General features: G+C 38.0%; 133 protein-coding genes and 1 riboswitch (2 of these 134 cut by a window edge). Of the genes, 21 read left to right on the top strand and 112 right to left on the bottom strand.

The genetic code is table 11. From position 1 onward, the window contains the following. The 9 genes from panC to RCG25_RS09290 form a co-directional block, all read right to left on the bottom strand. A protein-coding gene (gene panC, locus RCG25_RS09330) for a pantoate--beta-alanine ligase (protein WP_308083399.1) crosses the window boundary here: on the bottom strand, positions 1 to 103 show its beginning. 749 nt of this gene lie to the left of the window's left edge; only the first 103 of its 852 coding nucleotides appear in the window; it begins with the start codon at positions 101 to 103; its stop codon lies off the left edge, out of view. Continuing rightward, on the bottom strand, positions 100 to 936 hold the full coding sequence (gene panB, locus RCG25_RS09325) for a 3-methyl-2-oxobutanoate hydroxymethyltransferase (RefSeq protein ID WP_308084139.1): 837 nt from the start codon (positions 934 to 936) through the stop codon (positions 100 to 102). The genes panC and panB overlap by 4 nt, the downstream gene beginning before the upstream one ends. Positions 937 to 1,192: 256 nt before the next feature. Further along, positions 1,193 to 2,170 (bottom strand): biotin--[acetyl-CoA-carboxylase] ligase, encoded by a 978-nt coding sequence (locus RCG25_RS09320; protein ID WP_308083398.1) that lies wholly within the window; start codon positions 2,168 to 2,170, stop codon positions 1,193 to 1,195. Then, a complete protein-coding gene (locus tag RCG25_RS09315) occupies positions 2,155 to 3,354 on the bottom strand; it encodes a CCA tRNA nucleotidyltransferase (protein ID WP_308083397.1) in 1,200 nt (399 codons plus the stop codon). The genes RCG25_RS09320 and RCG25_RS09315 overlap by 16 nt, the downstream gene beginning before the upstream one ends. 10 nt (positions 3,355 to 3,364) lie before the next feature. After that, positions 3,365 to 4,489 carry an N-acetyl-alpha-D-glucosaminyl L-malate synthase BshA gene (gene bshA, locus RCG25_RS09310; protein ID WP_308083396.1) on the bottom strand — a complete coding sequence of 375 codons (1,125 nt, stop codon included), beginning with the start codon at positions 4,487 to 4,489 and terminating at the stop codon, positions 3,365 to 3,367. A gap of 5 nt (positions 4,490 to 4,494) precedes the next feature. After that, entirely contained in the window at positions 4,495 to 5,205 is a 711-nt protein-coding gene (gene bshB1, locus RCG25_RS09305; protein WP_308083395.1) for a bacillithiol biosynthesis deacetylase BshB1, read from the bottom strand. Continuing rightward, positions 5,195 to 5,614 carry a methylglyoxal synthase gene (mgsA, locus tag RCG25_RS09300; protein ID WP_308083394.1) on the bottom strand — a complete coding sequence of 140 codons (420 nt, stop codon included), beginning with the start codon at positions 5,612 to 5,614 and terminating at the stop codon, positions 5,195 to 5,197. Before mgsA ends, bshB1 begins: the two co-directional genes overlap by 11 nt. Before the next feature lie 9 nt (positions 5,615 to 5,623). Continuing rightward, positions 5,624 to 6,427 carry a 4-hydroxy-tetrahydrodipicolinate reductase gene (dapB, locus tag RCG25_RS09295; RefSeq protein WP_308083393.1) on the bottom strand — a complete coding sequence of 268 codons (804 nt, stop codon included), beginning with the start codon at positions 6,425 to 6,427 and terminating at the stop codon, positions 5,624 to 5,626. Between the two features lie 5 nt (positions 6,428 to 6,432). Further along, entirely contained in the window at positions 6,433 to 6,774 is a 342-nt protein-coding gene (locus RCG25_RS09290) for a nucleotide pyrophosphohydrolase (protein WP_308083392.1), read from the bottom strand. 203 nt (positions 6,775 to 6,977) lie between these two features. Between RCG25_RS09290 and RCG25_RS09285 the strand changes: the two genes are divergently transcribed. Further along, positions 6,978 to 7,850, top strand: coding sequence for a YitT family protein (locus RCG25_RS09285; RefSeq protein WP_308083391.1), 873 nt, complete (start codon positions 6,978 to 6,980; stop codon positions 7,848 to 7,850). Positions 7,851 to 7,885: 35 nt separating this feature from the next. On the opposite strand, the gene RCG25_RS09280 is transcribed toward RCG25_RS09285, so the two are convergent. From RCG25_RS09280 to RCG25_RS09140, 29 genes are all read right to left on the bottom strand, one after another. Next, positions 7,886 to 8,566, bottom strand: a complete 681-nt coding sequence (locus RCG25_RS09280; RefSeq protein ID WP_308083390.1) for a zinc metallopeptidase — start codon at positions 8,564 to 8,566, stop codon at positions 7,886 to 7,888. Between the two features lie 58 nt (positions 8,567 to 8,624). Then, positions 8,625 to 9,413 (bottom strand): sporulation protein YpjB, encoded by a 789-nt coding sequence (gene ypjB, locus RCG25_RS09275; RefSeq protein WP_308084138.1) that lies wholly within the window; start codon positions 9,411 to 9,413, stop codon positions 8,625 to 8,627. Between the two features lie 72 nt (positions 9,414 to 9,485). Then, complete coding sequence (locus RCG25_RS09270; RefSeq protein WP_308083389.1) at positions 9,486 to 10,079, bottom strand: lipoprotein heptaprenylglyceryl N-acetyltransferase LhaT; 594 nt, start codon at positions 10,077 to 10,079, stop codon at positions 9,486 to 9,488. An 82-nt stretch (positions 10,080 to 10,161) separates the two neighbouring features. Continuing rightward, positions 10,162 to 10,938: a menaquinol-cytochrome c reductase cytochrome b/c subunit gene (locus RCG25_RS09265; protein WP_308083388.1), complete on the bottom strand. Its 777-nt coding sequence runs from the start codon at positions 10,936 to 10,938 to the stop codon at positions 10,162 to 10,164. 59 nt (positions 10,939 to 10,997) lie between these two features. After that, positions 10,998 to 11,672 carry a menaquinol-cytochrome c reductase cytochrome b subunit gene (gene qcrB / locus RCG25_RS09260; protein WP_308083387.1) on the bottom strand — a complete coding sequence of 225 codons (675 nt, stop codon included), beginning with the start codon at positions 11,670 to 11,672 and terminating at the stop codon, positions 10,998 to 11,000. A 3-nt stretch (positions 11,673 to 11,675) separates the two neighbouring features. Continuing rightward, positions 11,676 to 12,182: a QcrA and Rieske domain-containing protein gene (locus tag RCG25_RS09255; RefSeq protein ID WP_308083386.1), complete on the bottom strand. Its 507-nt coding sequence runs from the start codon at positions 12,180 to 12,182 to the stop codon at positions 11,676 to 11,678. Between the two features lie 141 nt (positions 12,183 to 12,323). Continuing rightward, positions 12,324 to 12,788: a YpiF family protein gene (locus RCG25_RS09250; protein ID WP_308083385.1), complete on the bottom strand. Its 465-nt coding sequence runs from the start codon at positions 12,786 to 12,788 to the stop codon at positions 12,324 to 12,326. A gap of 279 nt (positions 12,789 to 13,067) precedes the next feature. Continuing rightward, the gene (locus tag RCG25_RS09245) at positions 13,068 to 13,634 is read right to left on the bottom strand and encodes a ReoY family proteolytic degradation factor (protein ID WP_308083384.1); all 567 of its coding nucleotides are present in this window, start codon (positions 13,632 to 13,634) and stop codon (positions 13,068 to 13,070) included. Between the two features lie 32 nt (positions 13,635 to 13,666). After that, positions 13,667 to 14,932 carry a tetratricopeptide repeat protein gene (locus RCG25_RS09240; RefSeq protein WP_308083383.1) on the bottom strand — a complete coding sequence of 422 codons (1,266 nt, stop codon included), beginning with the start codon at positions 14,930 to 14,932 and terminating at the stop codon, positions 13,667 to 13,669. 29 nt (positions 14,933 to 14,961) lie between these two features. After that, positions 14,962 to 15,864: a hypothetical protein gene (locus RCG25_RS09235; protein WP_308083382.1), complete on the bottom strand. Its 903-nt coding sequence runs from the start codon at positions 15,862 to 15,864 to the stop codon at positions 14,962 to 14,964. Positions 15,865 to 15,963: 99 nt separating this feature from the next. After that, entirely contained in the window at positions 15,964 to 17,253 is a 1,290-nt protein-coding gene (gene aroA / locus RCG25_RS09230) for a 3-phosphoshikimate 1-carboxyvinyltransferase (protein ID WP_308083381.1), read from the bottom strand. Positions 17,254 to 17,281: 28 nt separating this feature from the next. After that, the gene (locus RCG25_RS09225; protein ID WP_308083380.1) at positions 17,282 to 18,385 is read right to left on the bottom strand and encodes a prephenate dehydrogenase; all 1,104 of its coding nucleotides are present in this window, start codon (positions 18,383 to 18,385) and stop codon (positions 17,282 to 17,284) included. 37 nt (positions 18,386 to 18,422) lie between these two features. Continuing rightward, complete coding sequence (hisC, locus tag RCG25_RS09220) at positions 18,423 to 19,511, bottom strand: histidinol-phosphate transaminase (RefSeq protein ID WP_308083379.1); 1,089 nt, start codon at positions 19,509 to 19,511, stop codon at positions 18,423 to 18,425. 51 nt (positions 19,512 to 19,562) lie between these two features. Next, the gene (aroH, locus tag RCG25_RS09215) at positions 19,563 to 19,937 is read right to left on the bottom strand and encodes a chorismate mutase (protein ID WP_308083378.1); all 375 of its coding nucleotides are present in this window, start codon (positions 19,935 to 19,937) and stop codon (positions 19,563 to 19,565) included. 14 nt (positions 19,938 to 19,951) lie between these two features. Next, positions 19,952 to 21,022, bottom strand: coding sequence for a 3-dehydroquinate synthase (gene aroB, locus RCG25_RS09210; RefSeq protein ID WP_308083377.1), 1,071 nt, complete (start codon positions 21,020 to 21,022; stop codon positions 19,952 to 19,954). After that, entirely contained in the window at positions 21,022 to 22,194 is a 1,173-nt protein-coding gene (aroC, locus tag RCG25_RS09205; protein ID WP_308084137.1) for a chorismate synthase, read from the bottom strand. Before aroC ends, aroB begins: the two co-directional genes overlap by 1 nt. A gap of 168 nt (positions 22,195 to 22,362) precedes the next feature. Next, entirely contained in the window at positions 22,363 to 22,809 is a 447-nt protein-coding gene (ndk, locus tag RCG25_RS09200) for a nucleoside-diphosphate kinase (RefSeq protein ID WP_308083376.1), read from the bottom strand. Positions 22,810 to 22,920: 111 nt separating this feature from the next. Further along, a complete protein-coding gene (gene hepT, locus RCG25_RS09195) occupies positions 22,921 to 23,883 on the bottom strand; it encodes a heptaprenyl diphosphate synthase component II (protein ID WP_308084136.1) in 963 nt (320 codons plus the stop codon). Between the two features lie 42 nt (positions 23,884 to 23,925). Continuing rightward, positions 23,926 to 24,630 carry a demethylmenaquinone methyltransferase gene (locus RCG25_RS09190; RefSeq protein ID WP_308083375.1) on the bottom strand — a complete coding sequence of 235 codons (705 nt, stop codon included), beginning with the start codon at positions 24,628 to 24,630 and terminating at the stop codon, positions 23,926 to 23,928. A 4-nt stretch (positions 24,631 to 24,634) separates the two neighbouring features. Next, on the bottom strand, positions 24,635 to 25,456 hold the full coding sequence (locus RCG25_RS09185; RefSeq protein ID WP_308083374.1) for a heptaprenyl diphosphate synthase component 1: 822 nt from the start codon (positions 25,454 to 25,456) through the stop codon (positions 24,635 to 24,637). Positions 25,457 to 25,647: 191 nt separating this feature from the next. Continuing rightward, positions 25,648 to 25,884 carry a trp RNA-binding attenuation protein MtrB gene (gene mtrB / locus RCG25_RS09180; protein WP_308083373.1) on the bottom strand — a complete coding sequence of 79 codons (237 nt, stop codon included), beginning with the start codon at positions 25,882 to 25,884 and terminating at the stop codon, positions 25,648 to 25,650. Positions 25,885 to 25,916: 32 nt separating this feature from the next. After that, the gene (gene folE / locus RCG25_RS09175) at positions 25,917 to 26,483 is read right to left on the bottom strand and encodes a GTP cyclohydrolase I FolE (protein WP_308083372.1); all 567 of its coding nucleotides are present in this window, start codon (positions 26,481 to 26,483) and stop codon (positions 25,917 to 25,919) included. Positions 26,484 to 26,862: 379 nt separating this feature from the next. Further along, positions 26,863 to 27,135, bottom strand: coding sequence for a non-specific DNA-binding protein Hbs (gene hbs / locus RCG25_RS09170; RefSeq protein WP_066060959.1), 273 nt, complete (start codon positions 27,133 to 27,135; stop codon positions 26,863 to 26,865). Between the two features lie 284 nt (positions 27,136 to 27,419). Next, positions 27,420 to 28,898 carry a stage IV sporulation protein A gene (gene spoIVA, locus RCG25_RS09165; RefSeq protein ID WP_308083371.1) on the bottom strand — a complete coding sequence of 493 codons (1,479 nt, stop codon included), beginning with the start codon at positions 28,896 to 28,898 and terminating at the stop codon, positions 27,420 to 27,422. Positions 28,899 to 29,267: 369 nt separating this feature from the next. Beyond that, a complete protein-coding gene (locus RCG25_RS09160; protein WP_308083370.1) occupies positions 29,268 to 29,978 on the bottom strand; it encodes a hypothetical protein in 711 nt (236 codons plus the stop codon). A 31-nt stretch (positions 29,979 to 30,009) separates the two neighbouring features. Next, a complete protein-coding gene (locus RCG25_RS09155) occupies positions 30,010 to 30,195 on the bottom strand; it encodes a DUF2768 domain-containing protein (RefSeq protein WP_308083369.1) in 186 nt (61 codons plus the stop codon). Positions 30,196 to 30,503: 308 nt separating this feature from the next. After that, positions 30,504 to 31,553 (bottom strand): NAD(P)H-dependent glycerol-3-phosphate dehydrogenase, encoded by a 1,050-nt coding sequence (locus tag RCG25_RS09150; RefSeq protein ID WP_308083368.1) that lies wholly within the window; start codon positions 31,551 to 31,553, stop codon positions 30,504 to 30,506. Between the two features lie 20 nt (positions 31,554 to 31,573). Beyond that, positions 31,574 to 32,884, bottom strand: a complete 1,311-nt coding sequence (der, locus tag RCG25_RS09145; RefSeq protein ID WP_308083367.1) for a ribosome biogenesis GTPase Der — start codon at positions 32,882 to 32,884, stop codon at positions 31,574 to 31,576. Between the two features lie 173 nt (positions 32,885 to 33,057). Beyond that, on the bottom strand, positions 33,058 to 33,666 hold the full coding sequence (locus RCG25_RS09140) for a YphA family membrane protein (RefSeq protein WP_308083366.1): 609 nt from the start codon (positions 33,664 to 33,666) through the stop codon (positions 33,058 to 33,060). Between the two features lie 108 nt (positions 33,667 to 33,774). On the opposite strand from RCG25_RS09140, the gene RCG25_RS09135 reads away from it, so the two are divergent. Continuing rightward, positions 33,775 to 33,915 carry a YpzI family protein gene (locus tag RCG25_RS09135; protein ID WP_308083365.1) on the top strand — a complete coding sequence of 47 codons (141 nt, stop codon included), beginning with the start codon at positions 33,775 to 33,777 and terminating at the stop codon, positions 33,913 to 33,915. Positions 33,916 to 33,954: 39 nt separating this feature from the next. Here the strand turns inward: RCG25_RS09135 and fni are convergent, their stop codons facing one another. From fni to RCG25_RS09060, 15 genes are all read right to left on the bottom strand, one after another. Continuing rightward, on the bottom strand, positions 33,955 to 35,007 hold the full coding sequence (gene fni / locus RCG25_RS09130) for a type 2 isopentenyl-diphosphate Delta-isomerase (protein ID WP_308083364.1): 1,053 nt from the start codon (positions 35,005 to 35,007) through the stop codon (positions 33,955 to 33,957). 12 nt (positions 35,008 to 35,019) lie between these two features. After that, complete coding sequence (gene rpsA, locus RCG25_RS09125; protein WP_308083363.1) at positions 35,020 to 36,159, bottom strand: 30S ribosomal protein S1; 1,140 nt, start codon at positions 36,157 to 36,159, stop codon at positions 35,020 to 35,022. Between the two features lie 352 nt (positions 36,160 to 36,511). Next, entirely contained in the window at positions 36,512 to 37,093 is a 582-nt protein-coding gene (locus RCG25_RS09120) for a lysophospholipid acyltransferase family protein (protein ID WP_308083362.1), read from the bottom strand. Between the two features lie 2 nt (positions 37,094 to 37,095). Further along, the gene (gene cmk, locus RCG25_RS09115) at positions 37,096 to 37,770 is read right to left on the bottom strand and encodes a (d)CMP kinase (protein WP_308083361.1); all 675 of its coding nucleotides are present in this window, start codon (positions 37,768 to 37,770) and stop codon (positions 37,096 to 37,098) included. A gap of 403 nt (positions 37,771 to 38,173) precedes the next feature. Further along, positions 38,174 to 38,353 (bottom strand): YpfB family protein, encoded by a 180-nt coding sequence (locus RCG25_RS09110; protein WP_308083360.1) that lies wholly within the window; start codon positions 38,351 to 38,353, stop codon positions 38,174 to 38,176. Between the two features lie 92 nt (positions 38,354 to 38,445). Further along, positions 38,446 to 39,795 (bottom strand): germination protein YpeB, encoded by a 1,350-nt coding sequence (gene ypeB / locus RCG25_RS09105; protein ID WP_308083359.1) that lies wholly within the window; start codon positions 39,793 to 39,795, stop codon positions 38,446 to 38,448. 14 nt (positions 39,796 to 39,809) lie between these two features. Beyond that, positions 39,810 to 40,691, bottom strand: a complete 882-nt coding sequence (gene sleB / locus RCG25_RS09100; RefSeq protein WP_374121040.1) for a spore cortex-lytic enzyme — start codon at positions 40,689 to 40,691, stop codon at positions 39,810 to 39,812. Positions 40,692 to 40,790: 99 nt separating this feature from the next. Continuing rightward, positions 40,791 to 41,480 carry a glutamic-type intramembrane protease PrsW gene (gene prsW / locus RCG25_RS09095; RefSeq protein ID WP_308083358.1) on the bottom strand — a complete coding sequence of 230 codons (690 nt, stop codon included), beginning with the start codon at positions 41,478 to 41,480 and terminating at the stop codon, positions 40,791 to 40,793. Positions 41,481 to 41,554: 74 nt separating this feature from the next. Next, the gene (locus RCG25_RS09090; RefSeq protein WP_308083357.1) at positions 41,555 to 42,511 is read right to left on the bottom strand and encodes an asparaginase; all 957 of its coding nucleotides are present in this window, start codon (positions 42,509 to 42,511) and stop codon (positions 41,555 to 41,557) included. Between the two features lie 6 nt (positions 42,512 to 42,517). Continuing rightward, positions 42,518 to 43,489, bottom strand: coding sequence for a YpdA family putative bacillithiol disulfide reductase (locus tag RCG25_RS09085; RefSeq protein WP_308083356.1), 972 nt, complete (start codon positions 43,487 to 43,489; stop codon positions 42,518 to 42,520). A gap of 120 nt (positions 43,490 to 43,609) precedes the next feature. Continuing rightward, a complete protein-coding gene (locus tag RCG25_RS09080; protein WP_308083355.1) occupies positions 43,610 to 44,887 on the bottom strand; it encodes a Glu/Leu/Phe/Val family dehydrogenase in 1,278 nt (425 codons plus the stop codon). 246 nt (positions 44,888 to 45,133) lie between these two features. Then, entirely contained in the window at positions 45,134 to 45,718 is a 585-nt protein-coding gene (locus RCG25_RS09075; protein WP_308083354.1) for a genetic competence negative regulator, read from the bottom strand. 79 nt (positions 45,719 to 45,797) lie between these two features. Continuing rightward, positions 45,798 to 46,574: a metallophosphoesterase gene (locus RCG25_RS09070; protein ID WP_374121039.1), complete on the bottom strand. Its 777-nt coding sequence runs from the start codon at positions 46,572 to 46,574 to the stop codon at positions 45,798 to 45,800. 23 nt (positions 46,575 to 46,597) lie between these two features. After that, positions 46,598 to 46,966: a hypothetical protein gene (locus RCG25_RS09065; protein WP_308083352.1), complete on the bottom strand. Its 369-nt coding sequence runs from the start codon at positions 46,964 to 46,966 to the stop codon at positions 46,598 to 46,600. Positions 46,967 to 47,027: 61 nt separating this feature from the next. Beyond that, positions 47,028 to 47,660, bottom strand: coding sequence for a CBS domain-containing protein (locus RCG25_RS09060; protein WP_308083351.1), 633 nt, complete (start codon positions 47,658 to 47,660; stop codon positions 47,028 to 47,030). Between the two features lie 146 nt (positions 47,661 to 47,806). Here RCG25_RS09060 and RCG25_RS09055 point away from each other — a divergent pair, with 146 nt between their 5' ends. The 3 genes from RCG25_RS09055 (at position 47,807) to cotJC (ending at position 48,926) form a co-directional block, all read left to right on the top strand. After that, on the top strand, positions 47,807 to 48,037 hold the full coding sequence (locus RCG25_RS09055) for a spore coat associated protein CotJA (protein ID WP_308083350.1): 231 nt from the start codon (positions 47,807 to 47,809) through the stop codon (positions 48,035 to 48,037). Continuing rightward, entirely contained in the window at positions 48,034 to 48,294 is a 261-nt protein-coding gene (locus tag RCG25_RS09050) for a spore coat protein CotJB (RefSeq protein ID WP_308083349.1), read from the top strand. Before RCG25_RS09055 ends, RCG25_RS09050 begins: the two co-directional genes overlap by 4 nt. A gap of 62 nt (positions 48,295 to 48,356) precedes the next feature. After that, the gene (gene cotJC, locus RCG25_RS09045; protein WP_308083348.1) at positions 48,357 to 48,926 is read left to right on the top strand and encodes a spore coat protein CotJC; all 570 of its coding nucleotides are present in this window, start codon (positions 48,357 to 48,359) and stop codon (positions 48,924 to 48,926) included. A 222-nt stretch (positions 48,927 to 49,148) separates the two neighbouring features. On the opposite strand, the gene RCG25_RS09040 is transcribed toward cotJC, so the two are convergent. The 5 genes from RCG25_RS09040 to RCG25_RS09020 form a co-directional block, all read right to left on the bottom strand. Continuing rightward, positions 49,149 to 49,604 (bottom strand): DUF2663 family protein, encoded by a 456-nt coding sequence (locus RCG25_RS09040; RefSeq protein WP_308083347.1) that lies wholly within the window; start codon positions 49,602 to 49,604, stop codon positions 49,149 to 49,151. Between the two features lie 90 nt (positions 49,605 to 49,694). Beyond that, positions 49,695 to 50,402, bottom strand: coding sequence for a LysM peptidoglycan-binding domain-containing protein (locus RCG25_RS09035; protein WP_308083346.1), 708 nt, complete (start codon positions 50,400 to 50,402; stop codon positions 49,695 to 49,697). Then, a complete protein-coding gene (locus tag RCG25_RS09030; protein WP_308083345.1) occupies positions 50,395 to 51,003 on the bottom strand; it encodes a CPBP family intramembrane glutamic endopeptidase in 609 nt (202 codons plus the stop codon). Before RCG25_RS09030 ends, RCG25_RS09035 begins: the two co-directional genes overlap by 8 nt. After that, complete coding sequence (locus RCG25_RS09025; protein WP_308083344.1) at positions 51,000 to 52,508, bottom strand: RecQ family ATP-dependent DNA helicase; 1,509 nt, start codon at positions 52,506 to 52,508, stop codon at positions 51,000 to 51,002. Before RCG25_RS09025 ends, RCG25_RS09030 begins: the two co-directional genes overlap by 4 nt. Beyond that, complete coding sequence (locus RCG25_RS09020) at positions 52,499 to 53,545, bottom strand: YpbB family protein (RefSeq protein ID WP_308083343.1); 1,047 nt, start codon at positions 53,543 to 53,545, stop codon at positions 52,499 to 52,501. The genes RCG25_RS09025 and RCG25_RS09020 overlap by 10 nt, the downstream gene beginning before the upstream one ends. A gap of 258 nt (positions 53,546 to 53,803) precedes the next feature. Between RCG25_RS09020 and RCG25_RS09015 the strand changes: the two genes are divergently transcribed. Beyond that, on the top strand, positions 53,804 to 54,052 hold the full coding sequence (locus RCG25_RS09015; RefSeq protein ID WP_063251244.1) for a ferredoxin: 249 nt from the start codon (positions 53,804 to 53,806) through the stop codon (positions 54,050 to 54,052). A 299-nt stretch (positions 54,053 to 54,351) separates the two neighbouring features. On the opposite strand, the gene RCG25_RS09010 is transcribed toward RCG25_RS09015, so the two are convergent. The 18 genes from RCG25_RS09010 to RCG25_RS08925 all read right to left on the bottom strand — a co-directional run bounded on the left by RCG25_RS09010 (position 54,352) and on the right by RCG25_RS08925 (position 71,064). After that, a complete protein-coding gene (locus RCG25_RS09010; RefSeq protein WP_308083342.1) occupies positions 54,352 to 54,936 on the bottom strand; it encodes an ECF transporter S component in 585 nt (194 codons plus the stop codon). A 160-nt stretch (positions 54,937 to 55,096) separates the two neighbouring features. Further along, positions 55,097 to 55,227, bottom strand: a riboswitch (FMN riboswitch). A 124-nt stretch (positions 55,228 to 55,351) separates the two neighbouring features. Further along, positions 55,352 to 56,119, bottom strand: a complete 768-nt coding sequence (locus RCG25_RS09005) for a peptidoglycan DD-metalloendopeptidase family protein (RefSeq protein WP_308083341.1) — start codon at positions 56,117 to 56,119, stop codon at positions 55,352 to 55,354. Positions 56,120 to 56,287: 168 nt separating this feature from the next. Beyond that, positions 56,288 to 57,481 (bottom strand): hypothetical protein, encoded by a 1,194-nt coding sequence (locus RCG25_RS09000; protein ID WP_308083340.1) that lies wholly within the window; start codon positions 57,479 to 57,481, stop codon positions 56,288 to 56,290. Continuing rightward, positions 57,456 to 58,007: an RNA polymerase sigma factor SigX gene (sigX, locus tag RCG25_RS08995; protein WP_308083339.1), complete on the bottom strand. Its 552-nt coding sequence runs from the start codon at positions 58,005 to 58,007 to the stop codon at positions 57,456 to 57,458. The genes RCG25_RS09000 and sigX overlap by 26 nt, the downstream gene beginning before the upstream one ends. A 232-nt stretch (positions 58,008 to 58,239) precedes the next feature. Continuing rightward, positions 58,240 to 60,018: an ATP-binding protein gene (locus RCG25_RS08990; RefSeq protein WP_308083338.1), complete on the bottom strand. Its 1,779-nt coding sequence runs from the start codon at positions 60,016 to 60,018 to the stop codon at positions 58,240 to 58,242. Next, on the bottom strand, positions 60,015 to 60,731 hold the full coding sequence (locus RCG25_RS08985) for a response regulator transcription factor (RefSeq protein ID WP_308083337.1): 717 nt from the start codon (positions 60,729 to 60,731) through the stop codon (positions 60,015 to 60,017). The genes RCG25_RS08990 and RCG25_RS08985 overlap by 4 nt, the downstream gene beginning before the upstream one ends. Positions 60,732 to 60,924: 193 nt before the next feature. Beyond that, on the bottom strand, positions 60,925 to 62,109 hold the full coding sequence (gene ccsB, locus RCG25_RS08980) for a c-type cytochrome biogenesis protein CcsB (RefSeq protein ID WP_308083336.1): 1,185 nt from the start codon (positions 62,107 to 62,109) through the stop codon (positions 60,925 to 60,927). Then, entirely contained in the window at positions 62,110 to 63,732 is a 1,623-nt protein-coding gene (locus tag RCG25_RS08975) for a cytochrome c biogenesis protein ResB (protein ID WP_308083335.1), read from the bottom strand. A 20-nt stretch (positions 63,733 to 63,752) separates the two neighbouring features. After that, a complete protein-coding gene (gene resA, locus RCG25_RS08970; protein ID WP_308083334.1) occupies positions 63,753 to 64,277 on the bottom strand; it encodes a thiol-disulfide oxidoreductase ResA in 525 nt (174 codons plus the stop codon). Between the two features lie 96 nt (positions 64,278 to 64,373). Beyond that, positions 64,374 to 65,111: a 23S rRNA pseudouridine(2605) synthase RluB gene (gene rluB / locus RCG25_RS08965; protein ID WP_308083333.1), complete on the bottom strand. Its 738-nt coding sequence runs from the start codon at positions 65,109 to 65,111 to the stop codon at positions 64,374 to 64,376. Positions 65,112 to 65,251: 140 nt separating this feature from the next. After that, positions 65,252 to 65,788 carry a spore maturation protein gene (locus tag RCG25_RS08960; protein ID WP_308083332.1) on the bottom strand — a complete coding sequence of 179 codons (537 nt, stop codon included), beginning with the start codon at positions 65,786 to 65,788 and terminating at the stop codon, positions 65,252 to 65,254. A gap of 6 nt (positions 65,789 to 65,794) precedes the next feature. Continuing rightward, positions 65,795 to 66,382: a nucleoside recognition domain-containing protein gene (locus RCG25_RS08955; RefSeq protein WP_308083331.1), complete on the bottom strand. Its 588-nt coding sequence runs from the start codon at positions 66,380 to 66,382 to the stop codon at positions 65,795 to 65,797. Continuing rightward, complete coding sequence (locus RCG25_RS08950; protein WP_308083330.1) at positions 66,375 to 67,517, bottom strand: D-alanyl-D-alanine carboxypeptidase family protein; 1,143 nt, start codon at positions 67,515 to 67,517, stop codon at positions 66,375 to 66,377. Before RCG25_RS08950 ends, RCG25_RS08955 begins: the two co-directional genes overlap by 8 nt. 133 nt (positions 67,518 to 67,650) lie before the next feature. Next, positions 67,651 to 68,541 (bottom strand): superoxide dismutase, encoded by an 891-nt coding sequence (locus RCG25_RS08945; RefSeq protein ID WP_308083329.1) that lies wholly within the window; start codon positions 68,539 to 68,541, stop codon positions 67,651 to 67,653. A gap of 128 nt (positions 68,542 to 68,669) precedes the next feature. Further along, a complete protein-coding gene (locus RCG25_RS08940) occupies positions 68,670 to 69,158 on the bottom strand; it encodes a YpuI family protein (RefSeq protein WP_308083328.1) in 489 nt (162 codons plus the stop codon). Positions 69,159 to 69,190: 32 nt separating this feature from the next. Then, positions 69,191 to 69,610, bottom strand: a complete 420-nt coding sequence (locus RCG25_RS08935) for a hypothetical protein (RefSeq protein ID WP_308083327.1) — start codon at positions 69,608 to 69,610, stop codon at positions 69,191 to 69,193. Between the two features lie 109 nt (positions 69,611 to 69,719). Next, entirely contained in the window at positions 69,720 to 70,307 is a 588-nt protein-coding gene (gene scpB / locus RCG25_RS08930; protein ID WP_308083326.1) for an SMC-Scp complex subunit ScpB, read from the bottom strand. A 4-nt stretch (positions 70,308 to 70,311) separates the two neighbouring features. After that, entirely contained in the window at positions 70,312 to 71,064 is a 753-nt protein-coding gene (locus RCG25_RS08925) for a segregation/condensation protein A (protein WP_308083325.1), read from the bottom strand. 208 nt (positions 71,065 to 71,272) lie between these two features. Between RCG25_RS08925 and RCG25_RS08920 the strand changes: the two genes are divergently transcribed. After that, the gene (locus RCG25_RS08920; protein ID WP_308083323.1) at positions 71,273 to 71,362 is read left to right on the top strand and encodes a YjcZ family sporulation protein; all 90 of its coding nucleotides are present in this window, start codon (positions 71,273 to 71,275) and stop codon (positions 71,360 to 71,362) included. Positions 71,363 to 71,493: 131 nt separating this feature from the next. Further along, positions 71,494 to 72,018, top strand: coding sequence for a DUF309 domain-containing protein (locus RCG25_RS08915; RefSeq protein WP_308083321.1), 525 nt, complete (start codon positions 71,494 to 71,496; stop codon positions 72,016 to 72,018). 19 nt (positions 72,019 to 72,037) lie between these two features. Here the strand turns inward: RCG25_RS08915 and RCG25_RS08910 are convergent, their stop codons facing one another. Further along, positions 72,038 to 72,388 carry a GNAT family N-acetyltransferase gene (locus tag RCG25_RS08910; protein ID WP_308083320.1) on the bottom strand — a complete coding sequence of 117 codons (351 nt, stop codon included), beginning with the start codon at positions 72,386 to 72,388 and terminating at the stop codon, positions 72,038 to 72,040. A 674-nt stretch (positions 72,389 to 73,062) separates the two neighbouring features. On the opposite strand from RCG25_RS08910, the gene RCG25_RS08905 reads away from it, so the two are divergent. After that, entirely contained in the window at positions 73,063 to 73,926 is an 864-nt protein-coding gene (locus RCG25_RS08905; RefSeq protein WP_308083319.1) for a DUF1002 domain-containing protein, read from the top strand. Positions 73,927 to 74,156: 230 nt separating this feature from the next. On the opposite strand, the gene lysA is transcribed toward RCG25_RS08905, so the two are convergent. The 18 genes from lysA to RCG25_RS08815 all read right to left on the bottom strand — a co-directional run bounded on the left by lysA (position 74,157) and on the right by RCG25_RS08815 (position 90,204). After that, entirely contained in the window at positions 74,157 to 75,461 is a 1,305-nt protein-coding gene (gene lysA, locus RCG25_RS08900) for a diaminopimelate decarboxylase (RefSeq protein ID WP_308083318.1), read from the bottom strand. A gap of 160 nt (positions 75,462 to 75,621) precedes the next feature. Continuing rightward, positions 75,622 to 77,112, bottom strand: coding sequence for a spore germination protein (locus tag RCG25_RS08895; RefSeq protein ID WP_308083317.1), 1,491 nt, complete (start codon positions 77,110 to 77,112; stop codon positions 75,622 to 75,624). Next, positions 77,099 to 77,674: a stage V sporulation protein SpoVABEA gene (locus tag RCG25_RS08890; protein WP_308083316.1), complete on the bottom strand. Its 576-nt coding sequence runs from the start codon at positions 77,672 to 77,674 to the stop codon at positions 77,099 to 77,101. The genes RCG25_RS08895 and RCG25_RS08890 overlap by 14 nt, the downstream gene beginning before the upstream one ends. Before the next feature lie 87 nt (positions 77,675 to 77,761). Next, positions 77,762 to 78,184, bottom strand: coding sequence for a stage V sporulation protein AB (locus tag RCG25_RS08885; protein WP_308084134.1), 423 nt, complete (start codon positions 78,182 to 78,184; stop codon positions 77,762 to 77,764). Then, the gene (locus tag RCG25_RS08880; protein WP_308083315.1) at positions 78,174 to 78,797 is read right to left on the bottom strand and encodes a stage V sporulation protein AA; all 624 of its coding nucleotides are present in this window, start codon (positions 78,795 to 78,797) and stop codon (positions 78,174 to 78,176) included. Before RCG25_RS08880 ends, RCG25_RS08885 begins: the two co-directional genes overlap by 11 nt. Positions 78,798 to 78,888: 91 nt before the next feature. Then, complete coding sequence (gene sigF, locus RCG25_RS08875) at positions 78,889 to 79,647, bottom strand: RNA polymerase sporulation sigma factor SigF (protein WP_308083314.1); 759 nt, start codon at positions 79,645 to 79,647, stop codon at positions 78,889 to 78,891. A 12-nt stretch (positions 79,648 to 79,659) separates the two neighbouring features. Then, on the bottom strand, positions 79,660 to 80,100 hold the full coding sequence (gene spoIIAB / locus RCG25_RS08870; protein ID WP_308083312.1) for an anti-sigma F factor: 441 nt from the start codon (positions 80,098 to 80,100) through the stop codon (positions 79,660 to 79,662). After that, positions 80,101 to 80,451 carry an anti-sigma F factor antagonist gene (spoIIAA, locus tag RCG25_RS08865; protein WP_308083311.1) on the bottom strand — a complete coding sequence of 117 codons (351 nt, stop codon included), beginning with the start codon at positions 80,449 to 80,451 and terminating at the stop codon, positions 80,101 to 80,103. It abuts the gene before it with no gap. Between the two features lie 130 nt (positions 80,452 to 80,581). Further along, entirely contained in the window at positions 80,582 to 81,754 is a 1,173-nt protein-coding gene (locus RCG25_RS08860; RefSeq protein WP_308083310.1) for a D-alanyl-D-alanine carboxypeptidase family protein, read from the bottom strand. Positions 81,755 to 82,069: 315 nt separating this feature from the next. Beyond that, entirely contained in the window at positions 82,070 to 83,374 is a 1,305-nt protein-coding gene (locus RCG25_RS08855) for a pyrimidine-nucleoside phosphorylase (RefSeq protein ID WP_308083309.1), read from the bottom strand. A gap of 31 nt (positions 83,375 to 83,405) precedes the next feature. Beyond that, positions 83,406 to 84,227: a purine-nucleoside phosphorylase gene (locus RCG25_RS08850; RefSeq protein WP_308083308.1), complete on the bottom strand. Its 822-nt coding sequence runs from the start codon at positions 84,225 to 84,227 to the stop codon at positions 83,406 to 83,408. A gap of 52 nt (positions 84,228 to 84,279) precedes the next feature. Continuing rightward, on the bottom strand, positions 84,280 to 85,464 hold the full coding sequence (deoB, locus tag RCG25_RS08845; protein ID WP_308083307.1) for a phosphopentomutase: 1,185 nt from the start codon (positions 85,462 to 85,464) through the stop codon (positions 84,280 to 84,282). Between the two features lie 219 nt (positions 85,465 to 85,683). Beyond that, positions 85,684 to 86,577 (bottom strand): site-specific tyrosine recombinase XerD, encoded by an 894-nt coding sequence (xerD, locus tag RCG25_RS08840; RefSeq protein ID WP_308083306.1) that lies wholly within the window; start codon positions 86,575 to 86,577, stop codon positions 85,684 to 85,686. 4 nt (positions 86,578 to 86,581) lie between these two features. Continuing rightward, a complete protein-coding gene (locus tag RCG25_RS08835; protein ID WP_308083305.1) occupies positions 86,582 to 86,806 on the bottom strand; it encodes a YqzK family protein in 225 nt (74 codons plus the stop codon). Positions 86,807 to 87,147: 341 nt separating this feature from the next. Beyond that, complete coding sequence (locus RCG25_RS08830) at positions 87,148 to 87,609, bottom strand: ferric iron uptake transcriptional regulator (protein ID WP_308083304.1); 462 nt, start codon at positions 87,607 to 87,609, stop codon at positions 87,148 to 87,150. A gap of 108 nt (positions 87,610 to 87,717) precedes the next feature. Further along, positions 87,718 to 88,365 (bottom strand): stage II sporulation protein M, encoded by a 648-nt coding sequence (spoIIM, locus tag RCG25_RS08825; protein WP_308083303.1) that lies wholly within the window; start codon positions 88,363 to 88,365, stop codon positions 87,718 to 87,720. A 124-nt stretch (positions 88,366 to 88,489) separates the two neighbouring features. Beyond that, complete coding sequence (locus tag RCG25_RS08820; RefSeq protein WP_308083302.1) at positions 88,490 to 89,653, bottom strand: endonuclease Q family protein; 1,164 nt, start codon at positions 89,651 to 89,653, stop codon at positions 88,490 to 88,492. Then, positions 89,650 to 90,204, bottom strand: a complete 555-nt coding sequence (locus RCG25_RS08815) for an NUDIX hydrolase (RefSeq protein WP_308083301.1) — start codon at positions 90,202 to 90,204, stop codon at positions 89,650 to 89,652. The genes RCG25_RS08820 and RCG25_RS08815 overlap by 4 nt, the downstream gene beginning before the upstream one ends. A 71-nt stretch (positions 90,205 to 90,275) precedes the next feature. On the opposite strand from RCG25_RS08815, the gene mciZ reads away from it, so the two are divergent. After that, positions 90,276 to 90,407 carry a Z-ring formation inhibitor MciZ gene (gene mciZ, locus RCG25_RS08810; RefSeq protein ID WP_308083300.1) on the top strand — a complete coding sequence of 44 codons (132 nt, stop codon included), beginning with the start codon at positions 90,276 to 90,278 and terminating at the stop codon, positions 90,405 to 90,407. A 63-nt stretch (positions 90,408 to 90,470) separates the two neighbouring features. Continuing rightward, entirely contained in the window at positions 90,471 to 91,382 is a 912-nt protein-coding gene (locus tag RCG25_RS08805) for an aldo/keto reductase (RefSeq protein ID WP_308083299.1), read from the top strand. A 582-nt stretch (positions 91,383 to 91,964) separates the two neighbouring features. On the opposite strand, the gene RCG25_RS08800 is transcribed toward RCG25_RS08805, so the two are convergent. The 5 genes from RCG25_RS08800 to RCG25_RS08780 all read right to left on the bottom strand — a co-directional run bounded on the left by RCG25_RS08800 (position 91,965) and on the right by RCG25_RS08780 (position 95,446). After that, positions 91,965 to 92,492: a GrpB family protein gene (locus tag RCG25_RS08800; protein ID WP_308083298.1), complete on the bottom strand. Its 528-nt coding sequence runs from the start codon at positions 92,490 to 92,492 to the stop codon at positions 91,965 to 91,967. Then, positions 92,492 to 92,746 (bottom strand): YqkE family protein, encoded by a 255-nt coding sequence (locus tag RCG25_RS08795; RefSeq protein ID WP_308083297.1) that lies wholly within the window; start codon positions 92,744 to 92,746, stop codon positions 92,492 to 92,494. The genes RCG25_RS08800 and RCG25_RS08795 overlap by 1 nt, the downstream gene beginning before the upstream one ends. 104 nt (positions 92,747 to 92,850) lie before the next feature. Continuing rightward, positions 92,851 to 93,519 (bottom strand): 3-oxoacid CoA-transferase subunit B, encoded by a 669-nt coding sequence (locus tag RCG25_RS08790; RefSeq protein WP_308083296.1) that lies wholly within the window; start codon positions 93,517 to 93,519, stop codon positions 92,851 to 92,853. A gap of 24 nt (positions 93,520 to 93,543) precedes the next feature. Next, complete coding sequence (locus tag RCG25_RS08785) at positions 93,544 to 94,233, bottom strand: CoA transferase subunit A (protein ID WP_308083295.1); 690 nt, start codon at positions 94,231 to 94,233, stop codon at positions 93,544 to 93,546. A gap of 25 nt (positions 94,234 to 94,258) precedes the next feature. Further along, on the bottom strand, positions 94,259 to 95,446 hold the full coding sequence (locus RCG25_RS08780) for an acetyl-CoA C-acetyltransferase (protein WP_308083294.1): 1,188 nt from the start codon (positions 95,444 to 95,446) through the stop codon (positions 94,259 to 94,261). Positions 95,447 to 95,589: 143 nt separating this feature from the next. Here RCG25_RS08780 and RCG25_RS08775 point away from each other — a divergent pair, with 143 nt between their 5' ends. The 3 genes from RCG25_RS08775 (at position 95,590) to RCG25_RS08765 (ending at position 97,922) form a co-directional block, all read left to right on the top strand. Next, positions 95,590 to 96,495: a hydroxymethylglutaryl-CoA lyase gene (locus tag RCG25_RS08775; RefSeq protein WP_308083293.1), complete on the top strand. Its 906-nt coding sequence runs from the start codon at positions 95,590 to 95,592 to the stop codon at positions 96,493 to 96,495. 84 nt (positions 96,496 to 96,579) lie between these two features. After that, the gene (locus RCG25_RS08770; protein WP_007084956.1) at positions 96,580 to 96,720 is read left to right on the top strand and encodes a hypothetical protein; all 141 of its coding nucleotides are present in this window, start codon (positions 96,580 to 96,582) and stop codon (positions 96,718 to 96,720) included. Between the two features lie 278 nt (positions 96,721 to 96,998). Continuing rightward, entirely contained in the window at positions 96,999 to 97,922 is a 924-nt protein-coding gene (locus RCG25_RS08765) for an alpha/beta hydrolase (protein ID WP_308083291.1), read from the top strand. Between the two features lie 146 nt (positions 97,923 to 98,068). On the opposite strand, the gene RCG25_RS08760 is transcribed toward RCG25_RS08765, so the two are convergent. Beyond that, the gene (locus RCG25_RS08760) at positions 98,069 to 98,401 is read right to left on the bottom strand and encodes an iron-sulfur cluster biosynthesis family protein (RefSeq protein ID WP_308083290.1); all 333 of its coding nucleotides are present in this window, start codon (positions 98,399 to 98,401) and stop codon (positions 98,069 to 98,071) included. Between the two features lie 143 nt (positions 98,402 to 98,544). Here RCG25_RS08760 and RCG25_RS08755 point away from each other — a divergent pair, with 143 nt between their 5' ends. Next, positions 98,545 to 98,751 carry a CDGSH iron-sulfur domain-containing protein gene (locus RCG25_RS08755; RefSeq protein WP_308083289.1) on the top strand — a complete coding sequence of 69 codons (207 nt, stop codon included), beginning with the start codon at positions 98,545 to 98,547 and terminating at the stop codon, positions 98,749 to 98,751. Between the two features lie 356 nt (positions 98,752 to 99,107). Here RCG25_RS08755 and RCG25_RS08750 read toward each other — a convergent pair whose 3' ends face one another. Both RCG25_RS08750 and RCG25_RS08745 read right to left on the bottom strand, forming a co-directional pair. Next, positions 99,108 to 99,443, bottom strand: a complete 336-nt coding sequence (locus RCG25_RS08750) for a YolD-like family protein (RefSeq protein WP_308083288.1) — start codon at positions 99,441 to 99,443, stop codon at positions 99,108 to 99,110. A 17-nt stretch (positions 99,444 to 99,460) separates the two neighbouring features. Next, positions 99,461 to 100,720 (bottom strand): Y-family DNA polymerase, encoded by a 1,260-nt coding sequence (locus RCG25_RS08745; RefSeq protein ID WP_308083286.1) that lies wholly within the window; start codon positions 100,718 to 100,720, stop codon positions 99,461 to 99,463. 159 nt (positions 100,721 to 100,879) lie between these two features. Between RCG25_RS08745 and RCG25_RS08740 the strand changes: the two genes are divergently transcribed. After that, positions 100,880 to 101,071 carry a YqzH family protein gene (locus tag RCG25_RS08740; RefSeq protein ID WP_308083284.1) on the top strand — a complete coding sequence of 64 codons (192 nt, stop codon included), beginning with the start codon at positions 100,880 to 100,882 and terminating at the stop codon, positions 101,069 to 101,071. A gap of 48 nt (positions 101,072 to 101,119) precedes the next feature. Here RCG25_RS08740 and RCG25_RS08735 read toward each other — a convergent pair whose 3' ends face one another. Together RCG25_RS08735 and RCG25_RS08730 are read right to left on the bottom strand one after the other, a co-directional pair. Continuing rightward, positions 101,120 to 101,917, bottom strand: a complete 798-nt coding sequence (locus tag RCG25_RS08735) for an SDR family NAD(P)-dependent oxidoreductase (protein ID WP_308083282.1) — start codon at positions 101,915 to 101,917, stop codon at positions 101,120 to 101,122. Positions 101,918 to 101,955: 38 nt separating this feature from the next. Further along, on the bottom strand, positions 101,956 to 102,915 hold the full coding sequence (locus RCG25_RS08730) for an MBL fold metallo-hydrolase (RefSeq protein WP_308083281.1): 960 nt from the start codon (positions 102,913 to 102,915) through the stop codon (positions 101,956 to 101,958). Between the two features lie 299 nt (positions 102,916 to 103,214). Here RCG25_RS08730 and proC point away from each other — a divergent pair, with 299 nt between their 5' ends. The 3 genes from proC to namA all read left to right on the top strand — a co-directional run bounded on the left by proC (position 103,215) and on the right by namA (position 106,355). Further along, entirely contained in the window at positions 103,215 to 104,060 is an 846-nt protein-coding gene (gene proC / locus RCG25_RS08725) for a pyrroline-5-carboxylate reductase (RefSeq protein ID WP_308083280.1), read from the top strand. A 59-nt stretch (positions 104,061 to 104,119) separates the two neighbouring features. Next, the gene (locus RCG25_RS08720; protein ID WP_308083279.1) at positions 104,120 to 105,259 is read left to right on the top strand and encodes a glycosyltransferase family 2 protein; all 1,140 of its coding nucleotides are present in this window, start codon (positions 104,120 to 104,122) and stop codon (positions 105,257 to 105,259) included. A gap of 76 nt (positions 105,260 to 105,335) precedes the next feature. Further along, positions 105,336 to 106,355: an NADPH dehydrogenase NamA gene (namA, locus tag RCG25_RS08715; RefSeq protein ID WP_308083278.1), complete on the top strand. Its 1,020-nt coding sequence runs from the start codon at positions 105,336 to 105,338 to the stop codon at positions 106,353 to 106,355. Positions 106,356 to 106,555: 200 nt separating this feature from the next. Here namA and rnz read toward each other — a convergent pair whose 3' ends face one another. Then, on the bottom strand, positions 106,556 to 107,479 hold the full coding sequence (rnz, locus tag RCG25_RS08710) for a ribonuclease Z (protein WP_308083277.1): 924 nt from the start codon (positions 107,477 to 107,479) through the stop codon (positions 106,556 to 106,558). Positions 107,480 to 107,734: 255 nt separating this feature from the next. On the opposite strand from rnz, the gene zwf reads away from it, so the two are divergent. Continuing rightward, positions 107,735 to 109,201, top strand: a complete 1,467-nt coding sequence (zwf, locus tag RCG25_RS08705; RefSeq protein WP_374121066.1) for a glucose-6-phosphate dehydrogenase — start codon at positions 107,735 to 107,737, stop codon at positions 109,199 to 109,201. A 50-nt stretch (positions 109,202 to 109,251) separates the two neighbouring features. Here zwf and RCG25_RS08700 read toward each other — a convergent pair whose 3' ends face one another. The 4 genes from RCG25_RS08700 to mce all read right to left on the bottom strand — a co-directional run bounded on the left by RCG25_RS08700 (position 109,252) and on the right by mce (position 113,834). Continuing rightward, entirely contained in the window at positions 109,252 to 110,529 is a 1,278-nt protein-coding gene (locus RCG25_RS08700) for a DNA polymerase IV (protein ID WP_308083275.1), read from the bottom strand. 85 nt (positions 110,530 to 110,614) lie between these two features. Next, positions 110,615 to 111,736 (bottom strand): tripeptidase T, encoded by a 1,122-nt coding sequence (locus RCG25_RS08695; protein WP_308083274.1) that lies wholly within the window; start codon positions 111,734 to 111,736, stop codon positions 110,615 to 110,617. Positions 111,737 to 111,869: 133 nt separating this feature from the next. Beyond that, positions 111,870 to 113,420 carry an acyl-CoA carboxylase subunit beta gene (locus tag RCG25_RS08690; protein WP_308083273.1) on the bottom strand — a complete coding sequence of 517 codons (1,551 nt, stop codon included), beginning with the start codon at positions 113,418 to 113,420 and terminating at the stop codon, positions 111,870 to 111,872. Continuing rightward, positions 113,421 to 113,834, bottom strand: a complete 414-nt coding sequence (gene mce / locus RCG25_RS08685; RefSeq protein WP_308083272.1) for a methylmalonyl-CoA epimerase — start codon at positions 113,832 to 113,834, stop codon at positions 113,421 to 113,423. Between the two features lie 161 nt (positions 113,835 to 113,995). On the opposite strand from mce, the gene prli42 reads away from it, so the two are divergent. Then, positions 113,996 to 114,094, top strand: a complete 99-nt coding sequence (gene prli42, locus RCG25_RS08680; RefSeq protein WP_308083271.1) for a stressosome-associated protein Prli42 — start codon at positions 113,996 to 113,998, stop codon at positions 114,092 to 114,094. A 41-nt stretch (positions 114,095 to 114,135) separates the two neighbouring features. On the opposite strand, the gene RCG25_RS08675 is transcribed toward prli42, so the two are convergent. Further along, a complete protein-coding gene (locus tag RCG25_RS08675) occupies positions 114,136 to 114,648 on the bottom strand; it encodes a L,D-transpeptidase (protein ID WP_308083270.1) in 513 nt (170 codons plus the stop codon). 23 nt (positions 114,649 to 114,671) lie between these two features. Then, on the bottom strand, positions 114,672 to 115,343 hold the 3' portion of the coding sequence (locus RCG25_RS08670; protein WP_308083269.1) for an aromatic acid exporter family protein. 318 nt of this gene lie beyond the right edge of the window; only the last 672 of its 990 coding nucleotides appear in the window; the start codon falls outside the window, past its right edge; it ends in the stop codon at positions 114,672 to 114,674.

The raw sequence follows: 115,343 nt of genomic DNA, 5'->3' as shown, positions 1-115,343 counted from the left end.
CATGCAGAAACCCCATAGTGGGAACGAAGCCTATAGACTTAGCTAACGCCTTTTGATTCATGATTTCTGACTGCATGTCCTTAATAGTTGTTATGACCTTCATTCCTTACCTCCATAGAGAACCTTGAGCTCCTGTTCTTTCATTGTGAAAGAATGCTTATCCTCCGGAAACAGTCCCTTTTTAACATCTGATACATACGCTTGGATGGATTCAATCATAAATGGATTGACAGAATGGTATTGTTTCACAAATTTAGGTACTCGCTCGACACCGTATCCCAAAATATCATGGTAAACGAGTACTTGCCCATCTACATCCATTCCTGCCCCTATACCAATGACTGGAATAGCTACGGTTCTTGAAACTTCTTCAGCAAGCTGCTTAGGAACACATTCAAGTACAAGTGCGAAAGAACCTGCCTCCTCCACTTTTTTAGCATCATCCATTAGTTTTCTTGCAGCCTGAGCATCTTTCCCTTGAACTTTATACCCGCCTAAAACACCAACAGATTGTGGTGTTAAGCCCAAATGTCCACAAACAGGAATACCCGCACGGGTTAATGCAATAATGTTTTCAATAACCTCATCTGCACCTTCCAGTTTAACAGCATGTGCGCCCGCTTCTTGCATGAGTCTACCGGCATTTATTAAAGTATCTCTGATAGATAAATGATAGGTTAAAAACGGAAGGTCAGCCACAATAAAGGTATCTTTGGCCCCTCGTTTCACAGCTTTAGTGTGATGAATCATGTCCTCAATCGTCACAGGAATAGTAGAATCATATCCAAGAACAACCATTCCAAGAGAATCACCGACTAGAATAACGTCAACTCCCCCTTGTTCCGCTTGTTTAGCAGATGGATAATCATAAGCGGTCAACATGACAATCTTTTCATTATTTTCCTTCATTTTCAAGAAATCTGTTGTTTGCTTCATCATTTTCCCTCCTTAAAATATGGGAGAGGCGACAAAACGAGTTTGAAGAGCAAATAAAAAGATCCTTCTGAAGGCAGAGGATCCCGTTACTCTTTGGCATGTTCCATCCCTCTGTCCCGGTCCGCATAACGGATCTAGGCAGAAACCTTTTTAATTGTTAGTACAAAACTTAAGCGGTGCAGTTCCGAAGGATACTGCCCAATGTGTTTATCATACAAAAAGTACTAGATTCGCGCAAGTATTATCTCACAGCTGTTTATAGTTCAATATCGGCCGAGTAAATGTGATGAATGACACCTGTGTCATCCTCCAGCTTTAATACTCCTTCATCCGTAATTCCTAATGCTCTTCCCACAATAGTAGAAGTTAATGTTCTTGCTTTTAAGACCTTGCCAATACTGATAGCATAACTTTCCCATAGTATTTTTATAGGGAAAAAGCCCTGTTCTAAATAAAGTAAGTATAGTTTTTCAAAGTGCTTGGAAAAACTTCTAATTAAACCTGCACGGGAGACGACTTCGTCCTTTTCAATAAAAAGAGAGCTGGCTGTTTCTTGAATATCTTCGGGAAAGTCTTCTATTTTCTGATTAACATTTATCCCAATCCCAATTATGATGGAATGAATTCGGTCTGCTTCTGCCTGCAATTCTGTTAATATTCCCGTTATCTTTTTTCCATTTAGCAAAATATCGTTAGGCCACTTAATTTCCGGATTAAGCCCTGTCATCTCTTCAATTGCCTGTACAGCTGCGACAGCAGTTAAAAGGGTTAATTGTGGTGCTTTTGTCAGTTGGATATTGGGACGAAGTATGAGACTCATCCAGATTCCAGTATATTTAGGTGAATGCCATTTCCGGTTCATTCTCCCTTTTCCTGAGCGTTGTTCTTCCGCAATTATCATGGTTCCTTCTGGGACATCCTCAGCAGCCAATCGATGAGCAATCTTTTGAGTAGATTCAACACTTTCTTCATAATGGATGTTCCTACCTATGAATTCTGTCGTTAAACCCAATCTTATCTCATCTGCTGTGATTTTTTCAGGTGTTTTAATAATGCGATATCCCTTTTTTCTGACAGCTTCTAATTCAAAGCCTTCTTTTCTTAATTCTTCAATATGCTTCCATACAGCAGTTCTTGAGCAGCCGATTAGTTCTGCTAACTGTTGTCCTGATAAAAAATCTTCACTAGCATTCGTAAAGGCATCAAGCAATTCTTTTCTTATTTCCGACTGCACTCTATAAGCCACTCCTTAATCTTCTGTTTATCGTTAACCACTCTTCCCTCTAAAATGGCATTCTCAATTTTAGAAATGGTCTCTTTTAGCCATGGCCCGCCACTTTTATTAAACCAGTTCATTATATCAGTTCCAGTTACAGTTACTTCTGAGCGCTCTTTAATTGGAAGTTTCTCATAGCGTTCAACCCAGTAACAAACCGACTCATCACCGATTTTATTCGTTATTACTTGGTAGAGTTTTTCAACAGAGATAAGGACATCCCGGCCAGCAGCAAATAACTGACTTAGAGACCATTCATTCTCTAGTCTAATTCTCGTAAATTGTACAATGAGCTGGATATCCCTAATATCTTTTAGCGGAAGACGCCAGTCTCTTAAAAATGACTCGACTTTTTTCCCTTCTAGTTTTAAACAATAAATTAGCAGGGACCACATTTCCTTCCTTCCTAAATGATCACATTGAAAGTGTACCAACTCTTCTAAGAGCTTTTTATTATTGTTCATTCCTGGCAAGTAGGCATACAAATCAGTAGCGAGCAAAAGTTGAAAAGCTTCTTTCCGACTTTTCCCAGATAACAGTTTCTCAAATTCTACTCTCTTCCGTTCAATCGCAATATGTTCAAGTAAATGTGTATGTTTTCTTAAAGCATTTAATGTTTCCTGTTCAATTGTAAAGGAAAGCTGGCTTACAAAGCGAATCGCTCTCATCATTCTTAAGGCATCCTCGTGAAACCGCTCCTCTGCAAGACCAACCGTCTGAATTACTTTTCTCCTTATTGCCGACTGACCATCAAAGGGGTCCATTAAGATTCCATTCCGGTCCATTGCAATCGCATTCATCGAAAAATCTCTTCTCTGTAGATCTTCTTTTAGATTACGAATAAAGGAAACCTCTTTCGGCCTACGAAAATCCAGATACTCTGCTTCAGACCGAAACGTAGTTACTTCATACGATCCACTATTGAACAGAACAAGGACTGTTCCATGTTTTATTCCAATATCAACAGTCTTAGAGAAAATTCTTTTCACCTCTTCAGGCGTTGCAGATGTCGCAATATCCACATCACTGATTTCCTTTTTTAATAGGTAATCTCTAACCGACCCGCCCACAAAATAGGCTTCATAACCAGCATCTTCTAGCATTTTTAGAACAGGAATTGCTGATAAGAAAGGTTCTATCATACACTTCACCTTAATTCATTAATTTAAAATATATTTGTTCGTATTGTTCTACAATTTTGTCGGCCATAAATTTTGTTTTTACTGTTTCCATGGCGCGATTAGAAAAATCAAGATGAAGTCGAGGATCACTTAACAATGAAATGGCTTTAGTGGAAATATCCTCTATATCTCCTACCTCACATATAAATCCGTTTTGACCTTGTTGAATTACTTCTGGTATTCCACCCACATTCGTACCAATGCAAGGCACCCCACAAGCCATGGCCTCTAAAGCCACGAGCCCGAAGCTTTCCTTTTCAGACAACAATAGTTTCAAATCACTAATGGAATACAATTCCTCAAGATTCTCTTGTTTTCCAAGAAAAATCACTTGATCTTCCAGTGCAAGCTGTTTAACAAGTTTACACACGATGGATATTTCAGGACCATCACCGACTAATAATAGTTTAGCAGGCATGACTGCAGATATTTTCGCAAAAGTTTTCACGACATCCTGAACTCTTTTAACTGCTCGGAAGTTCGAAACATGGATAATGACCTTTTCGTTCTCTTTTATTTCAAATTCAGCTTTCAATGATGAGGAATCAGTCTTTTTGTAAATTCGTTCATCAATAAAATTATAAACCGTTTCGATTTGTTTATCCGGATGAATAAGTTCATACGTTTGATTCACTAGTGCGTTCGATACCGCAGTCACAGCATCAGATTTTTCAATTCCAAATTTAATCGCATCTGTTAAGGATGGGTCATAACCCAGCACAGTAATATCCGTCCCATGTAAGGTGGTGACAATCTTAATATCTCGATTACTCATTTGTTTGGCTAGTATAGCACAAACAGCATGTGGGATTGCGTAATGGACATGAAGAACATCTAGTTTTTCTCGATTTGCAACCTCCGCCATTTTACTAGCTAAAGCAATATCATATGGTGGGTATTGAAAAACTGAATACTGATTTACTTCAACTTGATGGTAATAAATATTGTGATACATTTTGTTTAGCCGAAACGGCATGCTCGAAGAAATGAAATGAATTTCATGTCCACTTTCTGCAAGCATCTTACCCAACTCTGTTGCTACTACTCCCGATCCTCCAACAGTTGGATAACAAGTAATACCTATTTTAAGTTTCATTGTGGTTAATCTCCTATCAAATCACGATCCAAGAGTACTGGTACTTTTGTTTTAAATCCTTCTGCATAGCTTACACCGACCAATTTCCCAAACATTCTTTCTCTTGCTTCCACCGTTTCAATATATCCATTTACCAATGGGGTTTCAATACTTTGATCACTCTGTTCAAACTGGCTCCGGTAAGCACGTAAGGCAGAAAGTTTTTTATCAATGAATGGAGAAATATCAATAGTAAAGTCAGGCTTATGAAACCCATTAATCATATAGAAATATACTTTTTCTACTCGATGTGGCTCCATCTCTATACCTGTATGATATTTTTTTATCCCTGCAGAAAAAACCGCCTCCTCTACAAGACGGGAACAATTACCATGATCTGGATGACGATCTTCAAAATAGGGTGCAAATACAATCTTGGGCTTATGTGTTCTTATGACATTTACTATTTCTTTTATGTAGTCTTCATTTAAGAATAATCCTCGGTCAGGCATTGCAAGGGAAGCTCTGTAGGATACTCCTAAAATCTCTGCTGCACGAGCTGCTTCTTCTTTTCTTAATTGAACGTTCCCATTAGAAGAAAGATCAGCATCCGTCAAATCGCAAATTCCTACCCTTATTCCTTCTGAAGAAAACTTCGAAAGGGTACCGGCCATGCCAATTTCTACATCATCGGCATGGGCCCCAAAAGCAAGGATGTGTAAATGTTCACTCTTCATTTTCGTCACCAGTCTTTTTTACAATATTTCTCCAATCGATTAACCCTAGCTCCAATCCTCTAATCAGTAATTCAGCCGTACCCATGTTAGTTGCTAGAGGGATAGAATACACATCACATAATCTAACGAGAGCCGTCACATCCGGTTCGTGTGGCTGAGCTGTTAGTGGATCACGAAAGAAAAAGATGGCATCCATTTTATTTTTTGCAATCAATGCACCGATTTCCTGATCACCACCAAGCGGACCAGATTGAAAACGTGTTACATGTAGGCCAGTGGCCTCGCTAATTCTTAATCCAGTGGTTCCAGTAGCGAATAAAGTGTGTTTCCCAAAAATCTCTTGGTATGCCGTGACAAATTGTACTAAATCATTTTTTTTATTATCATGCGCTATTAATGAAATATTCATAATTCACCTCTATTCTAAAATATTTTCAAGTCCATATACAAAGGACGAATTCTTCATGACTGACTCTACCGCTACCTTTACACCTGACATAAATGAGCTGCGGTTGTAAGAGTCATGGCGAATGGTTAATGTCTGACCATCTGAACCAAATAAAACCTGCTGATGTGCAACCAATCCAGGCAATCGTACAGAGTGCACGTGCATCCCATCAAATTCTGCACCGCGTGCACCAGGTAGTGTTTCCTTTTCATTGGGATGTCCCTGTCTCTTTGCTGCTCTTACAGCAGAGATCATCTCAGCTGTTTTTACTGCCGTACCAGAGGGGGCATCAAGTTTTTGGTCATGATGCATTTCAATAATTTCGACATCGTTAAAGTATTTAGCAGCCATCTGCGAAAACTTCATCATTAAAACTGCACCGATTGCAAAATTTGGTGCGATAATACAACCTAATTTCTTTTCTTCACAAATTTGCTGTAATTCATCTAAATTCCCTTTGGAAAAACCTGTTGTACCCACGACTGGGCGGACATTATATTCTAGTGCTGTTTTGGCATGGTACATACCAACCTCTGGAGTGGTTAAATCAATTAACACATCTGCTTCTATGGTTTCCAGACATTTCACAATGTCAATATACACGGGGACACTTGAAATGGATTGAAACCCCTCAATATCACTAAGCATCATTCCATCAAATTTATGATCAAGTACCGCTACTAGTTCAAACTGTTCTGTATTTGTTACAAGCTTTACAGCCTCACTCCCCATCCGTCCACGGGGGCCAGCAATAATTATCTTAACTTTACTCATCTTCTTCACTCCCTATTATCCTGATTAATTTTTGTCCAGCGGTCCTTGTCCCTTGAATTGAATTTGTGCATGACCATATCATGAGCCTCTTCTAAATCGATATGTAAGGAATTAGCTAAACAGATGATTACAAAAAGAAGATCGCCAAGCTCTTCCTCTATCGCCTTTTCAGTTTCACTTGATTTTTTTGGTTTCTCACCATAGTAATGATTTATTTCTCTAGCTAACTCTCCTAACTCTTCAGTTAGTCTAGCAAGCATAGCCAGAGGACTAAAATAACCTTCCTTAAATTGCCCAATGTATGTATCAACCTCTTTTTGAAGTTCCTTCATTGACTTTGCGGCCATTTAGTTTCACCTCTTTCCAAAACACTAGTAAATCTTACTTAGTTACTATATATATCTTTTTTTATGTTAGCTAAATTAAGGCTGATTTACAAATGTTTTCGTTCGTAACAGGTACTTTTCGCCTTCGCATTGCTCTAACCATATTAATTCGCTATAATAAGAACCGCCCTAAGAGAGAAATATATGGAAGAGGAGGCATGATCATGATTTTTGGTCTTAAAATAAAAAATATTTTTTTCATTTTATTAGGCGCTGCCATTTTTTCATTCGGCCTAGTTAATTTTAATATGCAAAATAAACTTGCTGAAGGCGGTTTCACCGGAATAACACTATTGCTTTACTTCTTGTTTGGCTGGAATCCATCCTATACAAACCTAATACTGAATATCCCCCTATTTTTTATCGGTTGGAAGATGCTAGGAAGAAATGCTTTCTTATATACAATCATCGGAACCGTTGGCGTTTCCATTTTTCTATGGATACTTCAACGCAATCCTGTAGAAATGCCCCTCAAGAGTGATTTAACGTTAGCTGCCTTATTTGCAGGTGTTTTCGCTGGGATTGGCTTAGGAATCATTTTTCGTTTTGGAGGTACCACTGGTGGAGTTGATATAATAGCTAGGCTTGCTCAAAAGTTTTTTGGTTGGGGCATGGGCAAAACGATGTTCCTTTTTGATGCATGTGTCATTACCCTCTCATTAATTACATACTTAAATTATAAAGAAGCTATGTATACGTTAGTCGCTGTTTTTGTGGGAGCAAGGGTCATTGATTTCATGCAAGAAGGGGCGTACTCTGCTAGAGGAGCCATGATTATCTCTGAAAAAAACGAACAAATTTCCAAAAAAATTATGGAGGAAATGGATCGAGGAGTTACTGCTCTTAAAGGTTACGGTTCTTATACTAAAAACGAACGTGATGTTTTATATTGTGTGGTAGCTAAAAATGAGTTAATCCGCCTTAAAAATTTAATTACTTCGGTTGATCCACACGCATTTATTTCAATTTCGGTCGTTCATGATGTTCACGGAGAAGGATTTACACTGGATGAAAATAAAATGCCTATAGGCGATTAAAAAAAGGCTGACAGGAGTCAGCCTTTTCTATTGTATTAATCATCACTTCTATTCATACCCGTGAAGATAAGTACCAGTCTTAATAATTCAAGTACAGCAACAGCAGCTGCAGCTACATAAGTTAAAGCTGCTGCATTTAAAACTTTTTTTGCTTCCCTTTCTTCGCCATTCCCTACTAAGCCTAAAGAAACTACTTGATCCATCGCCCTGTTCGAAGCATTAAATTCAACAGGTAGGGTGATAACTTGAAAAAGAACGGCTACTGCCATAAAAATAATTCCAAGTAAAAGCATCCCACTCAGGTGGGCAAATATTCCAATCATAATCAGAATCCAAGAAAAATTTGATCCTATATTGGCAACAGGAACTAACGCATGTCGAAAGCGTAGAAAGGCATAACCCTCAGAGTCTTGGATGGCGTGTCCGCATTCGTGTGCGGCCACTGCAGCTGCAGCAATAGAGTGACCATGATAATTTTCAGGCGATAGACGCACGGTCTTCGTCCTTGGGTCATAGTGATCGCTTAAAAAACCTCTGCCCTCTTCAACTGATACATTGAAGAGACCATTAGAATTTAATATTTGTCTGGCAACTTCGGCCCCTCTAACATAGGTTGAAGAGGGAACTCGAGAATATTTTGAAAAGGTATTTTTAACTTTAAATTGGGCCCAGAGTGGAATAAGAATAATAACTGCAAAGTAAACAAGGTATAACATATTGATCCTCCCAATCAGCTCTTGATGCTATTCATTTTAGTAAAGCCGATTAGATGCGTCAATCTTTTAGGTCTCTTGAGCGGTTTTTCTTCATATTTTTATCACCCTGATACTTACGCCAACCTACATAAGACAATGTCATGATAATAATACTGCCTGTTGAAATAATGACCCACCATAGTGATGGATCTGCTTCATCTTCTTCCATGTTTGCAAAAAGATTTTTCAAATCTGTATCAAGTGCAGTCAGCTCTTGTTGGCTGTCTGTATTAGTTATAACCTGGGAACGATACTCATTAATAAAATCAATTCGGGCATCTAATCTTTGTATATTTTCTACTGACACATCGATTTTCATACTTGGATATATGACATTATATAATGATAAGAAAGTATTAAAATTTGAGTGAAAATGGGCCGTATCACCATTTATTGCTGCATCCTTCGCTTGGTGAAACGCAGTCATGATTGGTTCTTCCATTTCTGTCCATAAGGGTTGATGACTAGTTGCGATTGCATCAATGACAAGACGGAATTTTGTTAGTTTATTTAATCTTTCCTCATATTTCATATTGGGACTAACAGCGGCTTCCATCGCTTCATCATGGGAGGTGTTAACAATCCTAACCTCGTCCATCGTTAAAGGCTTTTCTGTTCCAGTAATACTTATAAACTGATCGGAAAAGTAATCAAGTAATTTTTTTGCATCCTCATATCTATGAAACTTCACCATTTGGAGAGCCTCATCAGAGATATCATCCAGCTTCTCCATTGGCGATTGCTGTTCGGCATGTACAGTTATGGGAGTGAGCATAATGACAATTGCAAATATAAGTAACCATTTCATTTTCAATCCTTGTCCCCCCTTTCATCACTATTAAAATGTATGAAAAGCTGGACAAGGTTAGACCATGTTTGGTTATTTTATTTCAAGCTTGAATCTTTCAGGTCGAATGACAAAATAATATGCAAGCCCTATTGAAACGATTGAGAGCCAAAAAGTGAAGTATCCAATCTGTGGAGTGAAGCGATTGAGCATATGATAACTAGGCAACATGAAAAATACGTAATCAATGACATCATTATGTAAAGTCCAAATAGCCGTAACAATTAAATGCCACCATCTAAAGCGGTAAAAAGGCGCATATAATAGTCCTTGAACTGCCATCGCAAAATGAGAGAAAATTAGCATATAGCCAATCCAATCTAATTCTCCTTGAACAAAGTAAACTAAAATATTCATGACAACTGCCCAAATCCCGTACTTAAAAAGTGTAACAATTGCTAAAGCTTCTATTATCGGCCAATTTTTCTTTAATAAAAAAGCAATAAGGACAAACACAAAAAATAAACTTGCAGTTGGACTGTCGGGTACAAATAAAAGAAAAATGGCTGGTGTCTCCTTAAGTTGCCACCCGTACCAATAATATCCATATATGGTTCCTGCTATATTAATTAAAAGCAAGATTTGAAGGATTGAACGATTTGCCAAGAGAGGATAAACCCAACGCACAAAATCTCCCCTTTTCAATTTCTATTTTGTAGCAATTGTAATAAAAAAGCTGACGATTCCCCGTCAGCTTTTCTGAATTTACTTATTCTTTACCTAATCCAGAAATAAATTCTGAAAGTTTCTTTAACTCTTCATCAGTACCTTTAAAGATACCTGGAGGCATTTTTCCGCCTTTTCCTTGCTTAGCAATCTTCGCTACTTCATCAGCTGATAAACCAGTTCCAATAAGAGTTGGTGCACCAGCACCACCTTGTAGATTTTCACCATGACAAGTTATACAAGTGTTTTTACTAGCAATTTGGTAGCCTTCACTTGACTTATCGATTTCCACTTTAGGAACAATCTTACCTTGACGTTCTGCAGCAGCCCAGTCATGAGTAGCAACAGATTCCCAAGTTAAAAACACGATGGAAGCTAGCGCCAATAACATGAATCCAGTAGCAAGTGGACGCTTTGTTGGGCGGCGTTCCGGTCCACGATCAAGGAACGGTGCCAATAAAAGTCCTCCAAAAGCAAGTCCAGGCATAATCATTGCACCAATAACTGTATATGGACCAGATGCAAATGAGTATTTTAATAATTGGTACAAGAACAAGAAATACCAGTCTGGTAATGGAATATATCCTGTATCAGTTGGATCAGCAATCCTTTCAAGCGGAGCTGGATGTGCTACTGTTAAGCATAAATACCCGACTAGAAATACAGCTCCTACCATCCATTCTTTCAAAAGGAAGTTCGGCCAGAATGCCTCTGTTTTACCAGGGTATTCTGAATAATCTTTAGGAAGCATCTGTTTACGTGCTTCAGGTGCTAACACACGAGAATCGCCTACGAACTTCATACCTTTACCTTTATGCATCGAGAAATCCCCTCCTTTTTCCGTAGAGATTAGAAAAAATATACTATGTCAGATTAATTTTAAAGTGGTCCAGAAATACCTTGCTTACGAATCATGATAAAGTGAGCTCCCATTAATCCAAGCAATGCACCAGGTAAGAAGAATACGTGGATTGCAAAGAAACGAGTTAATGTCTGAGCCCCAACGATGTGTTCATGACCTGCTAGTAGAACCTTCACATAAGTTCCAATAAATGGAGTAGCTTCAGCGATTTGAAGACCAACTTTAGTTGCAAATAACGCTTTCATATCCCATGGTAATAAATAACCTGTAAAACCTAAACCAAGCATGACGAAGAAAATAAGAACTCCGACAACCCAGTTCAATTCACGAGGCTTTTTATAGGCACCTTGGAAAAAGACGCGTAGTGTATGTAAAAACATCATGACAAGTACTAAACTTGCACCCCAGTGATGCATACCACGTACGATTTGTCCAAAAGCTACTTCATTTTGAAGATAATAAACTGATTCCCAAGCATTTTTAATGTCTGGTACATAGTACATTGTTAAAAACATACCAGATAAAATTTGAATGACAGTTACGAAGAATGTTAGACCGCCAAAGCAATAAACAAACGCTGAAAAGTGATGCGCTGGATTAACATGCTCTGGTACTTCATGGTCTGCGATATCGCGCCACAAAGGCGTAATATCTAAACGTTCATCTACCCAATCGTAAATTTTGTTTAACAATGATTACGCCTCCTTCCGTGGTTGAGCTTTTCCTAAATAAAGGTACCCATCTTTTTCTTTGTATGGATACAAATCAAGTGGTGCTAACGGTGGTGTACCTGCAATGTTTTTACCGTTTTTCTCATAACGGCCGTAATGACATGGGCAGAAGAATTGACCTGGATGTTCCTTGTCGGTATTCCAGTTAACTGTACAGCCTAGATGTTTACAAGTTGGCGATAAAGCCACAATTTTTCCATCATCACCCTTATAAACCCAAGCCGTATTCGTTACTTCTGACTCATACCAAGCATCCTTTTGCTTAAAGGTAAAGTCAACTCGAACTGGTTCTTTTGTTATTTCAGAAACTTTTTGCTTTGTTGCAATAAAGTCTCCGCCTTCTTCGGCTTTTAATACAGGATCCACAGCAAAACGAACCATTGGCATTAACATGCCGGCTGCCATGAAACCACCTACACCTGTTAATGTGTAGCTCAAAAATTGACGTCTTGAAACGCGCTCTTTACTCATGATTATCCCCCCTCTATTCACGAAGTTAAGTCCAGCGGACAATAAATTAAACACATATAAAACTAGGACATAACAATGATATATCAATCTGCAAGCAAGGTCAATATCATACTATTTTAAAAACATATAATATGAATAGTTTTACTCATTTTCATGCCATTTTTGCGTAAAAAGAACAAAAAGCTGTTTTACTTGGCTATCAATCATTTCCATTTTCTGAGAATTATTCATCTGTTCAAGCGGGAGAGTTGGCAGCCAGATTAATGAGCCATTTAGTTCTTCTTCCCGATTTCTCCAATCAATGTCGGATGTTATGTAAAACAAATGCTTAAATGATCCTTGTGAAATCGTCTTTTCCCACTCCTGTAAGGTTGTTACACTTTTTTCTCTCACCTCATTTTTAAGATAAGTAAAAGGCGGGAATAATAATATTCTTCCTGTAAACTGTCTTTCTAAATGACTTGTTAATAAAGTAATAAACTCAGCCGATGCGGCTGATTGTTTCATATCCTCTCCAACTGAAACAGCATAAAGCGGTATAATAGCAGTATCTACGTATTCCTTCGCAGTTATGTAAGTCTCTATATCTTGTGGAACCCATTTCATTTTATTTACACCAACCTTTTTGATTACTATCCATATATTATCATTATTTTTTCAACACAACAAAAGCAAAATAAAAAAAGTTTCTGTTAATCTTGTCTGTTGATTTCCTCTCCAGTCGCTTCGCTTTCCGTGGGCGTTTCGGCGAGCCTCCTCGGCGAAAAGCGCCTGCGGGGTCTCCCCTGAACCGTACTCCCACAGGAGTCTTCGCGTCTTCCGCTCCAATCAACAGGGTATAAAAATCAACAATGTTCTTTAACACAGCAAAAAAAAGAAGCATGCTTAGCGCAAACTTCCCTTTTGTTCAACAGCCATTAGTTTATTTAATTTTTCTGTTAACATTTCAAATGCCATACGATCTTGTTTGTCAAGAGCTTCATCAATCATTTGAAGTAATTTCTCACGTTGAAAACGTTTTATACTATTCTGTAGAAGTTGTTCTGCAATTACTCCATCCTTTTCATTCACTTGTAGATGTTTTGGGACGAATGGATTTTCTTCTAGAACAGCAGCATATTGATGAGCTTGATTTGAAGCATGAAAGTTTAACTGGATAAATATATCCTCATCCCGATTAAGCCGGATATCATGAAAGGATTTTTCTGCATCGGTCGTCATGACATTTTCCTTATAGAACCGAAATGGTACCTTATCTACACAGTGTGTAGACATAATCAACCCTCTTGGACAGTACTGTGCTTGCTCAACAAAATGAACCTTTTCCATTAGCTGATCGTGGCTCATTAAATAGTTTAAGATCCAAACACATTCTCTCCTCTTTAATTGGTAGTGATTTAAAAACCAGCGAATAAAGTCCTTCTTCTCGTTGACAGAAACAGGGGTTGCCATGATAGTTTCCCTCCTCTGCATAATCAGCATTCTTAGTCTTGTAATTCGGTTAATCGGTCGAGTAAATCTAAGTACTCTTCATTTGTTGGATCATCAATTAGTAGTTGTTTAAAAATTTCGGCGGCTCGGTCGTTTTTTCCTTCCTCAATTAGAAAATATCCAAAATCATGTAAAAAGGCTTCATTATTTTTAAAGAAAGTATATGCACTTTCATATTTGTCTAATGCGTATGAATATGCTTCAAGCTTCTCAAATGCAAGTGCAGAATCCCATAAAAGCTGAGGTTCTTCATCCTCAACATACTCAATCTGAGAAATGAGCTCAATAACGTCCTCATATCGTTCTTGTTGAAAAAAGAGTTTATTTAAGGTAAGAGCTGCTTCCGTAAACCCTGGATCTAATGCAAGAGACTCACGGAAAAATTCCTCTGATTCTTTTCCCTTTCCTAGCTTGATAGCTATTTTTCCACCATAAAAAAATAGTTCTTTATTAAATTCGTCTTGTTTAATTCCCTCTTTTATTGCCTCAAGGCTATTTTCTAGTTCCTCTTCCCGCTCATAGGCCTTTGCGAGATGTAAATAAAGTGAATGGTATTCTGGATCAAGGGCTTTTAGTTCATTAAATTTTTCAATGGCAGTCCGGTTGTATCCTGCCTGGAGCGCAGTAAAAGCATACCCAAACAATGTGTTAATTTCTAACTTTTCATCTAGTGCTTTATCATAATACATCAACGCATCCTCAAAAGCTCCAGAAGCGCTCAATAAGTCAGCCATTCTTTGATGTATATTGACACCTGCAATTTCGTGTTCTTCCTTTAAAACCACTTCATAAGCATTCATTGCCTTTGTTACTTCGCCTTGTTCACTAAATAGCTCTCCTAAAGCAAAATCAATGATTACTTCATTTGGCAATATTTCTTTTGCTTTTAAAAGTTTTCTTTCACATACCTCATAAAGACCCTGGATTTGATAAAGGTCTGCTAGCAATAATAATGACTGTCCAAAATTAGCATCTTGTTCTGAAATTTTTTCAAGGACTAGAATGGCTTCTTCTTCCTCTCCTGCCTCAACTAATATTTCACCCAGCAAAACAAGAAGCTCTCCCTCTTCAGGGTAAATTTTTAACAGATTCTCAATTAATGCCTTAGCTTCTTCTAGGAAACCGTATTGATACAACTCTTCTCCAAGTAAATATTTCTCTTCAGGCATGCCGCTATTTAATACAACATTATATTCAGTTAAGGCCTCATTATGTTGGCCGTTTTCTAATAAGGTAATAATTTTATTTACTCTGTCCATTGGAATAATACCTCTTCTCCCCCTTGATTTTACAAAGAAAAATAAGATGGGGTTCGCACCTTAACATGTTCTCCATTTCCAGGTTTAAATAAAACATTTCCCGCTGAACGGATCACCTTTCCTTTGTGAACTGTAACTGCAAGTCTATCACCATGATAATGAAATAAATGAAGTTCATCAACCTTCTTGATTTCTCTACCTCTTAAATACAAGTTATAGCTTAACTCGGTTCCACTCATTAGGCTAGCTTTTTGCGGATATAAACCAATTTTATTTAATAAATGTACTGTCAAGGGTTGATCTTCAATTATTTCCTCGTAGTGTGCAGGTATTTTTTCTTTTACCATGATACCTTTCCATTTCGACAAGACTACCTTTTGTTCCTTCTTTAATGTGGGAGAAATTATTGGAAAAAGTGGGCAGTTAAAAGGAAACAAGGCTTCCCTTATCCATCCCCAGGGTATTTTTTCTAATTCATCTTGATTTGTAAGTTCAACGAATATGGCTGGCACTTTATTTTTCTTACAGTTTCTAATAAAGTTTGGTGTTATAAGGCGTACAGGAATCTTCACCCCAATAATAAAATCAATCGGGCAACTTATTAAAGAGGTTTTTACTTCATTTATCTTTTCTTCTAATTCATTTTCATAAAAAACATTTGCATAGGTAAATAACGTAGTACAGCCCTTTAACAGGAATTGTTCAATCAAACATTTTTTCATCTCTGGAAAGGACCGAATATTCGGCATAGTTGAATTTAAAAGAACAAAAGTAGGGGTCATAAAAAATGGTTCAACATTCATCTTCATTAACCGATAATGAGGTAATCTACCTTGAACTGTAGTTATCCGATCTTCTGTAACTAGGATTGAACATGAAGTTAGCTGCTCGCCTTTAAGGATATTGGCATTTTCAATAATATACAAGAGCACACCACCCGCTTTTCTCTTTAAGACAAGCTATGCTCAAAATGACAAAACTATGACTTCGAGAGTATTTTCCACAAAAAAAAAGCCGCAGTAAATGCAGCTTTATTGAATAAGGTTATTTAAATGTTCAAAGAAGTTAGGGTATGAAACGGAAATAGCTTCCGGTTTCTCCAAGAGGACCTCTTCCTTACTCAGGAGGGCGGCTACAGCCAGCATCATCCCAATGCGGTGATCTCCGTGACTTGAAACAACTCCACCATGTAATTTGGACTTTCCATGGATGACCATCCCATCCTTAGTCGCCTCTATTGATGCCCCTAATTTTTTTAGTTCTTGTACCACCGTATCAATACGGTTAGTTTCTTTTACCTTTAGCTCTTCTGCATCTTTAATGATTGTGTCCCCTTCAGCCTGAGTTGCCATAAGAGCAATAATTGGAACCTCGTCAATTAATTTTGGAATCAAATCACCTTCGATGATTGTTCCCTTAAGAGATGAAGACTTGATAATTAGGTCTCCGGTAGGTTCAAACTTGTTGTCCTGATTTTCATGGATTTCTAAATCAGCACCCATTTTTTGCAATACTTCTATAATCCCTGTTCTAGTTGAATTAAGTCCAACATTTTTAAGGTGAATTTCACTCCCTGATATAATTGCCCCTGCAACTAAGAAAAAGGCAGCTGAAGAAATGTCACCAGGAACATGGATCGAAGCTGCTGTTAGCTTTTGACCACCTTTAACCGTAATTACTTTGTTATTTTTTTCGATTTCGCCACCAAATCTACGAATCATTCTTTCAGTATGGTCACGCGTTTCAGCTGGCTCAATGATCTGACTCACTCCATCCGCCTGTAAACCAGCTAGTATGAGTGCAGATTTCACCTGCGCACTTGCAACAGGGAGTGTATAGTTGATTGATTTTAAATGCCCACCACGAATAGAAAGGGGAGTATATGATCCATTATGTCTCCCATCTATTTTTGCACCCATATTTGATAATGGATTGGTTACCCTTGTCATAGGTCTTTTTCCAATTGACTCATCACCAATTAACGATGAAAAAAACGGTCTTCCCGCTAAGATACCCATTAATAATCGAATAGTCGTCCCAGAGTTGCCAACATCCAATAGCTCATTCGGCTCTGTTAACCCTTCAAAGCCATTTCCGAAGATCCGTAGTTGGTCATTACTTTCCTCAATTCTTACACCGAGTTTCCTGAAACAGGAGATGGTACTTAAACAATCATCACCGTTTAGAAAGTTCGTTACCGTTGTCACACCATGTGCAACGGAACCAAACATAACCGACCGGTGAGAGATTGATTTATCTCCAGGAATGGTTACCTCACCAAACAAACGGCCAATATCAGTCTTAAGTGTTAATGCTGCCATAAAAATCACCTTTTTAAATCATTTTTTGTTAATAACCATTGGAGGTTGCGTAGCTTGAGTAGATACCAATACATCGTTCTGCTCTTTGCCGGTCCTCATCGGATTGAAAACTTATAACTAAAACTCCATTAATGTCTTCTCTTGTTTCTAGAATTCTAATATTGGTAATACTAATGTTTTCTTTAGCTAGGTAGCCAGTTATTTCAGAAATTACGCCAGGGTAATCTGGTACATCTACAAACAAATCATAAAAGGCAGGAATAGCTCCTTTTTCCTTTTGCGGCAGACCATCACGGAATTCCTTTGCTTGCTTGAAATACTTGAAAATTGCCCCGCTATTTTCACTTTCAAGTAATGTTTTTATCCCATTCATTTCATCCTGCCATTGTTCTAACAATCTTATTAAAATTTCCCGATTATTAAGTAAAATATCTTTCCACATCTCGGGGCTACTTGAGGCGATACGAGTTATATCCCTAAATCCACCTGCAGTCAACCGGGGAATGAGACTTTCAGATTCTGATAATTTTTCTGTCTGTCTAACAATCGATGCCGCAATAATATGAGGAAAATGGCTAACAACTCCAGTAAGATAGTCATGATTTTCCGGGGATATAATTAAAAATTTTGCACTAGTCCCTTTTAACCAATTCTTCAATTGGTCTACCTTACTATTTTCAATATGCCTTTCAGGTGTTAGTAAATAAAATGCATTTTCAAATAGTATTTCTTTCGCAGCAGAAACACCACTTTTGTGAGAGCCAGCCATCGGATGTCCACCAATAAAAGTGATACCTTGCTCCTTTAAGCTAGTCGCACTTTCTACAATTTTTGTTTTTGTACTTCCTGTATCAGTCACAATGACATTAGGATTTAATGGTAACTCTGAAAGCAACTGAATAATTTGTTTCGTCTCATTAACAGGTGCAGCGATAATAATTAAATCCGCATTTATTGCACCTTCTGTAATACTTTCAGCTATCTCATCAATTACTCCCAACATTTTGGCAAGACGGGCTTGTTCGCTGTTAATATCAAATCCAATAATGGTTGCTTTATGTTCTTTTTGGATACATAAAGCTAATGAACCACCAATCAACCCTAAACCAATAACAAAAACCCGGCCTTTCATTGATTTTTCCCCCTAATATGAAAAGCGCCAGAAATGTTTACTTTTCAGCTAGAAATTCGCTTAATGCGTTTAGTACACCTTCGTTCTGATCAAAAGAGCCAACTGTAATTCTAACAGCAGTTGGGAAGCCAAGTGGCCTACCGGAACGTACGATATATCCTTTTGTTTGTAAATAATGAAAAACCTCATCCCCGTCTGTTTGACAATCAATTAGTATAAAATTGGTCTGAGAAGGGTAATAGCTAAGATCGTATTTTTCACAAAATGAATAAAATTGTTCAAGACCCTGTCTATTTTTTATTTTACAATCTTCGACAAAAACCTGGTCCTTCACTGCAGCAGCTGCTGCTAATTGCCCTAAAGTATTCACATTAAACGGTTCCCTAGCAGGTTCAAGCGCTTTGATAATCGCTGGATTCGCAACCCCATAGCCAACCCTTAAAGCAGCTAGTCCGTACACTTTAGAAAAAGTTCTTAAGACAATTAAATTTTCATATTTTCTTGTTAGATTAATGGAATCATAGTAATCATCCGCCACAACGTACTCATAGTACGCTTCATCAAGAACAACAAGAATATGTGATGGAACCCGATCAAGGAAGTTACTTAATTTATGTTCTGGTATATATGTACCTGTTGGGTTATTTGGGCTGCATACCCAAATAATATTGGTCTGCTCGTCAACAGCCTCTAGCATAGCATCTAAATCATGTTCACCTTCTAAAAGCGGGATTTCCTTAATAACGGCACCTTCAATAACAGCATTATGCTTATACTGGGAAAAGGTTGGTGTCGCCATAATCGTACTAGCATTGGAATGTAATAGTGCTCTAGAAATAATTTGAATTAGATTGTCTGAACCATTTCCTAAAATAAGTTCTTCCACACCAACATTTAAAAAAGAAGCAAGTGTCTCTCTTAAATGAGTCGCATACCCATCAGGATAGATAGCCATACTAGATTGATGGTCTTGAAGAGCAGCCATTGCCTGTTTAGAACATCCAAAAGGATTTTCATTGGATGCCAATTTTACAATCTGATCCAATTTAAACTCTTTCTTTACTGCCTCAATTGATTTTCCTGGTTGATAGGGAGTCAGTGTTAATAATTGTTCTTTCCATCTCATTTTCCCCACTCCAATCGTTTATGGTAATAACTTTCTTTTAACAGGATTCTCTTATAATGATAACCTACTGTCAAGGTCAGGCCTTAGTGATTTCGCTTCATTTAAATAGATATGCTGGATTTCTTGTTGTGATTTTGATGTATTTACATGCATCATTATTCTTATACACATGTTCAAGGAATTCTGAACTGGAATTTCGCGCATACACATAACAGGCACAAAAGTCCATCCTTGAAACCTCCGTAGTGACTTTGCTGGAAAAGCTGCATTAACATCTTCGGTTGTAGAAATGAATATAGATGCAACTGAATCGGGATGTATTTCATTCATTTCTATCATATTTGTTAGAAGCTCTTCAGTCGCAGAAACGATAGCCTCTTCCGAGTTCTCAGTAACAGTCGTAGCTCCTCTTACCCCTCTGATCATGAAAATCCCCCTTTTTATAACCTTTTTAGTTCTTCTAACAAAACCTTTTCAGATACTTCCTGTAGTTTTGGCTGACCAACTTGTTCCAATAATACAAACATATACGATTCACCAATTGACTTTTTATCCTGCTTCATTTTTCTCAGTAACTGTTCAAAGGATAAATGACTTGGCAGTTTTATATCATATCCTAGTTCTTTCACCCATTGAACAAATTCGGTTACATTAAACGATAAATTCAAAAGTTGATTGCTGAGTTTTAAGGCATACACCATTCCTATCATGACGGCTTCCCCATGGGTGAAGTTCCCATATCCCATTTCCGATTCAATCGCATGTCCTAATGTATGACCAAAATTTAAATAGGCTCGTACCCCTGTTTCTCTTTCATCCTGAGATACAAATTTATTTTTAATTCCTATACCCCTTATTAAGGAATCAGCTAATCGCTCTTGGCTAATTGATTGGATATCACGAATATTTGCTTTTAGCCAATAAAGAAAGTCAGAATCAGAAATAAGTGCATGCTTAATAACCTCAGCAAAGCCAGAGCGAATTTCTTGCACGGGAAGCGTTTTTAACCATTCCAAGTCGTAAAAAACAGCTTCTGGCTGATAAAAAGCTCCAATCATGTTTTTCCCAAGCGGATGATTAATTGCAACTTTACCACCTACCGCACTGTCATGAGCTAATATTGTAGTCGGGACTTGGATAAACGGAATCCCTCTCATGTAGGAAGCTGCAACAAAGCCTGACAAATCTCCTACTGCTCCGCCACCAAAGGAAAGAATAACAGATTTTCGGTCAAGACCGTTTTCGAGTGCTGTAGACAGAGCTTGATAATATACATCAAAGGTTTTTGCCTTTTCTCCGCTAGGAGCTATAAAAACAATAGGGTTCCATGCACTTAGAACCTTTTGTAGTTCTTGTAAATGAAGTCTGGCAACCGTTTCATCCGTAATAATTAATATTCTTGTTAGGTCAGTAAAATGTTTGAATAAAAAATCATTCAATTCTTTTCTTACACCTTCCCCAACAAAGACAGGATAACTTTTCGACTCCGTTTGAATTTGAATGGTTTCCATTAAAACTCCCTCGCATTTTCACGCTGCCTTTTAATTTCATCCATAAATGTATCAAAACGATCACTATAAAATTGTTCCACTAGCGAGTTCGCTAGCTCCCAAGCAATGACATGTTCTGCCACTACAGCAGCAGCAGGTACAGCACAGCTATCTGAACGTTCAACACTGGCAGCAAAAGGCTCTTTCGTCTCAATATCCACGCTCATTAAAGGCTTATAAAGGGTTGGGATTGGCTTCATCACACCCCTAACAACAATCGGCATTCCTGTTGTCATTCCTCCCTCAAAGCCACCCAGTCGGTTGGTCTTGCGGTAATATCCATTCTCTACATTCCAAGCAATTTCATCATGCACTTCACTCCCAGGCTTTCTTGCTGCCTCAAAGCCAATTCCAAATTCAACACCTTTAAAGGCATTGATGCTGACAATGGCACCTGCTAGCTTTGCATCTAGTTTCCGGTCATAATGAACATAACTTCCGATTCCAGCAGGCATGCCTGTGACAATAACCTCTACAACCCCACCAATTGAATCTCCATTTTTCTTTGCATTATCAATTGCAGCCATCATTTCTACTTCCACATTTGGATCTGCTACACGAACAGGTGAAAGTTCTGCTCTTTCCTTCAGTTCATCAATGGATAACGAAGAGTCAACATTGGCTGTCACTCCGCCAATTTCTACTACGTGAGCAACGACATCCACACCAACTAAGGATAACAATTTCTTTGCAACTGCACCTGCTGCCACCCTTACAGTTGTCTCACGGGCTGATGAACGTTCAAGAACATTTCTCATATCTCGGTGGCCATATTTTATTGCTCCATTTAAATCAGCATGACCTGGTCTAGCACGCGTTATTTTACGCTTAATTTCGTCTTCCTGTCCTTCAATCAAGGGTTCAGCACCCATAATATTCGTCCAGTGTTTCCAGTCATTATTCTTAACCACAAGGGCAATTGGTGAGCCAAGTGTTTGTCCATGTCGAACACCTGATACGATTTCTGCCGTATCTTTCTCGATTTGCATTCTTCTGCCACGACCATGACCTTTTTGACGTCTTGCTAGTCCCTCATTAATATCCTCAGCTAATAATGGCATCCCCGCAGGAAAGCCTTCTAAAATTGTTGTTAGTTGCGGTCCATGAGATTCTCCTGCTGTTAAGTATCTAATCCCCATTCTCTTTCCCCCTTCAACTCATTAAAGAATTATGTATCAATATAACATATCATGCTCAATAAACCTAGTATAACTATTCAGAAAATATGGAAAAATATTTTGTAATCGTATACAAAAAGGCACTCGTATAATGACTATACAAGTGCCTCTAAATTATTTAGATTAGTAAATCCATTCGTTGACTAATTTTGTGTACTCAACTACTCCAGTATCCTTAAAGAATAAGCCGATTTCACGCTCAGCACTAGTAGGAGAATCCGATCCATGAATAACATTTTTACCAACTGTTAATCCAAAGTCTCCACGGATTGTTCCAGGCGCTGCATCCTTTGGATTAGTTGATCCCATCATTTGGCGGGCAGTAGCAATTACATTTTCACCTTGCCAAACCATCGCGAAAACTGGACCAGAAGTAATAAAGTCTACTAATTCTCCGAAGAAAGGGCGCTCCTTGTGCTCACCATAATGCTCCTCCGCAAGTTCAGTAGGAATGTTCATTAACTTTGCTCCAACCAACTGGAAGCCCTTTCTTTCAAATCGTGAAACAATTTCACCGATTAAATTACGCTGTACGCCGTCAGGCTTTACCATTAAAAATGTTTTTTCCATGAATTCCACTCCTAATTAATTATGTATATTGATTGTTAGTCGAAAACAATCCATGAAAAATGTTACCATTTTTTCGAATATTGTGCAAGTTGATATAAATAGATGATTGCATTAAAACTTTCTTCTCCCAATAAACTTTGCAATATCACGAAGTGTTTTTTGTGTTTTGTTTGCGGGTAATTCTTCCAATACAGCTAAAGCTTTATCTAAGTAGCGATCACTTAGTGCGATTGATTTCTCGATAGCACCTGATTGTTTAATTAGAGAGATAATTTTAGTAATTTCGGTAGAATCCATTTCTGCATGTACCTTTAGGATTTCTTGACGAATTGCAGCATTTTCCATTGCGTAAAGTGCTGGTGCAGTGATATTTCCTTGGAGGAGGTCACTTCCTGCAGGCTTTCCAAGTTCTTTTTCTGTACCCGTAAAATCTAATATATCATCCGTTATCTGGAATGACATCCCAACGTAATAACCGAAACGATAAAGTTTTTTATGAACAGATTCTTCAACATCAGCAGCTATCGCACCTAGTTGACAACTAACAGCAATTAATAGGGCCGTTTTTCTCTTAATTCTGCGGAGATAATCTCTGAGATTTTGATTAAAACGATATTTATCTTTTATTTGCTGAATTTCCCCTACTGTCACTTCTACGATTGTATTGGCTAGTATTTTGTGGGCAGTGGGATTTTTAATATTTGTCATTAATTCTAATGCAAGAGCGAAAACAAAGTCACCTGTGTACATTGCAATTTTGTTATCCCATTTGGATTTAACGGTTGGTTGACCACGGCGAAGGTCAGCATCGTCAATCACATCATCATGAACAAGTGAAGCCATATGAATAAGTTCAAGGGCAACAGCAACGTTTTTCATCACATGTATATCATAATGTCCAAATTTACCTGCAAGCAAAACAAAAACAGGACGAATCCTTTTTCCTCCGGCTTGTAATGTATGCATAGAAGCTTGTTTGAGTAAACGAGATTCGGTTTGAATCGTCTCTTCAAGCTGTTTTTCTATTAAGTTAATATCCGAATTCAAAAATGAATACATCATTTTTAATTTCATTGTATTCACCCTGCTTTTCATCCTGTCTTCGATTTCAATCCGTTATTTTTTTTTACCAATATGAACAGCAGCTGCTCCACCACTATAAGGCTTGTATTTTACCTCGGTTAAGCCGGCTTGTTCAAACATGCGGGCAAGCTCCCTCATCCCTGGAAAATCCCTTGCTGATTCATGAAGCCACGCATATTCATTATAGCTCTTTGCGAGTAATTTACCGAACATCGGCATAATAAAACGGAAGTAAAAATAGTAAAGCTGTTTATATCCGATCAAAGTTGGCTGCGATGTTTCTAAGCAAACAACAATCCCGCCAGGTTTTACAACTCGTTGCATTTCTTTTAACACCTGAAGGTAATCAGGTACATTTCTTAAACCAAAGCCAATTGTTACATAGTCAAAACTATTATCTGGGAAAGGAAGCTCCATGGCATTACCATGAACAAGTTCAACCTGCTTTAGCCCTAGTTCTTTTACCTTTTCAACGCCTACTTTAAGCATATTTTGACTGAAATCTAAGCCAACAACTTTACCGTCAGGCCCAACAGCATCTGCTAAGGCAATCGTCCAATCAGCTGTTCCACAACAAACATCGAGTGCTTTTGAACCGGGTTGAACATTCATTTTTTTCATGGTGTCTTTGCGCCACTTGATATGCTGCTGAAAACTAATAACAGAGTTCATTTTATCGTAGTTATCAGAAATTTTCTCAAAGACATTGTGAACTCGCTGTTCTTTCGATTGCTGCATGTTTTTACCCTTCTTCCACAAAAGTTTTTGCATATGGCTTATATTCTTTTAATAACGTAGAAATTCTCGTTTCTAGCAAATCATTTAAATAAGGAAGCTGGTTTAATCCTTTTTCAATAATTTGTCTTGATAACTCAATATATTGATCACAAATCATTAGTAAATGATTTTGTTGTTCACCAGAAATCTCTTTTAATCTGTATTCATTGATTGGAAAAACAATTTTTTTCAGTGCCTCAAATAACAATGAACTTTTTGTCTGAATAAATTGGTTTTTTTCTTTTATTAATCGTTTGAATAAAAATAAATGTGCTAGGAAATCATTCCATAGCTCTACTTTAAAAACCTCTGATAGTTTCATTAGTAAAGCACTCTCAATTACTTTAATACTTGCCATTAACTTCTCAATACCATCTGATTCTTTTTGATAAACAGAGATTTTTTGTTCATTCACTTGTTTGATACCTTCAGAAAGGGCCTTAATAAGCGTTATATCATCCGAATCAGCAAGAAGCTTATAATATAGTCCGCTAAAATAATCCCCAGCTAAAACCGTTAATTGTCGGCTTTTTTCATCTTTTGAAAAGTTTGATATATGTTCATGGGTATCAAGGGCAATTTGTATAAGCATCGTTGACATGGCGTAATTTTGCATTTTGCTATAAGACAATTCGATACGATCCATGATTGAAATAAGGATAAGGAGCTTATCTTCATCTATGATGGGCGTCTCAATATGGTCGAGCAGGTATGCGTCAAAAACTTTTTTTTCGACCTGCTCTCTAATATTTGTAAATTTTCGTCGAATGTCCTGCAATTTAATCACCCTTGCTTCCCCGAAGTAATGTCTTTATGTATTCTTATTTTCTATTTAAAAAGGAAAATTCATGCCCATAAAATAAAGAAGATCCTATTCATATCTTTAAAAACAAGGCAGACACCATTATATCATAAAAGGTATCTTATGGGCAGGAATTCACAAAATAATCATTTAATCAATTTTAACTTTTCAAACACCTATTTCTTTATTTCACTTTCCACTTCACCATACTGTGTGAGAATTTGGGCATTTCCTCTAATTTTAATGGCTGAAGTATGCTCAGTGAATTGAGCAATTAGCACTTCTCCCTTGTCCAGCTTTTCTGAATGATGAAATCTAGTATCAGTGCCTCTTGTTAAGCCTATTACACTTACTCCATCTTCATTAGCCTTAATGACCACATACTCGTTATTTTGCGGATTGCGCTTTTCCACTTTCTTCACTCCAATAGTAAAAATAATTCACCTTAATATTTTATTAAGGAAAGCACTTCAGACCTAGCAATTGCATCATCAGCAAGAGTTCCACGGACAGCAGTGGTAACAGTTTTCGAGCCAGGTTTTTTTACTCCGCGCATAGTCATACACATATGCTCTGCCTCAACAACTACCATGACACCATGTGGCTCTAGTTTCTCCATCATACTATCAGCAACTGTTGAAGTGATTCGTTCTTGTAATTGAGGTCTTTTTGCAACAGCTTCAACTGCTCTAGCTAATTTACTTAATCCAGTGACGCGACCATTTTTAGGTATATATGCTACATGCGCTTTCCCATAAAAAGGCACCAAATGGTGTTCACACATAGAATAGAATGGGATATCTTTTACTAATACTAATTCTTCATGGTCTTCACTAAATATTGTTTCAAAATGTTGTTTTGGATCTTCATTTAAGCCACTAAAAACCTCTTCATACATTTTTGCCACACGCTTAGGTGTATCAAGAACACCTTCCCTGTTTGGATCATCACCAATTGCTTCTAATATTAAACGTACCGCCTCTTCAATTTGGGCACGATTTACTTGTGACATTCTAAATTCCTCCTAATGTATATCTGTTAAGTATATATGACAAATACATATTAGCACAATTTACAGTTCAAGCAAAAACAAAGTATTTCAAAAAACCTATCTTTGCGATAGATAAAAGAAAGGCTGTGTTAAAGAACAGTGTTGATATTTACACCCTGTTGATTGAAGCGGAAGGCACGAAGACTCCTGTGGGAGTATGGTTCAGGGGAGACCCCGCAGGCGCTAGCGCCGAGGAGGCTCGCCGAAACACCCACGGAAAGCGAAGTTCCTGGAGCGGAAATCAACAGGCAAGTATAACAGAGCCAAAAGAAAAAAGGCCATGGAATTTTCCATGACCTTTTTGCTTTAGCCTATTCGCTTAAAGCAATAAATTATGTAATTATTTTACTGCATCCTTAAGCGCTTTACCTGGTTTGAAAGCTGGAACTTTGCTTGCACCGATTTCGATTTCCTCACCAGTTTGTGGGTTACGACCTTTACGTGCTGCACGCTCGCGTACTTCAAAGTTTCCGAAGCCGATTAATTGTACTTTATCACCGTTTTTCAAAGCATCTAAAATCGCATCAAAAACAGCATCAACTGCTTTAGTCGCGTCCTTTTTAGAAAGCTCGCTAGCCTCAGCAACTGCATTAATAAGTTCTGTCTTGTTCATGCCTTTCACCTCCTCCCAAAGTTATCATCAAGATTCGTAAATAAGATTACTTATCTACATTTCTAAACAATTTTTCTAATTTCTATACGTCATAGCGCGGTTTTATTAGATATATAACGTAATTCTGTTAAAAGATTATCACAATCAATTCCGCATATCAAGAAGATTTCATGAAATAATGGTAATCTTTTCTTTGATTCAACAAAATTCTACTATATTGGACTATTATTTCTTACAAATTCTGAGAGAATAACAAAAAAAAGACTCCAAAAGGGAGTCCCGTGCTAGAGGATAATGGCAATCAAGCCGCCTGATCCTTCATTTATAATTCTCTCTAATGTTTCTTTTAATTTATATCTTGCATTCTCTGGCATTAAGGAAAGCTTTGCTTGGATGCCTTCGCGAACAATGGAACTCAAGCTTCGTCCAAAAATATCAGAATTCCAAATGGATAATGGATCATCCTCAAAGTCTTGCATTAAATAGCGTACAAGCTCCTCACTTTGTTTTTCCGTACCGATAATTGGAGCAAACTCTGATTCTACATCAACTTTAATCATATGAATAGATGGTGCTACAGCACGTAATCTTACTCCAAATCTCGCTCCTTGACGGATGATTTCTGGTTCTTCAAGGCTCATATCAGAAAGTGTTGGTGACGCAATGCCATAACCAGTCTGCTTTACCATTTTTAATGCATCCGCAATGTGATCATACTCTGCTTTTGCATGAGCAAAATCCTGCATTAATTCAAGCAGATGATCTTTTCCACGGATTTCAACCCCAACAATTTCTTTTAAAATATCATCATATAATTCGTCCGGAGCGAATAAATCAATTTCCGCAACTCCTGAACCCATTTCAATTCCAGCTAAACCAGCCTTATCAATGAAGTCAAAGTCGCTGAATTGTTGAACTACCCGATCCACATCTCTTAATCTTTTGATATCTTTTACTGTCTCTTTGACAGCCTCTTGATAGCTTTCACGAAGCCAATGGTTTTCACGTAATACCATTACCCAGCTCGGAAGATTTACATTGACTTCAAGTACTGGGAACTCGTAAAGTGCTTCACGAAGGACATTTAGGACATCACTGTCGCGCATACTTTCTACACTCATAGCAATGACTGGGATGTCATATTTTTCAGCTAAACTTGATCTAAGCGTTTCTGTACTTGGATGGTATGGTTGAGCGCTATTAACGACCATAATAAAAGGTTTACCAACTTCTTTAAGTTCGTTAATGACTCTTTCCTCAGCTTCAATATAGTTACTTCTTGGTATTTCTCCAATCGTACCATCTGTTGTTACAACAACTCCGATTGTTGAATGCTCTTGAATGACCTTTCTCGTACCAATTTCTGCTGCCTCATGGAACGGAATAGGCTCTTCATACCAAGGTGTTGTAATCATTCTTGGACCATTCTCATCCTCATACCCTTTGGCTCCTGGTACTGTGTAACCCACACAATCTACGAGCCTAATATTAACATTTAAGCCCTCATCTACATGAACCGTAGCTGCCTGATTAGGCACAAATTTAGGTTCTGTTGTCATAATTGTTTTACCTGCTGCACTTTGTGGCAACTCATCTTGTGCCCTTGATCTCTCCGCTTCACTGTTTATATTCGGTAAAACAACAAGCTCCATAAATTTCTTGATAAAAGTTGATTTTCCTGTACGAACTGCTCCTACTACTCCTAAATAAATATCGCCTCCAGTTCTCTCGGCAATATCTTTAAAAATATCTACCTTTTCCAAGTGATCCCCTCCTGATCATAGAATAAAAGTGGGATAATATCATCCATTTTAGGTATTTTTGGACAGTATATGTTTATGACGTTGTCCTACATTCTTATGACACTTTTCTAAAATTTTTTACCCCCCTTATTAAAAATTCACCTGATGCTCTGATATCTGTATTTCTCTGAACGTATGATGTTATGGAGGGTTTCTAACTATTGTCACGGATACAGAAGCAAACTAACTTCCAAATCACGATAAATTTTTTAGCAAAAAAAACCCTTCTCCTACAATATATTTCTTAGGAAAAGGGTTATGACTAAAAAAAATATTAACAGCTATATCCTTTAGGACTATTTGCGCAACTTGAATGTAGGAAAAACCAATCTACTCTTCTAGGAATATAGGCTCTTTCGTTTTTTTATCAATGGTGTACGGTAGTGAATAGGCTGGAACAAACATAGAATCCTTGACCAAAATAGAACGAATATCTTCACCTGGTTTGACCACTATGTCACTATTCTTTAACTTTTGATATAGATCAGGGCGATAATCTACATAGACCTCCGCACTCCCCGTTATCACCAGGGATAGATTTTGATTGGTATATGGACTCACAACAAACGGAGCCGTCTCATAGCCTAGTTTTTTATAATCAAGTGAAAACACATTTTTTGCAATTTGTGTTTTATAGGGTGGATAGCCCTTCGTTTTAATCCTCAGTTTAAGCTCTCGAATGGTTTCTGTCATCCTTAAGTCGAGTAGCTTAACGGTTGGGTTTGTTTCCACATCAACAAGGACGTATTGAAAAATCCCTCCGTTTTCATAGGCATTTCCAGGGGGATTTGCTATATACTTTGGCGATATTTTCTTAAACTCAATGGGGTATTTTTGATAAATAGGCGTTTCTGCTTCCTTTGTTTTTATCGGCAAAATTCCACTATTATCCCTTTTAAAGTCATCAACGGCCGTTTGTACTGCCTGAACTTGATCTTTATATGGTATTTGATTTTGGGTTAATTCCTCTTTAGGATACATACACCCTGATAAAAGAGCAGCGGTAATAACAAGTATGAGACCTAACATTTTTATTTTCATAAAATCACCTTTAGATTTATGTATTAGGATATTAAGTAAAGAAAACGATAAGCAAAGTCAAGCCGGCGACGAGCATAAATAAATAAGCAAAAAAAGCTGTAATAACTCGTAGAACTCCTTTTAATTTATACCTGCTAAAATATATGGTAATAATTGCAAGAAACATCAAACCCATTCCTGCGATTGAAATCCACATTTTAATCATTGCTGGTGACAACTCTAATTCCCCCTTTTTTCAAAAATTAATTATAACATACCTTGTCCTTATCTAAATAACTTTCGGACAGAAAAAAACTGAAGTAAAGAGGGGCGAATTCTTTACTTCAGCCAATTGGACTAAATAACCCAAACTCCAGCGTCATACTACCAGGTTGCTTCGTTGCATTGTATGCAATCTACATAGAAAGCGTATCATCGTACGCCTATTTTCTTTATAAAAATGCACATTTTTCCACAAGAAAATAAATCATTGAAAGTTATTTACATTTCTTGCCAACTGTTACTAATGAAACGGCTTCAAAAAGACTATATATTTCGTTCATCTAACACATTAACTAAGTCTTCCATCTCATGGGTTTTACCACGGGCCATTAATACATCAACTGCGTCCTTCGCGTTTTTCCCATTAAATAAGACATCATATAGGGCAGCTGTAATAGGCATGTTTACATTGTACTCCTTAGCTAACTGATAAGCAGCCTTTGTTGTTCTAACACCCTCTACAACCATCCCCATGTTATCAAGGACTTCATCCAAGGTTTTGCCTTTACCTAACAAATTTCCAGCTCTCCAGTTTCTCGAATGAACACTGGTACATGTAACAATAAGATCACCAATTCCAGTTAATCCAGAAAACGTTAACGGATTAGCACCCATTTTGGTGCCTAGACGAGCGATTTCCGCCAATCCACGAGTCATTAATGCAGCCTTAGCATTATCTCCATATCCTAGACCATCTGTAATCCCCGCAGCTAATGCAATAATATTCTTTAGTGCACCACCAATTTCAACTCCGATAACATCTGAGTTTGTATATACCCGGAAATTATGATTGATAAAAAGATCCTGGATTTTTTCAGCAGCAGCCATATTTTCAGATGAAACGGTAACGGTTGTGGGGTGTCTAAGACTTACCTCTTCCGCATGACTTGGACCAGAAAGAACAACCACATCCTGCAACAGTTCTTTGGGCATTTCCTCTTTAATCATTTCTGATATACGTAAAAGTGTATCTGGTTCAATTCCTTTACTAACATGCGCAATGGTAATTGGACTTGAAATGACTCCTCTTATTTTCCCTAGAACTTCACGAATTGCTTTGGTGGGAACTGCTAAAATGACAGTGTCAACTCCGTCCAACGCTTCATGTAAGGAGGCATACCCAACTATTAAATCTGGGAGAACAATTTCAGGTAAATATTTATTATTTGTATGACAGTCATTGATTTCCTTTACCTGGACCTCGTTATGGCTCCACAAACGAACTTCATGTGAGTTATCGGCTAAAACCATCGCAAGTGCTGTGCCCCAGCTCCCTGCGCCTACAACAGCTATTGCTGCTTTCTGATCCTGCATATATTACACCCACCTTATCTTTATTTTCTTTCTCTAGCATAAATTTTGATAGGGGTTCCCTCGAAACCAAACGCATCTCTAATCCTGTTCTCTAAGAAACGTTCATAGGAGAAATGCAATAATTCGGGTTCATTGACAAAAACAACAAAAGTAGGAGGCTTTACTGCAACTTGTGTTGCATAATAAATTTTCAAGCGTTTCCCTTTGTCAGTTGGTGCTGGATTCATAGCAATTGCATCCATAATAACATCATTCAACACACTTGTTTCTACACGCATCGAGTGGTTCTCACTCGCTGTGTTAATCATCGGAAGGAGGGTATGAATTCGCTTCTTCGTCTTTGCAGATAAGAATACAATTGGAGCATAACTAAGAAATAAGAAATGTTCTCTTATCTTTTGTTCTAGTTCCTTCATCGTTTTCTCATCTTTTTCTACCGCATCCCATTTATTAACCACAATAACAATAGCTCGTCCTGCCTCGTGTGCGTAACCTGCAATTTTCTTGTCCTGTTCAATAATACCTTCTTCAGCATTAATAACAACCAAGACTACGTCGGAACGTTCAATCGCCCTTAGCGCACGAAGCACACTATACTTCTCCGTAGTTTCATACACTTTTCCTTTTTTCCTGATTCCTGCTGTATCTATTATGACATATTTTCCTCCATCATACGTATACGGTGAATCGACAGCATCACGCGTTGTCCCAGCAATATTGCTAACAATAACACGTTCTTCACCTAATATCGCGTTAACAAGTGAAGACTTCCCAACATTCGGACGCCCAATTAGAGAAAACTTTATGACATCATCATCATAATCTGCTTGCTTATTTTTCGGAAAGTGTTTTGCTGCTTCGTCCAGTAAATCTCCTAGTCCTAGACCATGTGAGCCAGAAACTGGAATTGGTTCACCAAATCCAAGTGCATAAAAATCATAGATTTGCTCACGCATCTCAGGATTATCGATTTTATTTACAGCTAATACAATTGGCTTTTTAGACTTATATAAAATTTTTGCTACCTCTTCATCCGCAGCTGTTACTCCTTCTCGACCATTAGTTAAGAAGATAATAACATCCGCCTCATCGATTGCCACTTCTGCCTGCTGACGAATTTGCTCTAAAAACGGTTCATCACCAATATCAATTCCACCCGTATCAATTACATTAAAGTCATGTGTTAACCACTCACCAGAACTATAAATACGATCTCTTGTAACTCCAGGAATATCCTCTACGATAGAAACACGTTCACCAACGATTCGATTAAAAATAGTAGATTTACCAACGTTTGGCCGTCCTACAATGGCAATAACAGGTTTAACCATTTTGATCGCCATCCTTTCTTTTTCTTATATTAAAAATATATTTTATTATGTTAGCAACATTTATAGAGTTCTTATTAAGTAAAGAAACCCTTCTGTTATGTAGAAGGGCCTAACTTTATTATTTTAACAAATGTTAATCCTTTCCTCAATGGAAAGCTTGCCATGAATCTAATTCATGACGATTTTTGTTTCCCTTTTTCAAGAAAGTGAAGATGATTTTGTAAAAAAACACCAGCATTTTCAAAAATACTCCAGCCAACCAGTAATGCAGAAATTAATGCACATACGTCTAAGTATGCAAAAGCACCAATCGTATATGGAAACTGATATTTACTTAGGATATAGGCGTATAAAAATTCCCCCTGCATTGTGCCAGCTAAAATAATGAGTAATCGTCCTCTTAGTGTTCTTTGCAATAGAATGGCTAAATAACCAAAGCATATTCCCATCATCCACTCTTTTTTAAATATAATCCAAATAGGATCAAAAATCTCAAACAAATGAAAGGTCACATACGCCATTGAGACAATAAAGGAACAGATAAAATAATAGAAAATAGCTCCTATTTTTTCCTGACTGATCAACGCATAAGATAAAATCAATAAATAAAATCCGCTAGCATAAAATTCAACTTCAGCAAAAGTAAAATGAAAATTTGAAGATATTATTAAGAGTAGAACGAATACCGAAAGCTTCAAACGATATGGATGATGTTTATCTAAAATAAATGTTAAGTACACCCAAAATGACCAACAAATCCAATAAAACATTGCTCCTTCCATTTCCACACACCTCCTATTATTTTCATTATTGGTAATCTTTATGTACTTTCATACTTCCTCGAATAATATTTCCAATGTGTATCATCTTATTAAGAGGAGGTGTGAATCATGGGAAAAGACCGCCAAGAAAAAAAACTAAGAGAAAGTGGAAGAGTTGAATCTGATCGTGACCAGGCATTACACTATCCAGGCGCAACAAAGCTATCCACTCCGGAAGAAGCAAGGGGACTAAACGACGGGAAAAGATAGACAGAAAAAGTAAAAGCTCTCGCAGATGCGAGAGCTTTATTATATCGAACGCTGGCTAAAGCGTTTCGTTTCTATTCCCCTCTGGCTAAGCCAATGGAAGGTTTCACCTGTAATCATGAGAGGTGCTCTTTGTAAGTCTGAAATAGAATTAGCTCCTAAAGCAGTCATAATCAATTTTAACTCGTAATGAAGGGATTCCACTTCGTTATACAAGGATTCCATTCCATTTTCTACAAGAATGCGTAAAAAATGTCCGGCAAATCCGATTGCGTTCGCACCGATGGCTAACCCCTTTGCTAAATCACTAGCTGATAAAAACCCACCAGAGCCTATAATTGATGCTTGATGTACAGTAGAGGCTTCTATGATTGATACCGGTGTTGGAATACCCCATTGGTGGAAAAACGGCAGGGCTTTTTCTCTACGTTTATTTTCTATCTCCGCAAAATTCGTTCCCCCGGCACCTCCCACATCCACTGCAGCTACCCCTACAGAAATAAGGGATTGGACCGTTTCTTTAGCCATACCAAAACCAACCTCTTTAACAATTACAGGTACATCAACATGTTCGACAATGGTTTCAATTCTTTTTAAGGCACCTGAAAAATCTCGGTCTCCCTCAGGCATGGTTAATTCTTGAATAACATTTAAATGTATTTGTAATGCATTTGCTTCAATCATATCAATTGCCGCTTTAGCATTTTCAACTGTTGCTTCACTGCCGAGATTAGCTATAAGAATCCCCTTTGGATTCTCTTTTCGGACGATTTCATAAGTAAACCGCTCACTTTTATCTTTCAGTGCAGACATTTGTGAACCAACTGCCATAGCTAATCCCATCTGGCTAGCTATCATCGCCAATTCTTGGTTAATTCGATACGTTTTTTCACCGCCGCCGCCAGTCATCGCATTGATAAAAATTGGCGAACTTAAAGAAAGTTCGCCAATTTTGTGGTCTAATCGTACATCGGACACACTGATATCTGGTAAGCTTTGATGAATAAATTTAATATCATCAAAAAAAGGTAAGCTGTTTTGCCTTTTTTGAAGGGCAAAGCGAATGTGATCCCATTTTCGTTCCGATCTAGACACTTAATATCACCATTATTTTCCTAGATTCTTTAATTTATCGCCAATCATTTCACCTAATTGGAAGCCTTTTGACTCTTCTGGAAGCTCATAATCAAAGTTTTCTTCAAACTCTTTCTCGAGCAGTTCTTTAATACTAAGTGATAATCTTTGATCCTGTTCATTTGCATCAAGCACTTTTACTTTTACTTCTTGCCCTTCTTTTAGTACCTCGTGTGGTGTACCAATATGCTTATGTGCAATTTGAGAAATGTGAACAAGTCCTTCTACACCAGGGAACACCTCTACAAAAGCACCATAAGATACTAATCTTTTTACTACACCATCTAAAATACTTCCTTTTGGTGCTTTTTCGGAAATGTTTGACCATGGTCCAGGTAAAGTCTCTTTTATTGATAAGGAAATTCTTTCATTATCTCTATCAATACTTAACACTTTCACTTGAACTTTTTGCCCCTCATGGACAACGTCTGTAGGTTTATCAACATGTTCGTAAGATAATTGGGAGATATGAACAAGACCATCAATACCACCAATATCGACGAAAGCACCGAAATCAGTAATCCTTTGAACCGTACCTTCGATTACTTGGCCAACTTGCAATGCTCCAATACGATCTTGCTTTTGTTTTCCTTTTTCTTCTTCTACAACAGCTCGGTGTGAGAGGATTAAACGATTTTTTTCCTTATCGAGTTCAACAATTTTAAAAGTAAGTGTACGTCCTTTATAATCGCTGAAATCCTCTACAAAGTGTGCTTCCACTAGTGAGGCAGGTACAAAACCACGGACGCCTAGGTCAACTACAAGGCCACCCTTTACAACATCCTTCACTTCAGTTTCAAATACTTCGCCACTTTGGAATTGTTTTTCTAAGTTTTCCCATGCCTTTTCAGCATCTACTTTTCTTTTTGAAAGGATTAGTGCTTCTTCTTCAACCTTTAAGACTTCTAATTCTAAATCTTGACCTTCTGACACAGCATCAGTTGCTTTTTCAATATGCAGACTTGAAAGCTCACTAATTGGAATAATCCCATCAAGTTTACTGCCTTGAATAGCCACTAACACTTGCTTTTCCTCGACTTTAGTAACTTGTCCTGTTACTTTGTCACCCACTTCAAAGCTCTTCACTTCTACTTGATTTAGTTCTTCAGTCATTATGTATTCCTCCTTAATCCTTTTACTGAAAAAGTCTATATATGATCTGGTGAATACCACGCAGTAAACACCACATATAAAACATACTTAAAAGAAAAGCTCTGTTCAATTTGCCTGTTGATTTCCGCTCCAGGCACGAGCGGTTCGTGGGTGTTTCGGCGAGCCTCCTCGGCGCTTTCGCCTGCGGGGTCTCCCCTGAACCATACTCCCACAGGAGTCTTCGTGCCTTCCGCTCCAATTAACAGGGTGTAAAAATCAACACTATTCTTTAACACAGTCAAAAGAAAAGAATTTTCAAAAAAAATCCCTTTTTAATAACTTCTTACAAATAGACTATTTTGTCAAGCAGAAGCTATTGATGCGCATTTTTTAGTTTTTGAATTTCTGACATAATTAATTCAGTGACTTCATCTGCTGAAGCTTTTGCCGCTCTCATTTCACTCATATCAATTGGTTTCCCATATACCACCTTCAGTTTACTGAAACTTTTATATGGGCCAATTACTGCACATGGTAACACAAAAGCTTCAGACCTTAAAGCGAAAAAACCTGCTCCTGAAAGTCCTTTTCCTAATTCTCCTGTCTTACTTCTTGTTCCCTCAGGAAAAAGACCGAAGACATTCCCTTCCTTTAAGACCTTTAACCCTGACCTTAATGCCTCACGATCCCCAAAACCTCTTTTTACAGGGAAGGCATTACATTTTCTTACAACGTCCCCTAATACAGGAACACGAAAAATCTCTTCTTTCGCCATATAGTGAACAGGACGTGGTGCCATAATGCCTACGACTATAGGGTCAAAATTATGAATATGGTTAGAGCAAAGTAGAACTCCGCCTTCTTTAGGAAAGTTCTCTACCCCAATAGCTTCAATTCTGTACCAAGGTTTAAAAACCCCAGAAACTACCGACTTTGCAAAATCATAAAACGTCACACTTATCCAATCCTTTCGAGCACCAGAGCCATTATTTTTTCAACCACATCTGGAATGGTCAAAGAAGTTGTATCCATTTCAATTGCATCATCCGCTTTTTTCAAAGGTGCTACTTCTCTCTCTGAATCAATCTTATCTCTTCGTGCAATTTCTACCTTCAATTGTTCTAAGTCTGATGGGTATCCCTTTTGCATGTTTTCATTATGACGACGGACTGCTCTTTCCTCTACACTTGCAAGGAGGAATACTTTCACTTCAGCATTGGGTAGTACGTGAGTACCAATATCCCGTCCATCCATTACTACTCCACCACCGACAGCAAATGCTTGCTGCCTTCTAACCATTTCTTTGCGAACTTGCTCATGCTTTGCAACATAAGATACAGAGTTAGTTACTTCTGCAGACCGAATTTCGTCTGTTACATCCTTATTGTCTAAATACACTATTTGCCCTTTTTCTGAGGGCTGTAAATCAATTGTAGTTGATAAAAGCGTGTCCAATAAAGAAGCCTCATCTTCTAAATTAACATGGTTCACAATAGCTTTATATGTTAATGAGCGGTACATTGCCCCAGTATCAATATAAATGTAAGATAGTTTTTCGGCTACAATTTTTGCTACGGTACTTTTTCCGGCTGCAGCAGGGCCGTCAATTGCAATAGATAGTTTCTTTTCCATAAATCCTCCTATATGGCCATCATGATCGTCTTATTTCTCTTCTATTTATTTTACCACAAGATGAAGAAATGCCTCTTTTTTTTAACATTTTAAAAATGAATTATTTAATATAGAATCTTATATAAATAAAAGGCTTTGTTAAACTTGTCTGTTGATTTCCGCTCCAGGCACTTCGCTTTCCGTGGGTGTTTCGGCGAGCCTCCTCGGCGCATGCCCCTGCGGGGTCTCCCCTGAACCATACTCCCACAGGACATTGAATTAGCTTCATTGAATCTACACCGCACGAAGGAAATGCGATAGCATTTTCGAGGATCTTCGTGCCTTCCGCTCCAATCAACAGGGTAAAAAAATCAAAAATGTTCTTTAACACAACCAAATAAAAAAAGCAGGGTGGCCTGCTTTCTTACTTTCCTTGGAAGGTTTGGAGGATCTCTGTGAATGTATTTTCATTTACACCTTCATATTTAGTTAATTGCTTAATTTGAGGAAATACATCCATTTGATGAAAGATTAGTTGTGATAAAAACAGAAAAATAAACTGAATGATAACCACTTTCATTAATATTTGCTCAACTTTTTTCATACCTACCACTCCAGAATCCATATAGTGATAGTATGGGAGTGATTGTTTCATTTTATTCCTAAATTGAAAAGGAGGAAAAGCAAAGCTTTTCCTCATAGTACGTCTTCGTAAATAGCCTCTGCGTTATTAAGCTTTTCGACTTCTTCTTCCATCCCACTTACTGCATTGATAAATATCCGATACGTATCGTTTCCGATTGTCCCCAGGAACTCGTAGCACAACACTTCTTTATTCAGGTCATTAACAATGATTGCTTGCCTGTCCTCCATGACCTTAAAGTTAGGATTGACCTTACTCCGCGCCTGCTCTACAGTAATTGATGGTTTCCCTATTTCCCTAGTTTGGAAGGACTTTAAATATTCATCTGCGGATACGCCAATAATATCACCATTATCTAAAGCAACTTTTACCTTTACTGCCTCAGGATAAATCCTCACTCCATTAACATTCGTAACAAAGTTAAATACGCCGATATTATCATATTGAGTACTTTCAAACACTTCCAAATCTTTAAAACCTGTTTCCTTTAAAAAGGCTGCAGCTTTGTTATCAGCCTCATTTAGACTTATGATCTGTTTTTTTATATCTCGATTATTAATAAACCAAATTGGGTGTCCAGCCTTTTTCGTTATATCCATACTCGCTTCTTGGCCTGTTTGTTTATTTTTAATAGAAACACTGTAAAAACCGTAATTTGAACCCTTACCGTTTTCCGTTACTTTGACCTTTGCATTTCCATCGAAATTCATATATTTTTTCGCAATTTTAACTGCCTCGTCACGTGAAATAGTTTTTCCTTTAATCTTCTTAAAGTTTTCATCCTTTAATTGCATATTAGCAAAAGAAGGACCTAGGTCAGATTCATCATAGCCTGAAACAGTTTTTTCAACTGCTTTAAAGCCATCAATAATCGTATTATCGGTCTGTTCTTTACCAGAAGCAAGTGCCAACTCAACATCCATCCAACGAAGATTGTTTTTTAAAACCATATGCTGAACATTTCTTAGCTCATTCTGAATATCACCTGATTGCTTATATAATTTTTGTAAGGATGCATATTCACTTTTTGATAACGGTTCTTTATCTAAATCTCTGACAGCTGTCCGATAACTAAAGTCACCAATTTTCGCCAAGAACTCCTCTGTTTTATTAAACGGGAGTAAGGTTAATGGAAGTTGCCCAACATCACTATGTGCTTGTGAAGTAATCCGCCATACATCGGCTAATGATGGGGAAAGTGATTTTCTAGAGTTCATTGCCAAAGTCGTTCCGATTTTATCATGCAATAAATCAACTTGATAGGTAAGGTCATGGAATGCTCGTTGATAGCTATTTTCCGCATTTAAAAGAATAGCATTTTTCTCCTGGTGCTCTTGATACCCCCAATATGCTGTTCCTGCAACGCCTACGACGAGTATTCCTATTAATATTCCTCTAATCAATTCTATTCACCTCTCTACTTACAAAAAATATGTTTCCCGATTCGTTTAATTTGAGGTCTACCCCAAATCCAACCACTAGTGGCCGTGTCTGGGTTAAAATAATACAATGCTTCACCTGTTGGATCCCAGCCATTTATCGCATCCATAACCGCTTTCTTTGAACTCTCATTTGGGGTTAACCAAATTTGCCCATCAGCCACCGCAGTGAATGCTCCTGGCTCAAATATCACTCCAGAAACAGTGTTAGGAAATGTTGAACTATTAACCCTGTTTAGGATAACAGCCGCTACTGCCACTTGACCAATATATGGTTCTCCACGTGATTCCCCATGAACAGCATTGGCTATTAAACGGATATCATTTTGTGAAAACCCATTTGGCGTGTTTGCTGCGGTTGGTTTTTTAGAAGCCGCTGCTTTTGGTGCTGTTGCCTTAGGTGCAGGAGACTTGGTTGTTCCATTATTTGCAGGCGCCTTTTTGGCTGGCGCTTTTGGACTAGGTGCTGTTTGCTTACTTTGATTAACCCCGCCATAATGGGTAAACTTTTTACCTGTGTTGATTTGTTTCTTCACAAACTGTTCATTATATTTACTAGCTTTGGCAAGTTTAGCCTTTGTTCCTGTCCCTGCCAATCCATCAATTGGTAATCCAAATTCATATTGAAAGTTTCTTAAAGCCCAATATGTACTCCATCCAAATACTCCATCGATTTTCCCATTATAGTAGCCAATATACTGAAGCCTGGACTGCAACTCAATGACATCATCTCCTACTGCTCCTTTTTGAATGACTTGGCCGGAAAAAGCATGGGCCTCATGATTTACCATAAAAGAAAATGGCATAGTAAAGAAAAAGATAACTAAGAAGCATTTGATTAGGATTTTTTTCTTTAACATGGAATAATAACCCCCATAATGAATCTTTTTAACAGTAACCCTATTTTTTGTTATCTCGGTGTTTTTATTCCATTTTAAACAAATAATTAAAAAAACCCCTCAAGAGTGAAGGGTTTTCTGAACTGAATACTGTTTTTTCATATGAGTCGCACTCAATACCTTTGCTTTTTTTACTTTCCTTAAGCCAAACCACCATAGGAAAATCATGAACGGAAAAATAATAAACAACCAATGTTCTTGTGAAATTAATATAAAATCATATGATCCGTGGAGAAGAAATGGCAATAGTAACGAGAGAATCACCCATTTTACTTTCATCCCCTCAGTAAACTTGGCTTTTCCAATATAAAATCCCATAATAACCCCAAAAAGGGCATGACTTGAAACTGGTAAAAGTGCACGAGTGACTGCATGTTCAATTCCGTTAGCCAAAAGATAAAAAATATTTTCAACTGTTGCAAATCCAAGTGAAACAGCTACTCCATATACAATTCCATCAAAAGGTTCATCAAACTCAACGTGCTGGTAAACAGCATAAAAAAGAATAAACCATTTGAAAAATTCCTCGAGAAGACTGGAGCTAAGAAACGCATTAATCAAATCAGACTTTAATAAATGTTCCGTTTCAAGCACATGTTGAACAAACATAATTGGAAACACAAGTAGTGCTCCATATAGAAATGTCCGAAGAACAAAGGAAATCGGCTCTGAGTCGTATTCATCTTTTAAATAAAAATAACTTAGTAAGGCCAGTCCGGGGGCAATCCCGGCTGATAATATTCCAAGCATGATGAACCTCTTTTCAAATCCGTTTTCTTTATCGTATCATGGAACCTTTATAAAGAAAATGATAGTTTGATTTTTCAAAAATGAATATCCTTCAATCCACTAGCCATGGCGACTGCCAATTTAATCCTTGCCTTTTTAGAGTCATTGTCACTGCCAAGAATTATCCCTTTTTTATAAAGGTCATAGGCACTTCCTTCGTAATCATAGGTCGTATAAACTGCTCCTTCTTCCGCACTAGTTGTGACCACTAATTTTATTCCTGCTGCTATCGACTTTTCAATTTCTTCCATCATTAACGGGGCTACCTGACCTCGTCCAACTCCTTCAAGTACAATACCCGCAACACCCGCTTCTCGAGCAGCCTTAACAAATTTCCCATCAGCACCAATGTAGCATTTAATAATTTCAACCTGCGGAATAGATGATTGGATGTTAAAATATTCTCTTTTAATTGGTTTTTGAAAAACCTGTACTTTATCATTATCAATAATTCCGAGATATCCAAAACCAAAAGCATTAAACCCTTGTATATTTGATGCATGTTCCTTTTTCACATATCTAGCAGCAAAGATTCGTTCATTAAAAACAACAACTGTTCCCACGTCAGTCAAATCACTAGAACATGCAGAATAAATAGCATGCCGCATATTTATATATACATCGCTACCTTGATCTTCGGGAGAACGTTGTGAGCCAGTAACAACAATAGGTCTGGAATCATTAATAGTTAAATCAAGAAAATAAGCAGTTTCCTCCATTGTATCCGTACCGTGTGTTACGACCACTCCTGAAACAGCTTCATCTTTAAAATATTCTTCGATTTTATTCTTTAGGACTATTAAATCATCAAATGTAATATGAATACTTGCTTTTTGAAAAACAGATTCGACTATCACTTCAATATCATTCGGTAAATTACACATAGATGCCAGTTCTTCCCCTGTTATAGCACCTGAAGCTAATTTACCTGAATCCTTATTCGGTTTACTAGCAATTGTCCCACCAGTTGTTAATAATACCACCTTATTCATCTGCACTCACCCTTTGCCTTCTTTTTCTACTATTGATTGTGCAATTTGCCCACCATGAAATCTACCATTTTCAATAAAGATTTCATTTGCATTATTTCCTGCGGCAATGACACCTGCAATATAAATTCCCTCTATGTTTGTCTCCATTGTGTCCGGGTTAAAAAGCGGCCTTCCTGTTTCCTCATCAATTTGAATGCCCATTGTTTTCAAAAACTGATGATCTGGATGGTACCCTGTCATAGCAAAAACAAAATCATTTCGAATCTTGTGTAGTTTACCATCCTTTTCATAAACAAGATGGTCCCCTGTAATTTCCTTTACATGAGCCTGAAATTCCATAACAATTGTACCGTTTTTAACTAATGAATCAAATTCTGGGAGAATCCATGGTTTAATACTTGGAGAGTAGTCCTCCCCTCGATAAAGGACGGTCACCCTTGCACCTGCCTTAACAAGTTCTATAGCAGCATCCACACTAGAGTTTTTTCCTCCGATAACACAAACATCTTGGTCAAAGTAGGGATGAGCTTCCTTAAAATAGTGAAAAACCTTTGGCAGGTCTTCCCCCGGTACTTTCATATAATTCGGATGGTCATAGTAACCAGTTGCTACAACAACATACCTAGCACTATATGTCCTCACATTTGTTTCAACTAGAAATACTTCTCCGCTGCTGGATACTTTAGTAACCGTCTCGAATGAATGAATACGTAATTGTTTTCGTTTGGCGACTTCTCTATAGTAAACTAGCGCTTGATTCCTTTTGGGTTTGTAGCTATCTGTTATGAAAGGCACTTCACCAATCTCTAATTTTTCACTTGTACTAAAAAAGGTTTGATGTGTCGGGTAATGATATATAGAATTAACCAGATTTCCCTTTTCAATAATCAAAGGCTTTTTCCCAATTTGTTGTAATGAAATTGCTGCAGCTAATCCACAGGGACCCCCACCTATTATAATTACATCTTCAATTTCCAACTTGGTACATCTCCTTAAAATTTCAAATATATGAAGTAGATTGTAATTTCACATAAAAAATCTCCTACCGTATAATGATAGGAGATTTTTTAAAGTGTTTCAAGAACAAAAGGTTTCTATTTAAATCCAGCCTCTAAAGCGACTTGCTTCCGCCATTTTTCTAACCCCAACCATATAGGCTGCAAGACGCATATCTATGCGACGCGTTTGAGCTGTATCATAAATACTTTTAAATGATTTAACCATTACTTTTTCAAGTTTTTCCTCTACTTCTTCCTCAGACCAGTAGTAACCTTGGTTATTTTGAACCCATTCAAAATAAGATACTGTTACACCGCCCGCAGAAGCAAGGACATCTGGAACAAGTAGAATTCCACGTTCTGTTAGGATTTCGGTTGCCTCTAAAGTGGTTGGACCGTTAGCCGCCTCCACTACTATGCTTGCACGAATGTTACGGGCATTTTCTGCAGTAATTTGATTTTCAATTGCAGCAGGTACAAGAATATCACATTCAAGCTCTAACAATTCTTTATTGGTGATGGTATTGTTAAATAATTTTGTAACCGTACCAAAACTATCGCGTCTATCTAATAGATAATCTATATCCAAACCATTCGGATCATACAAGGCACCATATGCATCAGAAATTCCCACTACGATAGCTCCTGCATCGTGCATGAATTTTGATAAATAACTTCCTGCGTTTCCGAACCCTTGAACAACAACCTTGGCACCTTCAATTTGAATGCCTTTCTTTTTAGCCGCTTCACGTATACAAATGGTTACACCTTTCGCAGTTGCAGATTCACGTCCATGTGATCCACCTAGGACAAGGGGTTTACCAGTGATAAATCCTGGAGAATTAAATTCATCTATCCGGCTATATTCATCCATCATCCACGCCATGATTTGCGAGTTAGTAAATACGTCTGGCGCTGGAATATCTTTCGTTGGCCCAACTATTTGGCTGATTGCTCGTACATATCCTCGGCTTAGTCTCTCAAGCTCTCTAAAGGACATATCACGTGGATCACAAACGATACCACCTTTACCACCACCGTATGGAAGGTCAACTATACCACACTTCAAGCTCATCCAAATGGAAAGGGCTTTCACTTCTGTTTCAGTTACACCTGGATGGAAACGGATTCCACCCTTTGTTGGACCAACCGCATCGTTATGTTGTGCACGGTAGCCAGTAAATATTTTAATAGAACCGTCATCCATTCTTACTGGAATTTTCACTGTCATCATACGCAACGGTTCTTTCAAGAGCTCATATACTTCTTCTGGATAACCTAATTTTTCAAGGGCCTTATGTATAACCGTCTGCGTTGATTTCAACACATCATGATTTCCCTCTTGATTAGTCTTTTCATTAGCTTTTTCGGCTCCCATTTGTAATCCTCCTAAGAAATTGCTTTTACGAATGTTGTCCGCTTTCAGAGACAAGTATACACGTTTAATTGATTTATGCAAGAAGAAAAATGCACATGTAGATAATTTATTGCGCAAACTTGTAAACGCTGTCATTCCTATTTTAATAGGGAATCTTATAAAATTCTACTCCTATTTTGTTATTCTTAGTCCATAAACAGAGAGAAGGGACCGAAGCCCCCTCGAAAAAAATGTTACTATAATATTTCACTTAAAATATAGAAGTATAGTTTCCACTGTTTTATTTTCAACAATTACTTTGCCATATTCAGCGAGAATGTAAGTACTAATGATGGATGGGTTTCCAAATTCCGATAATATACAGGCAGCTACTTCTTTTTTTGTCGTATCCACCTGGTCCATCAGAAGATAATACCGGTTATTTAGGATATATAAACTGCCTCCCCTTATATCTGCAATGGATAACCTTTTTGAAAGGTCTATGATATCCTCAAAGTCTTTAAATTCATATAAAAGATCCTCACAGCCTTCAAGCCTAACCTGCATTTCAATAAATCCATCATACAATAAATCTTCATCATCATCTTTTACATCGTCGACTGTAATGATTAATATCATCCCTTGAGCTTGAAGGGAGAAAATCTCAACTGCCACTGAACCTTGTATTTCTACATCAAACTCCTCACTTGCCTCTTCAAGCATATCATGAAAGAGCTGGTTCCATTTGCTTGAATCCTTCCATATATCTTCTTTCGATAGCCCTCTTTCAAATAAATCATCAGAGGTTAAAAATATTTTAATCTTATTGGCCGTTAAGCGTTCTAAGCGCATGCTTTTGCCCCCTGCCGTAACATAACTCTTATTTTCAGTGTATGCCTCAAGGGGTTATTGGTGATTTGTCTACATAGACCTATTGTTTTTGCTCCCTGCTTAGCGTTATTAGGTGTGTTTCAGCAGGTGCCCCTAATCTTAGAGGAAGAGCTGTCGTTCCATATCCGTTACTAATGAGAAGTGTGGTATTTGCTAACTTTTTAATACCGCCTCTTTTGTAGGGACTATAACCAAAAATATGTATTTGCCCCCCGTGAGTATGTCCGCTTAACACTAGACGAATACTGTGTTCTGGAACTATCTTCTCAGTAATGTTTGGATAGTGGCATGCTAAAATTTTGAAACTACTTTCCTCAGCATCTTGAAGGGCATAATCAAGTCGATCTCGGTTTTGATTTAAATCATCTACACCCAATAAACATAATTTCTCTCCCAGTCTGGATTCAAAGGTAACTGCTGTATTATCTAACACTTTAACACCTGCATCTAGCAAAATAGCATCTAATTCGTGATAATCCACTTCATAGTCATTGTTTCCCCAAACAAAATATACAGGGCCTACCCGCTTTAACTTCATTAAATTGGCTTTAACCTTATCAAAGGATACACCTTTTTCTGTTAAGTCTCCCCCGATTACAACAAAATCCGCCTTTCCCTTAACTAAGTTAATAATGGTATCTGAAATCTCTCTCCTATGTATATCTGAGATAAAAAACAGTGAAACATTGCCTAAGGATTCCGGAAAGTCTGGAAAGACCAGCTTATGTTCCAAAACTTTATTTCTGAAAGCTTCCAATAACATATATACAAGTAGGCATGCCCCAAGTATGCATAGGACTACCAATAAAATAATCATTATCATTTTTCCCCTTTGCTGTCTTATTGTTTTACGGAAATAATACCATAAACCATACTTAAACTAAAAAAAACAAACGTGTGCTCCCAGCCCAATTGAAAAAGTAAGAAGAATACTACTAAGAGTCCTACAATTTTGTAAAAAAATAACAATTTTAAATGAAAATCTTTTTTCCAGGTTCTTTTAGCTGTATGTATGATCATTCGAATTTGAATTCCCACACAGATGATTCCGATAAAAAAAGCTAAAGAAGCAGCAAAAAATTTTATTGGATTCACAACAAGACTAATAAAAAAATCAGATAGGACGAACGGATGTGTAATTGGTATCCATTTGATTGTTAAATAGCCGGATAAGAAAGTGACTAGCAGCATAACTACATTAAAATACATGAAAATCCCTCCCATATAAATGTATGAGAGGGATTTTATTTCTTTACCGATTTGGAGGTAATTAGTCTTCTTGAATACTCAAGATACGAAAACCATGCTCTTCTAGCTTTTTCGTAAACCTGTCGATATTGTCTTTCTTTTCAATCTTCATAACGATTCTTCTCACTAATTTATCAGTTTCATCAAATGTTACAAGTGAAATGATATGTTCATGGAAGTGATGGGCAATTTCAGATAAGCGGGCAATACGACCTTCCGTTTCAACTGAAGTGAATGCAATTCTAACACCTGGACGATTTACTCCAAAAGCACTTTCAAAAGAGCTAATGACATCAGAACGAGTCACCACTCCAAGGAATTTTTTAGTTGAATCCACTACTGCCAATAAAGGAAAATCCTTCAGGTCAATGAGTGTTTTCTCAAATAGTTCCTCACCTTGCAAAAACTTATCCTGGTGTGTAACAACATCTTTAACAAAAGTCGAGGTTAAATACTCTTCCTTTTGTTTATTGGAAAGAAAATAGTTTTCATAGATCTTATATCTGGTCGCTACCCCTAAATATTGATCTCCATGTAAGACAGGTAATCCGTCAATCTGATAATTCTCTAACATGTCCAAAGCATCCTTCAACGTTATATTATCCTGTGCGGTATAACACTCATGCTTTGGTATCATTATATTTTTTACGAACAATTCCCATCACCTCAAAATAATAATCCATTCTTCTCATTATACTTCTACAAACAGATAATAAAACCCTTTAATATCTTAAAGTTTTATGTCATGAAACGATATTTTTTTCATAAGATTAATTGATGTTGAATATAGGGAGGGCTACAATGAATACTCATTTTAAAACATATCATCCTTACGTGAGTCCGTTCGACCCTTGTGAGCCAATACTAGAAAAAACTTATTCCACTCCACCTCATTTATATATGGGATTCCAGCCACCGAACCTTCCACAATTTTCTCCACTAGATGCACTTAAAGCTGGAACGTTATGGAAGGACCTTTATGATCCTTACTTTAATTCTTCTGAAAAAGCGCAAGGGGGTCTATCCACATGAAACAGGTACCCGCTGAATATTATCAATTAATGGAACAGCTCCAAGCAGTTGACTTTGTTTTAGTCGAGCTAACCCTATACTTAGACACACATAACGATGACCTTGAAGCTATTAATCAATTCAATCATTATGCAAAAGAAAGAAAACGATTGAAAAAGCAATTTGAAAGTCAATTTGGTCCCTTGTTGCAATACGGGAACAGTTACTCTGGCTATCCTTGGAACTGGGATGACACACCATGGCCTTGGCAGGTTTAGTATTGAACAGTTGTATCGGAGCCGGTTACTGAAAAAAGTTTAAAAAGGAGGGATTTTCATTCATGTGGATTTACGAAAAAAAACTTCAATACCCTGTACGAGTGAGCACATGTAATCCAACATTAGCAAAGTATTTAATTGAGCAATATGGAGGTGCAGATGGAGAACTTGCCGCTGCCCTCCGGTACTTAAACCAAAGATATACTATTCCTGATAAGGTAATTGGGCTTCTTACAGATATCGGAACAGAAGAATTTGCTCACCTCGAAATGATTGCTACAATGGTCTATAAATTAACGAAAGATGCAACACCAGAGCAATTAAAAGCCGCTGGACTAGGGGAACATTATGTCGATCATGACAGTGCCTTGTACTATCATAATGCTGCGGGAGTACCGTGGACAGCAACATATATTACGGCTAAAGGAGATCCTATTGCTGACTTATACGAGGATATTGCGGCAGAAGAAAAGGCACGGGCTACTTATCAATGGTTAATAAACATAAGTGATGATCCGGATATTAATGATAGTCTTCGATTTTTACGTGAACGTGAGATTATTCACTCCCTTCGCTTCCGTGAAGCTGTGGAGATATTAAAGGAAGAACGCGACAAGAAAAAATTTTTTTAATGAAAGGCTTTGTTAAACTTGCCTGTTGATTTCCGCTCCAGGCACTTCGCTTTCCGTGGGTGTTTCGGCGAGCCTCCTCGGCGCATGCGCCTGCGGGGGCTCCCCTGAACCATACTCCCACAGGAGTCTTCGTGCCTTCCGCTCCAATCAACAGGGTGTAAAAATCAATATTGTTCGTTAACACAGCCTAATGAAAATAAGAAGCAGAAACGACTCTGCTTCTTATTTTTTTTCGTGGTAGAGGTTAATATCGTATTTTTTCTTCATAGTTTCAAACACAACATGACGATTCTTCCATTCATCTTCCTTTTTCCATAAATCTTTGCTCCGATCGACAATTTCACATCTTAGTTCCTGATATTCCTTTTCCTTCTTCTCTTTTTGTTGTTTTAACACATTCATGGACCCTAGTCCAATAAGCACGATTGATAAAAGCGACACACTGAATGAATCATTGATAGTTGCGGATAATACAGCTAAAAAAGAATAAGAAAAATGCAGATAAATCGTAAAATAAAAATACGCCATAAAGATTAAAGCAAGGGAAAGAGTCGCATATATCGAAATATAATGCCATAGTTTTGTATCATCAAACTTTTTTTTCCGTTTTCTCACGTTTTCTAACATTTGTTTAGTTGCTTGGTCGGTATGTTCAAGTAATTGGATTGGAGAATCCATTCTTATCCCTCCATTTCTCCATATATACTTATGAACTTGTCCTTCACAATATGTTTTTTTCCATAAAAAAACCGACCAAAGGATGATCGGTTAGTTGTTTAATGGGATTTTTAACACTTGACCAGCATAAATATTTTCACTGGTTAAATTGTTCGCCTTTTTAATAATGTCTATCCCTTTTTGAGACTGGTAATAATCCATTGCAATTCGAAATAGACCCTCACCAGGCTGGACCTTATGATATTTTACTCTTACAGTGGGCTCTGTCTTTTTTGTTACTGTTTGTGTACTACTGTTTTTATCTGTTTGTTGTTGATCACCCGGGGCTTTATTAGAACTAGCAGGCACACTCTGGGTGGGTTGCTGACTACTATCATCGGTTGATTTCTCTTCTACCAAAGGAACTTCACTTTGTTCCTTAGGACTACTCACATTTGAATCGTTTTGAATATGATCCTCAGTTTTTACAGAATCCGCCTTGCTTTCATCTTCATTATTGTCGAGATTAATGGTTTCATATCCGATAGAATCGCTTGAGGTTTTTTCTGTACCTAAGATTTTTTTACCGTTATCACGATATGAAATAACACTAAAGATAATAATAGGTAAAAGGATAAAGCATACGACTAATAATCGAATCACAGGAAATCTTAGCTTCCATTTTGTTTTCTTCTTTTTTTGCCGATGGATTTGTTCTCGTGGTGGTAATTCATCACCGTACTCCACTTTTTCATTTATTTTTTGGATTCGTTGTTTTAACCTTTCCGCTTGGTCCCTATATGGTTCTTCTTTATTCATGGAGACCCCCCTCATGTTGGACATCAATTGGTGAACGTTTAAATTTTATATATATACCTAAGAGAAAATCAATGACAAAATGCATAGTAATTGTAACAACTAAGTTATTTGTAAAAGCATAAATACTTCCGATTAAAAAGCTAAGGACAATAATATTTAAAAACAAGAACCAATTAAAAAGGTATCGATAATGAATGATAGCAAAAATAATACTGGCAAATAGTAGTCCAACCTTTGTTTGTATAATCCCTCTAAAAAGTAATTCTTCACTAAATGCTACAAATGCCGCAATGAAAAAGATATGAGGGACCGATTTATTCTTAAAAATTCTTTCATTCAATCCCCCATCATCATAAAAAGAAGAAGGCAAAATTCTCATTAATATTATATCTATGATGACTACTGCCACACCTGCAGGAATACCTATTACAATTATGTTCCGATCCATTAAATCAAAAGACTTTAGATAAGAAAAATGGTCAAATAAAAATAGCCCTAAAATGAAAGAAATGACTAAAAGAATGACCTGTGTTAAATATAAATGTTTAAGTAGCTCTTTATCAGTTAAGCTGGCGATTAATTCGTTATACTTCTCTTTCATTCACTCATCTCGCTATTTAATAAAATTTTGGCTAAATAATCCTTCCAGTCTCCCTCACTGTGTCTTCCTAATGAAAGCTTTCCGTTTGATTCATAGCTCTCTAGATGAATCCCACATCTATCGCAGCATAATGAAACCTTGGAGGTGAGTGTTTCTTCAAAATATTCCAGGATTAATTCACGCCTGCACGTCGTTGATTCAATCCATTTTCTCATTTGAAAAATATTACTTTTTTTGATTCTTATTCTTTCTTTAACAAACTCTGAAATTGTATCTCGTAAAGTGTTAATACTGATACCCGGTTTATATCTATGGTGTATTAACTCCTCAAGTATTCTCCACTGTATCTCAGTAAAGCCTCCGTAATCTCTTAAGTCACTATGGAGATTAATTCCACCATTGTCTAACTGTTGGGTTTGCATAATTTGCTGGAACAACCAATCTATTTGCTGTACTGATGGAAGCTCACCCTCCGCAAGCTGAATTGGTAGTTGTTCATCACCTGGAGAATATAGGAGAATCGCAATACTAGGACTGCCATCTCGCCCTGCACGTCCAATCTCCTGAAGATAAGACTCCATTTGCATTGGCATGTGATAATGAATAATAAAACGAATATTTTCCTTATTCACTCCCATTCCAAAAGCACTTGTTGCACATATTACATCTAGTTGATCATTAATAAATTGTTGTTGGATCAGAATTCTTGTGTTTTGCTCCAGTCCCCCATGATAGGCCATAGCCTGACAGATTCCTTTTTCAACTAATAAAGAAGCCACTTGTTCGGCAATTTTTTTACTTGAAAAATAAATGATTCCAGGTTTCTGCACTTTAGAGACAAGTTCAACTATACGATTCTGCTTTTCATCGAAATTAGCCAATTCTTCAACATAAAAAGAAATATTCGGACGATCAATCGTTGATTCAATTTTATTAACCACTTCCAACCCAAGTGATGAAATAATATCTTCCCTTACATTCATAGTAGCAGTAGCCGTTAGTGCTAATGTTAAGGGATTTCCCAGTTTTTGACGAATATCCCCTAGTTTTGAATAATCTGGTCGAAAATCAAAGCCCCATTGTGAAATACAATGAGCCTCATCCACTACGAACAATGAAACGGTAAGCTGTTGAAGCCTTCTAATAATAAATGGAATCGCCAGCATTTCAGGAGAAATAAATATATATTTATAATTGTTCAACCGATTCAGCACTTTGTTCCTTTCTTCTACAGGAAGAAAGGAATTCAATGCAACGACCCTTTTTTCTCCAAACCGATTCATTTGCTCTACTTGATCCTGCATAAGGGATAAAAGTGGAGAAACAATTAAAATCTGACCTTTTAGGATATAACCAGGAAGCTGGTAACATAATGATTTCCCGGTACCAGTTGGGAGCATGGCCAATGTGTGTTTCCCTTCAAGCAAGGAGGTAATGACTTCCTTTTGTCCTGTTTTAAATGAATGATAACCAAAATATTTCTCTAAAAGTATCTCTAGTTCCATGATTTATCACCATATTTCGCTAAGACTAACCTTATTTGAAAATATGTTGCTGTATTCAATTTGTCCTTAATCACCTTTAGTTGTCTTGTTCCCGATTTTCGAGAAATGGATAAAATCTCCTCTTGTAGATTTTTGCTCACATATGAATCAATGGAAAAATCATTTACATGTAATGCAAATTCAACAAGATGATCTTCAATAGTACTCATTTTCAACTGTCTAAAATTGGCAATGTGGTCGAGCGGATATCCCTGATTTAATAAATCCCATGTTTTCCTAGATGATAGAGTTAATTCATTTGTTTGTTTAAGGCCGCGAATAAGTAAAGGTAAAATGCTAAATTGACCTGCTTCCTGTCCAATCTTTTGTATTAAATAATGAAGGATTTGAATAAAAGCAAGGTGGTAATCGTGCACATCCATCTCTACCTTTCTAGCTGTCTGTTGTGGCGTTAAACCAATCTGTTTAAAACCAGTCAGCCGAAAAACAAAAATGGATGGGTCCACACCTTTATAATGATCAAAACAACTGACCAATTCAGCAAAAACCAATTCACCTACTTCTTTCTTTGGAATTTTTATCTCTTTTAATACGCTTTTCAACCATTGGTGGTGTTCTTTATTTTTTTGTATGGGAATATATCTTTTCTCCCCGTATACGAGATTCGAAGTAACCTGAATGAATAACGATAGTCTTTCCCAAAATAAATTTGTAATTGAATGATAATTCCACCCATCCAAATAAGACGTTGGTGGATTTTTTTCAAGGAGTGTCTTCCCATGAGTGGTAAGATGGTATCGCTGATCACCATGAAAGGAGATTTGATTTTGGTTTATCATGGATTGGATAATCTCTTCAAAAGTGTCTCTCTTTAGGGGTTCATAAATACCAAAAAAATGTTTCAAAGAAAACAGATGGGCATCCTGAATCGTTTGAGATGACTTTTTTCCATTAAGTAAATGAAAAATGGAATAAACTGTTCGCTCGCAATTTAGTTGTTTTAAGCAATAAAGAATAATGGATTCTATCTGCTTCAATCCACCTCACCACTTTTTCCTGTTTATATTCGACAAAATATCCAATTTTTCTATTATTATTTTAACATGAAATTGAGGTACTTGTTGCTGAAAATTGTGTAACTTTAAGAAAATCAATTTACCGATGGAAGGCTATAATAACATTTTTCTATTGAAAAGTTGCCCATACAGTTTTACAATAGAAATGAGTTATGCGTTTCCATTTTGCAATGGAAATTAGCAAGAATATTATTGTTAATTTACTGGGAGGTTTTTTTCATGGCAAAGTACACAATTGTTGACAAGGAAACATGTATCGCTTGTGGTGCATGTGGCGCAGCAGCACCAGATATCTATGATTACGATGATGAAGGTATTGCATTTGTAACACTTGATGATAACGAAGGTATCGTTGAGATTCCAGATGTATTAATCGATGATATGATGGATGCATTTGAAGGTTGCCCAACTGATTCAATTAAAGTTGCAGACGAACCATTTGATGGTAATGCAACTAAATTTGAATAATATTTTGCTAATAATATATTCTTAAGCTACTACCCCTCCTAAAAAAATAGGAGGGGTTTTCCATTATTTAAAAATAAGGCTGTGTTAAAGAACAATGTTGATTTTTACACCCTGTTGTTTGGAGCGGAAGGCACGAAGACTCCTGTGGGAGTATGGTTCAGGGGAGACCCCGCAGGCGCTAGCGCCGAGGAGGCTCGCCGAAACACCCACGAACCGCTCGTGCCTGGAGCGGAAATCAACAGGCAAGTAACAGAGCCTAAAAAAAAAGACAAAGGCCCGAAAATGGACCTTTGTCTTTTTTATGCCCCTTTAATGATTGAAAATTTATTAATCCATGACTGCATCCGAATAAATAACAACATGAAGATGAATGACATCATTACACCCTTCAATATATTAAAAGGCAGTATAGCTGGAACGACTAGATTTCGCATATCTGGAAATCCCATTAATACCGTATAGGCCGGTAAAATGATGATGTAATTTAAGATGCTCATAATCACAGCCATTGTGACGGTTCCAACAACTAAAGCTAGTGTCATCCCTTTTTTTGTTTTTAGTTTGTTGTATACATAATATGTCGGAAGAACAAACACAATACCAGCTAGGAAATTAGCAATATGACCTACAGGAATTCCCGTTTGGCTTCCAGTCGCAAGATAGTTAAGCACATTTTTGAAAAACTCAACCAATATACCCGCAATCGGGCCAAAAATTAATGCAGCAATTAAAGCAGGAATATCACTGAAATCAACAAATAAAAAGTTCGGAAACAACGGCAGCGGAAAGTTTAGTAGCATTAACAGATATGCAATACTACTTAGCATGCCAATTGAAACATAGGCCTTAACATTCATTTTCTTCGTTTTCTTCATTTTTTCCATCTTCCTCTCTCCTTTTTTGATCCATCACGTTAGGAAGAGAGGTTCAGCAAAAAGACGATCTCAAGAATAAAAATACCCTCAAGCAATTAACTTGAGGGAGTTTACAAAGGCACGCTTAATAAACGTCCATTGAGATATCATTTTTGAACGTCTGCAGAACCTCCATCTTCTCCCATCCAGACTATACTGTCGGCTTTGGAATCACACCAAATCCTGCCCATACAGGCTCGCGGGCTTAGAGCAATGCTCAATACCGCCGATCGGGAATTTCACCCTGCCCCGAAGATAGATCGATATTAAATTACAAGTTTAATTATAATGGAGGACAAAGATTTTGTTAAGTAAAAGGTTTGCTATTTTTCTTTTTTGTAACATATATTGAAAAAACCTGCAGAAGTAAAGTCTGCAGGTTTAGCTATTTTTGGATAATTAATATTTGTTTTGGTCTAATCAAATCAGAGGTCAGCTGGTTTAATTCTTTAATTTTATTTATAGTTGTATTTCTTTTCTTTGAAATAGAGTACAAGGTATCACCTTGTTTAACGATATAAGTGTCCTTTATTGACGATTCAGTTGTTTGAAGTTTGCTATTATCGTCACTCGTGTGAAAATGTGAACTAGCCTCTAGTATATGATCACCTATACTAGCTACTCCCCCTTGAACTGTTTCACCCACATCTGCTTTCCCAAGTAGAACTTCCGGATCCAACGCAAATTTCTTATCGTATCTCCACTCTAATTGATGTGTTTCAAAGTGAAGGTGTGTTCCTGTAGCTTGTCCTGTTTTTCCCATCTTGCCAATCATATCACCTTGCTTAACGCTTTGTCCCACCATAACATATCTCTTGTTTAAATGAGCATATACTGTTACAAAATTACTTGGGTGTTTTATAAATACCACATTACCATATGTAGTAGAAAAATAGGATTTTAAAACCACACCATCTTCAACAGCAAGAATAGGAGTATCTATGCTTCCGGCAATATCAATACCTTTATGTTTTCCATTTCTTGTTCCATAGGTGTCAGATATAATCCCATCTGACGGCCAAATCCAGCGCTCTTTAACTTCAGCCGTTTCAGGTGTACTTGCTGCCTCTGTATGTCGTCCACCTAAAAATAATAAACTGACACAAAGCGCCATAATTATGGCAATAAGAAACCTCTTTATGTAGTCACGCATTCCTTTCTTTTCCTCCTTAAACTTTTCCTCTCCTCCACACTATGTTAAAACCCTTCTATTTAGAACATATTGGTTTTTGAAGAGGGAATTGCACATACTTGTTATAATTTGGAGACCATTGTTATTTTATACAAAAAAAATCAACCTAAAACGGTTGACCTTTTTCATTTATTGGATTGAACGCAAATTCGGAGCTACTGGTACTTGGTTTTCCTTTGTTAAATCAAATGGACCCAATTGCAAAATCGGAGAATCCTTAACTACTACTTTTTCTAAACCAAAATCTTTAGCAGTTAGTAATAAGGCTTCAAATGCAGATACTGTCATTTGGTTATTCTGTAAAGTAGTATTCCCCTTAAATGATAGAACTAAGGTCTTATCTGTAATAGAAACGTCACTAATCGGCAACAATGGTGAAAGAGAACCCGTTAGACCTAATTCTGTTTGATCCGTTTTCATTGCATCTAAAGCTTTGTTAATATCAGTATAGGTAGTTGTTGACGGTGTTAGGAATGGAACATCACTTCCTGTAGGGTAATAAAAGAAATACCCATGATTCTTTATTGCATTAATATCTATTTCCTGTTTATTACCGAAATTACCCAATTCAATTCCCGGTTCACCGTTCGTTGAAAATTTTACTTTTTTTATATCACTGTTCGAAGATATATCCTTATTTATCACATTAATAAAGTTGGTTTCATTAGTTGAACCTTGTCCGTACTGATGATTTAGAGGAGCATCGACTTGAATGGTAGTGTGGTCTGAATTTACACTCATCGTAACATTTAGTGGATAAAAATCGGTAAGTCCCCATTCTTCCTCATTTAAGTTTGCCATATTTTCATTATATAGTGTCAGCCATGATTCATTATCAGATGTTGCTACAACCGTTGAAACGGGTATTAGTATCTGTCCTTGCGGGTCTGGAATCCAGTACGTTAACACCTTTCCATTACCAACATCGTCTGCATAGATGGCTGTTTTTACAGTACTCGCTGTCATAACCTCATTTTTAGGAGTTCCTGACAGTGCCTTTTCTTTTGATGAAGGTTTACCTTTATCCATGGCAAAAGTCGAATTTTTCTTTTGATCGGCATCTTTTATTTCTGTGTTGAACGAGGTCATTTCTGCTTGTTTATCAGAAGAAGAATGGGCTCCATCCATTAGTTTAGGGACCAAAATGAAAAATAGAAGCAATGCAGCTGCAGTAGCCAAACTCGGTAACAGCCATGTTTTAGTTTTTCGCCTATTTAGGGAAAGATTTTGGTATATATCACGAGGATTACGATGATCCTTTATTTTTGGCATTTGCATTAATAATTCTTCGAGCTCTCTATCGCTCCACTCCGACTTTTTCACTAATTAATCCCTCCTTTTCATAAAACATTTCCATATGCCTCTTTAATACCTTTAAGGAGCGGTGTTGGGTGGTTTTAACCTTACTTTCCGTCCATCCTAATGCTTGGGCCGTTTCTGAAATGGATAAATCCTGTAGGTAACGCAATATAATAACTGCTCTTTGGTCCATCGTGCAATATTCAAGACATTTGTATACCCATTTAATTTCTTCTCGTTGAACTGTAATTTCTTCTGGTATTGGAAATTCGTCTTTAACTTGACTGGTTGACCAATCAAATTTTTCGAGTAATCTTTCCTTCCAGCCCTTTTGCTTACGAAAAAAGTCGATGGCAACATTTCTCGCAATCGAGTATAGCCAGGTCTTTTCGCTACTTTTTCCTTCAAAACGATTATAGGACTTAAATACCCTTATATAGACCTCTTGGACAAGATCTTCAGCATGCTCTTTATTTCTGACCATATAAAATAGAAATTGAAAAACGTCATGATGATATTTTTGATAAAGTTCATCGAAAACGGAGTCCATCAATTCCCCTCCCCGTTCAATAATATTAGTCGATAGATATGTATAAAAGGTTACACCTTATAAATATAGTCTTTTTTGGAGTAAAAAGGAAGGAATTTGCTGGAAGTTAATTTTATGGATTAAAAATTAAAAGATGCCCATCAATTAGATGAGCATCTTCGTTTCTATTTAATTACTCTCGCTTTAATTGTTTCCCGTGAATCAAGATGAATCGGCAAGATAGTTGGAAATATTACTTTTTTCGAGGGAGAAGGAAGGAAAATGTCGTTCCTAGTCCCATCTTACTTTGAACAGAAATATGACCGCGATGGGCATCGATAATATTTTTAGCAATTGCTAAGCCAAGGCCAGTGCCCGCTCTTCCTCTTGTTCTTGCTTTATCGGCTTTATAAAAGCGTTCAAAAACAAACGGTAAATCTTCTTCAGGAATTCCAGAACCTGAGTCTTTGACTTCAATTTTTATTGCCTGTTCTTCATTTGAAACAGTTAACTTAACTAGTCCACCTTTTGGAGTATGTCTAATCGCGTTATCAATTAAATTGGTTAAGACTTGTTCAATTCTATCAGGATCAAAGGAAACGGTTGAAATTCCACTGCCTATTTCTACAGTCAATTGAATTTCATTATCCTTCGCCAATCCCTGAAATTTGTGAATAATACGATTGATAAATGAAGAAAGATCTACTTCTTCAAAGGTTAACTGAAGATGCCCCGCTTCCATTCGTGCAAGGTCAAGTAGTTCATTAACAAGGCGTCCCATTCTTAATGATTCATCATAAATGACCTTGGCCATTTCCTTTTTCTCTTCCTGGGATTCAGCAATGTCATCGACAATAGCTTCGCTGTAACCTTGTAACATGGAAATAGGTGTCCTAAGTTCATGTGAAACATTAGCAATGAAATCTTTTCTCATCTTATCTAACTGTCTCTCTTCAGTCATATCCCTTAATACCGCAACTGCTCCGCGAATAAATTGATTACTGTAAAGTGGACTCACTAATATAACCCAGTGACGACCTTGAAGTGAGATTTCACCCACCTGTTCCTTTTCAGTATCTACCGCTTTTTGAAAGAGATTCATTACCTGTGATGGAATGGCCTCTACATCTGAAGTATTTCCTCCTTTTTCATAATACCAATATTGGAGGAACCGATCTGCAGGAGGATTGGTAATTAAGATGGTACCATCACGGTTAAAGGTAATAACCCCATCAGCCATACTGCTTAATATACTGGCGAGCTGCTCTTTTTCCTGACTAAGAGCATTCATATTAAACTTTAATTGCCGTCCCATTTGGTTAAAAGCAGTGGCCAATTCTCCGATTTCATCATGAGTAAGAATGGGAACCTTTGTATCAAATTTTCCTCTCGCCACTTCAAAAGCAGCTTCTCTCATTTTTCTTAATGGAGCGGTAATTCTCGTTGAAAGAAAAAAGGCAAAAATAGTTGTTAAAATAATTGCCACACCTGCAACAAGCAGGATAAATTTTGTTGTGGAATGGGTAGTTTCCTGCATCACCCGTAGTGATTGATAAATAAATACAGCTCCATGTTCATCACCAGGTAAATGCAATGGTACACCAATAATCGAAAAATCCGATTCGTTTCTTCCGATATTTTCAGAAAGATCGGAGACTTTTTCAACCGTCTTTTCTTGAAAGACTCTCGCTAACTCTTTGTCATTTTTAATGTATGACAATGTTAATTTTTTTTCTTTTTCCGTATTCGGAGAGTAGTAGATTTCATTCTCATTTTTAACAATGACCACTTTGGTAACATCGTCGATAATTTCCCATGATATTTCTAACCCCAGTGGGAATTTCTCATTTGGATGTTCTTCCAAAACATTTGCAATTTTTTCAGCAGTACTAGTAAGGTTATCTTTTGTCTCATGAATGTTGTAGTTTTGAAAAAACTCTAGGAGCATGACAGTTAAGATAAACAAAATAAAGGATACTAATAGAAGAATTGTAAACCAAAGTTTACCTACAACACTTCGTAAAAAGGTCATTCATTAATTACCTCAAATTTGTAGCCCACTCCCCATACGGTTACAATCATTCTTGCTGCTTGCTCAGAAACCTTGTTTAACTTTTCACGGAGACGTTTCACATGTGTATCAACTGTCCGTAGATCACCAAAAAATTCGTAGTGCCAAACTTCTTTTAATAACTGTTCGCGGTCAAATACTTTATCCGGTGCTTTTGATAGAAAATATAATAGTTCATATTCTTTTGGTGTTAAACTTACTTCCTTACCATCAGCAGTTACTCTATGAGCGTCATTATCAATTGTAAGGTGTGGAAATACAATAACATCTTTAGTTGTGGTTTCAGTTTGCAGATAACTAGTTTGTGAAGACCTTCTTAGTAGTGCCTTCACACGTAAGACTACTTCTCTAGGGCTGAAGGGTTTAACAATATAATCATCTGTTCCGACCTCAAAGCCTTGAACACGATTGATTTCTTCTCCTTTTGCCGTTAACATAATAACGGGAGTTGCCTTCTTTTCTCTTAGTTCCCGGCAGACTTCAATTCCATCTTTACCAGGCATCATAAGATCGAGCAGAATGACGTCATAATCATTAGCGAGGGCTTTTGTCAATGCCTCGGTACCATCCTCTGCTTCATCAATGCTATATTCTTCACGCTCTAAATACATTTTTAATAATCGGCGAATTCTTTCTTCATCATCTACGACTAAAATTTTTACGTCTTTATCCATTATTAATCCCCCCATGAGGTTTATTTTACAAAATGGTATCGTATTTTGCTATCTTTTCGTAGTAAATACTCCTCTAAAAGTGTCAATTGTTTGACAATCCATCTTTTTTTAGTATTTACACAATTTTTATTTTAAAAAAGCCTTCACTTTGTAGTGAAGGCTATAAAATTAATTATAAGTCTGGTCTTACTGTTTAACCAGCATATGAATGGAGTCCTGCTATTACCAAGTTAACGGCAACTAGGTTAAACATGATGATGACAAATCCGATGACGGCGAGCCATGCTGATTTCTCACCATGCCAGCCCTTAGAAAGGCGAAGGTGTAAAAATGCCGCATAGAAAAGCCATGTAATTAAAGCCCAAACCTCTTTTGGATCCCATCCCCAGAAACGAGACCATGCCATTTGTGCCCAAATCATAGCAAAAATGAGCGCGCCTAATGTAAATACAGGAAAACCAATTAATACTGAGCGATAGCTAATCTCATCAACAAAATCAAGTTTGATATTCTTGACAAGAGGCTTAAGTGAGGCTGCAATTCGCTTTCTAATGATTAGTCTTATTATGCTATAAAGCACCAGACCACCAAATAATGACCAAATAACCGTATTTAATTTTTTTGCATTGATGAAAGCAGGTACTTCAATAATAGGCTTAAATCCACTCTCTGTTATTAGTTCTCCTTTATGTGGACCAACCAGAGCAGGCATCGTATATTCAAGGACTTGCTCGGTATCATGTTTATCAATCCAATTAAATTTCTCATGATATCCTGTTCCTGAGAATACAGATGATATAGCAACAAAGCCAAGTACTGTAATTAATGCAAACATTACCATTTCTAGCCAAAAGGTTTGTTTATTAGATTTTGTTTGGTCAATTGCCTTCACTAAATAAATTAGTCCGGCTGCAAAGCTAATTGCCAAAATAGCTTCTCCGATGGCCGCAGTGGTCACATGAATATGCAACCAATAGCTTTGAAGAGCTGGTATTAATGGAGTAATATCCCTTGGAAACATACTCGCATAGGCAATTACCAATATAGCTACAGGCATGGTAAACAATCCAAGTAAGGTTGTACGATAGATAAAATAAATAACAATAAATGCACCAACAAGAGCCATTCCGAAGAAAGTGGTAAACTCGAACATATTACTCACTGGAGCGTGTCCAGCTGCAATCCATCTAGTGATAAAATAACCTAGTTGCGAAATAAAACCAACAATTGTCAAAAATACAGCAATTTGCCCCCACCTGTTGGTTCCCTTCTTCTCATTAAACTCTTTCTTTGATTTAATAGAGCCACCGAAAAACAACGTTGCTATTAAATAAAGAATAAAAGAAACAAATAATAAATTACTACTTAGTGTCGCCAACTAGACTCCCTCCTTATCTATATTTTCTTTTTGAAGTTGGTCTTCTGGAATGCCAAGCTTGGTATCCGCTAAGACGGTTTCAATTTCCCGTTTTAATCCATACCAATTTTTATTTGTGTGAGCGGCAATCCAAACTTGTCCGTTTTTCTTTTGTACCCAGATTCGACGGTGGTTCCAGTAAGCCCCCTGAATGACACCAATCATAAATATAATTCCACCTAAAATAATGGCCCATAATGACGAATCTTTTCGGACAATAAATCCAGAGACGTTCTTTGTATCTATACCCTTAAATGCGATCTTATACTTATTATTTCCAAATGGTTCAATGTTTTGTCTAATTGCAATAAAGGCCGTTTCTCCCTTTGGTTTATCAGGAGTAATCATACGAAAAACGAAAGCAGGATTATTGGGTACTCGGGATTTTGTTGTAGGTTCCCCGTTTTTATCAAATTCAAAATCCGGAAAAAAGTTAAGAATCTCTACTGAATAACCATTACCTAAATCATATTTATCTTTTGGATCTAAAAGATCCACTTTGAGGTCACCAAAAGATTGGTTTGTACTTTTATCAATTAATGAAAATGACATTGAATTCATCTCAGACCTAAAAGAAGACTGAAAAATGGAGTATCCTTCATAAGATAACGGTTTGTTTACTTGTATTTTATATTCTTCTATTTTTTTAAGCTCTGGTTTCTCACCAGGAAGATTCTTTCCGACCCGTTTATATAGGACAACGTTTGATTGATAATTCTTTACCACTTCACCCGCACGATTGATTGCTTTTTCAAAAGTTTTGTCTTTATTTTTATCATAGTGTTGTAGAATGAATTGATTGTTTTTGATAAAAAATTGTCCATTTGTTTCTGGTACTACAGCCGTTTCTCCTTCTCGAACCCAAAGATCTTCATTTATATAAAATCCAGGAATAAACCGCAGCATCCCGCCAAATAAAAAGATAATTAATCCTACGTGGTTAATATAGGGGCCCCAACGTGAAAAGCGGCCTTTTTCAGCCAACAAATCCCCATTTTCTTCACGAACATTATATCTTCTTTCTTTTAGATGCTTTTTAATGGTAGTTATATCATCTGTATCACTGTATTCATTGACACCAAAAACCCTCTGACGCTTTAAAAATCCCTCATGTCGGGTAACCCGTTGGGCTTTTAAAGCCTTATATAAGGGCACAACCCTATCAAGACTACAAATAACAAGAGAAATTCCAATCATAGCAATTAATAAAAGGTACCACCAAGAGCCATACAAATCATGAAGACCTAAATCGTAATATAATTCTCCAAACCAGCCATACTCTTGTTTATAATAGACTTCTGGCGGCAGATTTATATACATTTCCTGCGGAAGAATGGTTCCTAATGTAGAAACAATTAAAGTGATGATAATAAGCCAAACTCCAACCTTTACAGATGAGAAGAAATTCCAGATTTTATCTATAAAGGTTTTATTATAGGTTTGTGAGCGGCGTGCACTTCCTTCATAGCGCATATCGAGAAGCTGTTTATCATTCTCTTGCTCATCTAGCACTTTACCACAAGCTTCACATAGTACAGTACCGTGTGGATTTACATGGCCGCATTCACATTTAACATCTTTCATTGTAAAAACTCCCTACAACCTTAAGGTTTTATTTTCTCCATAAATTCCCTAATTTTATTTTCGGTTAGTTCTCCTGTATGGTATTTAACTACCTTGCCATTTTTATCAATCAAAAAAGTGGCTGGAAGAAGGTCTATACCATATGTACTCATGACTTCTTTATCTGTATCAATCATGATAGGAAAATCAAGCTTAAGGCGTTCAGCAAATTGTTGGACAGCAAGCTCGGGTTCCTGTATATCTACAGTCAAAACCTGAACCCCTTGGTCCTTATACTGATGGTATTGATTATTTATATATGGCATTTCTTTTTTACAGGGTGGACACCAGGTTCCCCAAAAGTTTAAGAACACTCCCTGTCCCCTATAATCAGATAAGCGGTGTTTATTTCCCTGCATATCTACCAAAGCAAAGTCAGGAGCTGTATCTCCGACGGCCACTTTTTGTTTATTATCTTTTGTTAAATTTGCATACAGTGAATAAGCAACGGCAGCACCTAGAACAAGTAAAATAAGGGACCTCATCACTAATCGCCGTTTCTTCATAAAAAAACCTCCAGTTACTCCATTACACAGTTTGTCTAATTATAGCATTTACCAACACTCTCATAGTGCTAACGCAGAAAAGTAATTGTGACGATATTATGAATTTTTCTTAGATGAATCCATTGCAAAGGCTCTTAGCTGCTTTACCTCATGCGGGGTCAGTTCTCGAGCATCTCCTGCCTTTAAACCGTGTAACGTTAAGAATGCATATCGTTCACGCTTTAGCTTTAATACTTCATGGCCAATCGCTTCGAACATTCGTCTAACCTGTCTATTTCGTCCTTCATGAATGGTAATTTCAACAATAGCGGTTAGCTTTTTCTTATCTCCCGATAATAATTTCACTTTTGCTGGTGCGGTTTTTCCATCTTCAAGTTTGATACCTTTTTCTAATTTTCTTAGGTCTTCTTTTAAAGGAATTCCCTTTACTTTTGCTACATACACTTTATCAATCTCATTCTTTGGATGCGTGAGCAGATTGGAAAATTCCCCATCATTTGTTATTAAAAGTAGTCCTGATGTATCATAATCCAGCCGGCCTACAGGAAAAATTCGTTCTTTTAACATGGGGAAGAAATCAGTAACCACTTTTCTGCCCTTATCATCACTTACACTAGAGATTACCCCCCGTGGTTTATATAAAAGGAAATAAACTGGTTCTTCTTTCTCAATTTGTATTTCATTTACTTCCACTCGATCAGTAGGAGTGACTTTTAGACCAAGTTCAGTAACAACCTTTCCATTCACCTTAACTCTGCCTTCTTTAATTAATTCTTCAGATTTTCTTCTTGAAGCTATGCCTGCTCGGGCAATAACTTTTTGTAATCTTTCCATTTTTCCACCTCATATTTCTCAATCCTAATCCATCTTAATGAATTATGACACAATTTCTCCACTTTTCAAAGTAACGGATTTTTAAAGTGAAATAAAAATAAAAAAGTATGTTCTTTTTAGAACACACCTTCTACTTAAAGCTATTTAGTTCCAAATATCAATACTACTACAACAATGGATACAATGATTCCAAACACATCAGCAATAAGCCCTACTTTTAAAGCATCCCCCATTTTTTTAATCCCAACAGCACCAAAATACACGGTTAATACATAAAAGGTGGTATCTGTACTGCCTTGCAAAATAGAAGCAAGTCTGCCTATAAAGGAATCAGGTCCATAAACACCAATTAAGTCACTAGTCATGCCTAGGGCCGCCGTTCCAGATATGGGTCTTATTATTAACAATGGTACAATTTCAGCCGGTACACCCATTGATTGCATAAACGGGCGAATCCAATTCATTAATGCATCTAATGCACCAGAAGCACGAAATATCGAGATTGCAACAAGCATACCTACTAAAAAGGGAATGATAGAAATGGCAATCTTGATGCCCTCTTTCCCACCTTCAACAAAACTTTCATAGGTGGGCACTCGTTTAAATGTGCCGTATAGAAGAATGAATCCAATAAGTAAAGGAATAAATGTTAAGGAAATAACTGAAATTAGCTGCATACATGTTCATCCTTTTCGGCTTCTACGGTAATAAAAGTACCGATCAATGAGGATTGCACCGATTGCCGATATAATAGTTGCAATGATAGTTGGGACTACAATTTCTGTAGGGGATACAGAATGATAGTTTATTCGAATCGCAATTACAGTTGTTGGAATGATGGTAATACTGGCTGTATTAATGGCTAAAAAAGTAACCATCGACCGACTTGCTGAAGTTTTTCCACCATTTAATTTTTTTAATTCCTCCATTGCTTTAATGCCCAGTGGGGTTGCAGCATTTCCTAATCCAAACATATTAGAAATCATATTAGACAAAATATATCCCATTGCTGGGTGATTTGGAGGAACCTCAGGAAACAAAATTTTCACAAGCGGACGAAATAGCCTTGAGAGACGTTCTAGAAGACCCGACTCTTCAGCAATACGCATCATTCCGAGCCAGAAAACAAGGACACTGATCAGTCCTATACACAATGTTACCGCTTCTTTAGCACCATCAAATACAGCTTTGTTGACAGCCTCCATTGTTCCATTGAATAATGCAAAGACAACCCCAATAACGGTCATAATCACCCAAACATAATTAACCATGAGCATTCACACCAATAGCAATTAGAAATATATCTTTTATAAAATCAAACAAACCTTTCTTTTTCTTGACGGTATTTTGATAATAAATCGGAGTTTCTTGTACCACTTTTCCATCTAAGTAGACGGCAGCCTTCCCAACAACCAGTTCCTTACTCTTTGTACGTTCGGCACTTTTAGACTTATTTAACTTATATTTGACTGAAAATAAGTTCATTTCCTCGTTTGTTACCGGGTAGACAATTGACTTTTTTACATACAATTTATCCTTGTAATCTTTATTATTTTCAATCTCTACTTTTCCCTTAGGTATCACTTCTGCCATATCAAACCCTTTAAATCCACCTTCATACATGGAAATATGATCATTCCAATCATCTGGCCCATTTAAGGTTACAGCAATAAGTTTCATGTCCCCTTTAGTCGCAGTAGTTACCAGCGTCCTTTTCGCTCTTTTTGTATATCCGGTTTTCCCACCAGTGCAAAACTTATATTTTGAGAGCAAACGATTCTTGTTTTTCCAAACTCGGTCCCATTTCTCAGATGGATTCGGGGCACGATGTACTTTTGTACCTGAGATTTTTTCAAAGGTTTTATTTTGCATAGCATAACGCATCAGAATAGCCATATCATAGGCAGTTGAATAATGATTTTCGTGATCATCGAGTCCATGTGGATTGGAGAAATGAGAATTATACATTCCAATTTCCCTTGCCTTCTGATTCATCAAAAAAGCAAAACCATCTACACTTCCCCCTACATATTCAGCGATGGCCACAGCCGTATCATTTCCTGATCGCAGCATCAATCCATAAACTAAATCGTTTAGTTTAATTTTCTCTCCAGGTTTTAAATAAACGGACGATCCCTCCGCACGAGTCGCTTTTTCACTAACGGTTACGTATTGATTCATTTTTCCCGATTCAATCGCAAGAATTGCCGTCATAATTTTAGTTATACTTGCAATTCTTCTTTTGGTGTGTGCATCTTTTTCAAAAAGGACTCGACCAGTTTTCTGTTCAATCAGCACAGCACTTGCGGCACTTACGGAAACGGATGCGTCCACCTTCTGAGGAATGTTTGTAACGAACAGTGAGACCAAGATGGAAAAGATTATTAGTTTTAAAATCATTCTCATTAGATCAACCTCGTCTCCTTCTATACTTCTACTTATTTAGCTTTGTACAAGTTTATGCAGGACAAGGATGAATATGATTAATTTTAAGCAAAGCAAAAGCACCCGACCATGCCGGATGCTTTTTAATCCCCGTTTAAAACGCAGGCCATTTAATATCTGCTGCCTTTTCAAACCTCATCTCCACATCATGCCAATTCACTATATTCCACCAATTATCCACGTATTCAGCCCTGTTGTTTTTATATTGGAGGTAATAGGCATGCTCCCATACATCTAACACTAGTAAAGGAATGGTATCCCACTGTGTTAACAGCATATGCCGCTCTGATTGAAGTATTTCCAAATGTCTCGCTCGCGGCGCCCAAACCAAAACGGCCCAGCCCACTCCCTCAACTTGCTTTGCAGCCTCGGTGAACTGTTTTTTAAATGCGGAGAAGCTACCAAAATAACTATCAATCTCCTCCTTTAGTAGACCTTGAGGGCTGCCACCGCCATTCGGACTCATATTCTTCCAAAAAATCGTATGCAAATAATGTCCAGATCCATGAAATGCTAGCTCTCTTGACCAATGCTTAATCAAAGAATAATCGTTAGTCTCTCTGGCTTTTTTCAGATTGAGTTCTGCTCGATTTAACCCATCTACATATGATCGATGGTGCTTATCATGGTGCAGTTTCATAATTTCTTCAGAAATATAGGGTTCTAATGCATTATAGGGGTAGGGTAGCTCAGGTAGAGAATGACCACCTGGTGATAGTTTTTTTTCAGTTATCCAAATATTACCTATTTCCTGTTTTCTTTTGAAGTAATCCTCCAATTGTATATGGATATTCTCTGCTTTCGTTTGGAGTGAAAGCAGTTCTTCATTTGACAACTCGCGATTTGTACTTTCAATCAGTTCAGTAAAAGCATCCAGCTGATTCCACAGCTCAGAATCCTGCCCCACCTTTTCTGACTGGAGAAAATGTTTCATTTGCTCATTCCATTTAAACAATTCGCTAACATATCTGCTAAACCGATCCACTATATCCCTCATTTCTAACTACCGCAATTACGTGCGGTGTCATGTAGTTACCTAAATGGTATGAGGGGGTTGATAAAAAAATGATAGGAAAAGGCTGCCCTCTTAGAGAGGCCAGCCTGATTTACCATTTACTTTGATTGTATCATCTTTGTTCTATAGTCTGTTTCGTAGTACTCAAGTTCTTCCCTTACCCGCTGGAATTCACCCTCTAAACTTTTGACTAGCTGTACGATGCCTTCAGACACACTTCGGTAAAATTTAATCGAATTTCTACCCGTGTAGGCAGAGCGACTATCTTCGTACCATGCATCATTTTTTGGTGAGAAAAACTCTTCAATGCATTGGTGGTAGATTTTGTAGAGTGTTTTTTCCGCAGCCGCTTTTTGAAACGGTTCGCTTTGTAAAATAATCGAGCAGGCTTCAAAACTTTCCTCGCTATAGACAATTAACTTTCTTAAACTTGAAAAAATTAATTTATTATACTGACGGTCTTCTTCATTCTCTCCATTCATTTGTGAGAGGGTTGTTTCATTTAGAAAGTTTTCTAAAGTTGCAATTGACTTACTTAAAAATTCTTTCACATCATTTAGTTGTGATTTTACCAACGAGTTTCCCATAGTTACCTCCCTAATTTAACATCGAGCCTTCTTTATTGCGGTTGCAAAATGAATTCAAGTGGTGAATGGAGTTCGAAACCCTTCTTTTCTTTAAGAGCACGAAAAACTTCAGGTAATTTTTCAAAATTAATATCCTGAAAATAAGAAGTAAATTCATTCTTTGAATTAATATATAGACGTTTTCTGCTTCGCAGACCTGGATTCTTAATGAGGCAACACAGTGCTACGATATCCCTAAAAAATATCTCATTTTCATTTTGAACCAAAATGGGGTCCTGTTTAAATGGTGTTAATTCCTGGAGAAACTCATCAAAATACCTAACGTATAAAACATGAAGTGTTTTTTCTTCCCCGTTGTCGATAAAGGTTACTTCACTTCTGTTAAAAAAATCCTCAGAAGTATTTGATTTTTCTTTTTCTAATTCAATACCTTTACACTCTTTAATCTGCAAGATAATCCCGCCCCTTATTGAAATGCTCAGTTAATACCAGTTATAACTGATAAATCATTTTGAAAACGTATATTTATTTTAGCATAAATTGGTCATTTTGATAGCCATTTTAAGAGTTAATCGTTTCTTGAAATTTCTCAAAAAATAAATCGGCTTCCTCTTGGATGTATTCATCCTCTACTTTTTCAGGAAGTTGTGGAAGTTCCTTAAGACTTTTAAGGCCAAAATAATCAAGAAATTCCTTCGTCGTGCCATATAAATAAGCTCTTCCTGCTCCCTCTGCACGACCAACCTCTTTAATTAAAACCTTTGCCATTAATGTATGCAGGGGTCTTTCTGTTTTCACCCCTCGAATTTCTTCTATTTCTGCCCTAGTAATTGGTTGTTTATAGGCAACAATAGCCAATGTTTCTAACGCAGCCTGTGATAAGGTAGAGGTATGTGGAGAATCCACCAATTTTTTTAAGTAATTTGCGTTTTCCTTTTTTGTAGCTAGTTGATAGGTCCCAGCCAACTGGACAATCATAACTCCCCTATTATTGTTTTGTACGTATTCTTTCTTTAAGTCCTCAAGGACCTCACTTGCTTTCAGTTCATCCACATCTAGTACTTCAGCTAATTGCTTTAACGAAAGCCCCTCATCTCCAGCTGCAAACAAAAGGCTCTCAACAATGCTTGTCCAATTAATAAGATCCACTTGACTATGCCCCTTCCTTAACAGCTTCAACAAAGATTTCACCAAAATTTTCTTGCTGCTCCACGTCGATCTCTTTTCTTTTAATCAGCTCTAAAACTGCTAAAAAGGTCACCACAATATGTTCTTTAGCCGGAAAGGGAAACAAATCATTAAAGTTTTTCCTTCCTTTTAGCTGTTTTAATTCATCCATAATTTCTATCATTCTTGTCTCAATTGAAATTTCTTGTCTGGCAATTTTAGTTGCCATTGGACGCTGTAACTTTTTTCTACGTAATAATTTTTGAAATGCAGCTAACATATCATACAAAGAAACATTTAATTCTGTTCTTTCAGGGTGTTTTTCCTTTGCAAAGTCAGAAAGGTCACTAGGTGGCTTTGTAAACATAAGCCCTCGTTCTTCTTCCATCGATTTAAGGTCCTGTGCTGCCTCTTTATACTTCCGATATTCAATCAATCTTTCAACTAACTCGTCCCTTGGATCCTCTTCGAAAGACATGTCTGAATCCGCGTCTACGTAGGCCTCTTCATGTTTAGGCAAAAGCATCTTACTCTTAATGGCAAGTAAGGTAGCAGCCATAACTAAAAACTCACTAGCTACATCCAATTTAAGTTCAGTCATTGTTTTAATATATATAAGATATTGCTCAGTGATTTGAGCAACCGGAATATCGTATATATCAATCTCGAGCCGGTTAATTAAATGGAGAAGTAAATCCAACGGCCCTTCAAACGCATCAATTTTCACCTGGTATGGCATTTATATTTCACCAAAATTCTATAAAGATAAATTCGTTATCCGTCATTACGACTAATAATAGTATAGAGTATTCATTTGTGTTATCCAATAGAAAAATCAACCTTAAGTGGTTTATATCCAAAATAGATGTTTGCCCATAACAATGGACAAATATCCTACATATGATGACAAGGAAAAGAACAAAAAATATTTTAGGAGGTATTTGAATATGTCTGATGGCGGCTTTGGTACTGGTTTTGCATTAATCGTCGTGCTATTCATTTTGTTAATTATTGTTGGTGCTTCCTGGGTTTATTAAAAAATAAACTGAAGTACTGGCCCGTCATTTTGACGGGCCTTTTCTTTTTTCCAGTTTGAGATTCATTTTTAAGAAGGTCTATCTTTGAATGTGATAAACTTACTTTAGTATGTTGTTAAGGGGGGGATATCTTGTATCCTAGAGCGTATATTCAATTTTTAGTCCATTTTCATGGGGATCGTGATTATTTCGAGTGTCACGAAGTCCTTGAAGAGTATTGGAAAAAGACAGACTCTAGAAACAAAGATTCCATTTGGGTAGGTCTGATTTTATTGGCGGTTTCCACTTATCATCACCGGAGAAAAAACTTTAAAGGGGCAATAAGAACATTACAAAAGGCCTTAACCATTCTAAAGAAACAAGAAGATAGTGTAAAGAAACTTGGATTGGACTATGTGCAACTGCTTCAAATTGTACAAGAACGTTTAAACCTCATTACGTCTGAACAATTATATAGAAGTTTTAATATACCAATTAGTGATCCTCATTTATTGGACCTATGTTTTGCAACTTGTGATCAATTAAAATTCCAATGGGGTAAAGATAGTGATCTGACCAATATTAACCTCGTTCAACGCCATAAATTACGGGATCGAACAAATGTGATTCAAGAAAGAAAGCAATCTTTAAAAATGAGAAAAGAGGCTGACTTATAAGGGTCAGCCCCATGTTATTTCAGCAAACATCACATTTTTCGATAAATGGTGCAGTGTTTTCATTTGGTATAATTACTTTATCTGAGTACATCTCTCTTAATGCTTTTACCATTCTTTTTCCCACACCTTGGTAGCGATGGGAAGGGTTAACAGAAATATGCTGGATTTCGAGAGTATTTTCTTCATCATGATAAAGAACTCCTAGCAGTCCAATAATATCTTCTTCTTTCCATAAGAAAAGCTGCCAGTTTTCTTCCGTCTCATATTCCTTCATGGTCAACTGTAGCTTTTTTAAGTCCTTTTCATTTGGCATAAAAGACAGTAATCCCATGGCAATTTTTTCGAATGTTTTCTTATACCGAATTAACATTTTGATCCCTCATTATATTAAATAAACCATTGGTAATTTGGTTTAGCAATAGTATATTTTTACCAAACAACTCATTAATAAACCTAATTTATTATATGTAATTAAATTTATAGTGTTTCACTAATGACCATCATACATAATTAATGGGCAATCATCAATGATAAAAATTACTAAATCCTATTGCTTTGGTCCAATAAATAGCCAGTAGATTATTCCCCAAATGGCAGAAATTCCAATTAGAATACTAAATAACACCCAATTTCTTTTCATAAAGGCTTCCTCCGAAACAGTTCATTCATGACACTCATTCTACACCAAATGACAGAAATAATCTATTTCCTCTTACAAATATTACATATTATCACTAAAGTTTTAAAACTATGAAACTTCTTAATACATTTATTCGTTTATATTAAAGGTTTCGGTTATATTATAAAAGAGCATATATTTATTAGGCTCTGTTATACTTGTCTGTTGATTTCCGCTCCAGGCGCGAGCAGTCCGTGGGCGTTTCGGCGAGCCTCCTCGGCGCTTGCGCCTGCGGGGTCTCCCCTGACCCGTACTCCCACAGGAGTCTTCGCGCCTTCCGCTCCAATCAACTGGGTATAATAATCAACAATGCTCTTTAACACAGCCATTTATTAAAACTGCTTTAAATTTCAAGGAGGCAAAAAATGAAAAAATTTTTCACCCTTTTATTAGTAACTTTAATTTTCTTTCAACCGATCAGAACCTTTGCAGATCTAGCTGAAGGGGATATGATTGTCACTTTAGGTGAAAATCTTACCAAAGATCAAAAGGATAAACTTCTAAAAGAAATGGATGCCCCTCTGGATGTACAAATAGTGACTGTGTCCAATCAGGAGGAACACCAATATTTAGGGAAATATGTAGCAAAGTCTCTTATCGGAACAAAGGCTATCTCTTCTTCTGCCATCACCATTGCTCCTAAGGGATCTGGCATCACAGTTAAAACCAATAATATCAATTGGGTTACAGATGAAATGTATGTGAATGCATTAATTACTGCCGGTGTAAAGGATGCAAACATCTATATCACAGCTCCTATTTCTGTTTCTGGAACAGCTGCCTTAACTGGAATCATAAAAGCATATGAAATCTCTGCGGATAAAGCTATACCAGAAGAGGTCAAGCAAGCAGCTAATCAGGAAATGGTTGAAACTGCCAAACTCGGCGATTCGATCGGAGAGAAAAATGCTGCGGCATTAATCGCGAAAGTAAAAGAAGAAATAGCCAAGAATAAGCCGCAAAATGATGAAGAATTACGAAAAATCATTGAACAGGCTGCAAAAGATTTAAATGTTAGTCTTACTGATGAGGAAATGCAACGTCTAATTGATTTGTTTAATAAGTTGAAGAATTTAGATATCGACTGGAACCAAGTGAGTGACCAACTGAATAAGGCAAAGGATAGGATTTCTAAATTTCTTGAATCGGAAGAAGGTCAAGGTTTCTTAGAAAAGGTCAAGCAGTTCTTCATTTGGTTGATCGACGCTATCAAGTCAATCTTCTCTTAATAAAATGGCTCTGTTAAACTTGTCTGTTGATTTCCGCTCCAGGCGCTTCGCTTTCCGTGGGCGTTTCGGCGAGCCTCCTCGGCGCTTGCGCCTGCGGGGTCTCCCCTGAACCGTACTCCCACAGGAGTCTTCGCGCCTTCCGCTCCAATCAACAGGGTATAAAATTCAACAATGTTCTTTAACACAGCCATTAAATTAATAAAGCTGCCACTTCTATGGCAGCTTTTCCATTATTTTAATGGCAAATCATGTCTTACTAGATCTTCGTACGTCTCTCTTTTAACAACAAGAGTGGCCTTGCCGTTTTCAACAAAAACAACAGCTGGCCGTGGAATACGGTTATAATTATTTGACATGGAATAACCATAAGCACCCGTACAAAATACAGCTAGAATATCTTCTTCCCCTGCTTCAGGAAGTGGTAAGTCCCAAATTAACATATCACCCGACTCACAGCATTTCCCTGCAATAGAGACGGTTTCCTTTGTTTTTGCTAAGGGTCTATTAGCAAGAACGGCCTCGTATTTAGCGCTGTAAAGAGCAGGTCGAATGTTATCACTCATGCCTCCATCAACAGCTAAATATTTCCTCACACCTGGGACTTCTTTTGAAGAGCCTACTTTATAAAGGGTGATTCCTGCATCTCCTACAAGTGAACGCCCTGGTTCAATCCAGATTTCAGGCATTTGCATAGAGTAATGCTCTGTCAATTTTTTTACTTCTTTAATGATTTCACTGACATATTGTGCAGGTGGAATTGGCTCATCCTCTTTTGTATAACGGATCCCAAAACCGCCTCCTAGGTTTAACACTTTCGCTTTAAATGAAAGTTCATTTTCCCACTCTGCCATTTTTTCAACAATTTTCTTTGCAGCAAGTAAAAATCCTGTAGTTTCAAAGATTTGCGAACCAATGTGGCAGTGTAGCCCAAGAACATCAAAATAATCAAAATGAAGAGCTGTTTCTAATGCCTGTTTCGCCTGTCCATTTTGAAGATCAAATCCGAATTTTGAATCCTCCTGCCCGGTCAAAATATAATCATGGGTATGCGCTTCAATCCCAGGAGTTATTCTTAATAAAATATTAACTTTCGTTTTTTTCTCCTGGCAAATGGATTTTAAAAGTTCGATTTCATGGAAATTATCTACAACAATACAGCCAATTTGGTGATCCAACGCCATCTCCAGTTCTTCCCGGCTTTTATTATTCCCATGAAAATGAATTCTCTCGACTGGAAATCCTGCAACTATAGCGGTATATAACTCCCCACCAGAAACGACATCAAGAGATAAACCTTCCTCTTCTGCCAGCTGTATCATAGCAACTGTCGAGAATGCTTTACTTGCATATGCCACTTGAGCTTTCATATTTTGTTCTTCAAAAGTTCTTTTAAAGCCTCGAGCTCTTTCACGCATTAATGCAACATCATATACATATAAAGGAGTACCATATTCTTGAGCCAATTCAATGGCATCGACTCCGCCTATTTCTAAATTTCCGCTTTTATTAACTCCTGTTGATCCATAAAAATACATTTCCTTCCCCACTCTCCATAACAGCTCACTATAGTTTATGTAGACAATGTTAAAAGATATAAACAAATAGACAGAATCTACATAAGATACTGCCTATTCATAATCCTTTATCACTCTATTTAATTAAAATTACTTTAGCATACCTGAAATAAAACCGCAATTATTTCTCGTTTGCTTTAGGTGGCTGTCGGAAACGGTTTCGCGGATGAACAATGCTTGGTCTAAGTAGTGACCCAGGTATAGCTCTTCGAACGAGAATCTGCAAAAATCCTTTAGGCTCAAACGGAAGAAAAGGCCATAGGTAAGGTGTGTTAAGGACACGCATCTTAACAAGAAAAATAAACATTAAACTTGCACCAATAATAAAACCTGGTGTATGGAAGATGGCAACTAAAATGGTCAATGTTATTCGGAGCATCTTATTAGCTACACCTAACTCATAACTTGGTGTGGTAAATGAACCAATGCCTGCGACAGCAACATAAAGAATGACTTCAGGAACAAACAAACCAACATCAATTGCAATTTGACCAATTAACACTGCTGCAATTAAGCCCATTGCCGTGGATAATGGTGTTGGTGTATGTATGGCTGCCATTCGTAAAAACTCAATCCCAAAATCGGCTAATATTAGTTGAATGACAACGGGAATATTGGTTTGTTCGTTAGGTCCAATAAACGATATTTTTTCAGGTAATAAAGAAGGCTCTAAGACAAATAAAAGCCATAATGGAAGCAATAATATCGATGTTAATACACCTAAAAAACGAGTCCACCGTACAAAGGTCCCTGCTGCTGGTGATTCCCGAAATTCTTCTGCATGTTGCACATGATGAAAATAGGTTGCTGGTGTAATGATGACACTTGGGGAAGTATCACAATAAATGACAATATGCCCTTCTAAAATATGAGCAGAAGCTACATCCGCTCTCTCCGTATATCTAACCATTGGGAAGGGATTCCACCCTTGTTTTACGATAAATTCTTCCAGCGTTTTATCTGCCAAAGGAATGCCATCTACTTGTATAGCATTGATTTCTTTTCTGAGAATATTTAGTAGATCTGCATCGGCAACATCCTCTAAGTATCCTAAGGCCACATCCGTTTTCGACCGTTCTCCAACCTTTAACATTTCAAAGCGCAGTCTTTCATCACGAATTCTTCTTCTTGTTAATGCCGTATTTAATATAATATTTTCTACAAATCCATCACGAGAACCACGAACTACTTTTTCTGTGTCAGGCTCTTGAGGAGACCTTCCTGGATAACTTCTAACATCCACTGCAAGGGCTGTATCTACCCCATCAATTACTACAACAATTAACCCTGATAATACAAAGTCCACCAATTCATTTAGTGTTTTAATCGGTTGAACGGATTGGTTGAGGAGACGATTATAAATGAGTTTATAAATGTCAGTTGAGAGTTTTTCATGGTCATTGAGTTGCACTAGTTCTTCAATTAACTCAATAACGAAACGAGTATCACATAATCCATTACAAAAATAAATTTGGACATCTGTTTTAAGGACGTTAAGTTTTCTAACTCCTAGATCAAAACTTATTCCAAGCCCCACCCGTTGTTTCATATAATTTTCAGTCTCATGGACCGATTCAGGGATTGGCCATTTTTGCTCATCACTTCTTGCCATAGAAGCCGCTCCTTTCTAGTATAAGTTCAACTGCTTTCTTTGTTATTGGGGAACCTTGTTTATAAGAGTCGTTCCTTGCCATTTTCCCTACATCACCCACTCCAACGATAATAGGCACATCTAACTCATCAAGACAGTAAACTGTATCTCCATTTATTCTGCCGATTTCAAGTTCGGGTATACCAAATTTATCTACCCCATAGGGAGTTAACACTCCATCACGATCAATACTTACATCCACCCTTGCCCATTCTTCGTGTCTCGATTTTGCGGCCACCGCAATAATGCCTAGAACTTCAATGTCTTTATGGGTAGCAACATATTTTAATGCTTTCTCACCCGCCCCCTCCCCTACAATGCCACTGTCATCAAACATGACTAATACTGGATCATAAGCTGCTTCTTTTATTAAGCGGATAATTTCAGGACCTGACAATTTAGACGGATTTCCTTGAGACCGGGAAATACACCGACCGCCAATCTCTCGAGCGACGTGCTCGATGGCCTTTTTGGCATATTCATCACCGTCCGTTACTAGAATGACTCGTCTCCGCTTACTCATTCTTTGATGTCCTTTCATTAGAAAAGCGTGGACCTAGCAAGTCCTTTATACAACCTGCTAGGCTTCATGCTTGACTGTTTATTATCATTAATGATGTACAAAATAAAGCCATTGAAAGAGTGACCCGAAAATTTTCCCCAGTACAATCGCCATAATTAAAATGACTAATTCCCCATCCATTCGAATTCTTTTTACAAGGATTGGAAAGACATTTAACACTTCTGTAAGTGCAGCGGCTAACATGCCAACAAACACTCCACCGTATACCCCTAAGAGGATTAGTGTATAAGGCCAAATATGTAATACTGGATCTCTGAGACTGGCTATTACTCCAGTAAGTGCACCGATAACTACCGCCCATTCATATTGTTGGATCATTTTCATCGTTTTGGTAAGCTGCGTTAGCCTTGGAATGACTCCTAATACGGTAAGGAAAGCAACAAATCCTGATCCTACTGCTAATCCACTTGCTATTCCTAAAAAACATACTGCAAGAATTTTAATCGTTATCATGGAGATGCTTCATACTTTCTTTATTTTCATGAATAATCACGTAGTTATCTAAATCCATTTGATAATTAAACATTTCTACTTCAAGAGGACTGGGCTCCTCATTTATTCGTTTCTTAAATACATGATTAAAAAAAAGAATCATTCCAAGACCTAAACCAATGGAATAAGGTATTTGAAATAATAATGGTTTTGCTTCCTTTTTGCCTGTAATAATGGTATATAGCTTTTCTTGTACACTTCTCATACTAACATCATCATGAAAATTCATGATTGCCATTGCTGAACCAAAAAATAAGAGAAACCAGATTAAAAGAAAGAATGGAATGTTTAATCCCTTTTTCTTTACCATTACTTCTATGATGGTTTGAGCTGGCCCAATTGTTTGGACCTCCAGGGATCCAAACTTATTTGTAATTAAATCAATCACTTTCATTACATCAATCACAACAATATTACGGTCCATTTCTGTAAGTTGATAGATCATCATAGATTTTAGAGCCGGAAGTAAGGTTTCTGGTGCGATTATTTGGGCTACATCTTTTAATAATATTTTTCCATCAGGCTGGGCTTGTACACGATTCCGCATGCGGATGTAGATTGTTTTATCCAAAACATTCACTTCCCACACAATTATTTCCTCGTATGTGTAGTATGGTTAAGAAACAAGCATTTCATGTAGGAAAAATAAAAAGACCGTAGGATCATAGATCCATACGGTCTTTCATTTGTTGTAATATCTTTTTCTCAAGTCTTGATACCTGAACCTGTGATATACCAAGTCTCAGTGCCACTTCCGACTGCGTTTGATCTTTATAGTATCTTAAATATACAATAAGTCTTTCACGCTCATCCAATTCGCGAATGGCTTCTTTTAAGGCTATTTTATCAAACCATTTCCCTTCATTACCATCATCAATTTGGTCAAGTAATGTAATTGGGTCACCATCATTTTCATACACTGTTTCATGAATGGATGAAGGAGTCCTGCTTGCCTCTTGAGCAAGGATGACATCCTCCGGCGAAAGCTCCAAATGGGCTGAAATTTCATTAACCGTTGGAATCCTTCCAAGTATTTTAGATAATTCATCCTTGGCTTTACGGATTTTATTTCCCATTTCCTTCAGCGACCGGCTGACCTTAACTGTTCCATCATCGCGAATAAATCGTTGGATTTCACCAATTATCATTGGTACAGCATATGTGGAAAACTTAACATCGTAGGAAAGGTCAAACTTATCGACTGATTTTAATAAACCGATACAGCCAATCTGAAACAGGTCATCAGGGTCGTATCCCCTATTAAGAAACCTCTGGACTACTGACCAGACAAGACGCATGTTTTTTTCAACTATTAGATCCCTTGCCTCTTGGTCCCCATCATGGCTCTTTTTAATGAGCTCTTTCACTTCGTGATCCTTTAAATACGTTTGACTTTTATCGTTCTTGACCTCCACATCCATCGGCAAGTCTCCTTAATTGCAAAGCATTTTGCGGGATTGTAAATGCTTTCGTAATCTAACCTCGGTTCCTCGACCTGGCTGTGAATGAACCTCTACCTCATCCATGAAATTCTCCATGATGGTAAAACCCATACCGGAGCGTTCTAAGTCCGGCTTTGTTGTAAATAATGGCTGACGAGCTTCTTCCACATCAACAATACCTAATCCACTATCTTTTATGGTCATATCAATCAAGCTATTTTCGATAATTACTTGAATCACTACGGTTCCATTCGGATCATTTTCATATCCATGGATAATCGCATTTGTCACGGCTTCAGAAACAACTGTTTTTATTTCAGTTAATTCATCCATTGTCGGATCTAGCTGTGCAATAAACGCGGCAACAGTTACACGGGCAAACGATTCATTTTGACTTAAAGCACTGAATTGAAGATTCATCTCATTCTTCACTCAGGCCACCCCCAATCTTTGCAATGCAAATTCCTCAGTCGGTTCCATTTTGATAATTTTAAATAAACCAGACATATCGAATAATCTTTGTATTGCAGGGGAAATTGCACAAACGACCATTTCACCGTGCACCTGTTTAATTTGTTTGTATCTTCCTAGAATAACCCCTAATCCAGAGCTATCCATAAAAGAGAGGTGTTCTAAATTTAAGACAATATGACGAATTTCATTCTTTTCAATAACCACTGTCGCTTGTTCGCGTAAGTCATCTGCTGTATGGTGATCGAGCTCACCACTTAAGCGAATGCATAATACGTCATGTTTTGTTTCCATATTAATGTTAAGACTCACTATCCCCGTCCTCCTTCATCTGGTATAGTGAGTCAATTCGCTTTTTTGAAGGTAATATCCTTCTTCAATTACAAAACTAGTCGTATTTCGCTAAAAGTAGTTATATAATAGGTTGTTTCGACAGCAGGTTCTATTTACCCGCTTTAGTGAACATTCCAAAGGAACGTTTATAAAGTGTCCACCATCCGGCTTCCTTAACAGCCTTCTTTGCCACTATAGGACTTTCAAGAATAACCTTTCCATCTTTCATCAATTTGATAGTACCTACTTGATCCCCTTTGGCAATTGGAGCTTTAAGATTTTTTGCCATCACAACTGTTTGTTTGACATTTTCAGTCTTTTCACCTTTTTTTGTCAGTAAGGAAAGTGGTTCACTAGTAACTGCTTCAACCGTCTTGTCTTTCCCTTTACTTATTTTTGCTTCACCAATAATTTGATTACGTTTAAACATTGGATGTGTTTTATATTGACTAAAGGCATAATCTAGCATTTTAGTTACCTGTGCATTTCTTTCCTTTGATGTAGGAGCACCAAAAACAACAGCAATTACACGCATACCATCCTTTTGTGCGGTTGCGGTTAAACAATACTTTGCTTCAGCCGTAAATCCTGTCTTTAAGCCATCTACACCTGGGTAAAAACGAACTAATTTATTTGTATTCACAAGCCAAAATTTCTTATCCGTGTTCTCACGTAAATATGCTTCATACATTCCTGTAAACTTGGTTATATCTTCATATTTCAGCAATTCCTTTGCCATGATTGCCATATCAGCAGCTGTACTGTAATGTCCACTCACAGGAAGCCCCGTTGTATTTTTAAAGAAAGTATGCTTTAATCCAAGTTCTTTTGCCTTATCATTCATCATATCGACAAATGCTTCTTCAGAACCTGCGATCCTCTCAGCCATAGCAACCGATGCATCATTACCTGACCCGATTGCTATACCTCTTAACATTTCCTTAGTGGTCATTTCTTCGCCAGGTTCTAGGAAAATCTGCGAACCTCCCATTGAAGCGGCGTATTCGCTTGCACGAATTTTTTCATTCCATGTCAGTTTGCCCTTATCAATTGCCTCCATAATTAAGAGCATAGTCATAACTTTAGTCATACTTGCAGGTGGCAGTTCATCCTTACTATTTTTCTCATATAGGACCGCACCTGTATCTCGTTCAATTAATATAGCAGATTTAACATTACTGACAATATCAGCACTTTTCTTTTCTTCAGCAGCAAAAGCAGATGGCCCCCACAAACTCGTAAGTAATAAAGATGTCACTAACAAAGAGACAAATCGTTTCATTCGCATAACCCTCCATTCTTTATAGCCTCCATTTTTTCCAAAATAAATTACTTTATACAATTTTTGGCTCTACTTGAATAAAAAAATAAAGGCTGACTCAAATGAGTCAGCCTTTGCTTACTGTTAAACATGTCTGTTGATTTCCGCTCCAGGTGCTTCGCTTTCCGTGGGCGTTTCGGCGAGCCTCCTCGGCGCTTGCGCCTGCGGGGTCTCCCCTGAACCGTACTCCCACAGGAGTCTTCTCACCTTCCGCTCCAATCAACAGGTTATAAAAATCAACATTGTTCTTTATAACAGCCTATTTATATTAATCAATTATTGAGTGATTTCTTCATGTACTAGAATTGGTGCTTCTACCTTTGAAGATGAAACTTTGATGTTCTCATAAAGTTTTTCTTTTACTTCGTTTACATCTTCAAAATTACTGTAGATAGTTACCAACGATTCACCTTTTTTCACTTGATCCCCAATTTTCTTTCGTAAAACAAGTCCAACAGCAAGGTCGATAACAGATTCCTTCGTTGCTCTTCCTGCTCCAAGTAACATTGCAGCCGTTCCAACCTCATCGGCAACAATCTCTGAAACATACCCATCTTCTTTTGCTTCTAATTCAATAACATACTTAGCCTGTGGCATCTTAGATGGGTCATCAACAATGGAAGCATCTCCACCTTGTGAACTTAAGAACACTTTTAATTTATCAAGAGCAGAACCATCCTTGATGACGTTCTCTAGAAGGGTACGTGCCTCTTCTAATGAACTTGCCTTTTCAGCTAAATAAACCATATGACTGCCAAGTGTTAGGCAAAGCTCTGTTAAGTCTTCTGGCCCTTCCCCTTTTAAAGTATCAATTGCTTCTTTTACTTCTAAAGCATTCCCGATTGCATATCCAAGCGGCTGACTCATGTCAGAAATTACTGCCATTGTTCTTCTTCCAACATTGTTTCCAATGCGGACCATTGCTTTAGCTAATTCTCTTGAATCATCAAGTGTTTTCATAAACGCACCGGCACCTGTTTTAACATCAAGTACAATCGCATCCGCACCAGCAGCAATTTTTTTACTCATAATTGAACTTGCAATAAGCGGAATGCTATCAACAGTTGCCGTTACATCTCTAAGGGCATATAACTTTTTATCTGCAGGTGTTAAGTTACCACTTTGGCCAATAACCGCAATCTTGTTTTCATTTACAAGATCAATAAATTCTTGATTTTCAATTTCTACATGGAAGCCTTCAACTGCTTCTAATTTATCAATTGTTCCACCCGTGTGACCCAATCCACGACCAGACATTTTAGCAACTGGTACACCTAGTGCAGCAACAAGTGGTCCAAGAACTAGAGTAGTTGTATCACCCACGCCTCCCGTGGAATGTTTATCAACTTTAATTCCCTCAATTTGTGACAAGTCAATCTGATCACCTGACTCAACCATTGCCATTGTTAAATCGGCTCTTTCTTTTTCAGTCATTCCTTTAAAGTAAATAGCCATCGTTAAAGCACTTACTTGATAATCAGGAATTGAACCGTCTGTATATCCGTTAATAATAAACTTAATTTCCTCTGTTGATAATTCCTGACCGTCTCTTTTCTTCTCTATTAAGTCAACCATTCTCATGTTTATCACCACTTCTTTATAGTATCAATTTTTATTTAGCCATACTTTTTACTATTTCTTTTAAATAGCGTAGGAAATCAGCTTTCACTCTTTCTGTTGTTTCAATTACTTCATCATGTGTTAGCGGCTGATCAAGAATTCCTGCAGCCATATTAGATATACATGAAATACCAAGAACCTTCATCCCGCTATGACGCGCTACGATTACCTCAGGAACTGTGGACATTCCGACTGCATCTCCGCCCATTACTCGTGCCATACGAATTTCTGCAGGTGTTTCATAAACAGGTCCTGGATTTCCAAGATAAACCCCTTCTTGAACCTTAATATTTAAACGGCTAGCGATTTCTTTCGCTGCAGCACGCAATTCTTTTGAATAAGCTTCCGACATATCTGGGAATCGTACACCAAGCTTTGAATCATTTGGTCCAATTAATGGGTTTGTCCCCATATTATTAATGTGATCAGTAATAATCATTAAATCTCCTGCAGAGAAACTTTCATTTACACCACCTGCTGCATTTGTCACAATTAGCATTTCAACGCCTAATTCTTTCATTACGCGAACAGGGAATGTCACTTTATCCATACTATATCCTTCATAGAAATGGAAACGGCCCTGCATAGCTACAACTTCTACTCCACTTAATAAACCAAATACAAGTTGTCCAGCATGTCCTTCAACTGTAGAAATTGGAAAATCGGGTATTTCATTGTAAGGAATTTTAACTGGGTTCTCAATTTCATCTGCTAATACACCAAGACCAGAACCTAGGATTAATCCAATTTTCGGTGTATTTGCATATTTTCCCTTCAAAAAAGAAGCCGCATTATTGATTGTTTCGAAGTTCATCCTCTTACTCCTTTTTAAGCTATTCAATATAGCCATTTTTTTATACAACCCATTATTTCAATTCATTTAAAAAGCTTTTTCCATACTTAGGCATCTTTACACTGAAGTTTTCAGCAACAGTTGCTCCCAGATCAGCAAAGGTTTCTCTCAATGGAATTTCTTTCCCCTCAGTCATATTCTTTGAATAGACAAGAAGTGGAACATATTCACGCGTATGGTCTGTACCTGGGGCAACAGGATCATTTCCATGGTCGGCTGTTATCATAAGTAAATCGTCTTCTTTCATTTTTGCAAAAACTTCAGGCAAACGTGCATCATATTCCTCCAATGCTTTTCCATAGCCCTCAGGATCACGGCGGTGACCATATAATGCATCAAAGTCTACAAGGTTTAAAAAGCTGATACCTGTAAAGTCCATATCAAGGGTTTCAACCAGCTTATCCATACCGTCCATATTAGAGACCGTTCTAAGTGACTTTGTCACTCCTTCTCCGTCATAAATGTCGGAAATTTTTCCGATTGCAATAACATCTAGACCCGCATCTTTCAATTCACTCATTACAGTCCGGTCAAATGGTTTTAAAGCATAATCATGACGGTTTGCTGTACGTTTAAAGTTTCCTGGTTCCCCTAAGAACGGACGGGCAATGACACGACCAACCATATATTTCTCATCAAGTGTCAATTCACGAGCGATTTTACAAATTTTATATTGTTCTTCAATTGGAATAATATCCTCATGAGCCGCAATTTGTAGTACTGAATCGGCAGAAGTATAGACGATTAAAGCGCCTGTTTTCATATGTTCTTCACCGAGTTCATCTAGAATTTCTGTTCCACTTGCCGGTTTATTCCCGATAATTTTTCTACCCGTGCGTTTTTCCAATTCGGAAACAAGTTCATCCGGAAATCCTTCAGGGAACACACGGAAAGGTGTTTGAATATTTAACCCCATGATTTCCCAGTGTCCAGTCATGGTATCTTTTCCATTAGAAGCTTCCATCATTTTAGTGTAGAATGCTAATGGCTTTTCAGCTTTCTCTATACCTTTCAGTTTACGGATATTACTTAAACCTAACCTACCCATGTAGGGCATGTCCAGTCCATTCATTCTCTCAGCAATATGTCCCAGCGTATCTGAGCCTTTATCTCCAAAGCGTTCAGCATCGGGTGCTTCACCAATACCTACTGAATCCATAACAACAATAAAAATTCGTTTATATGTATTTGCAGCCATATGATTCTTCCTCCTTTTATCTATAGAAACCGTTTGCAAATAGTAAAATCACAATACTATGTTTCCCTCTTTAAATTAGGATTATGAAACCTAATAATATTCTATTTGTCAGAAGTCTGACATCTCTATTTTACTAGATGTTTAGGAAATTACAAGAAAAAGCTACCGAAAATTTCGGTAGCTTTTTGACACTTTTGTGACTTACATACTATTAATCTCTTAAGCCCTAGGATGAAATTTACTATATACATCCTTCAGTCTTGTTTTTGTTACATGGGTATAAATTTGGGTCGTGGAAATATCTGCATGCCCCAACATTTCTTGGACTGCTCTTAAATCTGCCCCATTTTCCAAGAGATGGGTAGCAAAAGAATGTCTGAGTGTGTGCGGAGTCAGTTCCTTTTCTATGCCAGCCTCTTTTGTTAACTTTTTTAATATTTTCCAAAAACCTTGTCTCGTTAACCGCTTTCCCTGATGATTTAAAAACAAAGCCTGCTCCCGGTGTTTTTTTGAAACAAACTGTGGTCTCCCCGTATCTAAATATAGCTTAATGGAATCAGAAGCTGTACGCCCTATAGGTATGATACGTTCCTTATTTCCTTTACCAATACAACGGACAAATCCCATGGTTAAGTGGACATTTTCAATATCTAAACTAATTAACTCACTAACACGTATCCCTGTTGCGTATAAAAGCTCAAGCATCGCTTTGTCCCTGATTCCATAGTGGTCTTTCTGCTTCGGTGTTTCTAAAAGAACTTCTACTTCCTGCAAACTCAATACCTTTGGCAAAGATTTCTCTAACCTGGGTGTTTCGATTAAAACAGATGGATCCTGATCTGTTGCCTTATCACGTAATAAAAATTGATGAAAGGCTCGAACCGAGGCGATATGCCTTGCCAAAGTCTTAGAGGACTTCCCTTGTTCCTTTAAAAATCCTAAAAAATGTACAATATGAATTCGTTGCACATCATTTAATGATAGGATGGATTCAACATTTTTTAAATAATGAAGATAGCTTTTTAAATCCCGCTCATAAGACACAATCGTATTCTTAGCCAGCCCTTTTTCCACTATTAAAAAATGCATAAAGTCCTTTAATTGATCTTCCATCACATTACTCCCCATTTAAATAAAACAACATCAGCCGATCTAACAAGGAAGAACTTTCTTCTTCTACTGCATTGGACACTTTCAGTGCAGATCCTTCCGGTTCATCATAGCGATGATAATTTTGATATTCTTCAGATACCCACATGATACCATAATAAAAGAGAATCGTGCACCCAGTGAAAAGGATAAAAACCTTTATTGTTTGTAGTGCTACTTTAATAAAAGACATCTATCTTCCCCCAATTAATGATTACTAGTAAAAGCTATGCCAGAATGTACAAGTTTTATACCTAGTCTCTATTAATAGGGGGAATTATTTCCTCTTTTTAGTCTTCTATTAAAAGAAGGCAATGTTAAACTTTCCTGTTGATTTCCGCTCCAGGCGCGAGCGGTTCGTGGGCGTTTCGGCGAGCCTCCTCGGCGCTCACGCCTGCGGGGTCTCCCCTGAACCGTACTCCCACAGGAGTCTTCGCGCCTTCCGCTCCAATCAACAGAGTGTAAAAATCAGCAATGTTCTTTAACACAGCCAAAAAGAAAAAGTCCCTTTCAGTAAAAAAGGACTTTTTTATGTTATTCAGTTTTTTCTTCTTTTTCTTTATCTTGGCAACGGTAACAGATTCCATGGAAGGTCAGTCGATGGTCTTTAATTTTAAAATTCCATCTGCGTTCTACAACCTCTTCCACATCTTCTAATAAATCTTCCTGAATTTCATCAACAGCTCCACATTCAATACAAACAAGATGATGGTGAAAATGTGCCGCACCTTCCTGACGAAGATCATAGCGGGAAACACCGTCACCAAAGTTAATTTTATCAACAATTTTTAGTTCTGTTAGCAATTCGAGTGTTCGGTAAACAGTTGCTAAACCAATTTCAGGCGATTTTTCTTTTACGAGGAGGTACACATCTTCTGCACTTAAATGATCCTCTTCATTTTCTAGCAAAACTCGAACGGTTGACTCACGCTGAGGTGTTAATTTATAACTCGCTGAATGCAACTGTTTCTTTATTCTCTCAATTCTAGTTTCCATCCTGAATGCCCTCCCTCGCCACTGTTAATTCTCATTATAACAGATGAGAAAAGAGAGTCAAAATAAAATTATTATAAACAACAGTTTATAATAATTATTAATTAGTTATTATTTTAAAATTCCCGAACTAACCACAGTTTTCATTAGCCAGGGAGATAAAAAAGCTTCAATTCCTGAAGCAGCAGAAATAAAGATGACCGCTGCAATCAAAGCAATAATGTATCTTTTAAAAAACGGCATAATAGGCTGGGCATATTTTTTCATAAATTGTTTTTTTATCATTCTAAGTGAGAAAATCACTGATAAAGCGGCCATCATGATAAACACTGGAATGATAATCAAATTCTGCGGCAAGATAGAAACAAAGGCTAACATAAACCCATTCCACCCCATTTGACTAACTAGAAAACCAACCGTAAACCCAACAACCATCCCCTTAATAAATAAGAGAATGAGAATGACCGGTAAACCAATAATTGAGATTCCTAATATCCACATAAGCCCTATAAACTTACTGTTATGAAAGAAGCTTTGTAAAAATAAATCATTGTCTTCTGATACTTTTCCATCAGAGACTTGTCCAAAAAATTGTGATAAATAATAGAATAAATCTTCCTTTTGTGTAATACTCATGCTATTTACGACAATTGCTCCAAAGATAACTCCCATTAGAAACAAAATAACAATAAATAAAAAAATTGAGGAGTGCTCACGGAAATAACTAGCGGCATCGGACTGGTACAATCGTTTTTTCATCTGCGTTCCTCCTACTATACTTGAATCGATTAATACATTCTATGCCAGTCTAGTATTTATATGACCAAATTTTAATAGATTTAATGTAAAAACCCGCCTCCTCTAGCTGACGGGTTTCACCTTGTTAATCTGCAATCTTTCCGTATTTTCCGCCTCCGCCAGCAGAAAGGTTTATCTTTCCTTCTCTAGCTTTCATAATCAGTTCGGCGATTTTTGGTGTGACAATCTCTTTTAGCGACTCGTAAGGAACTTCATGCAAAATCGCCATTTCACTCCCAAAATGATTCACAAGCTTCTCGAGTAAGCGGGGCCCGAGACCGGGAATAAATTCAAGCGGTACTTGATGGACATACGGAGGCCGCCACACTGGACCTCCTTCTGCAGTTTTAAGCTCAAGAATCCGATCAGCAACTCCTTTGATGAACTTGTTACTCCCACAATGTGTACAAAGTTGCTCGTCATTTTGGGCAGAATGGAGACATTCCACGCAAACTGTTTTATGATATTTTCCAAGTAATGGATCTAGCCCATAGTTGGCGACAATTTCCCGACCGTCAATACCTTTTAATGCTTTTTGCAGCTCTTGGAATGTGGGCTCCTCCATCGCGATTACTTGATATTCACGTGCGATTTTGGCGAGCGAATGGGCATCAGAATTTGTTACAAAGGTATAATTGTGTAATTCCTTTAGTTGATCCGCCATGCTGGTATCTGAGCTTAATCCAAGTTCGATTCCATCGATCAACTCGGGATCCAACACCTCCGTTAATGACTCCCTTACTCCTTTACCATATAGACTCTTGAATGGTGTAAAAACATGAGCAGGAATAAAGATTCCACCTAACTCTTTTACCTTCCTTTGCAAAACAAGACCTGATACATAAATTCGTTGGGAGCTTAACTGAATATTTTTCAAGTGTCCAGAGAGCCATGAAGAGAACTCCCTCATGACAGTAAGGTTTGGAAAATAACAAAGCAAGTGAATGGGGCCTTTACATTGTTCATCATAAATCTCCAATTCTGAACCAGGAATAACGGTTAAATCCCCAAACACTAAACCGCCTTCCGGATGTTCAATCACATCTCCACTTTGAATAAGACTTTCCATTTCAAGAATCACTTCGGGTGAATGACTATCAATAATTCCAATCATATTTAGCCCTTTTTCATGTCTTGCATGTTCAATGATATTCGTAAACGTAAGCGATTTAGCACCTGTAATTTTAACAGGCTTCCCCGTCCATGTTCGGCCGATATGAATATGTAAATCTACATAGTAGAGGTTCATTTATTTTTCAACGCCTCTTGTAATTGTAAGTATTGGACTGCAAAAATTGTTTTCGCATCATAAATCTTTTGTTCTTGCACATATTGTTGCGCTTCTTCGAGCGTCAATTCTTCTAAATTAACAAATTCATCCTCGTCAAGGGCCGCTGAATTTTCCTTTTTGGTTAGTCCTGTTGCAAGATATACATGAACAATTTCATCCGCAAATCCTGGCGAAGTATAAAAGGAAGTGAGTAACTCCAAGCTTTCACATTCGTATCCTGTTTCTTCTTCTAATTCTCGACGAGCACAAAGCGCGGGTTCTTCTCCCTTTTCGAGCTTTCCTGCTGGAATTTCCACAATGGTTCTTTCTAACGCTTTCCGGTATTGCTCAACCATGACCACTTTCTTGTCATCCGTAATTGCTAGTATTGCCACAGCTCCCGGATGTTTAATAATTTCTCTTTTGCTCTGCTTGCCGTTCGGAAGCTCCACATCCTGCAAATGAAGACTGATTACTTTTCCTGAAAAGATTTCTTCGCTATGGAGCGTTTTTTCTTCGAGATTACTCATAAAGGTCACTCCTGTTCTATTCCTATATTCTGCTCATACATTTTACCATACTTTAATTGGGGGAGTATGGAATGAAGGTGTATGTGCATGAAAAGGGAATCATTCTTGTTGGCAAAGGCTGGGAGATTGTACAAAAGCTCAAGGAGTATAACAAGGAATACATTACCGTATCTGACTGGATTAAAAATGTACCACAAAAATAACACCTCTCGTTTGTAGTCTGTCCTTTTCTTTACTAAAATGATAGAAAAGGACGGGGTGATTTTTTGAAAAAAAGGCAGGTAGGAAAATCCGATTTATTTGTAACCGAGCTTGGTCTTGGCTGTATGTCCATTGGCACGGAGGAGAAGGCTGCAAGATCTATTATTGAAGCGGCACTTGAAGAAGGCATTAATTATTTTGATACAGCGGATTTATATGATTTTGGCGATAATGAACAACTAGTAGGCAAGGCCTTAAAAGACGTCCGCGAACAAATAATTATTGCGACGAAGGTTGGTAACCGTTGGCACAAGGAGCGCACTGGCTGGTCATGGGATCCTTCTAAGGCATATATTAAGGAAGAAGTAAAAAACAGTCTAAAGCGTATAGGTACAGATTATATTGATCTCTATCAATTGCATGGCGGTACCCTTGATGACCCGATTGATGAAACCATCGAAGCCTTTGAGGAACTAAAAGCAGAAGGTTTCATTCGCTATTATGGCCTATCATCCATTCGACCGAATGTGATAAGGGAATACGTAAAAAAGTCTAGTATCGTGTCTGTGATGATGCAGTACAGCATACTTGACCGCAGACCGGAAGAAACAGTATTACCTCTTCTTCATGAGAATGGAATTAGCGTTGTCACTCGCGGACCTCTTGCAAAAGGACTGTTAAGCGATAAGCTGCTTGATAAGGCTTCTGAAAAAGGGTACTTAGACTATACTCTTGAAGAACTACAGGACATTTTGCCAGTGTTGAAGGAGAAAGTGGCCTCGTCCCGTTCATTTACGGAGGTTGCCCTTCAGTATAATCTAGCTAACCCGGCAGTTGCTTCTGTTGTGGCTGGCGCAAGCAGCACCGACCAGATTAAGAGAAATGCAAATGCAGTTAGAAGCCAACCGCTGACAAATGAAGAAGTTAGGATAATTAAAGCATTAACGAAGGCAAGTATTTATAGTGAGCACCGGTAAAAAGGGAGGGCATTTGCTCTTCACGGGTTCGGTTAGCTACCGCAAACATTAAAAATGTAATGCAAATGACCTGCAAATTGTATCCCAATTCGCAGGTCATTTTTGGTTGATATGAAGGGATTTGGGTTATAACTTTTAGTGAATTTGTAGTACAACCTGTATATGAAAATGTAGGGGTTAGTGTACCCCCACAAATTGCCCTACATTTTTGCATACAAATAGCTCCAGTTTAAGCTGTGCTATTGATGGCATTGAAAAATAGGCGGAAAGATTCCGGCTAAATCAGGAAATTCACTTATTTCCCTATAAATAGGAGGATTTTTTCCTGTTATACTTTGTATTTCCATGATTTTTAGGCTTTTTAGGTTACTTAGGCGGAAAATCTCCGCCTATTTCTCTTTCAAATCACTACTTTTTCAAAATAAGCGGAATTCCTCCGATTAAGCGAGAACACCTGCCAAAATAAATTAACAGAGACAAAAATAAAAAGACACCGCAAAATACGGTGCAATAAGTTATACATTTTTCTATTCAATTTTGAGTTTTGCGATAGGAAACGGAACCCGTTAATTTGCTCTCCCTTTATTTTTTGTCAGCCCATTTAAATGCTGCTTCTTCAATTTCTTTTACAAAGCTGTCTTTATAGTTTATATACGAATCAATATCATACGGGAATTTTTTCGCAGCAATCATTTTTACATTTTCATAACGTTTCGCCTCTTCAGGGTGTTCCCGTAGATAATCACGGAAAACAAGATGCCTAAAAATTTCTGAGTTCCCTTTTTCAAAGGCATGCAGATGAAAAATCCGTTGTCTATTTTCATCCTCCTTATAGAAATAACGCCTCCCGACTATCCCGTTTTCACCCTTTGCCACGTACCCCATCTTTTCAAGTTTCGGTGTCACTCGATCAAAATTAAGAATATCTTCTGCTTCCGCTAACAAATCAATAATTGGTTTCGCACCTAGCCCTGGAACCGAAGTACTCCCAATATGATAAAAAACAATTTCATAGGGCTCCATCATATCAGTAAGTTTTTGTGTTTCTTTTTGAAATAACTCCGTCCAAGTACTGGTATGTGGTACTACTTCTACCTTTCGGACGGCCATTACTTAAACTCCTTCCAATTCATCCCGCTCTCATCTAAAAGTTCTTCAAACGATTTGTTTTTTTCCTTCAATCTTCGCTCTTCCCGCTTTCGCTGTTCTTCCGCCTCTTTTCTTTTTTCTTCCTCTGCCTTTAACTGATCCTGCTGTTCTTTTAACTGCTTTATTAAATTGGGATTGATTAAATCTTTTAATGTTACGGCTGAATCATCTTTTTTTGGAGCTGCTTGCCTTGTTTGCTTTGATTTCTTTTTCATTCTAACTTCCCCTTAATTAATATTTAATTTAGTAATAGTATATCATCACTTTTTAAATCCCTACAAAAAAGCAGGCTGTCCGTTTGAACAACCTGCTTCCACTATTAATAAGCTTCTAGTTTCACATTTTCATCCACATGTAAGGTGGCTTCTGTTGAATTAACAACATCCTCGACAGTAAAACCTTCGGCAACCTCCACGAGCCTTAGCCCGGAGTCTGTTACATCCATGACTGCGCGCTCAGTAATAATCCGGTTGACTACCCCTTTTCCCGTTAACGGAAGAGTACACTGTTTTAAAATTTTCGATTCACCTTTTTTATTTACATGCTCCATGATGACGATAATCTTTCGAGCCCCATGAACAAGGTCCATGGCTCCACCCATACCTTTAATCATTTTTCCAGGTATCATCCAGTTTGCCAGGTCCCCAGTTTCAGATACTTCCATTCCACCAAGAATCGCTATATTGACATGACCACCACGGATCATAGCAAATGATTCAGCACTGTCAAAATAAGCTGCACCAGCAATTGCCGTTACCGTTTCCTTGCCTGCATTAATTAGATCAGGGTCCACCTCTTCTTTATGTGGATATGGACCGATACCAAGCAGTCCATTTTCTGATTGCAGGACAACCTGTTTATTCGCTGTCATATAATTGGCTACAAGGGTAGGCATTCCGATCCCTAGGTTTACATAAAAGCCATTTTCTATTTCTTTCTCTGCCCTAATCGCAATTCTCTCTCTGACAGAGACCTTTTCATTCGCCATTCAAGTTCTCTCCCTTCACCAACTCTAGTTTCTAACGGTTAGTCTCTCTATTCGCTTTTCTTGAGTTCCTTCAATAATCGTTTGAACATATATACTTGGAGTATGGATGAAGTTAGCATCCAATTCACCAATTTCATAAAGGGTTTCCACTTCTGCGATCGTCACTTTACCCGCTGCAGCGATCATCGGATTAAAGTTTCGTGCTGTCTTGTGGTAAACAAGATTTCCCATTTTGTCCCCTTTCCATGCCCTAACCAAGCTAAAATCTGCTGTCAGTGCTTCTTCTAAAAGGTACTCTCTTCCGTTAAAAACCTTTGTTTCTTTCCCATCAGCTATCGGTGTTCCTACCCCGGCAGGAGTATAGAATGCTGGGATACCAGCGCCACCCGCCCGAATTTTTTCAGCTAATGTTCCCTGTGGTGTTAGTTCTACCTCAAGTTCTCCTGTTAATACTTGTCTTTCAAACTCTTTATTTTCCCCTACATAGGAGCCAATCATTTTTTTGATTTGTCTATTATTTAATAGGAGTCCTAAGCCCCACTCATCAATTCCACAGTTGTTAGAAATGACCGTTAAATCCTTCACTCCTTTTTCAGCTAAGGCTAAAATGAGATTCTCGGGAATACCACACAGGCCAAATCCTCCAACCATTAACGTAGCTCCATCATGAATATCAGCAACCGCATCCTGGAAGGATGTACAAATTTTCTTCATCTTTGCTCTCTCTCCCTCAAATGTTTTACGCTAACTCTACAATTGTTGCTACCCCTTGACCCCCGCCAATACAAAGCGTAGCTAAGCCATTTTTCGCATTTCTTCTTTTCATCTCATGAATTAAGGTGACGAGAATTCTCGCGCCGCTTGCCCCAATTGGATGTCCAAGTGCAATAGCCCCGCCGTTCACGTTTAAAATTTCTTTATTAAAATGAAGTTCTCGGTCTACAGCCAGCGATTGGGCCGCAAAGGCTTCGTTTGCCTCAATTAGGTTCACATCCTCCATTGAAACGGAAGCTTTTTCAAGAGCCTTTCTCACTGCTGGTACTGGTCCAATTCCCATTATACTTGGGTCTACCCCTGCACTTGCGTTGGCTTTTATCGTTACTAAAGGTTTAAGCCCTAGCTCATCTGCCTTTTTCTTACTCATTACTACAACAGCTGCTGCTCCATCATTGATTCCAGAAGCATTCCCTGCCGTTACACTGCCGTCCTTTTTAAAAGCAGGACGTAATCCCGCCAACTTCTCTGCAGTTGTTCCTTTTTTCGGGTATTCATCTGTGTCAAAAACAATAGGTTCCCCTTTGCGTTGCGGAATGACAACCTTTACGATTTCATCTTTAAATTTACCTGCTTCAATAGCCTCAACTGCCTTCGCCTGACTCCACGCCGAAAATTCATCCTGCTCTTCTCTTGTAATGGCATATTTACTCGCTAAATTCTCAGCTGTAATCCCCATGTGATAATCATTAAACACACATGTAAGACCATCCGAGGTCAAGGTGTCGACTAGCTTTTGGTCACCCATTTTAAAGCCATCACGGGCATTTTTTAATAGGTATGGTGCCTGGCTCATATTTTCCATTCCGCCTGCAACCACAATGTCAGCGTCTCCCGCCAAAATTGCCTGAGTTGCTAAGTGAACTGCCTTTAACCCCGAACCACAAACCTTATTAATCGTCATTGAGGAAACGCTTTCAGGAATTCCCGCTTGAATAGCCGCCTGTCTTGCTGGGTTTTGCCCTAGCCCTGCTTGGAGCACATTACCCATAATCACTTCATCCACTAGTTCAGGCTTAACTCCTGCCGCTTCAAGCGCCCCTTTAATCACTGTTGCTCCAAGTTCAGGTGCGGATAAATTTTTTAAACTACCGTTAAAATTTCCTAATGCCGTACGAACAGCACTAACAATTACTACTTCGGTTTGGCTCATTTCCGTTCTCCCCTCTAGCTTTTATACCTTTACTACTTCTAGTTAAATACAGAAATTCCTCTTATTTTGTCAAAATTTCTATTATTCTTGATTTTTTGATTTTACCACCTCTACAATGAAAGTATGAATTGTTTGGAGGGAAAATGATGCTAAGTTTACCTAAAAAAGTGACGATTATCGAGGTTGGTCCTCGAGATGGACTGCAGAATGAAAAGTTATTTGTACCAACTGATATCAAAAAACAATTTATTTTTGGACTGAGGAATGCTGGACTAGAGGAAATGGAGTTGACTTCGTTTGTGTCTCCAAAGTGGGTGCCACAAATGGGAGACGCACCAGAAATTGTTGCAGACTGCCTTGATGGAAACGCGAGAAACTTTGTCCTTGCTCCAAACCGTAAAGGAATTGATCGGGTGTATTCTACTGATTGCAAAGCTGTAGCCGTATTTGTTGGTGTCAGCAACAGTTTTAATCTAAAAAACATCAACAAAACAACGCAGGATAGTATGGCAGAGCTAAAACCGATCATCCATGAGCTAAAAGAAAAAAACTATTTTGTCCGTGCTTGTATTTCGACCGCCTTCTATTGTCCGTATGAAGGAAAAATAAATGAAAAAGATACTGTAAAGCTTTGTTCTGAGTTTGTAGAGGCTGGCGTGGATGAATTAAGTGTGGCTGATACCATTGGCATGGCTGCACCAAATGAAGCGTACTCCTTATTTTCACAGTTAAAAGAAGAGTTTTCAGATACCATGTTAACCGCCCATTTCCATGACACACGAAAGCTCGCTCTTGCGAATATTTTCGCTTCTCTACAGGCAGGTATTGACCGGTTTGATACGTCGGCTGGCGGTCTTGGCGGCTGCCCATTCGCTCCTGGTGCTGCAGGAAACGCAGCCACGGAGGATGTAGTGTATATGCTTGAACGGATGGGAATTGACACAGGTGTAAGCTTGGAGAAACTCCTTGCTGCTATTGAAATCGTGCGTCCACATCTTTCAAGACCCATCGAAAGCAGTTATTATCGCCTTCATGCTCAAACTGTCTAAAATCTAATCTCGTTTTTCGTGAATAATCGGTCTTCTGGTAATCCATCTTAATAATTGAGACCACCTTGAAGGGAGCTAGATTTTATGAGCCAAAAGCGGGACAAAGGTAACAGTCAAAGCGGGAAAAATTATGCAGATACAGCTGGTGGCGGCAAACGGATGATTGCTGCCGAGGAACTCGAAAAAGCACTACATCCAACGAAAAGACAGAATTCTGAGCAATAAGAAAAGCGAAGCGTCTTGTTCAGCCCCGACAGGCAAATGTTCTTCGGCGAGAAAAGTCCGCATTTTGACTTTTCTTGCCGAAGGTTATTTGACCCCGAGGGGCTAGACGCTGCAGCTAGACAGTTATCAAAGTTCAAAGAATCAATTTTATTTCAATCAGAAGCCGCCGCTTATTGGTGTGAGCGGCTTTTTTTATGCTAAAATTAAAACTGTTAATTTATGGGCACTAAAAACGTGACTTTCATATTTTATACTAATTACTTCAGGAGGTGCCAATTGTGAGGAAGACATTTCGGACTTTGTTTATTGTGTTATTTTTCTGGTTATCTCTTGCTCTATACTTTACCAACCGTCTGATGTATATGAAGAAAAAGGATGAAGAATTAATCTTAAGGCGCGAAAAGGAAGCCGGCCGATATAAGCCTGATGAATTCGAGTCTTTGCCAAAGCAGGAGGTTGATATTCCTTCACCATTTGGTTACATGATTAAAGGTCTTCTTATTGAACCACACAAGACGAACCGATATATTATTATTTCTCATGGCGTAACGGAAACGAAAATGAATTCGATTAAATATGCGAACCTCTTTCTCGATAGAGGGTTTAATGCTTTCATTTACGACCATCGCCGACACGGAGAATCCGGTGGAAAAACAACCAGCTTTGGTCACTATGAAAAATTCGACCTTAAAACGATTGTCGATTGGCTAAAAAAAGAAAAAGGACCGAACCTTGAGCTTGGCATTCACGGGGAATCCATGGGAGCCGCTACCATGCTGTTATATGCGGGGCTCCTTGAGGATGGGGCTGACTTTTACATTGCTGATTGCCCATTTTCTGATTTTAAGGAGCAGCTTGCCTATCTCATAAAAAAAGACTTTAAGCTCCTACCCGGACTGTTACTTCCGATTGGTGATATCCTTTTGCGTTTTCGAGACAAATATTCTATTCGTCACGTATCACCCATTTCAGTTATTGAAAATATTAAACACCCTGTTCTGTTCATTCACAGTCAAAAGGACGATTTTATACTCCCTACCATGTCAAAGGACTTATTTGAGCAAAAAAAGGGTCCTAAAATGTTATACCTTGCTGAAAATGGACGGCATGCCCAGTCCTTTAACGAAAACCGTGCGGATTATGAGCGAGTCATCGATGAATTTTTAGAGACATATGTTCATCAAGGTTTATCATCTATTTAAGAAAAGCGCAAGCGCCTTGGTCAGCCCCGACAGGCAAATGTTCTTCGGCAAGAAAAGTCCGCATTTTGACTTTTATTGCCGAAGGTTATTTGACCCGAGGGGCTAGGCGCTGGAGCTGGACCATTCTCGAAGTCGAAGTTTATACTTTATACTGTTTTTTCTTTAATCATTAGGCTCATGTGTCCATTTAAGATTTGCTGTGGACTTTTTAGTTGAAAACAATTGGCGGTTTGAGAAAAATCGATTTTCATTTCTTCATCTAAAAAAACGGTTTTCGCTTTTTCTACATATACCGGTCGATCATTTGTTTCGATGGCCAAGTCATCTTGATCTAATGCCGGTACAAACCACAGGGCAATTACCCCATTTACCGCGCACCCACAGCCATCTGTATCGTATTTTAATTTTAAAAACCCTTTGCGGCCTGCTGTTCTTTCATTTATTTTTTCTATTGCTGCCGCTGTTATAGTAATTTGCATGATTAAATCCCCTTTTTTGTGCATAGGGTGATTGTAACATAGGTTTTAAGGGATTTTTATTTTTTTGCTCGTCTTTTATTGCATTTTCCTTATATTCCAGTTATTCTCAAAGTTAATATGAAATTCCAAAAGGGGTGTTTGCTTTGTCAAAAGTACAAATCAAGGTAAATGATAACGGTTCATTACGAATTACAGGTGATGTGGAACTGCTTGATGGCGAAGGTAATGTCTATCCATCAAAACCAGCCTTTTCCCTTTGCCGCTGCGGTTTATCGAACAATAAGCCATACTGTGATGGCTCACATAAAGGGAAATTTGATTCTCAAGTTCGTGTTCTTAAAGAGGAATAGGATAAAATGGGCGGCCTTTCTTTGGGCCGCTCTTTTTCTTAGTTCTTGAGTCCACTTGGGTAACGTAGACCGCTCCTACGCGACCGTTCTCCCTTTCCTGAGCACACTTGGGTAACGTAGACCGCTCCTACGTGACCGTTCTCCCTTTCCTGAGTCCACTTGGGTAACGTAGACCGTTTCTACGTGACCGTTCTCTCTTTCCTGAGCAACCTTGGGAACGTAGACCGCTTCTACGTGACCGTTCTCCCTTTCCTGAGTCTACTTGGGTAACGTAGACTGGATTACTTTTTCTATAATTTCCTTCTCCAGATTTTTCTACATATCAATATAGATATTTAATTAACAAAGCCTGTTTTTCACAAATCCGTCAGTCTGATATCGGCAATATTCATTATGGGAATGCGATGTATCTCTTCAAAGCGGTCAACGATATGAAGTCTTTGCAGCAGTTCATCCCAGTAATGGATTTTTCCAATGACAATTTCATAGTTTCGATTCCGATAGTGAGTAACGGTAACGAACTGATCAAACTCGATTGCTTCCGAAAGGGTCTCATTCATGAGCTCAAGCTGCTGTTCATCCATTTCCCTTTTTTGTTCAAATCCATCTTCCTTCACCCAATCCCTAAGCAATTTCACATGCTCAGGAAGCATCATCGACGTCCACTTGATCCTCCCACGGTCGCGAATCATACGCTCTCCTTCTTTCGTTACATTTTATGTCCCCCAACCAATGTGGCACGATGCTTGGCGGTTCCTGCAGCTGTATAAGAAACTGCGCGCAACAGAGAGCCTGCACCGAAGCGTCTCCGGACAGCATCAACCACATAGCCAAGCTCTCGTCTCTTATAGGCACCCATGTCAAAAAGATCAAGCTGCAGCTCACGGTCATCAACAATGTTGCTGATAGCAATAGAAATTTGCCGTACTGTCTTTCCTGAATAATGCTCGTGAAATAATTCCAGACAGATACGGTAAAGCTCCATCGTTACATTTGTGGGATGATGAATGGTTCTTGAACGATGAAAACCGCCGCCAAATTCATCTTGACTGTATCCTACTCCAAGGCTAATCGTTCTCCCTGCCTTTCGATGTGTTCTTGCTCTTCGTGCCACCTCTTCACATATTTCTAACATGACAGCCTTAATCTCCTCTTCCTCTTTATAATCTCTTAAGAGAATTTGGCTTTTTCCGAAGCTAATTTGCCCTTGGATAATGGGTGCTCCCAAATCAGAGAGGTCGACTCCCCAGGCATGATAATATAACTGATTTCCCATAATTCCGAATTTCTTTTCCAGCTTTTCTAAATCATAGCGGGCCAGCTGACCGACAGTAAAAATCCCCATACTATTTAATGTTTTTTCCACACGTCTGCCAATACCCCACATTTCTCTAAGTGGTGATACCTTCCAAAGCTTTGTTTGGACGTCCTCATATGTCCACTCTGTCACGCCTTTTTTCTTTGCATCAAGATCAAGACAAAGCTTTGCCATTAACATATTGGGGCCAATCCCCACTGCACAGGGCAGCTGAAATTCCCGCTCAATATCATCTTTTATTTTTTGAGCAATGGTATGAGCATCTCCCCATAAATGATCAGCCCCATCGACTTTAATGAAACTTTCATCGACGCTATACGTATGGATGGCCTCTTTTGGTACATAGCGGTTAAACACGCGCGAAATTTCTGTAGAAATACGTAAATAGGTTGCCATCTTGGGCTCAACAATTTGGATTCTTGGATCATTTGGAATTTCAAACATTCGCGTTCCCGTTTTAATCCCAAATTCTTTTTTCAATCGCGGCGAAGCAGCAAGTACTATACTCCCTTGACGTTCCTTGTTACCACAAACAGCTAAATAGCAATCCAAAGGGTCGAGGCCAAGCATGACAGCTGAGCAGCTTGCATAAAAGCTTTTCATGTCCACACATAAAATTTTATTTTGCGGCAGCGTACTGTAATCGACCATGGAGTTTCCCTCACATCTTATTTTTTCGAACATCTGTTCTCAGTTATTATATTCCTAATCATAAGCGAATATGCGTTCGTATTCAATGGGGATTTTTTGACAATTTTTCTTATGGGGATTAACTAAAAAAGCGTTATAATAATGGATGAGGTGTTATTGGTGGAAAAAAAGCTGATAAAAAAAATGATCTTAAACTGTCTGAAACAGTATTATTCAACTGAATCCATGCCTATTGGCGAAAAAGATTTAGAGGATCTGATCAATAGGATTTTGCTTGTAAAAGAAGAAGAACCAAAAGCAGATTTACATGAAATCATAAATGACACAGTTTATGAGTTCTTAACTGGGTGAAATCTAGGCAAAATAAAAAGCCTCAAATCGAGGCTGGAAGAATTACAATTATTTTGAGTTAAATGCACGCTTGCCAAGACGCTCAAACAACCGTGGAAAAAGAACATAAACCACGCTTCCCATGTTCATCCACCGTGGCAAATTGATTTCTCTTGTTTTCGTTAGCATGCTGTCAACGACCTTACTTGCCACATATTCAGGCTGAAGCATGTAGCGCTGTACATTTTTTACATATGTGCCTTGTTCATCTGCAATGTCAAAAAAATTAGTAGCGATTGGCCCTGGATTAACGGCTGTTACGAGCACATTGTAATCCGCAAGTTCCATTCTTAGTGCATTCGTATAGCCGAGAACGGCATGCTTAGTAGCTGAATATACACTTGATTTTGGTGTAGCAATCTTCCCTGCCTGCGAGGCAATGTTGATAATATGACCGGAGCGCCTCTCCCGCATTTTCGGCAGTACCATGTTCGTGCACGCCATCAGCCCCAGTACATTCACATCAAACATACCCTTGATTTCAGCCATTGTTGCTTTATGCGCTTCACGAAAAATGCCGAAGCCTGCATTATTGACAAGGATATCTATCTGGCCAATTGTATCAAAGATCTGTTTAAAGACCTCCTCCACCTGCTTTGTGTCAGATACATCAAGTTGGAAAACATCCACACTAACATGGTATTTTTGCTGCAAATCCGATTGAAGTTGCTGGAGCTTATCTAAACTTCTTGCCAGTAATACAAGGTTGGCACCACGTGCCGCACAAAGCTTAGCGATTTCTGCACCGATTCCTCCCGATGCACCGGTAATCACAATATTTTTTTCTTTTAGTAGTTCTCTTCCCACATGCACACCTCTACTCGCTTACTCCCGTTACTCACTCTTCAGATCGCCTTGTAGAGAACGGGCTGTTTATTATTACTACTAATTTCGCCGATAGAGGATAAATAGTCAAGTTGAGCAACCGTTTCTGATATGGTTAGCATGAGTTCACGCTGATAGACAGTCGGAAAAAGGCGTTGACAAATTTCAAATACAGTGAGTTCCTCTTCTTTCAGCCAGTTTTTAACGGTCATCGCCCGCTCATGCTGCCGTGTGAGTCGTTTTTCAATAAGCGCTTCTAATTCATACACTTCTTCACCGTGCCCGGTGTACACACACTGAATAGGATACGCCAACAGCTTTTTCATCGAATCATTATGCTGAAGCTGTGGATTTGGTCTTTCTGTTTCACCAGGTGCAGGCGGCTCAAGCAATGGGTTTGGTGAAATATGCGCTAGAATTAAATCACCACCAATTAATACTCCATCCTTTTCTCGGAAAAGAGCAATTTGACTTTGAGCATGACCTGGCGTTTCAATTACCTCCCATTCACTAAGCCCTAATGGCCTCATTCCCTCAGAGAGATGTCCCGTTAGTGAACGATTACAAGAATACTTCAGCGTTTTTCTTAGCTTGGAAAGGAACGGAAAATACTCCTCAGGAAGCCCAAATTCTTTAAAATATAAGCGGTAGAAAGCCTCTTGTTCTTGAAAAAAGGCTTCAGTCGGGTTGATCCACCGTTCATTCAGCAGATGACCATGAACCTCCAAAGAAGCAGGGAAAAAGTCAAGCCCTCCTGCATGATCGGGGTGATGGTGGGTTAAGATTACTTGTTCAATATCATCCGGATGTAAATGTAATTCTGCCAATTGTTCTTTCAACGAATTCCAAGATTTCTCTGTTTTCACTCCCACGTCAACGAGTGTCAACCGCTCCCCTTTAATCAAAAAAACATTTACATCCCCAACTGGAAATGGTGTTGGTAAGGTAATTTTAGCAATTCCATTTTTCCATTCTGTCATAATGAAAACTCCTTAATATTATTGTTAAATAAAGAAATGAAAATAGAAAGATATGAACAGTATTGTCATTTAATATATAAAATAAAGTGTAGCGATTTATTCCCTAATTGTCATTATTTCTGCATAATTTTTTAGAAAAAATAAAAAATTCTTACAACATTTCACTTGACAGACAACCTATTTCTCTTGCATAATCACAATTAAAATTTGCTACGTTAAAGCGATGAATAAGGCCAGCCTTTCGTCCTTTATGGATGAAGGGTCTATTTTATTTTTACGGAGAAAAAGGAGGAAATAAAGTGAACAAAATAGCGATTGTCGGTGCGGGTTCAATGGCTGAAGCATTCATTTCAGGAATTCTTAAAAATGAATTAATTGATAGAAAAAATGTATGGGTAACAAACAATTCAAATAAGGAAAGGCTAAATAGTCTTAGAGAGCGCTATGGTGTTAGGAGCACGTATGATTTGAATGCTCTTTTCGATGGTGCAGATATTGTCATGTTAGCGATGAAGCCAAAAGATGCAGCGACAGCAATCCAAGCCATTCGCGAACAGTTAACTGAGCACATGCTAGTCGTTTCCGTCTTAGCAGGTGTATCCATGAGTATCATTGAAACCTTGGCAAGAAAACCCCTTGCGATTGTACGATCCATGCCAAACACCTCAGCCGCAGTTGGCAAATCCGCAACCGCGGTAGCTGTGAATCAACGGGTTACCAACGAGCAGGTAGAAACAACAAGAAACCTTTTTGGTACGGTTGGATTAACTTCTTTTGTGGAAGAAGAACAATTAGATGCTGTCACAGGACTATCTGGAAGCGGACCTGCTTATATCTATTATTTAATTGAAGCAATGGAAAAAAGTGCGGTTGAGGTTGGCCTTGAAAAAGAAATGGCAAGTCAACTCATTGTTCAAACACTGATTGGAGCAGCAGAGATGGTTAAGAATTCATCTAAATCCTCCACACAACTGCGCAAGGACGTCACTAGTCCTGGTGGAACAACGGAAGCCGGTATTAAAGTGCTCGAGGAAAATGAAGTGCAGCAAGCATTCATTTCATGCATTAAAGCTGCTACTGCCCAATCTAAGAAAATGGGAGCTGCCTTACGTTCTCAACTTGAGACAGCGGATCAACCTTCCTAGTTGGATGTTTGACTCATTTACTATAAACTAGGTGGAAAAAGGTCCAGGAAGTGTGGTTCATGCTAACAATATTATTTTCATTAGGAATTCTCGTTTGGATTATTTTTCTGATTGATGCACTGATTGGTTTCCGTCAAGTGGACTCGCTTGAAAAAGAGGAAGGTTTAGAAACAGGCCCCATGTTATCGGTGATCGTAGCAGCTAGAAACGAAGAAAAACAAATAAAGGCAAGTATCCTAAGCCAGCTACAGCAAACCTATAGAAATGTGGAATGGATTTTAGTAGATGACCGCTCCACGGATGAAACTGGAAAACTTCTTGATGAATTGATGAAGGAAGATCCTCGGGTCAAGGTTATTCATGTGAAGGAATTACCTGAAGGTTGGCTTGGAAAAAATCATGCATTATATAAGGGGTCGCTTCAGGCATCAGGAAAATGGCTATTATTCACCGATGCAGATGTGAAGTACGAAAAAGAAGCATTCGCAAAGGCACTTCATTATGCTGAACGACACCAACTCGATCATTTAACAGCAGCGCCCAACTTACATGCAAACCATTTTTGGCTAAAAACCTTTGTTGCTTTTTTTCTATTTGGATTTTCCTATTTTAAGCGGCCATGGATGGCAAATAATCCAAAATCAAAAATTGGAACAGGAATTGGGGCATTTAATCTTGTTTCTAAAGAGGCATATGAATCATTTGGCACACATGAAAGACTAAAAATGCGACCAGATGATGACTTGCAACTGGGGATGAAAATGAAAAAGGCTGGCTACCAGCAAAGAATAGTCACCGCACTAAGGCTAATTGAAGTCGAATGGTATGGGAGTTTAAAAGAGGCATTTATCGGTCTGGAGAAAAATACGTTTGCAGGCCTAAATTATCAAGTCAGGATGGTGTTTTTTTCGATTTTCGGAGTGTTTGTCACCAATGTGCTTCCGTTCCTGACAATTTTTTCTGCAAACAAAACCGTGGCCTTTCTAAGTTTAGGTAATATTATTACGAGTGGTATTCTTTATGTGTTGATTATAAAAAGAATGACGGTCTTTTCCCCTGTATTATTTCTCGTTTTTCCCATTACCGCTTTACTTTTTATTTATTCGATTATTCGGGCAAGCCTGCTGACCTTTAAACGCGGAGGGATCGTTTGGAGAGGAACTACTTACCGCTTGAGTGAGCTGAAAGATCACGACTGAAGCAGTATTGTACATTATATTTATGCCCTTTGCTATACTAAAGAAGGATTAGTATGAAACAGGAGGGATTTTTCAAATGACAACCAAATTATTTTCTCCCATTACCATAAAGGGAGTGACATTACAAAATAGAATTGTTATGGCTCCAATGTGTATGTACTCCAGCCATAATGAAGATGGGCATCTTCAAAACTGGCACCGCACTCACTATACTAGTAGAGCAGTCGGACAAGTTGGTCTAATCATCGTTGAAGCAACAGCAGTTACTCCACAAGGCCGAATTTCTCCACAGGATTTAGGTATTTGGAGTGATGAGCACACAGATGGTTTCAAAGAGTTAGTAAACCTAATGAAAGAACATGGAGCGAAAACAGGCATCCAGCTTGCCCATGCCGGCAGAAAAGCAGTATTAGAAGGTGAAATCATCGCACCTTCAGCGATTGCTTTTAATGAAAAATCGCAAACTCCAAAAGAAATGACAATAGCAGAAATTAAAGAGACAGTGGAAGCATTTAAAAAAGGGGCGGAGCGTGCTGCCAAAGCTGGTTTCGATGTGATTGAAATTCACGGCGCTCATGGCTATTTAATTAATGAGTTTCTGTCGCCACTTTCCAACAAAAGAACAGATGAATATGGTGGCACTGCTGAGAACCGTTACCGCTTGCTGCGTGAGGTCATTGAAGCTGTGAAAACCGTTTGGACAGGTCCATTGTTCGTAAGAGTTTCTGCTCATGATTATCACGAGGATGGTTTAACACCTGAAGATTACATAGTGTTCGCAGATTGGATGAAAGAACAAGGTGTAGACTTAGTGGATGTAAGCTCAGGTGCCGTGGTACCCGCACATATTCATGTGTATCCAGGTTATCAGGTAAAGTATTCTGAAACGATTAAAAATGGAGCTGGTATTCCAACTGGCGCGGTTGGCTTAATCACTACAGGAATTCAGGCTGAGGAAATTTTACAGAATGACCGAGCGGATTTAGTTTTCCTAGCTCGTGAGTTACTGCGCGACCCATACTGGCCACGAACAGCAGCCAAAGAACTTGGGGTTTCCATCGAAGGACCGAAACAATACGAGCGAGGATGGGTATAAGAAAAGCGTAAGCGCCTTGATCAGCCCCGACAAGCAAATGTTCTTCGGCAAGAAAAGTCGCTCTTTGACTTTACTTGCCGAAGGTTATTTGACCCGAGGGGCTAGGCGCTGAAGCTGGACAATTCTCGAAGTCGAATTTTATACTTTCTTATAGTATAATAAAAGATAAAGCACTTCCCCGATTGGGGAAAGTGCTTTTTTTACTTAAGAGGAATATGAATCTCTTTAAAGTCTTCCGCGATGACTGTATTAGGAAAGATTTCCATTGCCTCGGCCACTAACTCGCGCCAATCATTCCGATCATATCGTGAACTGATGTGGGTCAAACATAAATGCTTGCAACCAGCCTTTCTAGCAATATCTGCTGCCTGAGAGGTCGTTGAATGAAAGTAATCATAGGCTAATGTTTCCTCACCCTTTGAAAAGGTAGCTTCGTGAATTAATAAATCTGCCTCTTTAGCCAGCAACAACGCATTTTCGCAGTATCGTGTGTCCCCAAGAATCGTAACGACTCTTCCCTTTTGCTCAGGACCAAGGAACTCATTCGGATCAAGCACCCGTCCGTCTTCCAGAGTAATTGATTCACCATTTTTTATTTGCCTAAAGATTGGCCCAGGTTGAACACCCGCTTCGATTAGCTTATCAGCAAGTAAGGTCCCTGGTCTGTCCTTCTCCATAATTCTATATCCATACGAAGGAATCCCATGTTCAAGCAGACGAGCTTCTACAATAAACTGGTCATCTTCAAAAATAATTCCTTCGCTAATTTCGATGATACTCAAGGGATATTTTAAATAGGTCTGACTTAAGGACAGACTTATCTCAATATATTCTTTAATTCCTTTTGGTCCATAAACCGTAACCTCTGACTCCCCGCCTTGAAACGAACGACTGGATAACAAACCAGGTAACCCATAAATATGATCACCATGTAAATGAGTAATAAAAATTTTTTCAATCCGCCGCGGTTTTAAGGATGTGTGTAAAATTTGATGCTGTGTCGCCTCACCCACATCAAATAACCATACTGCCCCCCGTTCCTCGAGCAATTTCAAGGCTATAGATGTGACATTTCTGAGTTTCGCCGGCATTCCTGCCCCCGTACCTAAAAAAAACAAATCCAAGTGTTATTTCCCCTTTCTTACCGTTCCTTAAGCCAATATTGATAATATAACATAAACTGGTTTGGATTTCTTCTTAGCTCAACTAATAAAAGAAAGACATATCGCTTACATGCAAATCAATATATTTGCGAAACCTAATAAAAACAGCTAAATTAAATACTTGAATGAAGGAATTGTAATTAGACTACATATGCACACTCATGCTATTAGGAAAGAGGTCTTTAACCCGTGGAACAAAATATGAATTCATTAATTATGATCTTCGGAGCAACCGGTGATTTAGCACACAGAAAATTGTTTCCTTCTCTTTACCGATTATTTAAGAAAGGAAGATTAGATAAATTTGCTGTCGTTGGGGTAGCAAGAAGATCATTATCAAATGATGATTTTCAAAAATCTGTAAAGGATTCAGTATTGTCTGCTTTAGGCGATCAGGATAATCTCGATGAATTTGCCTCTCATTTTTATTATCAATCACACGATGTAGCTGATTCAAACTCATACGCAGAATTAAATAAATTGGCACATGAGATTGATGAGAATTATCAACTGGAAGGAAATCGCATCTTTTACCTTGCGATGGCACCAGAATTCTTTGGACCAATCGCTCTCCATTTAAAATCAGATGGGTTAACCAATGTAAAAGGCTACAAGCGCTTAGTCATTGAAAAACCGTTTGGACATGATTTAGAATCTGCCAAAGAGTTAAATAAACAAATTAGAACTGCCTTTTCTGAAGAAGAAGTGTATCGAATTGACCACTATCTTGGAAAAGAAATGGTTCGGAATATTGAAGTCATACGATTTGCCAATGCCATTTTCGAGCCGCTGTGGAATAACCGATATATATCTAATATCCAAATTACGTCTAGCGAGACACTTGGTGTCGAAGAACGAGGACGTTATTATGAAACAAGCGGGGCTTTACGTGATATGTTGCAAAACCATATGATGCAAATGGTAGCCTTGCTTGCGATGGAGCCTCCAATCAAATTGACAACGGATGAAATTCGTTCCGAAAAAGTAAGGGTATTTCGTTCACTCAGAACGGTTGTGGGTGACGAAGTAAATGATTACTTTGTCCGCGGACAATATGGTGAGGGAATGATGGCTGATAAGAATGTTCCAGCCTATCGTGATGAACAAATGGTAGACAAGGAATCGAACACAGAGACCTTTGTCGCAGGGAAAGTGATGATTGATAACTTCCGCTGGGCTGGTGTTCCGTTTTATATTCGAACAGGTAAACGAATGGCAGCAAAATCAACAAAGATTGTCGTTCAATTTAAAGACATTCCAATGAATTTATACTATCAGACGGAAAAAATGTTGAATCCAAACCTTCTTGTTATTCATATCCAGCCGGAAGAGGGAATTACCCTTCACCTTAATGCCAAAAAGGCTGGAGGCCATTTAGACGCACAAGAAGTAAAGCTAAGCTTTGCTAACACAGGAATTAATGCTATGAATACTCCTGAAGGCTATGAGAAGCTGCTTTACGATTGCATGCGCGGCGATGCGACCAACTTTACGCATTGGGATGAAGTAGCCTATTCTTGGGCATTTGTAGATAAGATTTCGGAAGTGTGGGAAGGAACCAAGGCTGAATTCCCTAATTACGCTTCAGGTTCAATGGGACCACAAGCTGCAGATGAACTGTTAGAAAAAGATGGCTTCTTCTGGTGGCCTGTTACAGATTTAGACGTAGATATTTGTAAATAAGAATAAAACAATTAAAAGCTCCACTTTGTTTCCTAGCAAAGTGGAGCTTTTTAGTCTTCTTCTTTATTTTTTATAGGAAATGTACGTAAGAAATCTTTATTGAAGCTTGTCCCCGTCCCTACATTATGTGAAAGATCTACATTATGGGAACCAGCATTTTCAATTATATTTTTTCCATATTTCTCTCGTAGACTAGAAAGTGTTTTAAGCAGTGGCTCTTTTTTCGCGTCGTTTTCAAAGGAAAATAAATCTAACTGCTTATATGCTTGGTCTTGATCCACTAAATCATTGCCAGTAATCCCTAATAAACGAACGGGGTCTCCATTCCAAGATTTTAGAAAGAGCTGTTTTGCAAAGACAGAAAGTTCCTCTTTATGATTGATAGGGTTAGGAAGTTTTTTACTTCTTGTAATCGTTCGTCTGTCCTTATACCGAATCGTAATACCCAAAGTAGTTGTAAGAACATTTTTTCGCTTTAACCTAACAGAAACGGTTTCTGCCAGTGAATCTAACACACGATAAAGCTCATGCTGGTTACTAACATCTCGAGGAAGTGTGGTCGAATTACCGATGCTTTTAAACTCCTCAATAGATCCTGGATCAACTGGCCTTTTGTCGATACCGTTGGCTCTTTCTTTGATCCGAATTCCGTTAATACCAAGAAGGGATTTAAGTTGAATTTCATTGCCTTTCGCTAAATCCCCAATCGTGTGTATAGCGATGGTCGTTAACTTTTCTGCTGTTTTTTTTCCGACACCATGCATTTCATTTGTATTTAATGGCCACAAAATCTTCGGAATATCACGCTTACGAAGAATCGTAATGCCCATCGGTTTTTTCATATCAGAAGCCATTTTTGCCAAAAATTTATTCGGAGCAATGCCGATACTGCACGGCAAATCCAGTTGTTCTAGAACTCTTTTTTGAATACTTTTAGCAATGTCAATCGGACTGCCAAATTCAAAGCTCTCTGTTATATCTAAATAGCCTTCATCTATCGAAACAGGTTCCACCATTTCGGTATACTGTCTGAGAATATCAAACATCCCAATAGATGCCGCCCGGTACCTCTCAAAATTAGGTTTCATTACGATTAACTGGGGACATAGTTTTTTTGCTTCCCACAGCGGCATCGTTGTTTTAACACCAAATTTTCTTGCTTCATAACTGCAGGTCACAATAATTCCCCGTCGCTCCTCCACATTTCCTGCAATCGCTACAGGCTTTCCTTTTAAGTTAGGATCATAGGCCATCTCAACGGACGCATAAAAGCTGTTCATATCCACATGTAAAATGACTCGTCCGTTCTTTGGATACATTTCCTTCATGTTAATCATCCTTAAACCATTAATAGGTCTAGTATAGCAAAAAGGAGAGTCTAAGACCCTCCTTTAAACTTTTCTTATTGATTGGTTATTGATTAGTTACTTCATCAATTATAGCAAGCGTCATTTCTGCCAGCTTGTATAATTCCTCAAGTGGCATGCGCTCATTTGTTGTATGGATTTCTTCATAGCCAACAGCAAGGTTTACCGTTGGAATTCCGAACCCAGCTATCACGTTAGCGTCGCTGCCTCCACCACTATGCTGAAGTTCACAGCTACGACCAATTTTTGCTGCTGCTTTACGAGCAATCTCAACCACAAGATCGCCTTCTCCAAATTTGAAACCAGGGTACATAACTTCCACATCTACTTCTGCTCTGCCGCCCATTTCAGCAGCAACTGTTTCAAATGCTTCCTTCATCTTGCCTACCTGTGTCTGCATTTTTTCAGGTATAAGTGAACGTGCTTCTGCTAAGATATCCACACGGTCACATACGATATTGGTTGCCTGCCCACCTTCAAAACGACCAATATTAGCAGTCGTTTCATGGTCAATTCTGCCTAACGGCATTTTAGCAATGGATTTTGCTGCAATCGTAATGGCAGAAATACCTTTTTCAGGAGCAACACCTGCATGGGCTGTTTTTCCGTAAATCACTGTCTTTACTTTTGCTTGTGTTGGAGCAGCTACAACCACATTCCCAACTAAGCCATCGCTATCAAGAGCATAGCCATACTTTGCCTTCAATAATGAAGGGTCAAGTGCTTTTGCCCCTACTAAACCGGACTCTTCCCCTACCGTAATAACGAATTGAATTAATCCGTGCGGTAGATTTTGTTCTTTTAAAAGACGGATGGTTTCAAGCATAACAGAAATACCAGTTTTATCGTCTGCGCCTAGAATCGTCGTGCCATCAGTAACCACGTAACCATCTTTAATAGAAGGCTTTACCCCTTTTGCAGGTGTAACTGTGTCCATATGGCAAGTAAAGTAAATTGGATCTACTCCCTCTTTAGTTGCTGGAAGCGTACAAACTAAGTTCCCTGCACCATGTCCTGTTACAGATGTGGTATCATCTTCAAAAACTTCAAGACCTAAATCAGAAAACTTTTGTTTTAATACCTTTGCAATTTCAGTCTCAAATTTCGTTTCTGAGTCAATTTGCACAAGCTCTAAAAATTCATTCAAAAGACGTTCTTGATTCACCATTTGATTGACCCTCCAATATATGTACTTACAATCGTCAAGAATAAAGCGCCTAAGCAAGGCGCTTTACACTTTTTCTATTTCAGTATACCTCTTTCTTACGGATATCATCAAATGAAAGAGCATCTGATTAATATTAAAGCGGGATATTCCCGTGTTTTTTATATGGACGTGACTCTTTTTTATTTCTCAGCATCTCTAAAGCCTGAATAATTTTAATTCTAGTTTCACGAGGATCAATGACATCATCCACCATTCCCCTGCTGGCAGCAACATATGGATTGGCAAACTTTTCGCGGTATTCATCGATTTTTTGCTGGCGTGTCAGCTCAGGATTCTCGCTGTTATTAATCTCCTTAGCAAAGATAATATTAGCTGCACCTTGAGGACCCATGACCGCAATTTCAGCATTTGGCCAAGCAAACACCAAGTCAGCACCGATCGACTTGCTATTTAAAGCCACATAAGCCCCGCCATATGCTTTTCTTAAAATTACCGTTAGCTTCGGTACAGTCGCTTCTGAATAGGCGAACAATATCTTTGCACCATGGCGAATGATTCCTCCATGCTCTTGTTTAACACCTGGGAAGAAACCAGTAACATCTTCAAATGTAATAATTGGGATATTGAAAGAATCGCACGTTCTAATAAAGCGGGCGGCTTTATCTGAAGAGTCAATATCTAATCCACCAGCCATCACCTTTGGCTGGTTGCAAACAAGCCCTACTGATTCCCCTTTGATTCTAGCAAAGCCAACGACTATATTTTTAGCAAAATCCTTTTGTATTTCCATAAAAGAGTCTGCATCTGTCACTTGTTCAATCACCTTACGAACATCATACGGGCGAACCGCGTCAAATGGAATCACATCCGTTAAATCTGGACGGTAATCATTTTCATGCTCCACTTCCTGTTTTGGCGATTTTTCCTCATTGTTCTGAGGGAGATAGCTTAATAGCTTGCGCACATTTTGTAAGACCTCTTCTTCAGAGTTTGCTTGGAAATGGGCATTCCCACTGATCGAATTATGAACATTTGCCCCACCTAAGTCTTCGGCAGAGATTTTCTCACCGGTTACTGTTTCAATTACCTTCGGCCCAGTGATGAACATTTGGCTTGTTTTTTCAACCATAAATACGAAATCCGTAATAGCTGGAGAATAAACAGCGCCACCAGCACACGGTCCCATTATTACGGAGATTTGCGGGATGACACCTGAATAAATAGCGTTTCGATAAAAGATATGACCATACCCATCAAGTGAAACGACCCCTTCTTGAATTCTTGCTCCACCAGAATCATTAAGCCCCACAAAAGGCGTACCATTTTTAGCTGCTAAATCCATAACGTTCGCAATTTTTTTCGCATGCATTTCACCTAGAGCGCCGCCAAACACCGTAAAATCCTGTGAAAATAAATAGATTGGACGGCCATTGACTTTCCCAAAGCCAGTTACAACGCCATCACCAGGTCCTTTTTGTTCATCCAGACCAAAGTCATTCGTCCGATGTTCGATAAACGGGTTCAGCTCGACAAACGTCCCTTTATCAACTAAGAGTTCGATTCGTTCTCTAGCCGTTAGTTTTCCTTTCTCATGCTGTTTGTCAATTCGCTCATCCCCGCCACCGAGCTCCACTTCTCTGCGCTTATCGTATAGTTCACTTATTTTTTCGTAGATGTCTAACATTTACCCCTTCATCCCTTTCTTTTCGCATAACTCATACAAAACACCGGTAGACGATTTTGGATGCATAAAGGCTATCTGTGCCCCGCCTGCTCCAAGTCTTGGCTGTTGATCAATCATCTGAATACCCTTTTCTTTCATTTCAATGATTCTTTCTTCAATCGATTCCACGCCCAAAGCCACATGGTGAATACCTTCTCCACACTTTTCAATAAATTTAGCAATCGGACTTTCCTCAGATGTCGGCTCAAGGAGTTCGAGTTTTGTTCCACCTGCTTGTAAAAAAGCAACTTTTACTTTTTGGCTCTCAACCTCTTCTATTCCTAATAAAGTGAGCTCTAACACATCTGTATAAAATGGTAGTGTATTCTCAAGAGATTTAACGGCAATTCCAATATGGTCGACTTTTTTAATCATATATACCCCTCTGTTCCAATATTAAAATAAATTCGACAATTACTCTTATTCGGTAAAAAGTTCATAAATCCTTCCTAAATTACTTAGTTGTTCCGTTGTTCATTTGGGCTTTTCCCTGTAAAATAGGAATATAGCCAAATGCAATAAGGGAGGTACCTAAATTGACTAAAAAGAAAACAAGAAAAATTATTGTTTATTTGATGCTCTTTGCGATGCTTGCTTCCACCCTCCTAATCGGAATCGGCACCTTCTTGTCATAAACATATAAAAGGGACTGTTCGAAAACGAACAGTCCCTTTCCTCATTTAATTGCACCTTGTTCTTGTGCTAGAGCCTCAAATGTTTTTTTAGAGGACACGACTAATATTTTTGTTCCTAACGGAATTAACGGAAATAACGAGGTAACAACTTCATTTTGGGTGCGAATACAGCCTTGTGAGACATACTTGCCTATGGAAGCTGGCTGGTTGGTTCCATGTATCCCATAGGTTCTGCCATCTGTCCCCTTAGCGTCAAAGCCAATCCATCTGGCCCCTAGTGGATTTTTAGGGTCACCCCCTGGGATATTCTCTTTTCGGAAATAAGGTTCTTTTGCCTTAACGGTAATGGTAAAAAGACCCTCGGGGGTTAACTCCTGTGTCTTTCCTGTCCCTACACTAACCACTGTTTGGACTTTATTCTCATTAATAAAGGCCAGTTCATTTCTACTTTTATTCACAATAACAAAAGGATCACCTGGCATTGGATTTGACCCTAATGGCCAAATGGGTGAGATGAAAAAAGCAATCAGGATCGGCGATAAGAGTTTAATCAAAACTGCCACCTGCCTTTTTTTACCTAGTTTGCTTCGATTTTCTTTTTTTCATGCATCCTGGTTTTCTTTGCTTTAAAAGAGCTTTTGATGATTAGATACTCATTCATCTCATTTACTAGTTGCAGCAATGCGGCACGCGTTTCGAATTCTTCTCTCGTTTTTGGCAGCTCCATCTCTTCAAATTCTTTCTTCATTTCTCTTAGTTTCTCAATATAAATATGAGCAGTGTTTCCAGGATGGATATTCAGAGAAAGCTCCTCAAGAAATTCAGCGACCATTTTTCCTTGCTTCACCGTTCTTGTAAGTGAGGTAACCATTGGTAGCACACGTTCAATAATTTCAAACTGTTTTTCTCTCATTTTAAAATAGTGAAAATAAGTGGTATCTTCCCGTAAGAAATGATTTTCCACATCTCTAAATGCCAACGTTTTTGCTTCTTCAAGCAGGCGGGAACATTCGGTAATTTCTTTTCCATCCCAAGTACTATCACCCGTTCGTAAATACCGAACCATTTCACAAAGAATAATTTTAAAGTCTTCCTCCACTTTAACTTGATAATTTTTCAGTTTACTATCAACACTAGGCATATAAAGATTCATAACGAGGGCCACGCCTATTCCGATCACAATAACACCAAGTTCATTGAAAAATATATCCATTGAAATCTTTTGGGCCATATATATATGTAAAATAAT

The sequence above is a fragment of the Neobacillus sp. PS2-9 genome (genome assembly GCF_030915525.1).
Lineage (GTDB): Bacteria > Bacillota > Bacilli > Bacillales > Cytobacillaceae > Neobacillus.
This window is presented reverse-complemented; position numbering and strand designations above follow the sequence as displayed.

Bases quoted from the DNA above. Each gene is read 5' to 3' on its own strand.
- RCG25_RS08955 (WP_308083331.1), bottom strand. From the start codon at position 66,382: ATGGTTAATTATGTTTGGGTGATTATGACCGTTATTGGGGTTGTCTTT.
- resA (WP_308083334.1), bottom strand. From the start codon at position 64,277: ATGAAGAAACGGCGATTAGTGATGAGGTCCCTTATTTTACTTGTTCTA.
- spoIIM (WP_308083303.1), bottom strand. From the start codon at position 88,365: ATGAAAAAACGATTGTACCAGTCCGATGCCGCTAGTTATTTCCGTGAG.
- RCG25_RS08780 (WP_308083294.1), bottom strand. From the start codon at position 95,446: ATGAGCCAAACCGAAGTAGTAATTGTTAGTGCTGTTCGTACGGCATTA.
- RCG25_RS09265 (WP_308083388.1), bottom strand. From the start codon at position 10,938: ATGCATAAAGGTAAAGGTATGAAGTTCGTAGGCGATTCTCGTGTGTTA.
- RCG25_RS09250 (WP_308083385.1), bottom strand. From the start codon at position 12,788: ATGAAATGGGTTCCACAAGATATAGAGACTTACATAACTGCGAAGGAA.
- cmk (WP_308083361.1), bottom strand. From the start codon at position 37,770: ATGGAAAAGAAACTATCTATTGCAATTGACGGCCCTGCTGCAGCCGGA.
- RCG25_RS08720 (WP_308083279.1), top strand. From the start codon at position 104,120: ATGCTAACAATATTATTTTCATTAGGAATTCTCGTTTGGATTATTTTT.
- RCG25_RS09160 (WP_308083370.1), bottom strand. From the start codon at position 29,978: ATGAAAATAAAAATGTTAGGTCTCATACTTGTTATTACCGCTGCTCTT.
- hisC (WP_308083379.1), bottom strand. From the start codon at position 19,511: ATGAGATGGAAAGAACAATTATTAACACTGACTCCCTATCAACCAGGA.
- RCG25_RS08890 (WP_308083316.1), bottom strand. From the start codon at position 77,674: ATGAGTAAGCGGAGACGAGTCATTCTAGTAACGGACGGTGATGAATAT.
- mciZ (WP_308083300.1), top strand. From the start codon at position 90,276: ATGAAGGTGTATGTGCATGAAAAGGGAATCATTCTTGTTGGCAAAGGC.
- RCG25_RS08815 (WP_308083301.1), bottom strand. From the start codon at position 90,204: ATGAGTAATCTCGAAGAAAAAACGCTCCATAGCGAAGAAATCTTTTCA.
- prsW (WP_308083358.1), bottom strand. From the start codon at position 41,480: ATGCTTGGAATATTATCAGCCGGGATTGCCCCCGGACTGGCCTTACTA.
- RCG25_RS09135 (WP_308083365.1), top strand. From the start codon at position 33,775: ATGGGAAAAGACCGCCAAGAAAAAAAACTAAGAGAAAGTGGAAGAGTT.
- rpsA (WP_308083363.1), bottom strand. From the start codon at position 36,159: ATGACTGAAGAACTAAATCAAGTAGAAGTGAAGAGCTTTGAAGTGGGT.
- bshA (WP_308083396.1), bottom strand. From the start codon at position 4,489: ATGAAACTTAAAATAGGTATTACTTGTTATCCAACTGTTGGAGGATCG.
- panB (WP_308084139.1), bottom strand. From the start codon at position 936: ATGAAGCAAACAACAGATTTCTTGAAAATGAAGGAAAATAATGAAAAG.
- RCG25_RS08700 (WP_308083275.1), bottom strand. From the start codon at position 110,529: ATGAAGGAAATGTATCCAAAGAACGGACGAGTCATTTTACATGTGGAT.
- aroH (WP_308083378.1), bottom strand. From the start codon at position 19,937: ATGATCAGAGGGGTAAGAGGAGCTACGACTGTTACTGAGAACTCGGAA.
- aroB (WP_308083377.1), bottom strand. From the start codon at position 21,022: ATGGAAACCATTCAAATTCAAACGGAGTCGAAAAGTTATCCTGTCTTT.
- RCG25_RS09030 (WP_308083345.1), bottom strand. From the start codon at position 51,003: ATGAAAGAGAAGTATAACGAATTAATCGCCAGCTTAACTGATAAAGAG.
- RCG25_RS08835 (WP_308083305.1), bottom strand. From the start codon at position 86,806: ATGTCTTTTATTAAAGTAGCACTACAAACAATAAAGGTTTTTATCCTT.
- mgsA (WP_308083394.1), bottom strand. From the start codon at position 5,614: ATGAATATTTCATTAATAGCGCATGATAATAAAAAAAATGATTTAGTA.
- RCG25_RS09050 (WP_308083349.1), top strand. From the start codon at position 48,034: ATGAAACAGGTACCCGCTGAATATTATCAATTAATGGAACAGCTCCAA.
- hbs (WP_066060959.1), bottom strand. From the start codon at position 27,135: ATGAACAAGACAGAACTTATTAATGCAGTTGCTGAGGCTAGCGAGCTT.
- deoB (WP_308083307.1), bottom strand. From the start codon at position 85,464: ATGGCTGCAAATACATATAAACGAATTTTTATTGTTGTTATGGATTCA.
- RCG25_RS09225 (WP_308083380.1), bottom strand. From the start codon at position 18,385: ATGAAAGGCCGGGTTTTTGTTATTGGTTTAGGGTTGATTGGTGGTTCA.
- RCG25_RS09075 (WP_308083354.1), bottom strand. From the start codon at position 45,718: ATGCGCTTAGAACGCTTAACGGCCAATAAGATTAAAATATTTTTAACC.
- hepT (WP_308084136.1), bottom strand. From the start codon at position 23,883: ATGAAATTAAAAATGATGTATTCATTTTTGAATTCGGATATTAACTTA.
- RCG25_RS08690 (WP_308083273.1), bottom strand. From the start codon at position 113,420: ATGTTAGACATCTACGAAAAAATAAGTGAACTATACGATAAGCGCAGA.
- mce (WP_308083272.1), bottom strand. From the start codon at position 113,834: ATGATTAAAAAAGTCGACCATATTGGAATTGCCGTTAAATCTCTTGAG.
- RCG25_RS09035 (WP_308083346.1), bottom strand. From the start codon at position 50,402: ATGAATAAAGAAGAACCATATAGGGACCAAGCGGAAAGGTTAAAACAA.
- der (WP_308083367.1), bottom strand. From the start codon at position 32,884: ATGGTTAAACCTGTTATTGCCATTGTAGGACGGCCAAACGTTGGTAAA.
- ypjB (WP_308084138.1), bottom strand. From the start codon at position 9,413: ATGAAATGGTTACTTATATTTGCAATTGTCATTATGCTCACTCCCATA.
- RCG25_RS08850 (WP_308083308.1), bottom strand. From the start codon at position 84,227: ATGAACTTCGAAACAATCAATAATGCGGCTTCTTTTTTGAAGGGAAAA.
- RCG25_RS08925 (WP_308083325.1), bottom strand. From the start codon at position 71,064: ATGCCATACCAGGTGAAAATTGATGCGTTTGAAGGGCCGTTGGATTTA.
- RCG25_RS08960 (WP_308083332.1), bottom strand. From the start codon at position 65,788: ATGCAGCTAATTTCAGTTATTTCCTTAACATTTATTCCTTTACTTATT.
- xerD (WP_308083306.1), bottom strand. From the start codon at position 86,577: ATGGAAGATCAATTAAAGGACTTTATGCATTTTTTAATAGTGGAAAAA.
- RCG25_RS08750 (WP_308083288.1), bottom strand. From the start codon at position 99,443: ATGATTCGCGACCGTGGGAGGATCAAGTGGACGTCGATGATGCTTCCT.
- RCG25_RS08770 (WP_007084956.1), top strand. From the start codon at position 96,580: ATGAGCCAAAAGCGGGACAAAGGTAACAGTCAAAGCGGGAAAAATTAT.
- RCG25_RS09290 (WP_308083392.1), bottom strand. From the start codon at position 6,774: ATGGCCGCAAAGTCAATGAAGGAACTTCAAAAAGAGGTTGATACATAC.
- rluB (WP_308083333.1), bottom strand. From the start codon at position 65,111: ATGGAAAGATTACAAAAAGTTATTGCCCGAGCAGGCATAGCTTCAAGA.
- RCG25_RS08985 (WP_308083337.1), bottom strand. From the start codon at position 60,731: ATGGATAAAGACGTAAAAATTTTAGTCGTAGATGATGAAGAAAGAATT.
- RCG25_RS09070 (WP_374121039.1), bottom strand. From the start codon at position 46,574: ATGATTATTTTATTGGTAGTCCTATGCATACTTGGGGCATGCCTACTT.
- RCG25_RS08860 (WP_308083310.1), bottom strand. From the start codon at position 81,754: ATGAAACGATTTGTCTCTTTGTTAGTGACATCTTTATTACTTACGAGT.
- RCG25_RS08795 (WP_308083297.1), bottom strand. From the start codon at position 92,746: ATGAAAAAGAAATCAAAGCAAACAAGGCAAGCAGCTCCAAAAAAAGAT.
- RCG25_RS08820 (WP_308083302.1), bottom strand. From the start codon at position 89,653: ATGAACCTCTACTATGTAGATTTACATATTCATATCGGCCGAACATGG.
- RCG25_RS09110 (WP_308083360.1), bottom strand. From the start codon at position 38,353: ATGAAAAAAGTTGAGCAAATATTAATGAAAGTGGTTATCATTCAGTTT.
- folE (WP_308083372.1), bottom strand. From the start codon at position 26,483: ATGTCACAAGTAAATCGTGCCCAAATTGAAGAGGCGGTACGTTTAATA.
- RCG25_RS09090 (WP_308083357.1), bottom strand. From the start codon at position 42,511: ATGAATAAGGTGGTATTATTAACAACTGGTGGGACAATTGCTAGTAAA.
- RCG25_RS09190 (WP_308083375.1), bottom strand. From the start codon at position 24,630: ATGCAGCAATCGAAAGAACAGCGAGTTCACAATGTCTTTGAGAAAATT.
- RCG25_RS08785 (WP_308083295.1), bottom strand. From the start codon at position 94,233: ATGAAGAAAATTTGTACATCCTTCCAGGATGCGGTTGCTGATATTCAT.
- RCG25_RS08910 (WP_308083320.1), bottom strand. From the start codon at position 72,388: ATGTTAATTCGGTATAAGAAAACATTCGAAAAAATTGCCATGGGATTA.
- RCG25_RS09040 (WP_308083347.1), bottom strand. From the start codon at position 49,604: ATGGATTCTCCAATCCAATTACTTGAACATACCGACCAAGCAACTAAA.
- RCG25_RS08940 (WP_308083328.1), bottom strand. From the start codon at position 69,158: ATGGGAAACTCGTTGGTAAAATCACAACTAAATGATGTGAAAGAATTT.
- RCG25_RS09315 (WP_308083397.1), bottom strand. From the start codon at position 3,354: ATGATAGAACCTTTCTTATCAGCAATTCCTGTTCTAAAAATGCTAGAA.
- RCG25_RS08745 (WP_308083286.1), bottom strand. From the start codon at position 100,720: ATGGTCGATTACAGTACGCTGCCGCAAAATAAAATTTTATGTGTGGAC.
- RCG25_RS09015 (WP_063251244.1), top strand. From the start codon at position 53,804: ATGGCAAAGTACACAATTGTTGACAAGGAAACATGTATCGCTTGTGGT.
- RCG25_RS09245 (WP_308083384.1), bottom strand. From the start codon at position 13,634: ATGGCAACCCCTGTTTCTGTCAACGAGAAGAAGGACTTTATTCGCTGG.
- RCG25_RS08730 (WP_308083281.1), bottom strand. From the start codon at position 102,915: ATGACAGAATGGAAAAATGGAATTGCTAAAATTACCTTACCAACACCA.
- ndk (WP_308083376.1), bottom strand. From the start codon at position 22,809: ATGGAAAAAACATTTTTAATGGTAAAGCCTGACGGCGTACAGCGTAAT.
- zwf (WP_374121066.1), top strand. From the start codon at position 107,735: ATGATCTTCGGAGCAACCGGTGATTTAGCACACAGAAAATTGTTTCCT.
- RCG25_RS09140 (WP_308083366.1), bottom strand. From the start codon at position 33,666: ATGGAAGGAGCAATGTTTTATTGGATTTGTTGGTCATTTTGGGTGTAC.
- RCG25_RS09025 (WP_308083344.1), bottom strand. From the start codon at position 52,508: ATGGAACTAGAGATACTTTTAGAGAAATATTTTGGTTATCATTCATTT.
- RCG25_RS08695 (WP_308083274.1), bottom strand. From the start codon at position 111,736: ATGGTGAATCAAGAACGTCTTTTGAATGAATTTTTAGAGCTTGTGCAA.
- RCG25_RS09255 (WP_308083386.1), bottom strand. From the start codon at position 12,182: ATGAGTAAAGAGCGCGTTTCAAGACGTCAATTTTTGAGCTACACATTA.
- RCG25_RS08990 (WP_308083338.1), bottom strand. From the start codon at position 60,018: ATGACCTTTTTACGAAGTGTTGTAGGTAAACTTTGGTTTACAATTCTT.
- RCG25_RS09080 (WP_308083355.1), bottom strand. From the start codon at position 44,887: ATGGGAGCCGAAAAAGCTAATGAAAAGACTAATCAAGAGGGAAATCAT.
- RCG25_RS08895 (WP_308083317.1), bottom strand. From the start codon at position 77,112: ATGGCAAGAAGTGATGAGCAAAAATGGCCAATCCCTGAATCGGTCCAT.
- bshB1 (WP_308083395.1), bottom strand. From the start codon at position 5,205: ATGAAGAGTGAACATTTACACATCCTTGCTTTTGGGGCCCATGCCGAT.
- aroA (WP_308083381.1), bottom strand. From the start codon at position 17,253: ATGGCAGCATTAACACTTAAGACTGATATTGGCCGTTTGTTTGGTGAG.
- RCG25_RS08855 (WP_308083309.1), bottom strand. From the start codon at position 83,374: ATGAGAATGGTTGACTTAATAGAGAAGAAAAGAGACGGTCAGGAATTA.
- RCG25_RS09150 (WP_308083368.1), bottom strand. From the start codon at position 31,553: ATGCAGGATCAGAAAGCAGCAATAGCTGTTGTAGGCGCAGGGAGCTGG.
- RCG25_RS09055 (WP_308083350.1), top strand. From the start codon at position 47,807: ATGAATACTCATTTTAAAACATATCATCCTTACGTGAGTCCGTTCGAC.
- RCG25_RS08830 (WP_308083304.1), bottom strand. From the start codon at position 87,609: ATGGAAACTAGAATTGAGAGAATAAAGAAACAGTTGCATTCAGCGAGT.
- RCG25_RS09280 (WP_308083390.1), bottom strand. From the start codon at position 8,566: ATGTTATACCTTGTTTACTTTGCAGTTATTATTCTTATTCCACTCTGG.
- sigF (WP_308083314.1), bottom strand. From the start codon at position 79,647: ATGGATGTGGAGGTCAAGAACGATAAAAGTCAAACGTATTTAAAGGAT.
- RCG25_RS08950 (WP_308083330.1), bottom strand. From the start codon at position 67,517: ATGAGAATGATTTTAAAACTAATAATCTTTTCCATCTTGGTCTCACTG.
- RCG25_RS08800 (WP_308083298.1), bottom strand. From the start codon at position 92,492: ATGGCCGTCCGAAAGGTAGAAGTAGTACCACATACCAGTACTTGGACG.
- RCG25_RS09005 (WP_308083341.1), bottom strand. From the start codon at position 56,119: ATGCGTGACTACATAAAGAGGTTTCTTATTGCCATAATTATGGCGCTT.
- RCG25_RS08975 (WP_308083335.1), bottom strand. From the start codon at position 63,732: ATGAAAGATGTTAAATGTGAATGCGGCCATGTAAATCCACACGGTACT.
- RCG25_RS08790 (WP_308083296.1), bottom strand. From the start codon at position 93,519: ATGGCGAATGAAAAGGTCTCTGTCAGAGAGAGAATTGCGATTAGGGCA.
- RCG25_RS08905 (WP_308083319.1), top strand. From the start codon at position 73,063: ATGAAAAAATTTTTCACCCTTTTATTAGTAACTTTAATTTTCTTTCAA.
- cotJC (WP_308083348.1), top strand. From the start codon at position 48,357: ATGTGGATTTACGAAAAAAAACTTCAATACCCTGTACGAGTGAGCACA.
- RCG25_RS09285 (WP_308083391.1), top strand. From the start codon at position 6,978: ATGATTTTTGGTCTTAAAATAAAAAATATTTTTTTCATTTTATTAGGC.
- RCG25_RS09065 (WP_308083352.1), bottom strand. From the start codon at position 46,966: ATGTATTTTAATGTAGTTATGCTGCTAGTCACTTTCTTATCCGGCTAT.
- RCG25_RS08920 (WP_308083323.1), top strand. From the start codon at position 71,273: ATGTCTGATGGCGGCTTTGGTACTGGTTTTGCATTAATCGTCGTGCTA.
- dapB (WP_308083393.1), bottom strand. From the start codon at position 6,427: ATGAGTAAAGTTAAGATAATTATTGCTGGCCCCCGTGGACGGATGGGG.
- RCG25_RS09010 (WP_308083342.1), bottom strand. From the start codon at position 54,936: ATGGAAAAAATGAAGAAAACGAAGAAAATGAATGTTAAGGCCTATGTT.
- sigX (WP_308083339.1), bottom strand. From the start codon at position 58,007: ATGGACTCCGTTTTCGATGAACTTTATCAAAAATATCATCATGACGTT.
- RCG25_RS08760 (WP_308083290.1), bottom strand. From the start codon at position 98,401: ATGCAAATTACTATAACAGCGGCAGCAATAGAAAAAATAAATGAAAGA.
- lysA (WP_308083318.1), bottom strand. From the start codon at position 75,461: ATGTATTTTTATGGATCAACAGGAGTTAATAAAAGCGGAAATTTAGAA.
- RCG25_RS09240 (WP_308083383.1), bottom strand. From the start codon at position 14,932: ATGGACAGAGTAAATAAAATTATTACCTTATTAGAAAACGGCCAACAT.
- sleB (WP_374121040.1), bottom strand. From the start codon at position 40,691: ATGTTAAAGAAAAAAATCCTAATCAAATGCTTCTTAGTTATCTTTTTC.
- RCG25_RS08775 (WP_308083293.1), top strand. From the start codon at position 95,590: ATGATGCTAAGTTTACCTAAAAAAGTGACGATTATCGAGGTTGGTCCT.
- namA (WP_308083278.1), top strand. From the start codon at position 105,336: ATGACAACCAAATTATTTTCTCCCATTACCATAAAGGGAGTGACATTA.